The organism is Flavobacterium hydatis, assembly GCF_000737695.1.
Lineage (GTDB): Bacteria > Bacteroidota > Bacteroidia > Flavobacteriales > Flavobacteriaceae > Flavobacterium > Flavobacterium hydatis.
In genome coordinates, this window is the sequence record NZ_JPRM01000011.1 from 1 (window position 1) to 85,810 (window position 85,810).

Consider the following 85,810-nt stretch of genomic DNA (forward strand, 5'->3'; position numbering starts at 1 on the left):
ACTGGTTGTATAAGTTCAGTTCGATTAGCTGTAACTGTAACCGTTACCGATCCAGCTAAACCAACAACTAACGATGATACCCAAGAATTTTGTTTGGTAAATGATCCTAAGGTATCAGATATCCAGGCAAATGAAACAGGTGTTGTTTGGTATACTTCTCCTACAGGAGGAACTGCATTGGCACCAGGAACATTACTAACAAGCGGACGATACTACGGAGCAATTCTAGATCCGATAACAGGTTGTGAAAGTAAAGATAGATTGTTGGTAAGTGTAACAGTTAATGATGGACCAAAACCAACAACGACAAAAGCTACACAAGACTTCTGTTTAACAGCACAGCCAAAAGTTTCTGACTTGCAGGTAAATGAAGTAGGTGTTGTTTGGTATAATGTCGAAACAGGCGGAACACCGTTAGCACCGGGAACATTATTAGTAGCAGGCACCTATTATGCTTCTTTAAAAGATCCAATAACAGGTTGTGAAAGTAAATTACGCTTAGCAATACCAGTTACTTTCAGAGGAAATGCAATAGCAACAATAACAACGAGTAAAGCTGCTCCATGTGTTTTTGACGAAATTACGTATACAACTTTAAGTGGAATGTCTAACTATAATTGGACAATCACTGGAGGTGGAACCGTAACAAGTGGAGGAACTGCTACAGATAATTTTGTAACTGTTTCATGGCCAGCAATAGGAGCTGCAAGTGTAAACGTTTCCTATACTAATCAATGTAATGAGGTAAATAGTAAATTACTAACCCTTGCTGTTGTAACTTGTTCAGATATTACAATGAGCAAAACGGTAGACAATCCAACTCCTAACATTAATGATAAAGTAACTTTTACTGTAACAGTAAATAATGTAGGATCAGGAAACTTTATAGATACAGTAGTTAGTGAAATTTTGCCAACAGGATATGATTTTATAAGTGCACAAACTACTACTGGAACATATAGTAATTTAACAGGAGCATGGAATATTCCAGTCTTAAATGCTAATGAAAGCGCAGTACTTACTGTAGTTGTTCAAGTATTGCCAACAGGAAATTACTTAAATGTAGCTTCGATTGTTATTTCAAATCCAATAGATTCGGATACAACAAATAATAAAGGAGAAGTCTCAGTAACACCTGTATGCTTAGTGGTTTATAATGAGTTTACTCCGAACAACGATGGTGCAAATGATGTTTTCAAAATCGATTGTATCGAAAATTATCCAAACAATAGTTTAAACGTTTATAACAGATACGGATCATTGGTTTATAAACAAGACCACTATAATAATGATTGGGACGGAATGGCAAATGTTTCGGGCGCAATTAATAAAGGAGATAAATTACCAGCAGGTACATATTATTATGTTCTAGACATTGGTGCAGATGGAATAGTTAAAACAGGTTGGTTATCTATTATTAGATAACCTCCTGTAAAACATAAATCATCAAATTAAATTAACTGACTAAATAGTTATAGTATGAAACTAAGTGTAAAATTTATAGAGTCCTATTTTTTAATATTTTGCGGGTTTGTATCATTCCTTGCAAATGCGCAACAAGATCCAGAATATACACAGTATATGTACAACACAATGGTTATTAATCCAGCTTATGCAGGTTCTACAGGATACTTGGAGGCAGTATTATTACATCGATCACAATGGGTCGGTATAGATGGTGCGCCTCAAACACAATCACTTTCTGTACAATCACCTTTGAGAAATGAAAAAATAGGTTTAGGTTTAAGCGTGGTCAATGACAAACTAGGACCATCAAATGAACTGTATCTAGATGGTAATTTTTCATATTCCTTACCATTAGGCTATGAAAAAAGATTAGCATTTGGGTTAAGAGCAGGAATGCGAATGATGAACATAGACTGGTCAAAAGGGCGATATTATGATGGTAATGATGCATTATTAAACACCAACATAAATAATGTTATTAAGCCTTCAATAGGAGCAGGAGTATATTACTATACCGATAGATGGTATGCGGGAGCATCAGTTCCGAGTTTTATAAGAAGTGACTATTATAATGATATACAGGAATCGATAGATTATGATAGATTGCATTATTACTTTATGGGAGGTTATGTGTTTGATTTGAGTCCGAGTTTAAAATTCAAACCTGCATTTTTAGCCAAACTGGTAAGTGGAGCTCCAATGTCAGTAGATCTTTCTGCTAATTTTATGATTCAGGAAAAAGTAGTGTTAGGAGTATCCTATCGCTTTGATGATTCAGTTAGTGCATTGGCAGGATTTCAAATTTCACCAAGTTTTTACATCGGATATTCATATGATTATACCGTAACCAATTTGAATAAATACAATGATGGTTCTCATGAATTCATTTTGCGTTATCAATTTCATAAAGATCCAAGTAAAATCAAATCTCCAAGATTCTTTTAAAACCTGACCTATGAAAAAAATCTATATACTTAGTTTGTTATTTTGCTTTGTATCAGTTTTAGCGCAAACAAATTTAAAAAAAGCAGATGCTTTATTTAAAAACTACTCCTATACAGACGCCGCAAAAGCATATGAAGAGTGTTTGCAAAAAATAAACAAACCATCAGTTCAAACGTTAAAGAATGCAGCCGACTCGTATTATTTTATTTCAGATAATCGAAATGCATTAAAATGGTATCAAAAGTTATATGAAATTCAAGGTGATAACCTATCCGATATCTATTATCTAAGATATATCCAATCCATGAAAGGAGTTATGGATTATGATAATGCCGATAAAATAACCAAAGAATACTTAAATAAAAAAGGAGACCAAAAAGAAATAGACAGATATGTTTATCAAAAGAAATTATTAGACAGTTTATCAAAAGCTAAATCACTTTATGTCATAAAAAATATTGATATCAATACAGATAAATCTGATTTTGGAGCTACTTTTTATGGAGATAAAATAGTATTTACATCAGCGAGAGATACAGGTAATTTTGATAAAAAACTATACAATTGGAACAAGCAACCTTTCCTGAATTTATATGTAGCCGAAAGAAGTGCAATTGATGGTAATTTATTTAATGAAGTACTTTTTATTCCAAACGTAATGTCTAAGTATCATGAGGCAACTGCAACGTTTAGCCCAGATTGGAAAACGATGTATTACACAACCAATATTCTTAAAAAAAATAAATTGGTGATAGATGAATCCAGAGTCAATAATTTTCAAATTATAAAAGGAACAATAGAAGATAACAAATTGGTTAGAACCGAAAAAGTATTCTTCGATAGCGATAAATATTCAGTAGGGCACCCTTATTTAAGTGATGATGGTAAAATGTTATTTTTTGCTTCGGATATGCCAGGAGGATACGGAGAAACTGATTTGTATGTAGTAAGAATAGCCGATGATGGAACAATGAGTTCTCCACAAAATTTAGGACCAACTATTAATACTCTGGGTAATGATGTTTTTCCTTTTTTTAGAAATGGAGTACTTTATTTTTCTTCAGATGGACATTATGGTTTAGGCGATTTAGATGTATATGAGAGTAAATTATCAGATGGATTAAATTTTTCAGTTCCTAGAAATTTAGGAGCACCTATAAATAGTAATAAAGATGATTTTTCATTTGTAATAGATCCTAAAGAAAATTACGGATATATATCCTCAAATCGTGCTCAAGGAAAAGGAGATGATGATATTTATTATTTTACAAAAGGAAAACCAATCTGTAATCAACTCGTTTCTGGTAAAGCAATAAATACCAAAGACAAAAAAGGTATAAGTGATACATTTATTATAGCATATGATGTTTATGATGCAGTTGTTTCCGAAACAAAAACGGATGCTGACGGAAATTATACCTTGGGAGTTCCGTGTAATAAACGAATAAAAATGACGGCCAATAAACCAAACTTTAGCGGAGACGAAAAATTTATTGAAACCACAAAAGATAATAATGCCGAAATAAAAGATGTTAACTTTTATCTTAGTAATTATGATGATTTAGTTGTGAAAAAAGATGGTGTTGAAAAAGTTGATATTAACCCTATTTTCTTCGATTACGATAAATCAAATATAAATCCTCAAGCTGCAGCCGAATTGGATAAAGTTGTATTTGTGATGCAAAAATTCCCTAAGATTAAAATAAAAATAGAATCACATACCGATTCCAGAGGAAAAGATGCTTATAATATGAAGCTTTCAGACGCAAGAGCTAAATCTACCCAGACTTATATTCTCTCTAAAGGTATTGAATCTTCAAGAATTGCAAGTGCAATAGGTTATGGAGAAAGTCGATTGGTAAACAAATGCAGTAATGGTGTAAAATGTACTGAAGCAGAACATCTTGCCAACAGACGTTCAGATTTTATTGTAATAGAAAAATAATGTTCAAAAAACTTTGTGAAAACCATTCTTAAAAGAGTGGTTTTTTTGTTTTTAATTATACTTTTGAATGTCTATTTTAGACAAACTTTTTTAGGATAATAAAAGACAATCGAATTATAATAAAATATGAATATTCAGGATTCCATACAAGCTTTAAGAGATGAACTAAACGTGCATAATTACAATTATTATGTACTCGATAATGCTACAATATCAGATTATGAATTTGATTTGAAATTAAAGCAACTTCAGGAATTAGAAGAGCAGCATCCAGAATTTTTTGATGAGAATTCGCCAACACAGCGAGTAGGAGGTACAGTAACCAAAAATTTCCAGACAGTTGCCCATGAATATCGTATGTATTCATTAGATAACTCCTATTCAAAAGAAGATCTGGTAGATTGGGAAACTAGAGTTCAAAAAGTATTAGGAAATGTTGAATTACAATATACTTGCGAATTAAAATACGATGGAGCTTCGATAAGTATTACTTACGAAAACGGAAAATTAAAACGTGCAGTTACTCGAGGAGACGGATTTCAGGGAGATGATGTAACCAATAATATCAAAACCATAAAGTCGATTCCGTTACAATTAAAAGGGAACTATCCACCAGTTTTTGCAATTCGTGGCGAAATAATTTTACCATTTGCAGGATTCGAAAAAATGAATCAGGATCTAATCGAAATAGGAGAAACACCCTATTCGAACCCGAGAAATACAGCTTCAGGAAGTTTAAAATTACAAGATAGTGCAGAGGTTGCCAAAAGACCATTAGAATGTTTGCTTTATTTTGTAACAGGAAATAATCTGCCTTTCTCATCACAGTATGAAGGTTTGGAACTAGCAAGAAAATGGGGATTTAAAGTACCTGTAGAAGCTAAACTAGCAAATAATTTACAAGAAGTATTTGACTTTATAGATTATTGGGATGTACATCGTCATGAGTTACCTTATGAAACCGATGGAGTAGTAATAAAAGTAAATAGCATTCAGCACCAGGAAGAGTTAGGCTATACATCAAAATCACCTCGTTGGGCAATAGCATATAAATTCAAATCAGAGCAGGTTTCGACCAAGTTAAACTCGATTTCGTATCAAGTAGGAAGAACAGGAGCAATTACCCCAGTTGCAAATTTAGAGCCAGTACAATTGGCGGGAACAATTGTAAAAAGAGCTTCTTTGCATAATGCCGACCAAATAGAAAAATTAGATATTAGAATAAATGATACCGTTTTTGTAGAAAAAGGAGGGGAAATAATTCCGAAAATCATCGCAGTCGATCTAACACAGCGACCTGCAAATGCCGAACCTACAAAATATATTACACATTGTCCGGAATGTAATACCGAATTAGTTAGGTCAGAAGGAGAAGCAAATCATTATTGCCCTAATTTTTATGGATGTCCACCACAGATTATAGGAAGAATCCAGCATTATATTTCAAGAAAAGCAATGGATATTGAAGGACTTGGAGGAGAAACCGTAGCGTTACTTTTTAATAATGGGTTAGTTCATAATTACGCCGATTTATACGAGTTAACAGTAGAGCAGATTCTACCTTTAGAGAGAATGGCTCAAAAATCGGCAGAAAACCTGGTGAAAGGAGTAGAGAATTCTAAAAAAATCCCATTTGAGAGTGTTTTGTTTGCACTTGGAATTAGATTTGTAGGAGAAACAGTAGCCAAGAAATTAGCTAAGCATTACAAAAATATCGATGCATTGAGCCAAGCCACTTTAATGGATTTGGTTCTAGTAGATGAAATAGGAGAGCGTATTGCAAAAAGCGTAATCGAATTTTTTGAGAACGATGAAAATAAGAGAATCATTGAGCGCTTAAAAAGTTATGGAGTGCAATTTGAGATTATCGAAAAAATCAATCCAAATGCAACTACCAAATTTGAAGGAAAGACTTTTGTTGTTTCGGGTGTATTCTCTAAATTTTCAAGAGATGATATCAAAAAAACGATCGAAGATAATGGAGGTAAAGTAGGAAGTTCAATTTCTGCCAAAACTGATTTTGTTGTTGCCGGCGAAAATATGGGACCAGCTAAATTAGAAAAAGCTAATAAACTGAATATCCCTATAATTTCAGAAGATGATTTTATAACTAAATTAAATGAAAGCTAATACACCATCATTAATTCTTTACTTCTTAGCATTAATATTAACCATTATCTTTGATTTCTTAGAGCAAGATTTCGTTGGTATGTACGCAAAGGCAATAGTAGTGCCTTCAATATTTATATATTATCTTATTACGACCAATTATAAGATAGATATAATTCAGGGATTTATTTTTGCGTTTTGTTTTATCGGAGAAGTATTTAATTTAATGGAGGTAGAAGCTTCAGAGTTGGGGTCTCTTTTCTCATTTCTATTAGTTTACTTGTTATTGTTAAGACTAATAATAGATGATTATCGAAAAATAAAATTAAGAAAAAACGACTATTTGCCAATAGCAATAGTCGTTTTATTTATTATATACCTTTTAGTATCCGTTCTTGGCTTACAATATGAGAAAGTAAGCGAAAATCATTTCATATATACCATATACGGTATTGTGTTGAGTGTGTTAGGTTGTGTCTCATTTATTAGTTACATAACCAAAGGTACTTATATAACCCTTTTAATAACCTTGATGACAACTTGCTTTATCTTCTCAGACATCTTTTTTATTTTTAACCAATCCTTTGATCATTCAGTAGTTTTGGCGTTAATAAGAGATGCAACCCAAATGTTGTCCTATTATTTTATGGTAAAATATTTTATCCAGAAAAGAATTGAAAATATTAAAGTTAAACAATAATAGATTTTCCTTGAGCTGATTTTGTTTTATCATTATTAAGATAGAAATCAATTCTACCTAAATTAATTCCGTAACAACCCACCTGATTAACCAATACATCTTGACCCGCTTTGTTTTTTACAACAGTAGGCTTATCTAGAAAGGTATGAGTGTGTCCACCAATAATTAAATCGATATCCTGAGTTAATTCAGCTAATTTTAAATCACAGATTTTAGCGGCATCATCGCGATATTTATAACCCAAATGCGATAAACAAATTACTAAATCACATTTTTGTTCTTTCTTAAGAATGCGAACCATATCAGTAGCTGTTTCAACAGGATCGTTGTATACAGTTTCCTTATACATTAATTTATCTACCAAGCCATCAAGTTGAATTCCTAAACCAAAAACACCTATTTTAATACCATCTTTATTAAAAATCTTGTACGGTTTTACAAGCCCGTCCATTACAGTATTTTTAAAATCGTAGTTAGAAGAGATAAACTCAAACTTTGCATGAGGCATTTGTGCATATAATCCATCTAAACCATTATCAAAATCATGATTACCAATAGTAGATGCATCATATTTCATCATGCTCATTAATTTAAACTCCAATTCACCACCATAATAGTTAAAGTAAGGAGTTCCCTGAAAAATATCACCAGCATCCAACAAAAGAACGTTTGGATTTTCTTTACGAATTACATCAATCAAAGCAGCACGTCTAGACACGCCACCCATATTTGCATTGCGAGGATCATCAGCAGGAAAAGGGTCAATATGACTGTGAACATCATTGGTATGTAATATAGTTATCTTTTTTACATTTGATGATGTAAAACTACTCATAGATAAACCCAAACTCAATAATGCTGTACTAGCAGCGGTTTTTTCAATAAAATCTCTTCTTTTCATTTTAATTTATTTTGCGGTAAAACGCTTGAACCCAAAGTTCTTAAATATTTTTTAATCGTTTATTTTACTCTTGTGTAACTCGGATATCAGTAGGAACCGGAATTGTATCAACAGATTTAAAATAATCAATAAGAATGTCTCGTAGTTTGTAATTTAAATCATATTTCTGAACACTCTTTTTAAAGAAGTTCATATTGTCACCACCATTTGCTAAGTAATCATTTGTAGCAACATAATAAACTTTGTCTTTTTCGATAGGTTTACCCTGAACTAAAACATTTGTTGCTGTATTATTCTTAGTTATAGTAAAAGTCATTCCAGAAAGAGGGTGAGGTTTCTTTTCACCAATAAAATAAGTAACCATTTCTAACACTTGCTCTCCTTTTAGAGCCATAACAACCAGGCTGTTTTCAAAAGGCATAATTTCAAATGCATTTCTAGCAGTAACATTCCCTTTAGGAAGAATTGCTCGAATCCCACCATGATTAAGAAAACAGATATCAATATCTTTTTTCTCTCTGGCTTTAAAAACTAAATCACCTCTTTGCAGACATACATCAGCCATTAAGTTACCAATAGTTGTTTGCCATTTACCAGTGCTTTTGTCCAGTGTTTGAGGACAATAAGCAAGCACACTATCTAAATCTTTATTAATGTGCTCTCTGTAAGGCTTAATAAAATTCTCAATCTCAGGAGTTTGATTTTGAGTACTTGTAATAGGAATTAATTTACCTTCAATTTTAGAAACTTGATAAGTTTGTTTGCTACAAGAAACTCCAAAAAAAAGTGTTAAGAATATAACAAAAAGTTTTAAAAATCCGTTATACTTTTTTAGTTTTACCATCTTAAATGCGACTTAAATAATTAATTTTGTAATCTAGTAAAAGTACTATGTTTTTAAATTATACAAAGGTTTTTTTTGTAAAAAAATCGTTAAAGAAAAATCTTAATAATGTAAAAAACGGTGCGTTTACTAATGATATACAAAAGGTTGGTTTACTTATAGATGAAAGTCATTTTTCAGAAAAAGAAGCTTTGCTGGCCGAATTGGTATCAAAAGGAATTGAGAAAAAGAACATCAAAATTATTGTTTATAAAGACAAATTCAATAAAAAAGAGACGTATTCTTGTCCAACTTTTGGGATTGATCATCTTAATTGGAATGGAGAGATTACTGAGGGGTTTTTAAAAGACTTTGTAAACGAAAAATTCGATTTATTAATAAGTTATTATGATATCGAAAAAGTGATGCTGATGCTCCTAACACAAAATTCAAATGCCAGGTTCAAAGTTGGTTTCGCATCAATAGATAAAAGATTAAATCGATTGATGATTGATACCAATGTTCGGGAATATAAAATTTTCGTGAATGAATTATTTAAATATTTAAAAAACATTAAACCAAATACAATCTAATATGCAATCATTAATAGGGACAGGCGTTGCACTAGTGACTCCTTTTAAAGAAGATTTTTCAATTGATACAGAAGCATTACAAAGAATAGTTAATTTTTCTGTAGATGGAGGGGTTGAGTATCTTGTAGTTATGGGTACAACTGCAGAAAATGCAACATTAACTAAAGACGAAAAGGAGCTTGTTATCACTACAGTTATTAATGCAAATAAAGGAAGATTGCCTTTAGTATTAGGTGTAGGAGGGAATAATACAATGGAAATTGTTGGAGAATTAAAAACTAGAGATTTTTCAGCTTTTGAAGCAATATTGTCAGTGTCACCTTATTATAATAGACCTACACAAGAGGGAATTTATCAGCATTTTAAGGCTATTGCCGAAGCATCGCCAATACCAGTAATATTATATAATGTTCCAGGAAGAACATCTAGTAATATGTTACCATCAACAGTTATACGTTTGGCAAATGATTTTGCAAATGTAGTTGCTATAAAAGAAGCTGCAGGCGATTTGGTGCAAGCAATGCAATTGCTTAAAAATAAACCAAGCGATTTTCTCGTTATATCAGGAGATGATATGATAGCTTTGCCAATAATTTTAGCAGGAGGTTCAGGTGTTATATCAGTTATTGGGCAAGGTTTTCCGAAAGAATTTTCAGAAATGATTCGTTTAGGATTGAATAGAAAAGTAAACGAAGCGTTTAAAACACAATACTTTTTATCAGATTGTATCGATATGATTTTCGAGCAAGGGAATCCGGCAGGAATCAAACAAGTATTTAAATCACTAGGTATTGCTGAGAATATCGTAAGATTACCACTTGTTGCGGCCGATGAATCACTTGCAAATCGTATAGATGAATTTGTTAAAAAAAGCATTAAATAAAAATAAAAACGCGGTATTTTATTATACCAAAAAAATATTTTGTAGTAGCTAAATTAATAACTAAATTTGCCACCGAAACTTCGGTGTGGTTTTACTTGGGTATAAATATCCTGGGGATCATAATAAAAGTAAAAAAATGAAAAAAATAATATCTGTATTGTTTGTAGTTGTTCTTTTTTGTTCTTGTAGTGATTATCAAAAAGCACTAAAAAATGATGATGTAGCAGCAAAATTTGAAATTGCAACAAAAATGTACGATGCTGGAAAGTATACCAAGGCAATCCGTTTGTTTGAGCAACTAGCAGCGTCATATAGAGGAAAACCTCAGGCAGAGAAATTGTTTTATATGTTTTCTCAATCCTATTATAAAACAAAACAGTATTATTTAGCAGGGTATCAATTCGAAAGTTTTGTTTCTGGATATCCAAGAAGTGAAAAAGTAGAAGAAGCTGCTTATTTAGGAGCAAAAAGTTATTCGATGTTATCGCCAGTATATAGTTTAGATCAAACAGATACTAATAAAGCAATAGATAAATTGCAAGCTTTTATAGATAACTATCCAAATTCAAAATATATAGTAGAGGCAAATGCAAGTCTTAAAGTGTTAACTACTAAATTGGAGAAAAAAGCATATGAAAATGCAAAAGGATATAATACTATTTCAGATTTTAAATCGGCAATAGTAGCATTTGATAATTTTGTTGGAGAATATCCAGGAACAGAATTCAAAGAAGATGCATTGTATTATAAGTTTGATTCAGCATATCAGTTAGCAATCAACAGTATTTCAGCTAAAATGGAAGACCGTTTAAAAGTAGCTAAAACTGCATATTCTAATTTAATGAAATATAAAAGTGATACTCATTACAAAGTGAAAGCTGATGAGATGAATGAGAGAGTTGAAAAAGAGTTACAAAATTTTACTAAATAAAATAAAGTCATGGATTTAAAAAAGACGAATGCTCCAGTAAATACAATTACCTACAATAAAACGGTTATTGAAGAGCCTACAGGTAATGTGTATGAGGCAATAACTATTATGGCTAAAAGAGCAAATCAAATTAATTCTGAAATTAAAAAGGAATTGACTGAAAAGTTAGAAGAATTTGCTACCTATAATGACAGTCTTGAAGAAGTTTTCGAGAACAAAGAACAAATCGAAGTTTCTAAATTTTACGAAAAATTGCCTAAACCACACGCTTTAGCAGTTCAAGAATGGTTAGACGGTAAAACATACCACAGAAATTCAAATAAATAATATAGTACCATGTCAGTTTTAAACGGTAAGAAAATTTTACTAGGAGTTTCTGGTGGAATTGCAGCCTATAAAACAGCATCATTAGTACGACTTTTTATAAAAGCAGGTGCCGAGATTCAAGTAATCATGACACCTGCTTCTAAGGATTTTGTAACGCCACTTACGTTATCAACCTTATCAAAAAATCCAGTACATTCTTCTTTCTTTAATCAAGAAGATGAAAATGAAAAATGGAACAATCATGTCGAATTAGGACTTTGGGCCGATTTGATGATTATTGCTCCAGCTACCGCAAATACGATGTCTAAAATGGCAAATGGTACTTGCGACAATCTATTGATAGCAGCTTATTTATCGGCAAAATGTCCAGTTTACTTTGCGCCAGCAATGGATTTGGATATGTATAAACATCCCTCGACATTAGCGAGTTTTTCATTATTAAAACAGTTTGGAAACACTATTATTCCAGCTGAAAGCGGAGAGTTGGCTAGTGGATTGTCTGGAGAAGGTCGTATGGCTGAACCAGAAAATATTATTGCATTTTTAGAAGCTGATTTAGAAAGCAAATTACCTCTTAAAGGTAAAAAGTTTCTAATAACGGCTGGTCCAACATACGAAGCAATAGATCCGGTGCGCTTTATAGGAAACCATTCCTCGGGTAAAATGGGCTTTGATATTGCATCAGAAGCTGCAAACTTAGGAGCTTCGGTTGTTCTTGTTGCGGGACCTACAAATTGCAAAGTAACAAACACATCAGTAAAAGTAATTTCGGTAACATCGGCACAAGAAATGTATGATGCATGTCATGAGTATTTTTCAAATGTTGACGTTGCAATTGCAGCTGCGGCAGTTGCGGATTATAGACCGAAAACAGTTGCATTACAAAAAATAAAAAAAGCTTCAGAAGATTTTACAATCGAGCTGGAGAAAACAAAAGATATCTTATTGTCATTAGGTGAAATAAAAGAAAAACAATTTTTAATTGGATTCGCTTTAGAAACTGAAAATGAAATTGAGAATGCAAAGCTGAAAATCCAGAAAAAAAACTTAGATTTGATAGTTCTAAATTCTTTACAGGATAAAGGAGCAGGTTTTGGTGGGGGAACGAACAAAGTAACCTTTATTGATAAGGCTTTCACGGTCGAACCAATGGAATTAAAAACCAAAGAAGCAGTTGCAACTGATATTTTAAATAAGGTGATAAAGCATTTTCATGAATAAAATACTTACTTTTTTGTTGTTTTTAACTATTGGCCTTACGCAGGCACAACAGTTAAATTGTACGGTAACCGTAAATTCGCAAATGCTTCCTAATGCCAATCAGCAAGTTTTTAAAACACTGCAGACAGCATTGAGTGAATTTGTCAATAATACAGATTGGACAGGAAGTTTGTTAAAACAAAATGAAAAAATAAACTGCTCGATGTATATAACAATTACATCAAATAACTCAGATCAGTTTTCGGGTACTATACAAATACAATCATCTCGATTAATTTATAATTCTACTTACTCGTCTCCAGTGTTCAATTTTAATGATAAGGATTTAAGTTTTAGATATACAGAATTTGAAAATTTATTGTACAATCCAAATGTTTTCGAATCTAATCTAGTATCTATAATGACTTTTTATAGCTACATGATTTTAGGGATGGATGCAGATACTTTTATGCCAGCATTAGGGAATCCTTTTTTTGAGACTGCGCAAAGTATTGCCAATGTAGCACAACAAGGAGGTTACAAAGGATGGAGTCAGGCAGATGGAGTACAAAATCGTTATTTCTTGATTAATGATATGCTTTCGCCAACATATAATGACTTAAGACAGTGTGTTTACGGGTATCATACCGGTTTAGATGTAATGAATCAGGATTTAAAATTGGCAAAAGAAAAAATTAAAGCTTCATTATTGCTTATAGGAAAACTAAATGCAACAAAACCAAATGCTTTTCTAACACGTGTCTTTTTTGATGCTAAATCAGATGAAATTGTATCTATATTTTCAGGAGGACCAAGTGTTCCTATAACAGATTTAGTAGAGAATTTAAATAGAGTTTCGCCAATGAACTCTGCTAAATGGTCACAGATTAAATTTTAAGCACACTTATTAAGGTTGCTTATTTCCAAAACTTATATTACAAAAGAGATATGATTACTTCATTGTCAATAAAAAATTATGCACTGATCGAAAAATTATCAATTGATTTTTCAAAAGGCTTTTCTATAATCACTGGTGAAACAGGAGCAGGAAAGTCGATAATATTAGGTGCATTGGGCTTGGTTTTAGGTAAAAGAGCCGATTTGACTTCATTGAAAAATAAAGAAGAAAAATGTGTTATCGAAGCACATTTTAAAATTTCTAAATATAATCTCGAAGCTTTTTTTGAAGCCAATGATTTAGATTATGAAGATGATACTATAATAAGACGTGAAATTTTACCTTCTGGGAAATCGCGTGCTTTTATAAATGATAGTCCAGTAAATCTTCAGGAATTACAAGAATTGAGTTTATATTTAATAGATATTCATTCGCAACAGCAAACCCAAGAGCTTTCGGAAGAAAGTGTGCAATTTCAGATTATAGATGCAATTGCTGATAATTTTGGTGTTATTGCAGATTATCAAAATGTTTTAAAGAAATATAAATCAGATAAAACAAAGCTGATTTCCCTTCTTAAAAAACAAAGCGAATCTGCCAAAGAGCAAGAATATAATACTTTCCTGTTAAACGAATTAGTTGCCGCACAATTAAAATCAGGACAGCAAGAAGAATTAGAAGAAGAATTTGAGAAGCTTAACAATGTTGAGATTATCAAAGAATCATTAGATAAATCTTTGGCTATAGCCAATGAAGAACAATTTGGAGTAATCCAAAATCTAAATGAAATAAAAGCTTCGTTACATAAAATTGCTACTTTCTCGACAGAATATGGAGCTTTTTTTGAGAGAATAACAAGTCTAGCAATCGAGTTTGATGATGTTTCCGGTGAATTGCAAAAAGCATCAGAAAAATTATTAAATGATCCTGCTCAGCTTGATTTTATTAGCCAGAAATTGCAGGTTATTTATAATTTGCAAAAAAAGCATCAAGTTGCTACAGTCGATGATTTAATTGAAATTCAAACCAAACTAGAAAATTCAGTTCTGGAATTAGGTAATATTGAAGAAGAAATAGCAAAACTTACCACTTCAATAGAGCAAAAAACAATTGATTTAGATGCTTTTGCAAATAAAATTCACGAAAACAGAATTGCAGCAGTTCCATTATTGTCAGATAAATTAATAACAATATTAGAAACATTAGGAATGCCAAATGTTCGTTTTAAAATTGATATTAATTATGGAGAAACATATTTCCCGAATGGAAAAGATGAACTTCAGTTTTTATTCTCTGCTAACAAAGGAACTGATTTCGGATTGCTTAAGAAAGTTGCTTCAGGAGGAGAGATGTCGCGTATTATGCTCGCAGTAAAAGCAATCTTGGCACAATATTCTAAATTGCCAACATTAATTTTTGATGAAATCGATACTGGTGTTTCGGGAGAGATAGCCGTAAGAATGGGAGAGATAATGAAAGAGATGAGTCAGCAAATGCAAATTTTTGCAATAACACATTTACCGCAAATTGCTGCCAAAGGGGAGTCTCATTTTAAAGTGTTTAAATCAACGGTAGATGATGATACGCAATCAGAATTAAAGCTGCTGTCGCAAGAAGAACGCATTCAGGAAATTGCACAAATGTTATCAGGTTCAGTCGTTTCTGATTCGGCTTTAAATCATGCTAAAGCCTTGCTTAACTAAAAAAATGAATTATATTTGTCAATTAAATTAATCAGTTTTACCAAGTGAAAATCGGTAGTTAAAATACCATCATTTTATAAAATAAAAATAAAAAACAGTTCCAAATTATGATTATAGAACCAAGAATGAGAGGATTTATTTGTTTGACATCACACCCAAAAGGATGCGAGCAAAATGTAAAAAATCAAATAGAATATATAAAATCTAAAGGACCAATTGAAGGTGCTAAAAAAGTATTAGTAATTGGAGCATCAACAGGTTTTGGATTGGCATCTAGAATTACAAGCGCATTTGGATCTAACGCTGCTACAATTGGAGTGTTTTTTGAAAAACCACCAGTTGAAGGAAAAACAGCTTCTCCAGGATGGTATAACTCAGCAGCTTTTGAAACAGAAGCTCACAAAGCAGGATTATATGCAAAAAGTATCAATGGTGATGCTTTCTCTAATGAAATCAAACAACAAACATTAGACTTGATTAAAGCTGATTTAGGTCAGATTGATTTAGTTATTTATAGCTTAGCGTCTCCAGTACGTCAGCATCCTGTAACAGGAATATTACATCGTTCAGTTTTAAAACCAATCGGAAAGACATTTACAAACAAAACGGTTGATTTTCATACAGGAAAAGTAACAGAGGTTTCTATTGAGCCATGTACAGAAGAAGAGATTGAAAATACTGTTGCAGTAATGGGAGGTGAAGATTGGTCTATGTGGATGGATGCATTGAAAAAAGAAAACTTATTAGCTCCTGGAGCTACAACAGTTGCTTATTCTTACATCGGGCCATCACTAACCGAAGCAGTTTACCGTAAAGGAACTATCGGTCGTGCTAAAGATCATTTAGAGGCTACAGCATTTGCTATTACAGATAGTTTAAAAGATTTAGACGGTAAAGCATACGTTTCGGTAAATAAAGCTTTAGTTACACAAGCGAGTTCAGCAATTCCAGTTATTCCTTTATATATATCATTATTATATAAAATCATGAAAGCTGAAGGACTTCATGAAGGTTGTATTGAGCAAATTCAGCGTTTATTCCAAGATAGATTATATACAGGACAACCAATTCCTACAGACGATAAAGGAAGAATCCGTATCGATGATTGGGAAATGCGTGATGATGTTCAGGAAAAAGTAGCTAAGCTATGGTTAGAGGCAACTACAGAAACATTACCAGAAATTGGTGATTTAGCTGGATACAGAAATGACTTCTTGAACCTATTTGGATTTGAATTTGAAGGAGTAGATTACAAAGCAGACACAAATGAAGTAGTTGATATAGAAAGTATCAAATAATTCAACTGAATTTATATAATTATTTAAAACCATCAACCCAAAGTTGATGGTTTTTTTATGGATATAACTTATCTTTGTTAAAATTTTACAGTTAAAACAAATACTACCTTAATACCACATACCTAATTATGGTGTTTTCTTTAATTATACCAGTGTATAATCGTCCTGACGAAGTTGAAGAGCTATTAGAAAGCTTACTATTATCTGAATATAAAGAACCTTTTGAAATTGTGCTTGTAGAAGATGGCTCAACTTTGCCATGTGATGATGTGGTTCAGAAATTTCAAGATAAATTAAATATCTCATATTATTTTAAAGAAAATTCAGGACCTGGAGATTCCAGAAATTTTGGAATGCGCAAAGCACTAGGTGATTATTTTATCATTTTTGACTCAGATTGTATTATTCCGCCAGATTATTTATCAGAAGTAGATAAAGCACTAAGAGAGGATTATGTAGATTGTTTTGGTGGGCCTGATAGAGCATTAGCTAGTTTCTCGAATATCCAGAAAGCAATTAATTTTGCTATGACATCTTTCCTTACAACAGGAGGAATAAGAGGAGGATCAGAAAAGATAGGAAAGTTTCAGCCAAGAAGCTTTAATATGGGATTATCCCGAAAAGGATTTGAAGCATCAAAAGGATTTGGGAATATTCATCCCGGAGAGGATCCAGACTTATCTATACGGTTATGGAATTTAGGTTTCGAAACCAGACTTTTTTCTAAAGCATATGTATATCATAAACGAAGAATCGATTGGGATAAATTTTCTATTCAGGTCAATAAATTTGGTAAAGCCAGACCGATACTTAATAGTTGGTATCCACAATACAACAAACTGACTTTTTTCTTCCCAACAGCCTTTATTTTAGGACTAGTTTTGGCAGTTATATTGCTGATTTTTAATATTGATATATTATTGCAATTGTATTTTGTTTATTTTATCATAATTTTTATAGTATCGACAATTCAAAACAAGAGTTTAAAAATTGGTTATTTATCAGTTATTGCGGTTTGGAAGCAATTTTATGGTTATGGAATCGGTTTTTTAGAGTCGTTTATTAAGATAATTATCTTAAAGAAAAAACCACAAGAAGCATTCCCAGGATTATTTTTTAAGATTTAATATGACAAAAGTAATTGGCTTAACAGGAGGTATTGGTAGCGGTAAAACTACCATTGCAGGATATTTTGCAGAAATGGGAATACCTGTTTATATTGCCGATGATGAGGCTAAAAAAGTAATGCAGTCCGATGAAATAGTTGCCGCTATTCGTAAAACTTTCGGTGCTGAAATTTTTGATGATAATACATTAAATAGAGCCAAATTGGCTGATATTGTTTTTAATAATGCAGATAAATTAGCATTACTTAATGCAATTGTGCATCCTGCAGTAAAAACAGATTTTGAAAATTGGTTACTAAAACATAAAAAAGAGCCTTATATAATCTACGAAGCAGCAATTTTGTTTGAAAGTGGGCGTTATAAAGAATGTGACATTATAATTACGGTTACCGCACCCCAGGAAACCAGAATTGAGAGGGTAATGAATCGCGATAAAACTACTCGCGAACATGTTTTAAAACGAATGAATATGCAATGGAATGATGAACAACGTTTAGCCAATAGTAATTATATTATTCATAATTTGAATCTTAAAATTGCAAAGGAGGAAGTTGTTAAAATTCTTAAAATTTTAAATATTAAACAAAATCACTCTTAAATGTTAATATTTGGTTAATGTATTATTTAGTATATTGTTAAAATATTAATTTTGTTTCGATGAATAAATTGTTTTTTAGAATTCTTGTTTTGTTAATGAGTTTATCCCTAATTGGGATAATTCTTGTTCAGGTTTATTGGTTTACTTCTTCGTTTAAAAATAATGACGAACAGTTTAAGTTTCATGTCAAACAAGTTATTGGAAATGTAGCCGATAAGCTACAACAGCAAGAAGCCTATAGTTTCTATGATAAATACAATCATTATAAAGATAGTACAGGAAAAGTACCGCAAAAAAATGATTTGTTAGAATTTTATTACGTTCAAAAAAATCCTAGAACAAATAAAACAATTGTATATTCAAATAGTATTATATCAGAAGATTATAATATAAATGGCTCGTTCTTTGATAAGAAATTTAGTAGCGAAAGGTTTAAGAATTTTAATTCTAAGCGTACAACCGAAGTTTATAATAATAACAGTATAGATAATTCGTTACAGCAAAGTATAATACCAGATGTAAAGATTGAAAAATCAGGAAATCTGGATGTTTTAGATAATGCACAATTTGAGATATTCTTTAAAGACATAGCTTCGGCAATGCCAATTAATGAAAGGATCACCAAAGAGAAGCTGCAAAAGCTTCTAAAAAAAGAATTAGAAGAATATGGTGTAAAAACAAAATTCGAGTTTGGTATTTATAGTAGTGGTATTGCTACCAAAATTAAATCAGATGGATTTAAATATGATAAAGAATCAACCTACTCGATACCGATTTTTGCAGATAATGAAGGGAATAACAAATATGAGTTATCGGTAACATTTCCTCACAAGAAGAAATTTTTACTCTCAGAGTTGGTAAGTATAACCATATTGTCAATCATTTTTACGCTTATTATTATAATTGCTTATACAAGTGCTTTAAATCAGTTAATACGTCAGAAACATATATCTGAAATTAAAACAGATTTTATAAATAATATGACGCATGAGTTTAAAACTCCAATTGCAACAATAAATCTGGCTTTGGATGCCATTAAAAATCCTAAAATAATCGAAGATAAGGAGAAGGTCTTTAGGTACCTTCAGATGATACGAGATGAGAATAAACGTATGCATGCTCAAGTAGAGAATGTATTGCGAATCTCTAAATTAGAGAAAAGTGAATTGGATATTAACAAAGAACCAACCGAAATCCATGGGATTATCGATGATGCCATTGAGCATGTAAGTTTGATTCTTGAGGATAGACAAGGTACTATTACAAATCATTATGATGCAGCCAGAGCGACAGCATTAATCAATGAAGTGCATTTTACTAACGTCTTGGTTAATATCTTAGAGAATGCTATAAAGTATTCGCCAGGTATTCCTAAAATAGAAATTTTTACAGAGAACATTAAAGATATGATTCTTATAAAAGTAAAAGATAATGGATTAGGAATGAGTAAAGTGGCTCAAAAAAGAGTTTTTGAGAAGTTTTACAGAGAACACACGGGAGATTTACATAATGTTAAAGGCCACGGATTGGGCTTATCATATGTAAAAAGGATAGTAGAAGACCATAATGGTCAAGTCTATGTAGAAAGTGAAAAAGGGAAAGGTAGTACCTTTATAATAAAAATACCACTAATAAATTAAAATATGGAAAATATCAATAAAAGAATTCTTTTAGTAGAAGATGACCTTAATTTTGGTGCAGTTCTTAAAGACTATTTAATGCTAAATGACTTTGAAGTTACATTGGCAAAAAACGGAATGGAAGGCTTCGAGAAATTCAAGAAAGACGTATACGACTTATGTATTCTTGATGTCATGATGCCATATAAGGACGGATATACATTAGCAAAAGAAATCAGAGAGAAAAATAGCGAAGTGCCTATTATCTTCTTAACAGCAAAATCTATGAAAGAGGATGTGTTAAAAGGATACAAAGCAGGAGCAGATGATTATTTGAACAAGCCATTTGATTCAGAAGTATTATTAATGAAAATCAAAGCGATTATTCAAAGAAAATCTTCTGATACTAAAGCTGAGCAAGTTCAGTTTGAGTTTAACATTGGTAAATTTCATTTAAATTCAAAACTTAGATTTTTAACTTTTGAAAATGAAGAGCCAATAAAGTTATCTCCAAAAGAAAACGAATTATTGAAAATGTTAATCCTTCATGAAAATGATTTAATGCCAAGAGAATTAGCATTAACAAAAATCTGGAGAGATGATAATTACTTTACTTCAAGAAGTATGGACGTGTATATCGCCAAACTTAGAAAGTATCTTAAACCAGACGAAGATGTTGAAATTCTTAACATCCACGGTGAAGGTTTTAGACTAGTTGTTAAAAACAAAGTAACTGCATAAATAGAAAAGCTTCGAGAAATCGGAGCTTTTTTTTTTGTAACTATTTCCTGCTTTCCGTTACAAGATTTTTCATAAAAAAGGCATTTCCAATGATTAAAAACGAGCTTCCGTTGGTCGCTGTTTTTGCTCAGGAAATGCTTTTTTTTATTTCAAAATGCTTTCCACTACAATCAGGGTTAGGAGATTCTTACTGAAAATAGATTAAGTAAAATTAGATTGATTTCCTGCAAGGTTTCCAAAACTTTGTAGGTATGATGTTGAGATTAAAATTTAAAAAAATATTGTTGTTATAGTTGTGAATTGGCTCCAGCTTTAGCTGGAGTAACATAATAAGCACATGAATGGCTTTAGTCAAAATCTGTTATTATTTCGGCAGAAGCCATATTAATTGTCAAACTTTTATCTCCAGCTAAAGCAGGAGGCAATTTAAAAAGAAGAAGATTAAACGGAATTACAGATTATCTGAGGTGATATAGTTAATATTCTTATTATTGAGAATAGGAAGAGTTAATGTTGTTATTCTAACAGGTTTTTAAAACCTGTTAGGTATTAGGATGGTTATCTATCACACTTACTAGGGCAAAAAAAGACTTTGGAGGACAGATTTGTGCGCTGTTATAGGAAAAACAGAGGTTTTTAAAACCTTATTTCTTCCAGTTAAGTTGCAGTGCAAAGCAAGATTTATCGCCTTTTGTAATGCTGAAAGTTGTATTTTCTTCGGTTTCGCTTTCGTGTATTACAACAGCATCGTTTAAGGATAATTCTTTTAAGAAATTCATTTCGAAACTTTCTATTTCTTGATTCAGAATATGTTTTGGGTCTACATGATCCAAACACCATTCTAGATATTTTACATTATTGGCATGATTTACAATATCTAAGTCAGATAGATAAACTGTTTTCTCAAAAACAGATTCTTTTTCGGGATGGATATTAATCTTTGAGAAACCTTCTTTTGTGGCTCTGTTATCTGGATATAACTCAAAATGATCATACGGAAGGGCTAATCCTTCTGGACGACGTGCTTTGGTATTAAAAACAGCCCAGAATGTCTCGCTACCAATTATTTTTTTGCCGTTTACATACATTTCTAATGCACGCACAGAACGTGAGTTTTCAAGACTATTAATCCATGTTTTTACCGTTACTACATCTTGCCATTTAGGCAAAGCAGTAACTTCTACACGCATTCGGCTTAAAACCCAAGCTTGGTCGAATTCTTGCATATCTGTAAAACTAATTCCTCCAACTTCTGAGTGGGCTGCGGCTGTTAGTTGTAAAAGATTGCACATATCGGTATATTTCAAATATCCATTTGGGGTACATTGTGTAAAGTTGATTTCCCAGTCTTTGCTTAATACAGACGTGAAATTTGGTGAGATTGGCATGAGTCCTTTATCTTATTTTTTTATACTTTCTTCGATGAAGTTTATTATCTCATTTTTTGGAGTGAGATAATCAAACCACTTTGTGTTTTCATTACGCTTAAACCAAGTTAACTGACGTTTTGAAAAGCGTCGGGTGTTTTTCTTGATTTCTTCGATTGCAAATGGCAACGTAAATTCTTCATCAAAATAACTGAATAATTCTCGATATCCCACCGTTTGTAGCGCATTTAACGCTTTATTAGGATAGAGTCCTTGTGCTTCGTCTAGTAAGCCTTGGTTAATCATGATATCGACGCGTTGGTTTATTCGGTCGTAAATTACAGCTCTGTCGGCTTCTAAACCAATAAGAATAGGAGTGAAGTTTCGATTGTTCTTTTTCTGGTTTAGGAAAGAAGAATAAGGTTTTCCTGTACCTAAGCATACTTCGACAAAACGCATCATTCGTTGCGGGTTTTGCAGCGTTTGCGGATTTTCGATTGTTAGTTTATCGTAGTAAGCAGTGTCTAGTTGCTGTAATTGTTCTTGTAAATAGGTAATACCGTTTTGTTCGTATTCTTGTGCTATTTGCTCGCGTATTGTAGCATCTATTTCGGGAAATTCATCAAATCCTTTTAGTACTGCATCTACATACAATCCTGAACCACCTACAAGGATTACATAATCATTGTGTTGGAATAGTTCTGCTAGTTTGGTTATAGCTTCTTTTTCGTAATCGCCTACAGTATAGTTTTCGAAGATGGATATATTCTGGATAAAATGATGTTTTGCGGCTTGTAATTCGTCTTGATTGGGTACAGCTGTACCAATTGTCATTTCTTTGAAAAACTGACGGCTATCGCATGATATTATCTCACATTTAAAATGTTGTGCTAACGCGATGCTTAAGGTTGTTTTACCTATAGCTGTTGGTCCGACGATGGTGATTAAGTATTTCATATTTTTTAGCCCAGATGGAAATGAAAACCCCGGACGTATATTTGTTTATTTTTTTTGGTATAAAAGAGCGACTTTACGAAGCTCCTTTTTTGCCTTAAAAAAATTGCAAATATAAGGAGGAGTTGTAATGTACAGCTGGAAATGGCTTCATAAATTAATTATCGGGTAATGTCTCGCCACATTCGTAGCAATATTTTGCATTATCAAAATGGACTTGTGAGTTGCATTTTGTGCATTTCTTTTTAGTGCTGATAGAATTGTTTTTTAGGCTGCTTTTTGCAAATTCAGCAGTTACGATTCCTGTAGGAACGGCAATAATTCCGTAACCCATTATCATTACTAACGAGGCTAAAAATTGTCCTAATGGCGAGGCTGGTGAGATATCGCCATAACCTACGGTTGTTAGGGTTACGATAGCCCAGTAAATACCCATAGGAATGCTGGTAAAACCGCTTTCTTTGCCTTCGACTACGTACATTAAGGAGCCAATAATTATGGCGCTAATTACTACGAAATAGATAAAAACTAAGATTTTTTCTTTACTAGCTTCCATCGCTTCCCGCAGCTGTAAGGATTGTTGGGAGATTTGTGGTATATGCAAAATCTTGAACAATCGGAAGAATCGTAAAACTCTTACGATGGTTAAAACATTTGTGGCTGGGAAAAATATCGATAAATACATGGGTAATATCGCCATTAAATCGATAATTCCGTAAAAGCTAAATACGTATTTTACAGGTTTTTGTATCGAAATAACACGCAGAATAAACTCTATTGTAAAGAATACTGTGATTATCCACTCGCAAATAAGAAGTTGTGTATGGTATTTTTGATTGATTCCCTCTACGGTATCCATCATGACCAATAATACGCTTAATAAAATAAGTCCTAAAAGTACCAAATCGAATAAGCGTCCTAAAACGGTATTAGTACCATAAAGGATGATTTGGGTTTTTTGCCTAAAAAGGTCGTATTTTGATTTAATTCTTGTCATATCTGCGAAGATACTGAAAGTTAATATGTATTAAAAATGAATTACTTTTAATGATTTACTTTTTCTCATGTAATTCTGAATTATACTTTTGGCATCGCGATTGTTTTGCATCGGGATTATAATATTTTTCAGAATTTCGATGTTGGTAATCTGATAATTTAAATCATAAAAAGCATAACCTTTATAAACGCCATTTTCTATTAATATTGCGCTGCGCTCGTTTATAGTTCGGCCACGATCTATTAAAATCATGTTTTTGTTTTCGAAACTATAATCGGTAATAAAATTTTGAACTCTCGCATTATATTCTTCGGGAGTAACTTCTCCTATACAAGCGCCGTCACATTCTTTTATTTTATATTGAAAACATTCTTTTTTGGTTTGATACAAACCAGTAAGTTTTTGGCACAATTTGTATTTATCGGTGATAAAAAATAGTGCATTTTTTCCTTCTTGCAGGCTTCCGTAGGATGTAATTTCTTTTTTACGTCCGTCGGTTTTCTGAAGTTTTAAGTTTAAATATCCTTTTTTATCTTTTTCGGCATATAAGGAAAGCGGAAATATAGTTTTTTTCTGCGAACGATTGTATTTGGGTTTGTTGACTTTTATTTCTTCGCTTTCTTTTAAAAGTGCAATAAGTTCGCTTCCGGTTTCTTCATAAGTTACAGTAAATACTTCGGCTTGTATTTTTTTGCTTTTGATATTTGTTCCTGTAAAATGCTGATTGATGCGTTTTTTTATATTTCGGCTTTTGCCAATGTATATTAAACTTCCGTTTTCGTTATGAATGTAATATACACCTGTTTTTGTTGGTGCTTGAGCTACGAGATCTAATAATTTTGGCGCAATCCCTTTTTCGACTTCGAGTTTTATGAAATCTTTTATGATTGTTTTCTCAGTATCTTTTTCCAGTAGCATTTTAAACAACTTTACCGTTGCCATGGCATCGCCATTGGCGCGGTGTCTGTCGGCCATTGGGATTCCGAGTGCGCGAACTAGTTTTCCTAAACTATAGGAAGGTTGCTCGGGAATTAATTTTTTGGCAAGTTCTACTGTACAAAGGGTTTTAGCTTCGAAATCATAACCTAAACGACGAAATTCGGTGCGTAAGATTCTGTAGTCAAAAGACGCATTATGTGCAACGATAACACAATCTGAAGTGATTTCGATAATTCGTTTAGCAACTTCAAAAAATTTTGGAGCCGAACGTAACATTGCATTGCTAATACCCGTAAGTTTTACTACAAATGGCTGAATAGGAATTTCAGGATTCACCAGACTAATGAATTGGTCGATTACCTCATGACCATCAAATTTATAGATAGCAATTTCGGTAATTCCTTCTTCATTAAACTGTCCTCCAGTTGTTTCTATGTCTAGTATTGCGTACATTATCAATGTCAATTTCAAAAATCAATTTCAATATCAAAGTCAATAACAATTATTAAAATTACTATTGGCATTGTGATTGTTATTGACTGTTTTTATTTATTATCATTTTTGATGAAATTGCAATAAGTTGTTCTACTTCAATTAGAAGTTTGTTTCTTTTATCGTTATCACCTTCTTTAATATAATTCAGAATTTTTAATGAGTTTCTTGATTCTTTCAACTCTTTTGCTACTAATGAAACTTTAAAAATAAAGTCTTTATTAGTAATTGTAGCTTGGGCTTCTCCAAAATTTAAGGAGGCACTTCCTGATGATCTGATTAATTGATTTTTATAATATTCATTTTCAAATAATTTATCCAATTGCCTTGTAAAGAAAATACATTCTCCTGCAAAACGAACTAATCTATCTTCAAAATTGAATATTTTTTCCATTAAGCATTGATTTTTGCAATTGATATTGATTTTTGAAATCTATCGTCCTCCAAATATACTACTTCCAATTCGAACCATGGTACTACCACATTCTATTGCAAGTTGGTAATCTCCAGACATTCCCATTGAAACAGTATTTAGGTTACAATTTACAGTTTTTGTAGCTTGTAAAGAGTCAAAAATAGACTTTAAATGTGTGAATTCTTTTTTTATCTGGTTTTGATTTTCGGTAAAAGTTGCCATTCCCATTAAACCCAAAATTTGGATATTTTTCAGATTATGAAAATCTTCTGAAGCTAGGAGTAATGCAAGTTCTTTTTCGTCAAGGCCAAATTTTGTTTCTTCTTCGGCAATATGTATTTGAAGCAGGCAATCAATAACGCGGTTATTCTTTAGTGCTTGTTTGTCTATTTCCTGTAATAATTTTAAACTATCTACGCCATGAATTAAGCTTACAAACGGTGCCATAAATTTTACTTTATTCGTTTGTACGTGCCCAATCATGTGCCATTGGATGTCTTTTGGCATTTCTTCCCATTTATCTGTCATTTCCTGGATTTTATTTTCTCCAAAAATGCGTTGACCAGCTTCGTAGGCTTCCATTAAATCAGTAACTGGTTTGGTTTTAGAAACCGCAACAAGGGTTACATGTTCTGGAATAGTCGATTTTATCTGGACTAAGTTTTGCTTTATTGAATTCATTTTTTATTGTAAATCTTAAGTATGTCCTTATTTTTATTGATAATCCAATATTTATAATCAAATAAAAAGACAGTTTTAATGACTTTTATTTTGTTTAATTCTGAAATGCTAATATTGAGTGAGTCAGATGTTTCCTTTTTTTTATTTTCGCTTCTGGTGATTTTTACTTTTACATAACTAAGCGTATCTGCTAAATAATAAAATTGCCCATTTATAATCTCAGAATTTGAGTTTTTATAATTAATCTTCTCACGATAGTTCGCTTTTATTAGTTTCAAATATTTATCAGAATCATATTTTTTTTGTTCTGCATTTGACAACTTATTATAGTTTACTTTGTTAAAATCAAGTGTGTAAAGACTATAGGTGAAACTTCCATTTCCATTGATTACTGTTCTGTCTTTTTTGGATTTACTTTCTACTTTAGAATTTATTTTTCCTCCTGAAGAGATATATGGTCCATTTGTGCTAGAGATGCTATCAATTTCATTTGTTGTAAATAGTTTATCAGAATCTATTTTTATGTTTTGAGAAATACAAATTGCTGTTGCAAAATGAACAAAAAATAAAAGTAGATTCTTCATATTTTAAATAAATTGCTTCGAAATTTTCTCTGCTTTTTTGCTTTCACTGTAATCATAGAATCCTTCGCCAGATTTCACTCCTAATTTTCCTGCGCGTACCATATTTACTAATAATGGACATGGAGCGTATTTAGGATTTTTGAAACCGTCGTACATTACATTTAAAATGGCCAAACATACGTCAAGACCAATAAAATCTGCTAATTGTAATGGTCCCATTGGGTGTCCCATTCCTAGTTTCATTACAGTATCTATTTCGTAAACGCCAGCAACTTTATTATATAACGTTTCGATTGCTTCGTTTAGCATAGGCATTAAAATTCTGTTTGCCACAAAACCTGGGTAATCGTTTACTTCAACTGGAGTTTTACCTAATTTTACAGATAAGTCCATGATGATTTTGGTAACTTCATCGCTAGTATTGTATCCGCGAATAATTTCTACCAATTTCATAATTGGCACAGGATTCATAAAGTGCATCCCGATAACACGCTCTGGATGTGCTACAACAGCTCCGATTTGTGTTATAGAAATAGACGAAGTATTAGTAGCTAAAATAGTATTGTGCGAACAAGCTTCGTTTAATTGTTTGAAAATATTTAGTTTTAAATCAATGTTTTCGGTAGCAGCTTCTACAACTAAATCTACTCCTACAACACCATCTTTAATATCGGTATAAGTAATAATATTAGTTATTGTTTTAGCTTTTTCTTCTTCAGTAATACTTCCTTTTGCAAGCATTCTGTCTAGATTAGCGGCAATTGTTGCCATTCCTTTATCTAATGATTTTTCGGAAACATCTATTAGTTTTACTACAAAACCACTTTGTGCAAACGTATGAGCGATTCCGTTACCCATTGTTCCTGCACCGATTACAGCTATTGTTTTCATATTGTTTAAGTACTATATTTTATAATTTTAGCCACAAACTCACAAATTAATTCGTGAATTTATGGCTAACTTTTTTTTTAGATTATTTTATTTGTTAAAACAGTCAATAATTTGGTAAGCTACTCTTAAAGCATCTGTTGCTTGTTCTAGAGTTACAACTGGAGCTGTATTTGTATTGATTGCATTTGCAAAAGACTCTAATTCATCAAGAATTGCGTTGTTTTGCTCTACATCTGGATTTGTAAAATAAATTTGTTTTTTTACTCCTTCTGCATTTTGCAAAATCATATCAAAATCTCCTGGAATTTCAGGCGCATCTTTCATACGAACAACCTCACATTTTTTTTCTAAAAAGTCAACTGAAATATAAGCGTCTCTCTGGAAAAAACGTGTTTTACGCATGTTTTTCATCGAAATTCTGCTTGCAGTTAAATTTGCAACACAACCATTTTCGAATTCAATTCGAGCATTGGCAATATCTGGAGTGTCACTAATTACTGAAACTCCACTGGCATTAATGCTTTTTACTTTAGATTTTACAACACTTAAAATTGCGTCGATATCATGAATCATCAAATCTAAAACTACAGGAACATCTGTACCACGAGGATTAAATTCGGCTAAACGATGTGTTTCTATAAACATCGGATTTTCAATCATATTTTTTGTTGCTGTGAATGCTGGATTAAAGCGTTCAACATGACCAACTTGACCTTTTACGTTATATTCTTTTGCTAAAGCAATAATTTCTTCAGCTTCTTCAACAGTATTCGAAATGGGTTTTTCGATAAATATATGTTTTCCTGATTTTATGGCAACTTTGGCACATTTATAATGTGATAATGTTGGGGTTACAATATCAATTACGTCTACAGCATGTATTAATTTGGCAATTGTATTGAAATTTTTATAACCGAATTCTTTGGAAATTTTCTCGGCGTTTTCTTGATTTTGGTCATAAAAACCAACTAATTCATATTTATCAGATTGTTGTAATAAACGTAAATGTATTTTACCTAAGTGACCAGCACCTAAAACTCCTACTTTTAACATGAGAATGTATTTTTAACAAAAATATAATTTATTTGTTGAAAGTGAAAGTGAATGCTTTAAAGTTTTAGTAATTTAATATTTAAGAATCAATATTTGAATTACTATTTACTTTCTTATTTTTACCAAAATTAAAAGAACAAACATTGAAAGACACTGCCAAACATCAAGGACTTCGGAATCAATTAGTAAGCACTTTGCAACAAAAGGGAATTACCGATAAAGCTGTTTTGGAAGCGATAAAAAAAATCCCAAGACACCTTTTTTTGAACTCTAGCTTTGAAGATTATGCTTATCAGGACAAGGCTTTCCCGATTGGTGCGGGGCAAACTATTTCTCAACCTTACACTGTTGCGTTTCAATCGCAGCTTTTAGAAGTTAAAAAAGATCATAAAGTATTAGAAATTGGTACTGGGTCAGGATATCAAACAGCAGTATTATATATGTTGGGAGCCAAGGTATTTAGTGTCGAAAGACAAAATGAGCTTTTTAAAACAACATCTGTTTTATTTCCTAAATTAGGAATTCGTCCGAAACACCTTTCATTTGGAGATGGTTATAAAGGATTGCCTACTTATGCGCCATTTGATAGTATAATTGTAACTGCTGGTGCGCCATTTATTCCGCAACCATTAATGGCACAGTTAAAAATAGGAGGAAGGTTAGTCATTCCGCTAGGAGAAGACGTTCAGATTATGACGTTATTAATTCGTAAAAACGAAACACAATTTGAAAAACATGAGTTTGGAGAATTTAGATTCGTTCCTTTATTAGAAGATAAAAACTAAAATATTTTTTGGTGTTGTTAACCAAAGAATAAAGAATTTTACCATTAAGAAATTAAGTTTTATAAAGCTTTAAATTTTTTAATGGTTTTTTTATGTCCCAAATTTACTTCGTCTGTTTTTTTTAAGTGCTTATATTTAGTGTTTTGTAGATTTAGATTGCCTATAATGGACGCAGATGACACGGATTTACTTATGTAAAGACGCGGATAAAAACGGATTTTTTATATTATAAAAAGTAAATCTGTGTTCTTCTTTTACAGATTTACTTTATCTGTATGACTTTCATTTACATTAAACTTAATTTTTCTTAATCTCTTAATGGTAAAAAAATAAATGTTTAAAAATTTGATAAAGCAATTATTGAGAAACCAATTGGATTGCTCGTTGTAAATTTTCCTTTTCTACTTGAGCTACATAGTTTATAAAGATGGATTCATCATTTTGATTTTGGCTTTGCTCGAGCATGGCTAGATATTTATTTTTGTGTTCTGTGTCGCCTTGTATCGTGGCAAAAACATAGCCATTTTGTATTAATATCCAATTCATTAACAAATGAGCTATTTGCGTATTTCCGCTTTCAAATGGACTTATTTTTAGGATTCTTAAATGTACTTCTGATGCTAATAATATTGGATGTAAGGTATTTTTGTTAGTTTCGAACCAGCTAAAAAAAGAACTCATTTCGCGAATAATCAAAGCATCGTTTTTATATTTTCCGGCATGATCGGGTTTGATTCCTCTTGAAATTAAGTTATGAATATTTAGTAATTCTTTTTCGTTAAGAGGACTATTCTTTTGAGTTAAATCCTTGATATAAGAAATAGTTTCATGATGATTAACAGCCTCTAAATGTTCTCGCATAGTTTTGCCTGCAATTGTTAATCCTTCATTAATTACTGCTTTGGTTTCTTGTAATGTTAATGAATTCTCGTTAAGGCGATTGCTTTCGTATGTAAATTCCAGTTCTAGGATTTTAGAAATTCGATGTAACTCAAAATGTTGGAATGATTGGATTTTGGTCTTTAAAATTTCAATTTCATCCAAAACGTTTTGTAGCGTTGACATAATTACTGATGCAACTATTTTTTTATTATTCTGAATTTCGATTTCGGCAAGATGCAATGCTTTAAGAGCAAATTCTTCATGACCAATTTCGTGTATTATTTTTTCTTTAAGCCAAAGAATTAATAGGTTTTCAAAATCAATTTCAAGCAATGAAGCGAGTTTAACAATTTGATCTCTTGTAGGCTTTCGGGTTCCACTTTCAAATTTGCTTATTAGAGCTTGGTCAATTTCTAATAATTGTGCTACTTCTCTGGTTTTAAAACCTTTTTGCTCTCGTGCATTTTTAAGAATCATTTTCATTATAGAAAGAGGGTTTTAATTGTCAAGACAAGTTTAGTCATTATTTTTAAAATAAAAAAAGCATCAAATTAATTCGATGCTATTTTATGCTTTATATAAAGAAACTATTTTTTAGGAATCGTTCCGTCTTTTTTCATTTCATTTATGATCGTTCTCATAATATCATCTACAGTTACACCTATGTCAGTAATATCTGAGGATTGTGTGGTTCCTGTCCAGATTAGTTTATTATGTTTTAAGGAGAAAACATTAGTTTCTACGATATAAAAAGTGTTTTCTACATAATAACCTGGTGAATAGAAATCAGTTGCATACATGCCATACCAGCCGCCAAAAGCACCTCCGTATAAACCATTATAGCCGCCATAATAAATACTGGTATCTATTCCGGGAACGTAATCGGTTTGTTTTTCTTTGCTTACCAAGCGCATGGTAACAACACCATCAAAATTTTCATCGTTTAATATTTTTAATTTCTGATCATTTGTAAGGTCATTATTAATTTGATTCAGGAATTGATAAGAAGTATGAAAAATAGGACTACTGGCAGCGATTCTATTCTCGGTAATTCTTCTTGTTTCTTCGTCTTTAACTAAAGCTACGACTAATACTTTTTTGAAATTTTCTGAACTAATTGTTATTTTCGGATCTCTCCAACTACTTACAATTGTAGAACTTGTACCGCAACTATAAAGTAAGATGGCGGTTAATACAACAAATATTCTCTTCATAACTCGAAATTTAGAATTTATTGTAGTAAAAATAAGTATAAAAAATGAGAAATAGCTCTTATTAGAGAAGGATTAAGTTAGAAAGCTTTCTTAATTCGATCTAAATCACGTTTAGTGTCTTGTTCTTTTAAAGATTCACGTTTGTCGTAGTTTTTCTTCCCTTTACAAAGTCCGATTTGCAGTTTAGCTAATCCTTTTTCATTAGTAAAAAGCTTTAAAGGGATAATTGTTAATCCTTTTGCTTGTACACTTTTCTGAAGATTTTTTAATTCTTTCTTATTCAAAAGTAATTTTCGTTCGCTTCTTGACTTGTGATTAAATTGATTTCCAAAAGCGTATTCTTCTATATAAGTGTTTATGGCAAAAAGTTCATTACCACTAAATTCACAAAAACTCTCGGTAATATTTGCTTTACCAAGGCGTATTGATTTGATTTCGGTTCCTGCCAAAACAATTCCAGCAGTATAGGTATCTATTATTTCGTAATCGAAGCGGGCTCTCTTATTGAGTATATTGACTGTTTTTAACATAGGACTGCAAATGTAGAATAAAAAAGAAAAACTTTAATGAATTCAAAGATAATTAAAGATTTTTTTAAACCTATGATTTTAATCATTTTTCAGGAAAAACCTTACGCTTAGTTTTGTTAAATAATTTAAAATAAAAACTTAAAAAAATGAAAAAGATTTTAACATTAGTTAGTATTGTATTAGTGGGTTTTTCAGTAAAAGCTCAGGAAGCAAATGAAGGTTTAAAGGGTGCATGGTTCGTGACATCACAATTTGGTTACCAACAAACTAAAACAGACGATGTAAAAAGCACAAATTTATTAGTAATGCCTATTGTAGGTAAGTTTATTACACCATCTGTAGCGGTTGGAGCAGGACTAGGATTCATTAATATAAAAGCAGATTCGGATAAAGGAACTGCTGCAAATTCTAATTTAGTAGTTATACAGCCTTTAGCTAGAAAATATTGGAATGTAGCTGGTTCTTTATATTTCTTCGGGCAACTGGCAGCACCAATAATCACTGGAAAAGAAAAAGAAAGTGAATTAAAAGTAAATCAATTTGGTTTGTCTTTATCAGGTGGATTTGATTTCTTCGTAACAAAATATTTTTCAGTTGAGTTTTCTTATGATTTAGCTAATTTTACATCTACAACTTTAGATCCAAAAGATGGTTCTAAAACGACTGTAACTAATTTTGGTTTAGCGCATGTTGCTAATGTTGATTCTTATTATAATGGAGCTTTAGGAGGTAGTAATCCAAATTTAACTTCTCCGCTTTCTTTCGGATTTAAATTCATATTCTAAATATTAGAAGATTATTTAAATTTCAATTTAGTAATTTTGTAAAAAAGAAAGACCATACTTTTTATAGTATGGTCTTTTTATTATTTATTTAAAAGATATTAAATGCAAAATCAAGATAAAAATCCTTTACACGGAATTACACTTCAGGCAATACTCGAAAAACTAGTTGGATATTATGGGTTTGATACTTTAGGAGAATTAATTCCGATTAAATGTTTTACTTCGAATCCTAGTATAAAATCTAGTTTAACTTTTTTAAGAAAAACGGATTGGGCTAGAAAAAAGGTTGAAGATTTATATATAAAAACAATTCCTAAGTTTCCTGTATAAATTAGTTTAATTTATAAGAAACCATTACACCTCCGCCATAAGGCATCCATTCGCCACTTTTGTTATAATCATGAGCTTTTTCATAACGTCCTGGTGTACCGTCATTATAAAGACCTTTATAAAAACCTTGGTGCCATCCTCCGCTAACAAAAAAGTCAAGCATGAATTTATCATTTAGTTTCTTTTGGTATCCTATTGTAGCTCCTAATCTGTATCCAAATCCATTTTCGTACATATTGCTATCCCAGTAGTTCCATTTTTGAATTTTATATACATCAGCTCCAATATGTCCACCCGCATATAAACCATTAAATTTTTCATTAAAATGGTAACGAACTTCAGGAGTGAAAGTGGCAAATTTCATTGGGCTTTTCCCATCAAAAGATTCCCAAAAGGAAGCCATTAAATCAACATTCAGAGTTAATTTTTCTCCAATACTTGTTTCCACAGCAATATCGGGAACTAATACTAATGCTGTAAGTGCATTAGCTTTTATGTAAGTTTGACTTTGGGATTGAATTGAAAAGAAGAGAACGATTAGGGCAAATAAATTTTTCATAAAATCGAGTAATTACTAGCAATAAGTTAGTTTGGGTTGCTAGTTTTGGGTGCAAATATAACGGAATGAACTAGGTTGTATTGTTATAAAATTAAAATTTAACAGGAATCAATATGAAAAGAAGTTTTGTTATCAATTACTTTTTGTTGATTAAGGAGTAGATTACACTATCTAAAAAACGACCTTCGTAAAATTCTACTTCTTTTAGATGTCCTTCTTTTACAAAACCTATTTTTTGTAAGACTCTTTCAGATGCAAAATTATCAGGATCTATAACGGCTTCGATTGAGTGTAATTTCATTTCGTTAAATCCATAATCGATGACAGTTTTTACTGCTTCAGGAATAATTCCTTTACCATGATGCTCGGGTAATAATATATAACCAATTTCGGCACGGAAATGCGCTGGCTTTATTCGGTAATAACCAATCATTCCAATAATTCTAGGGTTGCCTTTTAGTGTTACTCCCCAAGTGATTCCTTCATTAGTCTCGATAGTACTATCAATCTGGGCAACGTGTTCTAATGCCTGTTCATTAGTTTTTGTAAGTGGTCTCGGGATGTATTTCATGGTTTCAGGATTAGAACGTAATGCTATGATTTCGTTTGTATCCTCATTGGTTACTCTTCTTAAAAGTAAACGTTCCGTTTCGAGTTCAGGAAATGGAGAAAAATTAAATGTTAACATAAAAATATCAAGATAAGATTATAGAATTTCGATACTAAATTTTGAATTAAAGGTTTGATTTGCATCCAAAGTTATTATTCCTTCTTTTCCGAAAAGATTTCCTGAGTTTTCATCTGTATCAGAATAACCAAACCAAGGCTCGATGCAAATAAAAGGAGCATTTTCTTTTGTCCAGATACCTAAACTAGGAAAATCTGCAAAATCTACTTTTACATATGGTTTATTATTCTCTAGTATTGTTAGCGAATTTGATTCTAACGATTTAAAAATTAAAGCATCATTTTCAAATAGTTGATAATTTAGCGCAATTTGATTTTCTTTCGTTTCTAATTGTTTTGTTTTATTAGAGATTAAATCATTTTCGAGCAAAGAATATTTTAGAGACTCTTGTTTCTCGAATTCTAAAGCATAATTCTCAAAATTTTCAGGTAAGGCAATTGCAGGATGTGCACCAATAGAAAATGGCATTTTAGAGTCATTTTTATTGATAACTTTATATTGAATGTCTAATTGAGAATCTATCAGAGTATAAATTATTTGTAATTCAAATTCAAACGGATATACTTTTAACGATTCAGCATTCGATTGAATCGAAAAAACAGCACTTTCATCTGTTTTAGAAACTAGATTAAACTCCATATCTCTTGCAAAACCGTGACGTGGCAAATGATAGGATATGTTATTAATTGTGTAAGTATTGTTTTTTAAAGTACCAACAATTGGGAATAAAACAGGGGAGTGCTTACCCCAAAAATCTGGATTTCCTTCCCAAATGAATTCTTTATTATCGTTGTTTTTTAATGAAAATAATTCGGCTCCAGCATGTTTTATAGCAGCAGTAAGTTTTGAATTTGAAATAATTGTAGTCAAAATTTAGTTTTTGAATGGTTTAAGAATGAGATGTAAATATATTTATAAATTTAATTTATAGGTGAAAAAGCTGATGAAATATTTTTTGATAAAATTGTATTAACCGGTAGGATTTAATTCATAAATAGCTTTTTTTTTCATTAATTTGCTAGATAAACAGCAACAAAAATGAAAAAACACTCTTTGAGAGCCTTATTATCGATGGCTTTATTGTTTGGAATTTCGGCCATTTGGGCACAACAAGTTCCTACTGCGACAACTAATCCTATTTCTAAATACGATTATTATGATGCATTCTCTCCATTATTTTATTCTAAAAACGGTACAACAACCCGTTCTGCAAGCGGTCAGCCTGGTCCAGAGTATTGGCAAAACAGAGCAGATTATAAGATAACTGCGAAGTTAAATGGAGTTACTAATGAAATTATTGGTACAGACGAAATTACATATACCAATAATAGCCCAGATAAGATGTCATTTGTTTGGCTTCATTTGGATCAAAATTTATTCAAAGAAGATTCACGAGGAAATGCAGTAGTGCCATTAACAGGAAGTCGTAATGGTGCTCAAGGGCAAGTTTTTGATGGTGGAAACAAAATTAAATCGGTAAAAGTTACTGTACTAGGTAAGAAGAAATCGGTTGAAGTTGATGCTAAATATGTTGTTACAGATACAAGAATGCAAATTTTTCTTCCAGAAGAAATTGCAGCAAAAGGAAGCAGTGTTAAAATTAAAATTGATTTCTCTTATATAGCTCCAAACGAAGGATCTGATAGAACAGGAGTTCTTGAAACTAAAAATGGTAAAATATTTACAATAGCACAATGGTATCCACGTATGTGCGTGTATGATGATGTAAGAGGTTGGGATACACATCCGTATTTAGGAGCTTCGGAATTTTACTTAGAGTATGGTAATTTTGATGTAAAATTAACGGTTCCTTCTAATCACTTTGTAGTTGCGTCAGGAGAATTATTAAACGCTCCGGAAGTATATACTGCAGAACAACAAAAACGTTTTAAAGAAGCTGCACTAAGTGATAAAACGGTTATGATTCGTTCTGCTGAAGAAGTTGCTGCTGCAAAAGGTTCTGGAAGTGGAGAAAAAACATGGCATTATCAAATAAAAAACTCACGTGATTTCTCTTGGGCATCTTCAGCTGCTTTTATTTTAGATGGAGCTAAGATTAATTTGCCTAGCGGGAAAAAATCATTAGCGCTTTCTGCATATCCTGTAGAAAGTGACGGAAATGCTGCTTGGGGACGTTCGACAGAATATACTAAAGGGGCAATCGAAAACTACTCAAATAAATGGTTTGAATATCCTTATCCAGTTGCAACAAATGTAGCAGGAAATGAAGGAGGAATGGAATATCCAGGAATTGTGTTTTGTAGTTGGGAATCAAAAGGAGAAGATTTATGGGGTGTTACAGATCACGAATTTGGACATATCTGGTTTCCTATGATTGTAGGTTCAAACGAAAGATTATTCGGTTGGATGGACGAAGGATTCAATACATTTATTAATTCATTGAGTACTGCCGAATTTAATAAAGGAGAATATAAAGAAGCGCCGAGAGATTTACATAAAATGGCCGAAGCGTTTACAAACCCTAAACTAGAAACTATTATGAGTTCTCCAGATAATATGAAGGAGGCAAATATTGGTATGTTGTGTTATTTTAAACCAAGTTCAGGTTTAGTAATTTTAAGAGAACAAGTACTAGGAAAAGAACGTTTTGATACTGCTTTCCGTACTTATATCGAGCGTTGGGCATATAAACACCCTACACCAGATGATTTCTTTAGAACAATGGAAAATGTTTCAGGAGAAGATTTAAGTTGGTTCTGGAGAGGTTGGTATGTTAATAACTGGCGTTTTGATCAAGGTATCAACTCAATTAAATATGTGAAAAATGACCCTGCAAAAGGAGTAATTATTACTATTGAGAACTTTGAAAAAATGGTAATGCCCGTTGTAATTGATGTAAAAACGAAAAGTGGAAAAGTATCTAGAGTAAAATTACCAGTTGAAATTTGGCAGAGAAATATCGAATGGTCTTTTAAATTTAACTCTACAGAAGAAATCGAAAGCATTACGATAGATCCTGATCACGTTTTTCCTGATAGTAATGAATCAAATAATGTATGGAAAGCTGGAACTGGTAAAATTGAAAAAGATGTTGTTCTAGATCCTTATTTAGGGACATATTCTAGCAAAAAAACACCTTTGAAAATTACTTTTTCGGAAAAAAACGGGGCGTTAAATGTAGACATTCCTAATTACCCTAAATTTCCTGCTCAGCCTGTAGCTAATACAGAAGATACTTTTGAATCGGTGGGAGCTGGATTAAGATTTGCTTTTACTAAAACTGGAATGAACATGACAATTTTAGAAAATTCGCAAGTATTAGAATTTACAAAAGAATAATTTGAATTGATAAATATTCAATGAAAAATATAGTTTTTAAGCTTTTTTAAAGGGTTATAAACATAATAAATAATTAAAAACGGCTATTTGAGTTTAACTCAAGTAGCCGTTTTTTTTATTAAAAGTTTAAATTTTAGTTGGTTTTTTAAGTATAGAAATGAGATAAATTGACAAAAGCAACATTATATTAAAAAAATGTTACAATTTTTTAATAATGTATTGTAATTAAAAAAAAGATGTAAATTTGCACCAATGAATAAAATGAGTTTACATATAATTTCTATCTCACGGACAAACTTGCCTGTTACTTCTCCTGAAGTACGGATACTATCTCTATAGTATTCACTAGAGTTTTTCGTCGTATGTATTTATATTCATTTTTTTGTTTTGAAATTACCTAAGTTGTCCTTTGGACAAACACATCCTACAAGTACATTTTATTTAAAATTATCTCAATTCCATCTTCTTGGTATTAAGGGTTTTATGTATTTTTTATTTAATTTTGCTGAAGCAACTCTTGGGTTTCAGAAGAAAAATCATGTCTTATTTTTTAACCCTAACTTCAACTATTGAAATGAAGATCTCTATTGTTGTAACACAAGAAGAACATTATAAATATGCGCAAGAAATATGCGATACTATAGAGTCGTCTGCCTTATTGAGAGGTACCGGAATTGCTAAAAGAACTCCTGAATATATCCAAAAAAAGATGGAAAACAGGGATGCATTGATTGCTTTGGCAGATGGTAAATTTGCAGGTTTTTGTTATATCGAAAGCTGGCAACATGGCAAATTTGTGGCTCATTCTGGATTGATAGTACATCCGGATTACAGAAATTTAGGTTTAGCCAAAAAAATCAAATCTAAAGTTTTTGATTACTCCTTAGAAAAATTTCCAGATGCTAAAATATTTGGAATCACAACTGGTTTAGCAGTTATGAAAATCAATTCGGATTTAGGATACAAACCAGTTCCTTTCTCAGAACTTACAAGTGATCCAAGCTTTTGGGCAGGTTGCAAAACTTGTACGAATTATGAAATATTAAAAAGTAAAGATAATAAAATGTGCTTATGCACAGGAATGTTGTACGATCCAAAAGAAAAACAGAAGGATCCACCAAAACATCCTTTTAACGTAAAAGTACTCAATAGATTAAAATCAATTAAACAAGCCCTTTTCTTAAAAAAATAAAATTATGAAAAAAGTTGTATTAGCTTATAGCGGAGGATTAGATACTTCGTATTGCCTTAAATATTTAAAAAATGAAAAAGGATATGAAGTCCACACTGTACTTATTAATACAGGAGGTTTCGATGAAGAAGAATTAAATGCTATTGAAGAAAGAGCTTACGAATTAGGAAGTGCACAACATGCAAATCTTACCATCGTAGATAAGTATTATGATAAAGCTATAAAATATTTGATTTTTGGAAATGTATTAAAAAATAATACCTATCCATTATCTGTAAGTGCTGAGCGTGTTTTTCAGGCTATTGAAGCAATAAAATATGCTAAAAAAGTAGGAGCAGAAGCGATTGCACACGGAAGTACAGGAGCAGGAAATGATCAAATTAGATTTGATTTAATTTTCCAGACAATCGCTCCGGAAATTGAAATTATTACCCCAATTAGAGATTTAAAATTGTCGAGACAAGAAGAAGTAGATTATTTGTCTAAAAACGGCGTTCATTATTCTTGGGAAAAAGCACAATATTCTATCAATAAAGGACTTTGGGGAACAAGTGTAGGAGGAAAAGAAACCTTAACTTCAGGCAAACCATTACCTAGTGAAGCGTATCCTTCGCAATTACAAAAAGAAGGTGAAGAAAAAGTGACTTTACATTTTGAACAAGGAGAATTAGTTGGGATAAATGGTAAAACAGATAAACCATCAAACAATATTGTGGCGCTTGAAAAACTAGCAAATGCATACGCAATAGGTAGAGATATTCACGTAGGTGATACCATTATAGGTATTAAAGGAAGAGTAGGTTTTGAAGCTGCTGCACCATTAATTATCATCAAAGCGCACCATTTATTAGAGAAGCATACACTTGGTAAATGGCAACAATATTGGAAAGAGCAATTAGGAAACTGGTACGGAATGTTGTTTCACGAAGGTCAGTTTTTGGATCCAGTAATGCGTAACATTGAGACGTTTTTACAAGACACACAAAAAACGGTTAATGGAGTTGTAACTGTTTCTCTTAAACCATACCATTTTTCGCTTGACGGAATCGAATCAGATAATGATTTAATGAATACAGGATTTGGTCAATATGGGGAAATGAATAATGCTTGGACATCTGATGATGCCAAAGGATTTATTAAGATTTTAGGAAATGCTCAAAACATATTTTCATCTGTAAATCACTTAGACTATGATTAATGTTGGAATAATTGGCGGTTCAGGCTACACAGCTGGTGAATTGATAAGAATATTGATGTATCACCCAAATGTAAACATCGATTTTGTTTACAGCACAACCAATGCTGGAAAGCCACTTTCGGTAGCGCATCACGATTTATTGGGTGATATAGAAATGGATTTTACAGATGTTCTTAATCCAGATGTAAATGTGTTGTTTTTGTGTTTAGGTCACGGAAGATCAGTTTCGTTTCTAAAAGAAAATAAATTTGCAGGTCATACCAAAATCATTGATTTAGGAAATGATTTTAGATTAAATAAAGACGCTAATTTCGATGGAAAAGAATTCATTTATGGTTTACCAGAATTGAATAAAACGGCTATCAAAAAAGCACAATTTATTGCCAATCCAGGTTGTTTTGCAACAGCGATTCAACTAGCATTATTACCACTAGCAAAGAATGAGTTATTAAAAAACGATGTGCATATTAATGCAACAACAGGAAGTACGGGAGCTGGAGTTAGTCCTTCAGAAACTACGCATTTTAGTTGGAGATCAAACAATATGTCGCATTACAAAGCATTTGATCATCAGCATTTAGGCGAAATAAATCAAAGCATAAATCAATTACAAGCGGATTATTCAAACGAATTGTTATTTATTCCGAATAGAGGAGATTTTGCAAGAGGAATTTTTGCAACTTTATATACGACTATCGAAGAAAGTTTAGATGAAATCGTTGCTAAATACGAAGATTTTTATAAAAACGAACCATTTGTAACCGTTACTACGACTAATATCAATATGAAACAAGTTGTACAAACTAACAAATGCATTATAAGTTTAACCAAAAGTGGAAACCGGGTATTGATTACTTCAATAATCGATAACCTAACCAAAGGCGCTGCTGGACAAGCAATTCAAAACATGAATTTAATGTTTGGATTATCAGAAACGACAGGTTTACATTTAAAACCAAGCGGATTTTAAATTGGTTGTTGATACGGTTAATCGTGAATTCGGTTAATCGATTAAACAAATAACCGATTAAACATTTAAACAAAAAAAGATGAACTTATTTAACGTATACCCACTTTATGACATAACTCCTGTAAAAGCATTAGATTGTACTATTACAGACGATAAAGGAATAGAGTATTTAGACTTATATAGTGGTCATGGAGTAATCTCTATTGGTCATACACAACCAGATTATGTAGCAAAACTTAAAAACCAATTAGATAATTTAGGTTTTTATTCGAATGCAATTCAGAATCCTTTACAAGTAGAATTAGCTGAAAAGCTAGGAAAGCTTTCGGGATTAGAAGATTATGAATTGTTTTTGTGCAGTTCAGGAGCTGAGGCTAATGAAAATGCTTTGAAGCTAGCTTCATTCCATAACGGGAAATCAAGAGTTGTAGCTTTTGATAACTCTTTTCACGGGAGAACTTCTGCGGCAGTTGCTGTTACAGACAATAAAAAAATTGTTGCTCCAATAAATGCGCAACAAGTAGTTACTTTTCTGCCTCTTAATAATATCGAATTAGTAGAAGCTGAACTTGCAAAAGGAGATGTTTCGAGTGTAATTATCGAAGGAATTCAAGGAGTAGGAGGTTTAGATGAAGGAACAACTGAATTTTTTCAGGCTTTAGAAAAAGCTTGTAAAAAACATGGTGCAGTTTTAATTTTAGACGAAGTACAATCAGGTTACGGAAGAAGCGGAAAGTTTTTTGCGTACCAACATCACAATATCAAAGCCGATATTATTTCGGTAGCAAAAGGAATGGGGAATGGTTTTCCGGTTGGAGCTATTTTGATTTCACCTGAATTTGAAGCTAGTTTCGGATTATTAGGAACTACTTTCGGCGGAAGTCATTTATCTTGTGCGGCAGGAATTGCAGTTCTGGATGTAATCGAAAAATTGAAATTACAGGATAATGTAAACGAAGTTTCTGCTTACTTTTTTGAGCAAATCAAGCAAGTTCCTCAAATCAAACAAGTAAAAGGAAAAGGATTAATGCTTGGAGTAGAATTTGATTTTGAGATTGCACCGCTTCGTAAAAAGCTTATTGTCGAGAAACATATTTTTACAGGAAGTGCCAACAACAAAAATCTATTGAGAATTTTGCCGCCATTAACAGTGAAAAAATCTGATATAGATACATTTATCGTTGCATTAAAAGAAAGTTTAGAAGAACTTAAATACTAATGAAAGTATTAAAAAGTATTTGGGGTGTAGTATTGATAATTAGTGTTTTATTACCAATGCTGCTTTTTCTGAATCCATTTGCGTGGGGGATGAGAAGAACTCCCGAATATACGCCTTCTGCAGGACTTGAAAAAAATTTGAAAAAAATGCAAAATGAAATCAATGAGCAAGAAGATATAGAAATTGATATTTATAATAATAAAGCTAATCTATGGTATCTGAGAGATTGTGAAAATCTAAAACTCGATTCCTTAGAAAATTTTAAGATTGAACTTTCTGAAGTTAGAAGTGATTCTTTTATTAAAGAAAAAATTAATAAATATGCACCTTTAATAGAGAAAGAAATTGGTGATAAATGCTATGATTCTTTGATATTTACTTATAAAATGAAAGGGAATGAATTAGATGAATTTGTTTCCGCATTTAAAATTAAATAAAATGAAAAAGAGCTTTTTAATTTCGGACTTGTTTCTTAAGTATCAGTCGATAGTCTATTTGTTTATTATTTTGTGGGCTCTTTTAATTGCAAATTTTCAGAACCTATTTGTTATTTGGAAATATATAGAATTGATTAATAGAATTGTCTTTTTTGTGTATTTTTTAATTGGATTATCTTCAGTTATAATATTGATAATGCAGATTTCAGGGATTTATTTTTCCTCGGAAAATAACATAAAAAGACGCGTATGGATAGTCGTAAATATTTTACTCTATTATGGAGTTTTATCCGGAGATTTATATCTCTCAACACAATTTAGATTTTAGAAAACAACCAAGAACAACCAACTACAAAAATTATGAACCACCACTTATCAATTGAAAAGCGAAATTTGGTTTTACTCTCGATGGCAAAGCTTGTCGAAGAGGAAAGAAACCAAATTATTCTGACGAATCAAGCTGATTTGGCCGCTTACAATGGCGCAGATTTAGCGATGGAAGAACGTTTAAAAGTAGATAACGCCAAGATTGATGAAATGATTTTATCATTAAACCAACTGGCATCTCAAGAAGATCCAGTTGGCGTGGAAAGGTTTTATTTTGTGCATGAAAACGGAATTAAAGTCAGTAATAAAACAGCAGCTTTTGGTACGATATTAATTATTTACGAATCAAGACCCGATGTAACTATCGAAGCTGGAGGAATTGCCTTTAAATCTGGAAATAAAATTTTGCTAAAAGGCGGAAAAGAAGCTCTGAAATCTAATTTAAAGATTGTGAGTTTATGGCATCAGGCTTTAAAGGAAAATAATGTTTCGACTGAATGGGTTGAATATTTAAATTTCAATCGTCAGGAAACACAAGCTTTCTTAGAGAAACCAACGCAAAAAGTAGATTTAATTGTACCTCGTGGTGGCGAAAAATTGATAGAGTTTGTAAAAGCCCATGCTACTTGTCCCGTAATTGTAAGTGGACGTGGAAATAATTTTGTTTACGTACATAAAGAAGCAGATACAGATATTGCGTTAAAAGTGATTCTTAATGCAAAAACGTCTAAAATCTCAGCATGTAATGCAGTTGATAAGGTTTTGATAGATCCACAATTGCCAAATTTCGAAGGTTTTTTGGCTATTTTAATAGAAGAGCTAGAAGAGTCCAAAGTCGAGATTATTGTAGATAAAACATTAGAATCTTTTGCAAATACAAGTGTTTTAAAAGATGAAGATATTTGGTACGAAGAATTTCTAGATTATAAAATCGTACTAGGAACAATTGATTCCGAGCAAGATGCTATTGCAAAAATAAATAAATATTGTGGCGGACATTCGGCTGCAATTATTACAAGAAATGCAGCTATTGCTCAGGAATTTATGGAATCTATAGATGCAGCAGCAGTTTATCATAATGCATCAACTCGATTTACCGATGGAGGACAACTTGGCTTAGGCGGAGAATTAGCCATAAGTACAGATAAATTGCACCAACGGGGACCAATTGGTTTGCAACATCTGGTTACCAATAAGTGGTATATTTACGGAGAAGGGCAAATTCGTTAGAATTTTAGATTTTAGAGTTCAGATTTTAGAGTTCAGATTTTAGATTGATGATTAACGATTTTTGATTTCAGATATAGCTTTGCGAACTCAGCGTTTGTAAACACAAACAATATAAAAAAACTTGCGCCCTTTGCGGTTAATTTAAGATTGTCGATTAACGATTTTAGATTTCAGATATAGCTTTGCGAACTCAGCGTTTATAAAGGTTTAGAATATAAAAACCTTGCGCCCTTTGCGGTTATTTTTTTGATTTTAGATTGATGAATAACGATTTTAGATTTCCGATATAGCTTTGCGAACTCAGCGTTTGTAAACACAAACAGAATATTAAACCTTGCGCCCTTTGCGGTAAAACGTTTACAATATAAAAAAACTTAGAGCCTTAGTAACTCAGAACCTTAGCCACTTAAAAAAATGACTAAAAAAAGGATTTTATTAAAAATAGGAAGCAATACGCTAACCAAAGAAACCAATCATATTTCCAGAGGAAAGATTGAAGATATTGGAATGCAAATAGCTGCTTTAAATGACAAGTACGAATTTGTAATTGTAAGTTCTGGAGCTATTGCAGCAGCAAAACAATTTGTAAAACTAGAAAGCAAAGGCAAGGAAATTATTGTAAAACAAGCTTTGGCATCGATTGGACAACCACATTTAATGCGGATTTTCCATGAGAATTTCAGCGATTTAGGATTGTTGACCTCGCAATGTTTGTTATCCTATTCAGATTTTGAAAAAGAACAATCTAAAATCAATATTGTAAATACAATAAATGTTTTAGTCGAGAACAATTACATTCCGATTATCAACGAAAATGATACCGTTGCAACCGACGAGATTCAGTTTGGAGATAACGATAAATTAGCAGCATTAACGGCAGTTTTGTTAAATGTAGATATCCTGATAATCGCCACAAACACAAGCGGAATTTACACAAAAGCATCTATACATAACGAAGTGCCAGAAACAATCGCATTAGTAAATGATTTACAGCTTTTAGAAAAAGAAATTGGAGAATCTAAATCGTCGCACGGAACAGGAGGAATGCAATCAAAAATTGAAGCAGCGGCAATTGCCAAAGCAGCAAATATTGAAACGTGGATTGTAAACGGATTAGAAGACAATTTCATTTTAAAAGCATTAAAAAACGAAATTCCTTTTACCAAGATTGTATAAAGATGTTGATTTGTTTAATCGTTAATTCGTTTAAATGATAAACTATCTTTTTAATTCGAATTATAATTATTAAAAGGAACACGGATGATACGGATTTTTAGAAATTATAATAAGTAAAGAAAAGAAATCTATTTTTTTCAGCGTTTTCGCAATTGCGAATCAGTTTAATCAGCGTCCAAGCACACACAGAATAATAAAAAACTAACATAAACTATATTTTTAATTCAAATAATGATGATTGTCAAAAGAAGAACGCGGATAGTGCGGATTTGCTAATGCAAAGACACAAACAAAACAGGTACTATTCTTAAAAAAGTTGAATTCGGTAATTCGATTAAACAATTAAACAAAAACGATTAAACAATATATTATGAACTATATTTCAATTCAAGATATCAACTCATTATCAAAATGGGTAAAAGGTGCGTTAAAAATCAAGAAAAAACCACTAAAAAACCAACACCTAGGTAAGAACAAAACCTTAGGAATGTTGTTCTTTAACCCAAGTTTAAGAACACGTTTAAGTACTCAAAAAGCAGCTATAAACTTAGGAATGAACGTAATGGTAATGAATTTTACCAACGAAGGCTGGACACTAGAGTTTGAGGACGGAGCAGTTATGAACTCAGGAGCTTCAGAACATATCAAAGAAGCTGCCGAAGTAGTTTCGCAATACTGCGATATTATTGCCATCAGAGCATTTGCAGGATTATTAGATAAAGAAAAAGATTATGCTGAAACCGTTATTTCAGGATTTTTAAAATACGCTACAGTTCCAATTGTAAATATGGAAAGTGCGGTTCGTCACCCATTGCAATCATTGGCAGACGCAATTACTATGGAAGAGTTTAAGACAAAGCACAAACCAAAAGTAGTACTTTCTTGGGCGCCACATCCTAAAGCATTGCCACAAGCAGTTGCTAATTCATTCGTAGAAATGATGCAAATGCAAAAAAATGTCGACTTCGTAATTACACATCCAGAAGGATACGAACTAAGTCCAGAAATCACGAAAGATTCAAAAATAGAATACGATCAGGATAAAGCATTTGAAAATGCCGATTTTGTTTACGTAAAAAACTGGAGTAACTTTAATGATTACGGAAAAGTAACCAATTCAGATCCAAATTGGACCGTTACTGCCGATAAAATGGCATTAACCAACAACGGAAAATTCATGCACTGTCTTCCAGTTCGTCGTAACGTAATTGTAAGTGATGAAGTTTTAGATAGCGAAAATTCAATAGTAATCGAGCAAGCAAATAACAGAACATACGCTGCACAATTGGTGTTGCAAAAGATTCTTAAGAAGTTATAAATTAAGTTGCTGAGGTTCTGAGTTACTAAGATGCTAAGTCACTTAGAACCTCAGAACCTTAGCGTCTTAGAACCTCAAAAAAAATGAAAGTATCATTAATAAAAATTGGCGGTAATATAATCGATAATCCATCAGAATTAGAGAAATTCCTAACAGATTTTTCTAAGATAGAAGGGCATAAAGTATTGATTCACGGCGGAGGAAAATCGGCTACAAAAATGGCTGAGAGTATTGGTCTAGTTCCTCAAATGATAGATGGTCGTCGTATAACCGATGCGGCAATGCTCGATGTTGTCGTGATGATTTACGCAGGACAAATCAATAAGAATATCGTAGCACAATTACAGGCAAAAAACAATAATGCAATTGGATTTTCGGGAGCCGATGGAAACTTAATCCAATCGACAAAAAGAAACCACCCAACAATCGATTATGGTTTTGTGGGCGATGTAAAGCAAGTAAATACAAGTTTATTGGCTACATTGTTAGAAAACAATATAGTACCTGTTTTTTGCGCGATTACACACGATAAAAACGGACAATTACTAAACACAAATGCAGATACAATTGCAAGTGAGTTAGCGATTTCCTTATCCCAAGATTTTGATGTAACGCTTACGTATTGTTTTGAAAAACAAGGAGTTTTGTCGGATTCAGAAGAAGATGATTCGGTTATTACCGAAATAAACGCCGAATTATATGAAAAACTAAAAGCAGAAAAAGTAATTCATTCCGGAATGATTCCAAAACTAGACAATTGTTTTAATAGCCTGTCTAAGGGAGTTCAGACCATAAAAATCGGGCATCATAGTATGTTGCAAAATTCAAGTATATTGCATACAACGATTAAATTATAAAAGAAAAAAGTTGCTAAGTTTCTAAGAAACCAAGACTTTTGTAATCTTAGAACCTCAGTATCTCAGTACCTATAAAAAAAATGAAAAATATAGAAACGCTTACCCTAGAAGCAATAGCATTATTAAAAAGTTTGATTGAAACCTCATCTTTTTCAAGTGAAGAAGATCAAACGGCTCTTTTAATCGAAAATTGGTTCAATCAAAACGAGATTCCTTTTAACAGAGAGAACAATAATGTGTGGGCTTTCAATAAATATTTCGACAAAAATAAACCAACACTTTTACTAAATTCTCACCACGATACAGTAAAGCCAAATCAAGCTTATACCAACGATCCCTTTAAAGCAATTGTAAAAGATGGCAAATTATTCGGGTTAGGAAGCAACGATGCAGGAGGATGTTTAGTTTCGTTATTGGCAACGTTTGTGCATTTTTACAACAACCAAAACTTACCTCATAATCTAGTAATCGTAGCTTCGGCAGAAGAAGAAAGCAGCGGAAAAAACGGATTAAACAGCGTTTTACAGCATTTGCCTGAGCTAGATTGCGCCATAGTAGGAGAACCTACATTAATGCAATTAGCAGTAGCCGAAAAAGGATTATTAGTTCTTGATGTAAAAGTAAAAGGAACAGCAAGCCACGCCGCACACCAAAACGACGACAACTCATTATACAATGCTATTCCTGTTATGGAATGGTTCAGAAACTATAAATACGATAAAATATCCGATGTTTTAGGACCGGTAAAAATGACCGTAACCCAAATAAACGCAGGAAAACAACATAACGTAGTACCGTCAGAATGTGATTTGGTTGTTGATATTCGCGTAACCGACCGTTATTCTAACACCGAAATTCTAGAAATCGTAAAAGCCAATGTAAAAGCCGAAGTAACACCACGGTCTATGCATCTTAACGCTTCGTCTATTCCTGTTGAGCATGGTTTAGTACAAGCCGGAATCGCTTTAGGAAGAACAACCTACGGTTCGCCAACGCTTTCCGATCAATCAGTTTTAAGTTGCCAATCATTAAAACTAGGACCAGGGGAAACATTACGTTCACACTCGGCAGACGAATTTATTTTTATCAACGAAATCGAAGAAGGAATCGAATTGTATATCAAAATACTAACCGATTTCTTTAAATTATAGCCATTGTCATCCTGAGCGAAGTCGAAGGATAATTAGGAGCTATTTCCCGCTATCCGTTCCAAACGAAGTTCACTGAACTCCGATTGAAATAAGAATTAAGTGAAGTAATCTTTTATTTTTTAAAGGAAAAAATAAAAGGATTTTCACTGCTATCGGGGCTAGAAACAACATAATAAAAAAACATGGCTTTAGCCATAACTAAGAAATATAAAGATTTAGGAAGGTCTAAAAATCTAAGTAGTCTAAAAATCTAAAAATCTACCTATGAAACTTTGGGAAAAAGGAATTGCAACAGACAAACAAATCGAACAATTTACTGTTGGAAACGATAGAGAACTAGATTTGGTTCTGGCAAAATACGATGCATTAGGTTCAATTGCCCATGCAAAAATGTTGGGACAAATAGGGCTTTTAACTGCCGATGAAACCAATTCGTTAGTAGACGCACTAAACGAAATCATTGCAGATGCCGAAAAAGGAAATTTCGTAATCGAAGATAGTTTTGAAGATGTACATTCCAAAATCGAATATTTGCTAACAGTGAAACTAGGCGATGCAGGAAAGAAAATCCATACAGCACGTTCACGTAACGACCAAGTTTTGGTAGATGTACATTTATATCTAAAAGACGAAGTAAAAGCATTAAAAGAGCAAGTAAAAAGTCTTTTTGACTTGTTAATGGAATCTGCCGAGAAACACCAAAACGTATTATTGCCAGGATATACACATTTACAAATAGCAATGCCGTCTTCATTCGGAATGTGGTTCTCTGCGTATGCCGAAAGCCTTATCGACGATATTACGATGTTAAACGCAGCGGCCAAGATTGTAGATCAAAACCCACTAGGTTCAGCTGCAGGATACGGAAGCTCATTTCCTATAAACAGAACCTTTACAACACAAGAACTAGGATTTGAAACCTTAAAGTATAATGCCGTAGCAGCACAAATGAGCCGTGGTAAAGCCGAGAAAACTGTAGCCTTTGCAATGAGTAGCGTAGCAGCAACCTTGTCTAAATTTGCAATGGATGTTTGTTTGTATATGAGTCAGAACTTTGATTTTATCAGTTTGCCATCACATCTTACAACAGGTTCAAGCATAATGCCACACAAGAAGAACCCTGATGTATTTGAATTAATTCGTGGTAAATGCAATAAAATCCAAGCATTACCATACGAAATCACATTAATAACAAACAATTTACCAAGCGGATATCACAGAGATTTACAGCTTTTAAAAGAAGGATTGTTTCCAGCAATCCAAAACCTTAAAGCCTGTTTAGATATTGCGATTTTCTCCATAAAAGACATCACAGTAAAAGACCATATTCTAGACGATAAAAAATACGATTACCTATTTACAGTAGATACCTTAAATGAAATGGTTGTAGCAGGAATGCCGTTTAGAGATGCATACAAAGAAGTTGCTGAGCAATTAGAAAACGGCACATTTAAATCGCCTAAAGAAACAAAACATACACACGAAGGAAGCATCAATAATTTATGTTTAGATGCTATAAAAGATAAGATGAAGAGTTCTTATTAATTCAGGAAAATGCGCTATGATATCATAGCGCATTTTTTTTGGTAAAAACCTTTTTTATTGAAAACAGAAAATGGATCATTGCTAAATGTCGTGGAGAAACATACTCCTTAATTATTTTTTACCGCAGAGAACGCAAAGATTTTCGCAGAGTTCACTGCCATTTAAGTTGCGTTTACATAATTTAAGTACACAAAGCTTTGTGAACTTTGTGTTTTTATTAAGCTTAGCATATTTAAAAACTTTGCGTTCTCCGTGGTATTTTTTTTCTTCTCCACAGGTTTTAGAATTGATTCCAGAAAATTCATGCTAAATACATATATTTGATACATAGTTATCTTAAAGTAATAGTATGACACAATTTGATGAACAGGCAACTCAAAAACTTTTTGAGAACAATTTAATGACCGAAGAACAATTTGTGCAGGTAAGAGCCTATCGTAGTTTAGGGATTTTTTCGCTGCATAACGAATTAAAATTGTTCTTGTATCTGTCGGTTTTGTTATTTACAACAGGAATCGGAATCTTAATTTATCAAAATATCGATACAATAGGGCATGTCGCTATTTTATCTTTATTATTAGTTGTAACAGTAGTCTGTTTTTACTTTTGTTTTAAAAACTCCAAAGGATTCCAAAAAGAAGATACCAGTTTTGAGAACCCTGTTTTACAATATTTAGTCCTTGCAGCGACAATCTTGAGTTGTATTTTCGTAGGATATATTCAGTTCCAATATCAGCTATTCGGTACCCATTATGGTTTAGCAACATTAGTACCTACAATTATAAGTTTCTTTTGCGCCTATTATTTTGATAATAAAAGCGTGTTAGCAATTGCAGTAACAGGTCTAGCGGCTTATATAGGGCTTTCGGTAAGTCCGCAAACATTGCTAAGTAATGATTTTTATAGCTCAGATACCTTAAGTTATTCAGCAATTATATTAGGAGGATTATTAATTCTTTTGACAATTTATAGCACAAAGATTAACTTAAAAACGCACTTCAATTTTATCTATCTTACCTATGCCTTACATCTAATAAGTATTGCTGCAATTAATAATTTATTTCAAGATTATTGGCCGATTTTTGTAATTGTTTTAGGCGCTTCTACCTATTATTTCTATAATGTAAGTTATCAAATCCCCGCAATTTCATTATTTGTATTCACAATAATATATGGGTACATTGGAGTAAATATTGTAGGATTTAAAATATTAGATTTTATAAATGCTTACGAATTTTACGGATTGTTAATATTTGCGACACCTTTATACTTAGTAGGTTCGATTATATTATTCATCAAATTAATTAAAAACTTCAATAAACAAAAAGCAGATGATAGCATACGATAAGAATTTATTGAAGAATATTTTTTTGGTCAATGAGGCCGAGAAATTACAAAAAGGTAATTTTATTACTAAAGAACAATTAGATACCGCTTCTGGAGAATTGCCAGTGCTTAAAAGTCAGGATAATATATTAATCCGTATAGGTTTTTTTCTGTTAGGAGCTTTCTTATATTCGTCAATTTGTGGAGTATTATCTATTTTCGGACTTACTTATAATGACGATTATTTTACTGCCTTGCTTTATGTTTATGCGCTAATAGGTTTTGCGGGAACTGAATTTTTAGCACAGCAAAAATATTATGGTTATGGTTTGGATGATGCTTTTATATTAGGAGCACAATTAACTTTAGGCGCAGCTGTTGCGATGTCGTTTATAACTGGAATCTTCGGGATTAAAAGTGCCGATGTGTTATTTTGTATGATTATAGTAACGATAGTTTCTTTGGTATTATACCTGCGTTACATACATTTGTCCTCAATATTAATTTTTTGTTTGGCACTAACTGCAACATTAGGATTTTTTATCTTTAAATTTATTGAGCTAGGCAATGTGATTCTTCCATTTGTATTAATGATTTACGCAATTGGAATGTACTGTGTGAGTAAAAAACTTCTTAAGGATTTAACTGAACCATTTTATTATAACGGCTTTCTGTTGATGAAAAACTTCAGTTTGATAATGTTTTATTTTTCAGGGAATTATATGGTTGTAAGAGAGTTTTCGGCTTTTTTATCAGGTACTTATTATGAGTTAAGTCCAGATGTTCCCTTTTCATTATTCTTTTGGGGCTTTACGCTTGTAGTTCCGGTTCTTTATTTGTTTTTCGGATTACGTAATAAAGACAGAATCCTGCTTTGGATAGGCTTCTTATCTTTTTGTTTTTCGATTTTTACTTTTAGAACCTACCATCATGTTTTACCTGCCGAAGTTGCTTTAACTTTTGGAGGTTTATTGCTTTTTGCATTTACTTATTTTGCAATAAGAAAGACAAGAGACAATGAAAAAGGAATAACATTTAAACCAGATCGTATTGATAATACTAATTCATTACTAAATGCCGAAGTATTAATAATTGCTTCAACATTTAATTTAAAACCAGAAATAAAAGCCGAAGAATCGCCAATGGAGTTTGGAGGAGGAGATTTTAGTGGAGGAGGCTCAGGAGGAAGTTTTTAGATTGTATATTTATAAGAAAAACGCTGAAATTTTAATTTCAGCGTTTTTTATTGTTAGCTAGATAATAGACTTATAAGCACTAAAATCAAAGTAAGTATAATTTCAATAATAGATAATTTTCGCGGATTTATAAATGAAACTAATGCTCTGTCAATTGCCAAAAGAATCAATAAACCAGATACACCCCAAAGGATTACAAACCCACCCATGCTGCCATAATTTGCTAAAGCATATAATCCAAAAGGAAAGCCAATTACAATTCCAATTATTGAAATTACAGAAACAAAAGTTCGTTTGTTTTTAATTATATCCATTTAAACTTTAAAGTATATATTTTCAAAAATCATCTTTGCTATATATTTATAAAGAAGAATTCTTAATCAAGGTATTGCTCGTATTCTTCAATTTTTGAGCGTAAACGATTCTCTAAATATTGATTTGCTCCTTTTAATTTTTCTAAAATAGTCTCAGCTTCATTTTTGTATTTTCTTTTTTTAAGACTATCCCAGCTTTTAGGAGGTTTCTGTAAGTTAGTTATCCTATCTGCTAATTTTACAGCCCAAACTTCTTTTCGTTGAGATGAAATTCGGGTCAAACTATCAAGCATTCTTTCCTCTTTTGGTAAATCACCATTCTTAGTGAGGGCAGAAACACCTTCGGCTATTTCAGTTCCAAATTCAAGTTCTAATTCATCAAATGTTGTTGTTGTTGTATCTTCTAGAGTATCATGTAATAATGCAATCTGAGTAGCGAAATTTAAGTCAAATTCCTTAGTATTACTCGCAGCAATTAAAATTTCCATCGCTACATTACTTAAATGAACAACATACGGTAGTTGAGAATCAGGGATGAGTTGATTATTCTCTGAATGTTTAAGGGCAGCAAAAATTATTGTTTTTTGATAAATTGATTGGATATCCATTTAGATTTATTCAAAAATTATACTTTACTTTTCAGCGCTTCAGCATCAATATCACTATGAGAAACATCATAAATTGATTTTCCGTCTTTGATAAGTAATAATTGAGGAGATTGATGAACAACGTTAAAACGAGAAGCGATTTCATTCGAAACCTCGCGGTATGCTATTAAATCGAGAAAATAAGCCTTAACTTTATCTTCCAAATCAAACTCTTTTTCAAATTGTTTTAGCGCCATTCTGCTAATACTACATCTTGTACTATGTTTGAATATAAGAATTTGCTTATCTTTAGACTCCGTTACAATTTCGTCTAATTGGTATAAACTTGTTAAAGGAATCCAGTTTATTTTGGTTTCTGACGATTGATTTTGATCAGAATCTCCAAATAGTGATGATAAAAAACTCATATTTTGTCGTTATTTATGACTTTTTGACATTTGAAAATGATAAAAATCAAATTTTAAGCGTCATTTTGTCTGTTTTATTGTTGTGGAATATAATTTGAGAAATAATAAACAAAGTTACTTATTAAAATAGAATCATAAATCATAAATCAAATAAAGATGAACATAAATAAATTTACAATCAAATCGCAAGAAGCAATTCAGCTCTCTCAGCAATTGGCTCAACAATATGGCCAACAGCAGATAGAGAATGAACACATCTTCAAGGCTATTTTTGAAGTTGATGAAAATGTAGCACCATTTATTTTGAAAAAACTCAATGTAAATGTGCCTTTATTTCTTCAAATTCTAGATAGTACAATTCAAAGCTTCCCGAAAGTTTCGGGAGGAGATGTAATGCTTTCCAGAGATGCAAACAAAGCATTGAACGAAGCAGAAATTATTGCACAAAAAATGAACGATGAATATGTTTCAATCGAACATTTAATGCTTGCAATTTTTGATTCAAAAAGTAAAGTTGCTCAAATCTTAAAAGATCAAGGAGTAACAGGCAAAGGCTTAAAAGCTGCTATTGATGAATTACGTAAAGGAGAACGTGTAACTTCTGCATCTGCCGAAGAAACATATAACTCATTAAATAAATTTGCTAAAAACTTAAATGAATTAGCACGTACAGGAAAATTAGATCCTGTTATCGGACGTGATGAAGAGATTAGACGTGTATTGCAAATCTTAACACGTCGAACTAAAAATAACCCAATGTTAATTGGTGAGCCCGGAGTTGGTAAAACTGCAATTGCCGAAGGTTTAGCACGAAGAATCGTTAATGGTGACGTGCCAGAAAACCTGAAAGATAAAATTGTGTTTTCGCTAGATATGGGAGCATTAATTGCTGGGGCAAAATATAAAGGAGAGTTCGAAGAAAGACTAAAATCGGTAGTAAAAGAAGTTACTGCTGCTGATGGAGATATCGTCTTGTTTATAGACGAGATTCATACACTTGTAGGTGCAGGTGGAGGAGAAGGCGCAATGGATGCGGCTAATATTCTAAAACCAGCATTGGCTCGTGGAGAATTAAGAGCGATTGGTGCAACAACTTTGGATGAATACCAAAAGTATTTTGAAAAAGATAAAGCACTTGAGCGTCGTTTCCAAAAAATTATAATTGATGAGCCAGATACCGAAAGTGCGATTTCGATTTTACGTGGAATCAAAGAAAAGTATGAAACGCATCATAAAGTTCAGATAAAAGACGAAGCTATTATTGCTGCTGTTGAGCTTTCTCAACGTTATATTACCAATCGTTTCCTACCGGATAAAGCGATTGACTTAATGGACGAAGCTGCATCTAAATTGCGTATGGAAATCAATTCAAAACCTGAGGAATTAGATGTTTTGGATAGAAAAATAATGCAGTTAGAGATCGAGATTGAAGCCATAAAACGTGAGAAAGAAGAAAGTAAGCTCAAGGTTTTAGGAATGGAATTGGCTAACCTAAAAGAAGAACGTAATGAAATCTACGCAAAATGGAAATCTGAAAAAGATGTTGTAGATGGAATTCAGGCTGTAAAATTAGAGCTTGAAAACTTTAAACATGAAGCAGATCGTGCAGAGCGTGATGGTGATTACGGAAAAGTAGCCGAGATTCGTTACGGAAAAATTAAAGAAGCTCAAGAAAGACTAGATGTTTTATTGAAACAAATGCATGAGTACCAATCTGGACACTCTTTGATAAAAGAAGAAGTTACCAGAGAAGATATTGCCGAAGTTGTGGCAAAATGGACAGGTATTCCAGTAATGAAAATGCTTCAGACCGAAAGAGAAAAACTATTGCATCTAGAAGATGAATTACACAGACGTGTAGTGGGTCAAGAAGAAGCAATCGAAGCAGTAAGTGATGCTGTAAGACGAAGCAGAGCTGGTTTACAAGATATGAAAAAACCTGTGGGTACATTCCTTTTCTTAGGAACTACTGGGGTTGGTAAAACAGAGCTTGCAAAAGCATTGGCAGAGTACCTATTTGATGATGAAAATGCCATGACAAGAATTGATATGAGTGAGTATCAAGAACGTCATAGTGTGAGTAGATTAGTAGGTGCACCTCCAGGATACGTAGGATATGATGAAGGAGGACAATTAACGGAAGCTGTACGTAGAAAACCGTATTCAGTAATTTTGTTAGATGAGATTGAGAAAGCGCACCCAGATACATTTAATATTTTATTACAAGTATTAGATGAAGGACGATTGACTGATAACAAAGGGCGTTTGGCCGATTTTAAAAATACGATTATCATCATGACTTCGAATATGGGAAGCCAGATTATACAAGAAAAATTTGAAAATTTAAAAGGTGGAATCGAAGCTGCTACAGAAGCTGCAAAAGTGGAAGTACTTGGATTATTAAAACAAACAGTACGTCCAGAATTTATAAATCGTATAGATGAAATTGTATTGTTCCCACCTTTAACAGTGGATAATATTACTCAAATAGTTGGTTTACAATTAAAAAGTGTTACAAAAATGTTGGCTTTGCAAGGAATTACTATGGATGCAACTCCAGAAGCAATTGCTTATTTATCGGATAAAGGATTTGATCCACAATTTGGTGCAAGACCAGTAAAACGTGTTATACAAAGAGATGTTTTAAATCAATTGTCAAAAGAAATTTTGGCAGGAAATATTACAACAGATAGTATTATTTTATTAGATGCTTTTGATGGTAAGTTGGTTTTTAGAAACCAAACACCAGTACAAGCTAATTAATGTTTAATTTTTAGTAGAGACGCACAGCAGTGCGTCTTTACATTTATACAAGCACCAGTCGAAAGGCTGGTGCTTTTTTTTGTATAAACTGAAAATCAGTAAATAATGAAACTTTTTTTTAAATTATTATAAAAAAAAATCTAATTAAGTTCTCACCTTTACATAAGCTGAGTTAAGCTAGAATTAGTGCTATATAAAAACTTAAAAATTAAATATTATGAATAACATATTTAGAGGATTGATAGCAGGTTATGGGGCCAAAAAGCTAGGTAGCGGATGTTTTGGTACTATTTTCGTTTTTGTAATTATTTGGTTGCTTTTAGGACAATGTAGTTAAAGTGAGTCAGATTGATAATATTTGATTAAACTAGAAGAAAGAGATTCAAACAAAAAGTATTAGCTTCGCACAAAATAACAAAATGCGTCAATTATTTTTTGTGCTCTACACAAAGAGATTGCGCAATTTCTAAAACAAATATATGGCATCAGGTTTTTTCGTTCTATTAGATGATATCGCAGCAATTATGGATGATGTTGCAGTAATGAGTAAAGTTGCAGTAAAAAAAACTGCGGGAATTCTAGGCGATGATTTGGCAGTAAATGCCGAAAAAGCCTCAGGGTTTGTTTCCTCAAGAGAACTTCCTGTATTATGGGCAATTGGTAAAGGTTCATTTATAAATAAACTAATCATTTTGCCAATAGCATTTTTATTAAGTGCCTTTTCTCCAGTGGCGATTATTGTAATCTTGGTACTTGGAGGGGCTTTTTTAGCTTATGAAGGAGCCGAAAAAATATTTGAATTTTTCTTTCCACACAAACATGCAAAAGTCGAGGTTACAGAACAAACATTTACAGAAGAAGAAATCTTAGCCGCAGAAAAAGGAAAAATAAAGTCAGCAATCGTAACCGATTTTATATTATCGGTCGAGATAGTAATTATAGCATTAGGAACCGTAATAGGAAAACCTATTTTATCACAAATTATGGTTGTTTCGATAATTGCGATTGTTGCAACTATTGGAGTTTATGGTATTGTTGCGCTTATTGTAAGAATGGACGAATTAGGTTTAAAACTTATCCAGATGAGTAAAAAAGAACGCAGTCTATCAAAAACGATAGGGAATTTATTGGTGCAAGCGCTTCCAAAAGTAATTCAAGGTCTATCTGTAATTGGTACAATAGCTTTACTCTTAGTTGCTGGTGGAATATTTGTACATAATATTGAATTTTTTCATCATTTAGTACCGCAATTACCATCTATAATAAAGGAGTTTACCATCGGTCTTGTAATTGGGTTTGTGGTTTTGGCAATTGTAACAGTAATCAAAAAAATGCTTCCTAAAAAAGCGGTAGCTGAATAAAAATAAATATCAATTATAAGGAACATCAATCTCACGATTGGTGTTTTTTTTATGTCTAAAATGAAAATTTTTAATTTTTTAAATTATTGATTTTTAGTTGTTTAGTTTTTAAGTGGAATTATTTAACAACTTTATGAAGCAACCTTACTACTTTATCTGCATCTATGTTATAATTAACAACAAATAATTATTTATATGAAAAATTTTAAATTAAAATCAGTTTTAGTCGTATTATTCTTGTCAACGGTATTAATGTCATGCAGTAATGATGATAATAAAGATGAAGATAAGCCAGTAACTCCTGAGTTTACAATAAAAGGTGCTTTGGCAACAGAAGTAAAAGGCCCTGAAACTGGAAAAATAAATGAAGAACTTAGTTATGATGTAACTTATATAGTTGATAATGCTTGTGGGGAATTTAGCAAAATCTCTGATGTAACAGTTGGTAAAGACAAAGGTTTGCAAGTTGAGGTTAAATACCCAACAGGACCTTGTACGATGCAAGTACCAGATCCTAAAAAAACTACTTACAAGTTTAAATCGGCTACAAAAGGAACTTTTGAAATAAAATTCAAAAAATCAGAAACAGAATTTGTAATACAGAAAGTTGTTATTGAGTAATTTATTCAATAAAAGTAAATTGTTATTAGAAGTGTAAAGCTTTATATAACTAATTTAAAAGCCGTTTTATATTTATTTCTTTTATCAAAAACCATTGAAAAAGAATATTTATAAAACGGTTTTCTGTTACTATCTAGAAAATTAACTATTTTTGCAGTCTAAAAATTTTAAGTCATGCCGAATAAGAAATATAAAATTGCTGTTATTCAATTGAACCTTAATGATGTTGCCGAAAACAACTTGAAAAAGTGTATCAGTTGGGTAAAAGACGCTGCAAATAAAGGTGCTGAAGTTATATTATTACCAGAATTGTATAGCAGTCATTATTTTTGCCAAAGTGAAGATGTTGATAATTTTGCTTTAGCAGAACCATTATATAGTACTTCATTTATTGCATTTAGCGCTTTAGCCAAAGAATTAGGTGTAGTAATTATTGTTCCTTTCTTCGAAAAAAGAATGGCAGGAATATACCACAATAGTGCTTATATTATCGATACAGACGGATCTGAAGCTGGATTATACCGTAAAATGCATATTCCAGATGATCCACATTTTTACGAAAAATTCTATTTTACACCTGGAGATTTAGGTTTTCAAGCTATAGAAACTAAAAAAGGAAAAATAGGAACATTAATTTGTTGGGATCAATGGTATCCAGAAGCTGCACGTATTACAGCTCTTAAAGGTGCTGAAGTATTGTTTTACCCAACAGCTATTGGATGGCATCCGAAAGAAAAAGAGCAATATGGTGAAAACCAATATGGAGCTTGGATGAATGTAATGAAAGGACATGCTGTTGCAAACGGAGTATTTGTTGCTGCTGCTAATAGAATTGGTTTAGAGCAGTATATCGATGGTACAGACGGAATTCAGTTTTGGGGAGCTTCATTTATTGCAGGACCTCAGGGTGAAATTTTAGCGCAAGCATCACACGATAAAGAAGAAATTCTTATTGCCGAAGTTGACTTGGATTTACAAGAAAACGTACGTCAGAACTGGCCATTTTTCAGAGACAGAAGAATTGACGCTTTTGGAGATATTACAAAAAGAGCAATCGACTAATTAAGTTGATTTATATAAAAGCAAAAAGGACAAAATTTACATTTTGTCCTTTTTTTTGTTTCTAAAAGTAAAATTAAATTTATTTTACCTGAAAAGTAACTCTTCTTACGATTTGACGAGCTTCTTTAGAATTTTTATTCACAGAAGTGTCTTCACCGTTAGCAATTACATTTAATCTAGAACCATCTATTCCAGCATTTAAAGCTACTTTTTTCACAGCTTCAGCTCTTTTTCTAGATAGCTCCGTGTTATAGCTAGAGCTTCCAATTTCGTCTGCATAACCTATGATGTCTGCACTTTTTGATGGATTATTTTTTAGGTATTTAACCAAAAAGTCAACACCAGATAAAGAAGCATTCGTTGGTTTTGATGAGTTAAAGTCAAAATAAACGTTTACATATCCTCCGTTAATCAACTCCTCAACAGTATTGTTTGTAGCGGTAGCATTTTTTTGTCCGTAGGTTTTGTCTAAATAACTTTCTAATTCATCTGGAACACCATTTTGGTTGTTGTCAATAGATTGTCCTTTGGTATTTACGGCAACTCCAGCAATAGAATTTGGTTCTAAGTCATATAAATCGGCTACACCATCTTTATCGCTATCGATAAGACCTGTTTCGATAAGACCAACTCTTTCTTCTAACTTATTGTACTTGTCATTGTCTTCAGAATACCAATCGGCATGTTTTTCGTTTTTACCCAAGTAGAACGTTAAACCTACAGATGCATTTAACATCACACCATCAAATGAACCAGTTGTTGTTGGGCTCATTCCATCAAAATTGTAATTTTGTCTTCCATTAATTATTCCAGTTAGATCTCCAGTTAAAGCAATTCTGTTACTAAGTCTTACTTGTCCTGTAAGACCAAGAATTCCGTGACCTGTATAATCTTTTCCATCAAAACCAGTATCAGAACTTAACTGAGAAACTCCAAAACCACCATGTGCTAACAGACCAAAAGTATTTGTCCAGGTTTCAAAGTTTAAAGCTCTACCAAGGTTAATAACCCCTTGTAAACTTGTTCGTAATTGTCTGCCTTCGAAATCGGGAGTATTATCACGTTCTTTAAATTGATCATATCCAAAATCGAATTTCAAACCAAATTTTGGATTGAACATGTATCTTACCCCTAAATCTGCGTGAAACGGGCTAAGTGTAGCAGTCGAATACCCTTCGGTCATTGTTCTGGTTGGTTTGTTTATACCGCCATTTAGTTCGATAGACCATTTATTATACGGGTTTTTTTCAATTGTAGGTTGGGCAGAAGTTGTTGCCATGTTTTGGGCACCTGCTGCCACGGATAGTAATAAAAGCGATACGGAAGCTAATTTCTTTTTCATGATATCATATGTTTAATTTGATTTTTGTGAGCTCTTTTCTTTAAACTCAACATAAAATTAGAGTAATGCTTTTAAACGAGTGTTCTATCGGTATTATATAATTCCCATGTTTTAGGGCTTTGCCTAGTGCAAGATTGCTTTATTTGTATTGTATTTTAAATTATTTTAAAGAATTTATATTTTGATAAGAGAGGAAAAAATGAATATTGGACAATGATAAAACTTATGAATGATTATCTTTGCTTTTTTTAATTTAGAACCTTTTTATGACAACGAATAATAGAAGATTTCCTGCAGAATGGGAAAAACAACAAGGTATTGTATTGTGTTTTCCTCATAATGGTAAAGATTGGCCAGGAAAATATGAGGCAGTTCAATGGGCTTTTGTAGAGTTTATAAAAAAAGTAGCTACTTACGAAACTGTTTTCTTGGTAGTTGCCGATGAAGTTTTAAAAGCTAAAGTGAATGATATGCTCGAAAGAGCACGCGTAGAGTTAAATAATGTTACTTATATTGTTCATAAGACTAACAGAAGTTGGATGCGTGATTCTGGACCAATTGTGGTTAAAAATGGAGATAAAAGAGAAGCATTAAACTTTAATTTTAATGGTTGGGCTAAATACAAAAATTACCAGTTAGATAAATTTGTACCAGCTAAAGTTGCCGATGTTCTCGATATTCCGGTTACGCAAGTAATGTATAAAGGAAAACCAGTTATTGTAGAAGGTGGAGCAATAGATAGTAACGGAAAAGGAACTTTGTTAACATCAGAAGAGTGTTTGATGCATCCAAGTATTCAAGTTAGAAATCCAAACTTCACTAAAGAAGATTACGAAGCGGTTTTTAAAGAATATCTTGGGATAGCCAATGTTATTTGGTTAGGAGATGGAATAGAAGGAGATGATACTCACGGGCATATTGATGATTTATGTCGTTTTGTAAATGAAGATACGATTGTAACGATTGTAGAAACCGACAAAAATGATTCAAACTATGAGCCTTTGCAAGATAATTTGAGAAGATTGCAAAATGCAAAATTAGAAAACGGAAAATCTCCAATAGTTGTTGCTTTGCCAATGCCTAAACGAATAGATTTTGAAGATTTAAGATTGCCAGCAAGTTATGCTAATTTCTTAATTCTGAACAATTGCGTTTTGGTTCCTACGTTTAATGATAGTAATGATCGTATAGCGCTTAATATACTTTCGGAGTGTTTCCCTGATAGAGAAGTAATCGGAATTAGTTGTATTGATTTTATCTGGGGATTCGGAACATTACATTGTTTGAGTCAGCAAATTCCAGTGTAAATTCTGCTGAAGTTGAAAAAGGGTTCTAGGAGCAAAGGTTCAGAGGTTCAAAGGTTTTACGAAGATTGCAAAGTTTTGAATTTGTGAAAATTTGTGCAATTGGTGGCTAGATTCTTTTAATCATTTTAATAGGTGGGAAGAGAATTAGTCAGAAAGAATAAAAATAGATTTACGTAAAGATCACAAATTTTAAGAGCATAAAAAAAACGCATTGAAAATTTTCAATGCGTTTTTTTGTTATTCGGAATCTATATCTCTTCATTGTCTCACGAAAGGAGCAAGTAATTGGCTTGAAACTTCTCCAAAACCAATACGAACTTCATTGCTTTCGCAATATCCTCTCATAATTACAGTGTCGTTATCTTCTATAAATTTACGTTCGCTACCGTCATTTAACTTTAAAGGATTTTTTCCTCCCCAAGTTAGTTCTAGCATAGATCCATAACTGTCTGGAGTAGGTCCGGATATTGTTCCAGAACCCATCATGTCACCAGAATTAACACGACAACCATTTGAGGTGTGATGCGCTAATTGTTGGCTCATTGACCAGTACATATATTTAAAATTCGATCTAGATATTACCGTTTCTTCTTTGTCTAATGGTTTAATAGAAACTTCTAAATTGATATCAAAAGCTTTTTTTCCTTTAGTTTGTAAGTAAGGAAGCGGTGACGGATCTTGTTTAGGTCCTTTGGTTCTAAATGGTTCTAAAGCATCCATAGTAACAATCCAAGGAGAAATAGAAGAAGCAAAGTTCTTGGCCAAGAAAGGTCCTAAAGGCACATATTCCCATTTTTGGATATCTCGCGCACTCCAATCATTTAATAAAACCATCCCGAAAATATAATCTTCGGCTTCATAAGCAGGAATAGGTTCTCCCATTATGTTGGCATCAGTTGTAATAAATGCAGTTTCCAATTCAAAATCAATAGATCTTGACGGACCAAAAACAGGAGAGTTCTCCCCATTGGGAAGCGTTTGTCCCATTGGTCTGTGTACAGGAATACCAGAAGGAATAATTGTCGAGCTTCTTCCGTGGTATCCTACAGGAATGTGTAACCAGTTTGGTAATAATGCATTTTCTGGATCACGGAACATTTTACCTACATTTGTAGCATGCTCTCTGCTAGAGTAAAAATCGGTATAATCACCAATTAATACAGGCAATTGCATTTCGACATCATCAATTTTAAAAATAACAATATCTCTATCTTTTGTAGAATCTCTTAATTGTGGATTGTTGATGTCAAATATATCGGCAATACGGTTTCTAACCAATCGCCAAGTTTTTTTACCATCAGAAATGAAATCATTTAAGGTGTCTTGCATAAACATATCATCAGTTAAATCAATTCCTGAGAAATAACTTAATTGTTGTAAAGCACCTAAATCTATGGCGTAGTCACCAATTCTTGTTCCAACCGTTACTATATTTTCTTTGGTAAGAAAAACACCGAAGGGAATGTTTTGAATAGGGAAATCGCTATTCTCTGGTACATCTAACCATGATTTTCGTTTAGTATCGTTGGCTGTTATCGGCATGTGAATGTTAATTATTTGTTGAAAAATTCTATGTCAAATATATCATAATCTAGCAGTTTGACAAACGTTTTTTTGTATTTTTGCATCAAATTAACGAAAAACTAAAAAATGCAACGCGACGAACAAATTTTTGATCTTATTCTTGAAGAACAAGACAGACAAATTCACGGATTAGAACTAATCGCTTCAGAAAATTTTGTAAGTGATGAGGTAATGGAAGCAGCTGGTTCTGTTTTAACAAATAAATATGCAGAAGGCTATCCAGGCAAAAGATACTACGGAGGTTGTGAAGTAGTTGACGTTATTGAGCAAATTGCTATCGATAGAGCCAAAGAGTTATTTGGAGCTACATACGCAAACGTACAACCACACTCAGGATCACAAGCAAATACTGCAGTTTATCATGCATGTTTAAAGCCTGGAGATAAAATCTTAGGATTTGATTTATCTCACGGTGGTCACTTAACTCACGGGTCTCCAGTAAACTTTTCGGGACGTTTATACACTCCAGTTTTTTATGGTGTAGATAAAGAGACAGGACGTTTGGATTATGATAAAATTCAAGAAATTGCTACTAAAGAGCAACCAAAATTAATCATTGCAGGAGCTTCGGCTTATTCTCGTGATATGGATTTTGAGCGTTTTAGAGTAATTGCAGATAGCGTAGGAGCAATCTTATTTGCAGATATTTCGCATCCAGCAGGGCTTATCGCCAAAGGATTAATGAATGACCCAATTCCTCATTGTCATATCGTTTCTACAACAACACATAAAACATTACGTGGACCACGTGGAGGTTTGATATTAATGGGTAAAGATTTTGAAAACCCACTAGGATTAACAAATCCAAAAGGAGAAATCAGAATGATGTCAGCATTATTAGACTTAGCTGTATTCCCTGGTAACCAAGGAGGACCTTTAATGCATATTATTGCTGCAAAAGCAGTTGCTTTTGGAGAAGCATTACAAGATGAGTTCTTTACTTATGCTATGCAATTAAAAAAGAATGCAAATGCTATGGCAGAAGCTTTCGTGAAAAGAGGATACGATATTATTTCTGGAGGTACAGACAATCACATGATGTTAATTGACCTTAGAAATAAAGGAATTTCAGGTAAAGAAGCAGAAAATGCATTAGTAAAAGCTGAAATTACTGTAAATAAAAATATGGTTCCATTTGATGATAAATCACCATTTGTAACTTCAGGAATTCGTGTAGGAACAGCAGCAATCACAACTCGTGGTTTAGTTGAAGACGACATGGAAACTATCGTAGCATTAATCGACAGAGTATTAACAAATCACACAAGTGAAGAAGTTATCGAAGAGGTTGCAAACGAAGTAAATGAAATGATGAGCGAAAGAGCGATCTTCGTTTATTAAGAATATTTTATTTAAAAAGTTTAAGGTTTAAAGTTTAAGGTTTTGTTGATACCGAAAGTTATCGCAAAAGTTTTAAACTTTAAACTTTTTTACTTCCAGCCCTAACTTTAAACATTTTTTAAACATTAAACAAAAAGAAAAATGGGTGTATTAAGATTACAGTTGCCAACTGATCCAAGATGGGTAAATATTGTTGAGAAAAATATTGAAGAGATATTGACAGATCATGCGTGGTGTGAACAAAAAGCTGCAACAAATGCTATTACGATAATTACAAATAACTCAGAGCATCAAGATTTAGTTAAAGATTTATTGGCTCTAGCCAAAGAAGAAATTGACCATTTTGAGCAAGTACATAATATTATTATCAAAAGAGGATTGAAACTTGGTCGTGAGCGTAAAGATGATTATGTAAATGAATTGTATTTATATATGAAGAAAAGCGGCGACGGAAGTCGTGTTTCTAGCTTAGTCGAAAGATTATTATTCTCGGCAATGATTGAAGCCAGAAGTTGCGAACGTTTTAAAGTGCTTTCTGAAAACATAAACGACGAAGAATTAGCCGTTTTTTATAGAGATTTAATGGAAAGTGAAGCAGGACATTATACTACTTTTATCACTTATGCCAGAAAATACGGAGTAGGAATTGATGTAGAAAAACGCTGGAGAGAATGGCTTGCCTACGAAGAATCAATCATTACCAATTACGGAAAAGGAGAGACGATTCATGGGTAGAGTTAGTTTTTAGTTTTCAGTGGCAGTATTCAGTTTCAGTATTCAGTCTCAGTATTCAGTCTTAGTATTCAGTCTTAGTATTCAGTTTCAGTATTCAGTTTCAGTGTTTAGTGTCATCTTGAGCGGAGTCGAAGGACAATTCTAATTATCCATAAAGTCTAAAATTCTAAGCTAGTCTAAGAAGTCTATGTCAGTCTCAGTATTCAGTTTCAGTGTTTAGTGTCATCCTGAGCGGAGTCGAAGGACAATCCTAATTATCAATAAAGTCTAACAATCTAAGCCAGTCTAACTATCTAAGCAAGTCTAGCAGTCTAAGAAGTCTAACAATCTAAGTAAGTCTAAAAAAAAATAACCATTTAAGCAGTCTAAAAAAATGATTACACTTAAAATAGCATCACCATCAGATATACCTACAATAAGAGAAATTGCATTTAAAACTTGGCCAAATACGTATGGCGAAATCCTGTCTCAGGAGCAACTTGATTATATGCTGGATAAATTTTATGAACCAGCACTTTTAGAAGAAAGCATTCGTAACGGACATATTTTTACAATGGTTTACGAGGATGATTTTTGTCTTGGTTATGCAGGATATCAACATAATTATCAAGATAAGAACGCTACACGCTTAAACAAACTGTATTTACTTCCTGAAGCACAAGGAAAAGGTATGGGAAAAATATTAATTGATGCAGTTGAGGCTGCAGCCAAAGAAAAAGAATCAGATATCGTTACTTTGAACGTAAATAGATTTAATAAAGCAGCTTCTTTTTATAAAAAAATGGGATTCGAAATTGTAGCCGAAGCTGATATTGAGCTTGATCACGGGTACTTAATGGAAGACTTTATTATGGAAAAGAAAGTAAAATAATAACCTACTTTATTTAATTCTTAAATAAGTTAGGATTTTGTTTTGTTAATGCCAAAATTAGGAATGTAGCCGTGTTTTAAAAAACTTTTTTGTAATATTACTATATAAATCATTTATTGAATGAGAAAAATAAAATACAAAAAAGGCCGAAAACTACAACCCTATTCTTTAGAATATACAGGTCGGCATAAAGACACTCAGTCGGAAATGCAACTTTTTGTTTACGATGATTTAGAAATCACCGAATATGAGAATTTCAATATATTAGCCATAAACACATGTATTGATTACACTAAAAATAATTGGCTAAACATTCATGGTTTAAATAATATAGAACTTATTAAAACCATTGGAGCATATTTTGGTGTAGATGGATTCATGCTTGCGGATATACTAAATACGACCAAGAGAACTAAACTACAAGAACAACAAGAAATCCTGTTTTTTAATATAAAATCACTTTTACCTTCTGAAGATTCAGATAACATTAGTGTAGAGCAAATCAGTTTTATTATTAAAGACGGGGTTTTAATCTCTTTTCAGGAAAAGCGAAGTGATTTCTTTACGCACATACGCGAACGAATTAGGCAACACGCCGGAATCGTACGAACCAAAAAAGTAGATTATTTACTCTATTTGTTATTAGATGCGGTGATGGAGAATTTTTATATCACGCTCGAGGACGAAGAGAATAAAGTAGAAGAGCTGATTAATATTACCAAAGGAGATACAAACCCTGTTATTCTTGAAAAAATAGAAAAACACCGTGATAACTTCAACTTCTTAAAACGCTCTATAATACCACTCCGTGATTCATTATATGATATAAAAAGTATAAAAGACGATGATACATTTAATGGAATCGAAAAAGAGAATTTTAGTTTCTTTTCCCGATTGCATCAAAAAAGTTTGGAGCTTTTAGAGCAAATAGAGTCGGATATGAGTTCGTTAGAAAGTGCTTCTAATTTTTATTTTTCGGCGCAAAGCCATAAAATGAATGAAATTATGAAGACATTGACTATAATTTCGGCAATATTTATTCCGCTTACATTTATAGTTGGAGTATACGGGATGAACTTTGAAAATATACCAGAACTTAAATATCAATACGGATATTATTCTGTTATGGTTGGAATGTTTTTATTGGTGATTGCATTGATAATTTATTTTAAAAGAAGACGATGGTTTTAGGGAGTGTTAATGGTTTATAGTATCTAGAAACATGGACGAAAATAATAATGGATAATCTTATCCTTTATATGACAAATGTCAGCAGAAGCAAGAGGTAATTCCTTTAGTTTTGTTTCTTTAAAATTAAAAGGATTTAGAACTCGAATATTAATTATATCAGGATGAAATTTTAAACTTCTTGAGTTAGGTTTAGATTACTTTTATAATATTTTTAAATAATAAAATTATGAGTAAAGCGGTATATATAGCGACAAGCGAGCAAAATAGTGGTAAATCGATTATTACTTTAGGATTGATGAGCATGCTAATGGGAAAAACTGCCAAAGTAGGTTATTTTAGACCCATTGTAGAGGATTTTATCGACGGCGAGTTAGATAATCATATCGAAACTGTAATCACGCATTTTAACCTTGATATAAAATTTGAAGATGCATTTGCTATCACAAAAAGTAAATTAATCAAGAAGAAAAATAAAGGTAAAATAGGAGAAGTACTTGACCTAATTATCGAAAAATACAAACGTCTAGAAGAACGTTTTGATTTTGTATTGGTTGAAGGAACCAGTTTTACAGGAGAAGGAACTGTAATCGAGTTAGATACAAACGTTTTGATTGCTAAAAATTTAGGAATTCCTACCATTATTTTGGGATCAGGAATTGGTAAAACATTAGACGAATTGGTCGATAACCTTTCTTTAGTTTATAATTCATTTAAAATAAAAGAAGTAGAAGTTCTGGCTGTAATTGCAAATAAAGTTCAAATCGAGAATGTTGATTTAGTAACATCGGGATTGAAAAAAAGTTTGCCAGAAGGTGTTTTAGTTAATGCTATTCCGGTTATTTCAAGTTTAAACAGCCCAACGGTTCAGGAAATTGTAAATGAGCTAGATGCCAAAGTTTTATTTGGAGCAGCACATTTAAATAATCAAACAGGACATTTTAGCGTAGGAGCAATGCAATTGCATAATTATCTGGTGCATTTAAAAGAAAATAGTTTGGTTATTACTCCAGGTGATCGTGCCGATATTATTTTAGGTGCTTTACAGGCTAATGAATCAGCTAATTATCCTACGATATCTGGAATTGTACTTACAGGGAATATCATCCCAGAGGAGAGTATCTTGAAGCTAATAGAAGGACTTTCGCCTATTGTGCCTATTATCTCTGTAGAAGGAGGAACGTATAGTATTACAAATCAAATCGGTGCAGTTAAATCGAAAATCTATGCAAACAATGAGCATAAAATCGAAACTTCGATTAATACATTCGAAAAATATGTTGATTTAGATAGTTTATCCGAGAGGTTAATCACGTTTGTGGCAGAAGGAATGACGCCAAAAATGTTCCAGTATAACTTGGTAACAAGAGCCAAAAAACACCGTAAGCACATTATTTTGCCAGAAGGAAGTGATGAACGTATTATTATTGCTGCATCGAGATTATTGGCAATGGATGTGGTTGATATTTCGATAATTGGAGAGAAAAAACAAATAGAAAGTAAGGTAACCGAATTAGGAATTACTTTTGACTTTGCTAAAATAAAAATAATAAACCCGATAGAATCTCCATTTTATGAAGATTATGCGAATACCTATTATGAGCTAAGAAAAAATAAGAACGTAACCATTACTATGGCAAGGGATTTAATGGAAGACGTTTCTTATTTCGGAACCATGATGGTTTACAAAGGTCACGCCGACGGAATGGTTTCTGGTGCTGCACATACTACTCAGCACACAATATTACCAGCTTTGCAGTTTATTAAAACCAAACCAAACTCATCTGTAGTTTCATCGGTATTTTTTATGTGTTTAGAAGACCGTGTTTCGGTATTTGGAGATTGTGCGATAAATCCTAATCCTACTGCTGAACAATTGGCAGAAATTGCTATTTCATCCGCAGATTCTAGTGCAGCCTTTGGTATAGAACCAAAAATAGCCATGTTATCGTATTCATCAGGAACATCTGGTAAAGGAGATGAGGTAGAGAAAGTAAGAGCTGCAACCGAAATTGTTAAGCGTAAACGTCCTGACTTAAAAATTGAAGGGCCAATTCAGTATGATGCGGCTGTAGATAGAAGCGTTGGGAAAAGTAAAATGCCAGATTCAGAAGTTGCAGGACAAGCAAGCGTACTTATTTTTCCTGATTTAAATACAGGAAACAATACGTATAAAGCGGTGCAAAGGGAAACAGGAGCATTGGCAATCGGACCAATGTTGCAAGGATTAAATAAGCCTGTAAATGATTTAAGCCGTGGTTGTACAGTAGATGATATTATAAATACAGTTGTTATTACTGCAATTCAGGCACAAGGACTGTAACTTATTAAAAATCTGGAATTAAAAAATTGAGTCTATAAAAAAAAGAACTCAGTAACTTAGAAACGTAGTGCCTTAGCACCTAAAAAAATAACAATGAAAATATTAATTTTAAATTCAGGAAGTTCTTCTATAAAGTATCAATTAATGAAAATGCCAGCAAACGAAGTAATTTGTTCTGGTATGATTGACAGAATTGGTCTTGAAAGTTCGAATGTAACATACAAAACTAAAGATGTTTCTTTTGAAGAAAACTTACCAATTGCAACGCATAAAATAGGATTGCAAAAGGTTGCCAATTTACTTTTAAACGAAGAAACAGGCGTTATAAAAAGTACTTCTGAGATTAACGCTGTAGGACATCGTGTGGTTCATGGCGGAAGTGAGTTTACCAAAACAGTTAAGATTGATGAGAAAATAAAAGCCAAAATCAAGCAACTTTTTGAGTTGGCACCATTACACAATCCTGCAAATCTTGAAGGAATAAATGTTGCCGAAGAGATTTTTGATACAGCTGAACAAATTGCGGTTTTTGATACTGCTTTTCATCAAACAATACCAGTTGTAGCACACAAATATGCTATTCCAGACAAGCTTTTAACCGAGAATAAAATACGTATGTATGGTTTTCATGGAACAAGTCATAAATATGTCTCAGAGAACGCTATTAAATATTTAAAGAAACATACAGATTCTAAGGGTAAAAACATCATTACAATACATTTGGGTAATGGTTGTAGTATGACAGCGGTTAAAGATGGTAAAAGTATAGATCACACAATGGGATTTGCACCTGCTAATGGGTTAATCATGGGGACAAGATGTGGAGATATCGACCAATCGATAATTTTCTATATGAAAAACACCTTAAATTATTCATTAGATGAAATTAACATCATACTCCAAAAACAAAGCGGAATGCTTGGTCTTACAGGTTATAGTGATTTAAGAGATATAGAAGCTCAGGCAGAAAGCGGTAACAAAGAATGCCAATTGGCACTAGCAATGAATGCTTATAGAATAAAAAAATATATAGGTACTTATACCGCCGTTTTAAATGGTTTAGATGCTATTGTTTTTACCGCAGGAATTGGGGAAAACTCATCTTATATGCGAAAATTAGTTTGTGCCGATATGGATTTTTTCGGAATTGAATTAGATAATGAGAAAAATCAAATTCGTTCTAAATCTAATCGTGAAATTAATACAGAAGCATCTAGAACTAAAATTTTGGTAATCCCAACAGACGAAGAATTTGAAATTGCAAATCAAGTGCATCATTTGCTTAAAAACTAGATATAACAGATTATTTTATGAAAAAGGCTTCTCTCTGAGAGGCTTTTTTTATATGAAAAATTGAATAAATGTGATTATATTTGATGATAAATACCAATGTTTTGAAATCAAATCTTCTTAAGTCACTTTTCTTTATTTTTATAACGTTACAGGTTCATACTCAAGAACTTCTTCCTTTTGTCGAAAACTATAATAAATCCAATTACGAAGGAGATAATCAGATATGGAGTGTTGCACAAGGAAATGATAACGCAATGTATTTTGCAAATAATCATTATTTGGTGCGTTACAATGGAGTAGTTTGGGAGAAATATACCTTGCCAAACAAGACTATCATTCGCTCGATTATGGTCGATGGCGATAAGATTTATTCAGGTTCTTATAAAGAATTTGGTTATTGGTATAGAGAAGATGGAAAAATGAAATATGTTTCTATTTCTAAAAACAGGAGTGTATTTGATGAAAATGAGAATGAAGAAGTATGGAAGATTTTTAAATTTAATGACATCATATACTTTCAATCATTCAATCAGGTTTTTGCTTATGATGGTAAAAAAATCAAGAAAACCAAATTACCTTTTTTAATATCCTATTGTTTTGTTATCAATAATCAGTTGCTTGTAGCCTCTGTAGAACATGGTGTTTATGTTTTAAAAGGTGATAAGTTAAGCCCCGTAAAAGGATGGAATACCTTAAAAAACAATGTAATTCATGCCATCGAAAAGTATAAGAACAAAACATACATTTTTACACATAAAAACGGAATTTTCGTAGAGAATAATGGAAGTTTAATTGCTTGGGATAATCCATTAAACGGAATCTTAAAAACTGCCAATATAAATGTTGCCCGATTTTTAAAAAATAACAAACTTATAATTGGTACAGCAGGTGATGGAGTTTATATGTTTGATTTTAATGATAATTCTTTTAAAAACATCAATCGAAAAAATGTATTGATGAACAATTCTATTTTAAGTATAGGATTGGATAAAGAAAATGATTTATGGTTAGGGCTTGATAACGGAATTGCACATATTGAAGTTACTTCGCCAGTATCTATTTTCTATGATAATTCGGGAGTTTTGGGATCGGTATATTCTGTTGTAAATATCGAAAAAGGATATTTAATGGCATCTAACCATGGTGTTTTTAAATATGCAGATAAAAAGCTTTCATTGATTCCTAATAGTCAAGGTCAGGCTTGGAATATAAGTAAGGTCGGATCTAAATACTTTATTGGGCATAACGAGGGAACATTTTTGTATGAAAACGGACAATTCTCTAAATTAAACACAACAAATGGTGGTTGGAATTTAACCAAAAGTAATATTGGAAATTGTTATTTTCAGGCAACCTATAGCGGGGTTGTTGTATATAAAGACATTAATAATCTCGACGAAAAGATAATCTTAAAGGGATTAAAAAAACCTATAAAATATGTAGCTCAAAACAAAAGAAACGAAGTTTGGGCAGCCGATAATTATAGAGGTTTGTATAGAATTTTATATAGTGACGATTATGAGACAAAAAAGGTTGAAAACGTTACGCAACACAGTAAAATTACAAATGATTTTGGTGTAAAAATATTTGAGTTTAGAAAAGAAATTCTCTTTTTAATAAATAAAACGTGGTATACCTATAATTCAATTGCCAATCAATTAGAAAAGAACGAACTTTTTAATTCTAATTTCAGTAATGTCTCCGATGTAGCTGCTATTGATGAGAGCCATTTTATATTACTACAAGACGGATTTTTATATCACATTTATGCAAATGGCAATAAGTTTATTTGGAATAGTATTCAGGAGAAATATTACAAGGGGAAAATCATCAATGACAACTTAAATATTTTTAAAAATAACAATAACTATTTATTAAATCTGGATGATGGTTTTATTTCCTTTCAGTTAAAAGACATCAATAAAGAAAAATTAAATTTAGAGGTAGAGGCATTTAATGAAGAGAATTTAATTAAGAATAATTCGAGTATAAATTATAATACCGAATTGAAGATAAATGTAATCTCAGGAATTTTTGGAGCTTCAAAACCAAATTTGTCTTATAAAATTAATGGAGAGAATAATTTCAGAACAATAAAAGATGGTTTAATTGTTTTAAACAATTTACATAGTGGATCTCATGATGTCGAAATATTTAATCATGACGGTTTAAGTTATAGTAAGATTACAAATTTTGAGTTTGTAGTTGCAAAACCGTGGTATCTTTCTGGTTGGATGCTTTTGTTGTATTTATCTATTATCGCAGGTGTTTTGTATATCTATTATAAATGGAATAATATACGTTATTTGCAAAAGCTAGAATTAAGAGAAGAAGAATTAAGACATCAAAAGGAAATTCTAGAAGTGGAATTGAAAGCTGAGAATGATTTAAATAGTCAAGAGTATCAAAAACATATTCTTGAACTCGAATTGCAAACCAAATCATCAGAGGTAGCAGGTAAATCTCTTTCTATTGCTAAGCAAAGCGAAATGATTGAAAAGATACAAGGCATTCTGGATTCTGAAGCAGATTTTAATAAACTTAAAAGTGAAATTAAGAAAGCGATTAAAATTAATGCTGTAAATAAACATGAGTGGGAAACTTTTGAAAATAACCTGAATCAGATACACAACGAATTTATTACGGCGCTTTCGCAAAAATTTCCTAACCTGACTTCAAAGGATATTAAGCTTTGCATTTACTTAAAAATGAATCTCTCTTCAAAAGAGATTGCACCTTTAATGAACATCTCATTTAGAGGTGTAGAACTACATCGTTATCGATTAAGAAAGAAATTGAACCTTGTACAAGACGAAAACCTCTCTAATTTTCTATTAAATATATAAAAACGCCCTGTTTTTTTAGAGATAATATATTATTTAACTTCAAATTTTATCAAATAACAACACATCATTACTACATCATATTGATGTAGAATGGTGTTTTTATGTATTTGTAATTTATTAAAAATCATTAACTTAATGTCTTATTTGACTGTTTTGATGTAGTCATGTAGTATTTCTATTTAACGTACTATAACGTTGTAATTATCTAAGTTTGACAAACTAACTTTAACAATTTATTAATATATGAGAAATCTTATTTTTAGCTTATTAGCGCTCATTCTACTTCCAGCATATATGTCTGGCCAAGTAATTAAAGGTAAGGTTTTGGATTCACAGGGTATGGCAATTCCAGGGACAATGGTCGTTGCCACAGAATCTAGAACTTCCACAGACACAGATTTTGATGGTAATTTTGAAATTAAAGCCAAAGTAGGCGAGACATTAAAAATTAGCATGGTTGGTTTTGAAGCTTCGACTATTAAAGCAACTTCAACTCCTATGAGTATTGTTTTAAAAGAATCAGAAGATACGGCTTTAAAAGAAGTTGTAGTTATAGGATACGGAACAAGAAAGAAAATAGATAATACTTCGGCAGTAAACTCAATTAAGCCAGAAGAAATCACTAGAATGAAAGTAATGAACGCTTCTCAGGCAATACAAGGTAAAGCTGCAGGGGTTCAGGTATCATCTTCTGATGCTCCAGGTAGCACGCCTTCTATAGTAATTAGAGGAGCTGGTACTGCATTAGGAGGAAGAAACCCTTTATATGTAGTAGATGGTATGCCTACAGAGAATATCAATAACATTAATGCTAATGATATTACTTCGTATGAAATCTTAAAAGATGCTTCTGCACTAGCAATCTACGGAACAAGAGGAGCAAATGGTGTAATTATGATTACAACCAAATCAGGAAAAGGAAAACTTACTGTTGAATTGGAGAGTTTTACAGGTTTTAGAACTCCTTTGAAAAAAGTAAAAATGGCTAATAGTGATCAATACATTAGTTATAATAACTTAGCAGCTTTTGATGATTTTCCAAAAGGTAGATTTGCCGCAAATCAGCCATATAATACAAATTGGATGGATGAAATAACAAGAACGGGAACTTATTCTCAGAACAATCTTGCTATTTCTGGAGCTACAGAAACGGTTAAATACTTTTTTAGTGTAGGTAACTATGAAGAAAAAGGAATTTTAAATGGATCTGATTACGGACGTACAACTATTAGAAATAATAATGAGTTTAAAATTTCGGACAGGCTTAAATTATCTCAAAATTTAAGTGTAACTAGTATAAAAAACAGACCAATGCCTTTAGGTGCATTTTCTGCAGCTTATAGACAATCTCCATTAGTTCCTGTACGTTTCGCTAACGGAAAATATGGTGTGCCATTTGTAGATGAGGCAACAGGAATCGTTTCTGAAAACGGAACAAAATCGTTTAACAATGTAGGAAATCCAGTAGCTCAGTTAGATTATACAGATGAACAACAGCAAAGTGTGATTTTACAAGGAGGGTTAAAATTAGATTATGAAATTAGTAAATCATTAAAGTTTACCTCACAATTTAATGCTGAGTATTACACTTACAAACAGTATAATTATGTAGATAACGTTGCTCTTTGGTTAGCAGCAGATCCTACACGTATACAGGGAGATTATCCTAAAAATTTAAATATAAATACGTTAACAAGAGGTAGAGACGAATATTTCAATTGGAATTTATCTAACTACTTAACTTATAATAAAGTTTTTGGAGATATTCATGATATTGAAGTTACAGTAGGTATGGAATCTAATGTAAATGGTACCAGACAAAAATTAACTATTGATAGAAAGAACGTATATCCAGATTCTAATTACTGGTCTTTAGAAAATGTTAATGTTGCTGGTTCAGTAACAGGTTACAAAGATGAAGCACTTAATCAAAGAAGATTAGCATCTTATTTCGGTCGTTTCCAATATAAATTAATGGATAGATACTTACTTACAGGTACAGTAAGACGTGACGGTTCATCACAATTTGCTAAAGATCAGCGTTGGGGAACATTTCCATCAGTTGGTTTAGGATGGATTATGACAAAAGAAAGCTTCTTAGCAGATATTAAAGGGTTAGACTTATTAAAATTAAGAGGTTCTTGGGGTAGACTAGGAAATCAAAATGTACCGCTTAATACTCAAATATTAACTTCAGGAGTAGATTACCCAGGTTTTGGTTCAGGTACAACGATCAATTCTCAAATTGACCCTAGTTTAGGTTGGGAGATTGTAGAGGAACTTTCAGGAGGTTTTGATTTTGAATTATTGAACAATAGATTAAAAGGATCTTTTGATGCGTATAGCAAAAATACAACAAATACAATTTTGAATGTTAAGCCATATTCAGCTTCAGGAATTACAGTACCTACACCTGCACACGTTGGGGAGGTATCTAATAAAGGATATGAAGTAGCATTACGTTGGGATGATAGAATAAACGACAATTTTAGCTACTGGATAGGAGGTAACTATTCTTATAATAAAAATGAACTTACTAGTCTTAAAAATGTTCAATTATCTCCTGTAATTGGTGGTAGTTTATCAAACGGGCAAAATGTTAAATTACTTGATAATACTGCTATAGGACAGCCATTAGGTAGTTTTTATATGTATAAATATGCAGGTGTAGATCCAGATAGTGGAGATATGTTGTACTACAAAGCAAATGGAAAGAAAGTAGTTCAAGGAGAGTTAGATGAATTAAATGATAAAAGGTATGTAGGTTCACTTTTACCAACTTCTACTTATGGAATTACTTTAGGAGCAAACTACAAAAACTTCGATTTTTCTGTTGATGGTTACGGAACAGGAGGAGCAAAAGTGTACAATGGTAAAAAAGCACAACGTTTTGGAGGAGAAAATGTAGAAGCATCTTTAGCTTCTAATTACGGAACAGCTTCAACTCCTTTTCCTTTTAATACAACTCCTGTCGCTTCAACTTTTTATTTAGAATCTGCAGATTTTTTCAGAATTAATAACATTACTGTAGGATACAAACTTCCTCTTAAAGAAGATCAGTTTATTAGCTTTTGTAGAATATATGTAAATGCAATTAATCCATTCATCACACAAAAATTCTCAGGATTCTCACCTGATATCACAGGTGATGGTAAGTTAGTTGAAGGTACTCAGGGAGTTGAGCTAGATGCTTACCCATCATTGAGATCATTTGTTATAGGTGCTAATTTAAAATTTTAATATTATGAAAAGATTATATATATCAGTATTTGTACTTTCAGGACTATTCTTTTCTGGATGTTCAAATGAGTTTTTAGATGTAGACCCAACTCAAGCTGTTCCGGCTGATCCAGCGTTGGTGAATAGTGATGAAGGAGCTTCAGGATTTGTAACCGCAATTTACAATCAGTTCTTAAACTGGGACATGTCTTCTTTTGGATGGAATGCAGTTACAAGTATCATTTCAGACGATGCTGATAAAGGTTCAGATCCTAGTGATGCTGGTGCTGATAAAGATATCATTGATGCTTTAACTTATAATGCTTCAACTCCATCATTTCAATCTACTTGGGAGTCTAATTATGCAGGAATAAACAGATGCAATCAGGCATTGGCAATGTTTCCTAGATTAGACAAGGTAACACCTAGTTTAAAAGTGAGATTAGAGGGAGAAGCTAAGTTTATGAGAGCTTTTATGTATTTTACTTTAGTAAAAGGATATGGTGGAGTTCCTATTGTAGATCGTTTAGCAAATGTTCCAATTACAGAAGAGGACAGAAAAATGCAATTAACGCGTAAATCTACTGCAGAAGTTTATGCTTTTATAGAAAAAGATTTAAATGATGCAATAGCTAATTTACCTGAAAAATCAGCTTATTCAGGTGCTGATAGAATGAGAGTTTCTAAAGGAGCTGCATATGCTTTACTAGCAAAAGTTAATTTATATCAAAAAAATTGGCAAAAAGTAATTGACAATTGTGATAAAGTAACTGGATATGTTCTAGTTTCAGATTATGCTTCAATGTATAAATTAGAAGGAGAATTTGGTCCTGAATCTATTTTTGAAATTAATGGAGTAGGTTCTACTTCTTCTCCAGGATTTGGAATTGCAAATTACTCAGTCTCTCAAGCACCTCGTGGAGCTGGAGGTTGGGGTTGGGGATTTAACACACCAACAGTAGGACTTGCAAATGCATATGAAGCAGGAGATGTTAGAAGAGCAGCTACCATTATTTTTAGAGGGTCAGTTTTATATGATGGTACACCAGTTCCATCAACAGTTGCTAATGCAATGTATAATTATAAAGCATATTCATCTGCTTATTCTAATCAAGAATTTTCAGATACAAATCTTAGATATTTAAGATATGCTGAAGTATTGTTAATGAAAGCGGAAGCTTTAAATGAATTAGGACAAACGTCAGCAGCTGTTCCTTTCTTAAATCAAGTTCGTAAAAGAGCTGGATTAGGAGATACACCTTTTTCATCTCAAGATGATGTAAGAAAAGCAATCTGGAAAGAAAGAAGAGTAGAATTAGCTTTTGAACACGACAGATGGTTTGATATCATTAGAACTGGTCAAGCTGAAGCTGCAATGAAAGCAGACGTAAGCCCTGCTTTCCCTAACGGAAAAACTTTTATTGTTGGTAGACACGAATTGTTTCCACTTCCAACAACTTTCATAAGAGAATCTGTAGGATACTCAGATCAAAACCCTGGTTACTAAAATACCAAATAATCACTTCCTTCATAGTATGGAGGAAGTGATATTTATTAATTGCATAAATTTTTATAATGATTAGAATTTCAGTTTTATTGGTGTCTTTTGTTTTTTTTGGATGTGGTTCTACTGCCAACAATTCAAAAGAAAAAGCAACAGTAGCTCTCACAGTTGCAAAACTATCGGATGAAGAGCTTATGGATGTAGTGCAAAAACAAACTTTTAAGTATTTCTGGGACTATGCTGAACCAAACTCAGGATTGGCGAGAGAGCGTTATCATCCTGATGGGGTTTATCCCGAAAATGATGCTAATGTTGTTACGACCGGAGGTTCTGGTTTTGGGTTAATGGCGATTGTATCTGGAATGTCTAGAGGTTACATTACAAAAAAAGAAGGTGTTGAGAGACTTAATAAAATAGCTGATTTCCTAGACAAAGCCGACCGTTTTCACGGAGCTTGGTCACATTGGATTGACGGAAATACAGGAAAAGTAAAACCATTTGGAACTAAAGATAATGGAGGGGATTTAGTAGAAACTTCATTTTTAGTTAGCGGAATGATTACTGTTCGAGAATACTTAAAAAATGGTTCAGATGCCGAAAAAGCGGTTGCCCAAAAATATGACGCACTTTGGAAAGGTGTAGACTGGAAATGGTATACCAATAACAAGAATTTCTTGTATTGGCACTGGTCGCCTACTTACGACTGGCAAATGAATTTTCCTTTAGAAGGATATAACGAATGTTTAATTACTTACATACTGGCGGCAGCTTCGCCAACACACCCAATCACGCCGAAAGAATACCACGAAGGTTGGGCAAGAAATGGGGGAATAGTTACGGATAAAACCAAATATAATATTCCCCTAATTCTAAAACACAATGGAGCAGAAGAGTTTGGAGGTCCTTTATTCTGGGCACATTATTCGTATGTTGGACTTGATCCAAATCAATTAACTGATAAGTACGCAAACTATTGGGATCTGAACGTAAATCACGTTAAAATCGATTATGAGTATTGTATAGAGAATCCTAAGAAATTTAAAGGATACGGTTCTGATTATTGGGGATTAACAGCATCTTATTCTAGAAATCCTGACGGAACTACAGGTTACAATGCACACATGCCAAGTAATGATGTAGGAGTTATTGCGCCAACAGCAGCAATTAGCTCAATTGTTTATACACCAAAAGAATCTATTGCAGTGATGCGTAATTTATACGAAAATCATAAAAAAGATACTTGGGGAGTAGCAGGATTTTATGATGCTAGTAGCTTACAATACGGCTGGACAACTCAACGCTATTTGGCGATAGACCAAGGTCCAGAAGTAGTTATGCTAGAGAACTATCGTTCAGGTTTATTATGGAAATTATTTATGAATGCTCCAGAAGTTAAACAAGGATTGATTGGGTTAGGTTTTCACTCAGGTAAATACGGATTCTAAAAAAACAGTTTTAATATGAAGTATAAATTAGCAGTAGTAGCTCTATTATTTTCGTTCATTTCTTTTGCTCAAACAACTGTAAATGGGAAAATCAAAACCGAAATCATTCAAAAGCATGAACTAGGGTACGCATTGCATATTCCAGCGGGTATAAAAGAGAAGAAACCATTGCTAATTTTTCTTCATGGTTCTGGCGAAAAAGGAACCGATATAGAAAAAGTAAAAATTCACGGTCCGTTTAAGTATTTAAAAGAGCACAAACTCGACGCTTACGTTCTAGCTCCACAATGCCCGGAGAATGAAGAATGGGATGCAGAAGTTTTATATCGATTGATATTAAAAATCCAGAAAGAAAACAACATTGATTCCGATAGAATTTATGTTACAGGATTAAGCCTGGGAGGTTGGGGAACATGGAATCTAGCTTTTGCACATCCGGATATGTTTGCAGCAATAGTTCCTATTTCGGGATTTGTAGATTTAATACAATTAGAACAAACCTGTAAAATAGCAAAGATTCCAACACGAATTTTCCATGGATTAATGGATGATGTCGTGAATATAGATTATGCGATTACAATTTATAAAGAATTAAAAAAATGTAATAGCAATGTAGAGTTGACCATTTTTGATGACGCAGGTCATGACAGTTGGTCAAGAGTATATGACAACCAGGAAATTTATGACTGGATGTTTAAACAAATAAGAAATAAATAAAACCCATAGAATGAAAAACAAATTAGTAATACTCTTTTTAGGATGTACTTTTTTGAGTTATGCTCAAAAAAAAGAAGCCAAAAAAACTGTAAAAATTAAGCCAAGATCAGAGTTCGTTTCCGAGTTGATGTCTAAAATGACAGTAGATGAAAAAATCGGACAGCTAAATTTACCTACTTCGGGAGATATAACAACGGGTCAGGCTAATAGTTCTAATGTTGCTAAAAATATTGAAGAAGGTAAAGTAGGAGGTCTATTCAATATTAAATCAGTTCAAAAAATAAAAGAAGTACAAAAGATTGCAGTTGAAAAAAGCCGATTGAAAATTCCATTACTTTTTGGTATGGATGTTATCCATGGTTATGAAACTACATTCCCAATTCCGCTTGGATTATCTTGTATTTGGGATATGAAAGCGATAGAGAGAAGTGCTCAAATTGCTGCGCAAGAAGCTAGTGCCGATGGTATTAACTGGACATTCTCACCTATGGTAGATATTTCTCGTGACCCACGTTGGGGTAGAGTTTCTGAAGGTTCAGGAGAGGATCCATATTTAGGAAGTGAAATTGCAAAAGCAATGGTTAACGGATACCAACAACACGATCTTTCTAAAAACAATACGATTTTATCATGTGTAAAACATTTTGCTTTATATGGTGCACCAGAAGCAGGACGTGATTACAACACGGTAGATATGAGTAAAATAAGAATGTATAACGAATATTTTCCACCATATAAAGCAGCTATTGATGCAGGTGTAGGATCAGTTATGGCATCTTTCAATGAAATTGACGGAGTTCCAGCAACTGGAAACAAATGGTTAATGACTGATGTTTTAAGAAAAGAATGGGGATTTAAAGGATTTGTAGTTACAGATTACACAGGAATTCCTGAAATGATCGATCACGGAATGGGAGATTTACAAACCGTATCAGCATTGGCTTTAAACGCAGGAGTAGAGATGGATATGGTAGGAGAAGGATTCCTTACTACATTAAAAAAATCATTGGCAGAGAATAAAGTAAGCATAGAACAATTAGACAATGCAGTACGTCTTATTCTTGAAGCTAAATACGATTTAGGATTGTTTGAAGATCCTTATAAATATTGTGATCCAAAAAGAGCTAAAACTGAGATTTTTACAGCAAGCCATAGAGCTGAAGCTAGAAAAATATCTTCACAATCATTGGTTTTATTAAAAAATGAAAATCAATTATTGCCATTAAAAAAATCAGGAACAATTGCAGTAATAGGGCCATTGGCTGATGCCAAAGAAAATATGCCAGGTACTTGGAGTGTTGCTACAAATATGAAAACGGCTATTTCATTATTAGCAGGGATTAAAGATGTTGCAGGAAAATCAACAAACGTGCTTTATGCAAAAGGAAGTAACCTTGATTACGATGCTGCATTTGAAGAGAAAGCAACAATGTTTGGTAAAACATTACACCGTGATAATAGAACTAAAGAAGAATTGCTTGCAGAAGCTTTAAAAGTTGCTTCACAATCGGATGTAATTGTTGCGGCAATCGGTGAATCTGCTGAGATGAGCGGAGAAAGTAGTAGTAGAACTAACTTAGAAATTCCACAAGCACAAAAAGATTTATTACAAGCATTATTAAAAACAGGAAAACCAGTTGTTGTAGTTTTATTTGATGGTCGTCCGTTAGTAATAAAAGAAGAAAGCGAAACTGTTCCGGCGATTCTTAATGTTTGGTTTGCAGGAAGTGAAGCAGGACATGCAATTGCAGATGTTTTGTTTGGGGATGAAAATCCTTCAGGAAAATTAACATCTACATTCCCAAGAAGCGTAGGTCAAGTGCCTATTTATTATAACCAAAAAAATACAGGTAGACCACTTTTAAACAAAGAAGGAAAATTTGAAAAATTCAGATCAAACTTTATTGACGAAAGAAACGAGCCTTTATATGCTTTTGGTTACGGATTAAGTTATACAACTTTTGACTATTCAAACTTAAAAATTTCATCTGATAAAATGAACTTCACAGGAAAACTAAATGTTACTGTAGATGTTACAAATACAGGAAATTATGATGGTAAAGAAGTAGTTCAGTTATACATAAGAGATTTAGTAGGATCTGTTACAAGACCAGTAAGAGAACTTAAAGGATTCCAAAAAATTGATCTTAAAAAAGGAGAAAAAAGAACTGTAAATTTTGAAATCACTGTTGAAGATTTGAAATTCTACAATTCGGATTTAAAATTTATTGCAGAGCCAGGACAATTCGACATATTTGTTGGAACTGACTCAAATGCAGATAAGAAAGTTAGTTTTGAGTTAATCAAGTAATTGGTTGGTTTGATTGATTCGTGTTTGGCCCTTCGTTATTGGTTTCGAAGGGCCTTTTTTTTAACTCAAAGTTTAATGATAAAAGGAATGTATATTTTTTGTCAAGCTAAATATCATTAAGTTTTTTAGATAAGTTGTGATTAAAACTTTTCTCGAAAAGTAACAATGAAATCATGTAAAAACTTTGCGACTTTGCGTCTTTGCGAGAGATTTATTTGCAAAGTATTAAAGATATCTTCCTTTTCAAACAAATAAAACAAACATATTAAAATGGCGTAGTTTTAAGCAAACGCGCTACCTATTAACTATTTTAAACCTTAAAATTCTATACAATGAATGCTAGTAAAATATTTAGTGCATCTCTTATGCTAACAATATTTGTTTTCACTTCTTGTAATGTCACAAAAAACGGAATTGTTGCACATCGAGGAGCTTGGAAAAAAAACAATTTACCAGAAAACTCTATAGCCGCACTTAGGCATGCTATCGATTTAAAAGCGGTAGGATCAGAATTTGATGTAGTCATGACAGTCGATGATTCGCTTGTTATAAATCACGACCCACATTATAACAAACTAATTGTAGAAGAAACAAAATATGCTGATTTAATAAAGTTTAAACTTTCTAACGGAGAAAAATTGCCAACCTTACGAGAGTATATTCTGGAAGGGCAAAAAAACAATAAACACACAACTTTAGTTTGCGAAATTAAACCTTCGGGAGTAAGTAAGGAAAGAGGGAAAAAAATTGCATTGAAGGTTGTGGAAACAGTAAAGAAACTCAAAGCTGAAAAAATAACCACATATATCAGTTTTGATTACGACATCTTGAAACAAATTCGCGAAGTCGATGCCAAAACTACTTTGCAATATCTAGAAGGTAATAAATCACCAAAAGAGGTAAAACTAGATAAGATTACGGGTGTAGATTATCATTATTCTGTTTTTAAAAAACATCCAGATTGGATAAAAGAAGCAAAAGATAATAACATTACTTTAAACGTTTGGACAGTTAATGATGTCAGTGATATGGATTGGATTATCGAGAATAATTTTAATTATATAACAACCAACGAGCCAGAGTTATTAAGTGAAAGAATTAAGATTAAAAAATAGATTTTTATAAGATTCTAATTCATTGGGATAGTCAAATTTAACACATAGAAACATAGATTTTGTACATTGATAATAAGCGTTTCACTTATTTAAAAAGTACAGAGTTCTAGCTATGTGAAAGAAATGTATTTCTTTTT

The 85,810-nt window shown here is 32.4% G+C and carries 74 protein-coding genes; 52 read left to right on the forward strand and 22 right to left on the reverse strand.

Annotated elements, in window-relative coordinates:
- From IW20_RS25305 to IW20_RS08470, 5 genes are all read left to right on the forward strand, one after another.
- Window positions 1-1,425, forward strand: a 1,425-nt coding sequence (locus IW20_RS25305; RefSeq protein WP_117614468.1) for a T9SS type B sorting domain-containing protein, incomplete at its 5' end; no start/stop codon positions are given.
- Window positions 1,426-1,479: 54 nt separating this feature from the next.
- Window positions 1,480-2,412, forward strand: a complete 933-nt coding sequence (locus IW20_RS08455) for a PorP/SprF family type IX secretion system membrane protein (RefSeq protein ID WP_035620870.1) — start codon at window positions 1,480-1,482, stop codon at window positions 2,410-2,412.
- Window positions 2,413-2,422: 10 nt separating this feature from the next.
- Window positions 2,423-4,357: an OmpA family protein gene (locus tag IW20_RS08460; protein ID WP_035620872.1), complete on the forward strand. Its 1,935-nt coding sequence runs from the start codon at window positions 2,423-2,425 to the stop codon at window positions 4,355-4,357.
- A gap of 126 nt (window positions 4,358-4,483) precedes the next feature.
- Window positions 4,484-6,487 carry an NAD-dependent DNA ligase LigA gene (gene ligA / locus IW20_RS08465; protein WP_035620874.1) on the forward strand — a complete coding sequence of 668 codons (2,004 nt, stop codon included), beginning with the start codon at window positions 4,484-4,486 and terminating at the stop codon, window positions 6,485-6,487.
- A complete protein-coding gene (locus IW20_RS08470; RefSeq protein ID WP_035620875.1) occupies window positions 6,477-7,166 on the forward strand; it encodes a lysoplasmalogenase family protein in 690 nt (229 codons plus the stop codon). Before ligA ends, IW20_RS08470 begins: the two co-directional genes overlap by 11 nt.
- On the opposite strand, the gene IW20_RS08475 is transcribed toward IW20_RS08470, so the two are convergent.
- Window positions 7,156-8,067 carry a bifunctional metallophosphatase/5'-nucleotidase gene (locus IW20_RS08475; RefSeq protein WP_035620877.1) on the reverse strand — a complete coding sequence of 304 codons (912 nt, stop codon included), beginning with the start codon at window positions 8,065-8,067 and terminating at the stop codon, window positions 7,156-7,158. The genes IW20_RS08470 and IW20_RS08475 overlap by 11 nt on opposite strands.
- A 64-nt stretch (window positions 8,068-8,131) precedes the next feature.
- On the reverse strand, window positions 8,132-8,911 hold the full coding sequence (locus IW20_RS08480) for a 5'-nucleotidase C-terminal domain-containing protein (RefSeq protein WP_035620878.1): 780 nt from the start codon (window positions 8,909-8,911) through the stop codon (window positions 8,132-8,134).
- Between the two features lie 47 nt (window positions 8,912-8,958).
- On the opposite strand from IW20_RS08480, the gene IW20_RS08485 reads away from it, so the two are divergent.
- The 12 genes from IW20_RS08485 to IW20_RS08540 all read left to right on the forward strand — a co-directional run bounded on the left by IW20_RS08485 (window position 8,959) and on the right by IW20_RS08540 (window position 20,808).
- Window positions 8,959-9,483, forward strand: a complete 525-nt coding sequence (locus IW20_RS08485; RefSeq protein ID WP_035620880.1) for a DUF6913 domain-containing protein — start codon at window positions 8,959-8,961, stop codon at window positions 9,481-9,483.
- Window position 9,484: 1 nt separating this feature from the next.
- Complete coding sequence (dapA, locus tag IW20_RS08490) at window positions 9,485-10,366, forward strand: 4-hydroxy-tetrahydrodipicolinate synthase (protein WP_035620882.1); 882 nt, start codon at window positions 9,485-9,487, stop codon at window positions 10,364-10,366.
- 136 nt (window positions 10,367-10,502) lie between these two features.
- Entirely contained in the window at window positions 10,503-11,297 is a 795-nt protein-coding gene (locus IW20_RS08495) for an outer membrane protein assembly factor BamD (protein WP_035621013.1), read from the forward strand.
- A gap of 9 nt (window positions 11,298-11,306) precedes the next feature.
- The gene (locus tag IW20_RS08500) at window positions 11,307-11,624 is read left to right on the forward strand and encodes a DNA-directed RNA polymerase subunit omega (RefSeq protein ID WP_012025451.1); all 318 of its coding nucleotides are present in this window, start codon (window positions 11,307-11,309) and stop codon (window positions 11,622-11,624) included.
- A 9-nt stretch (window positions 11,625-11,633) separates the two neighbouring features.
- Entirely contained in the window at window positions 11,634-12,845 is a 1,212-nt protein-coding gene (gene coaBC / locus IW20_RS08505) for a bifunctional phosphopantothenoylcysteine decarboxylase/phosphopantothenate--cysteine ligase CoaBC (protein ID WP_035620886.1), read from the forward strand.
- Window positions 12,838-13,722 (forward strand): type IX secretion system protein PorD, encoded by an 885-nt coding sequence (porD, locus tag IW20_RS08510; protein ID WP_035620887.1) that lies wholly within the window; start codon window positions 12,838-12,840, stop codon window positions 13,720-13,722. Before coaBC ends, porD begins: the two co-directional genes overlap by 8 nt.
- A gap of 50 nt (window positions 13,723-13,772) precedes the next feature.
- A complete protein-coding gene (gene recN, locus IW20_RS08515; protein WP_035620888.1) occupies window positions 13,773-15,425 on the forward strand; it encodes a DNA repair protein RecN in 1,653 nt (550 codons plus the stop codon).
- A 107-nt stretch (window positions 15,426-15,532) separates the two neighbouring features.
- Window positions 15,533-16,723, forward strand: coding sequence for an enoyl-ACP reductase FabV (gene fabV, locus IW20_RS08520; RefSeq protein ID WP_035620890.1), 1,191 nt, complete (start codon window positions 15,533-15,535; stop codon window positions 16,721-16,723).
- Between the two features lie 128 nt (window positions 16,724-16,851).
- Window positions 16,852-17,850, forward strand: a complete 999-nt coding sequence (locus tag IW20_RS08525; protein ID WP_035620891.1) for a glycosyltransferase — start codon at window positions 16,852-16,854, stop codon at window positions 17,848-17,850.
- A gap of 1 nt (window position 17,851) precedes the next feature.
- Window positions 17,852-18,448, forward strand: a complete 597-nt coding sequence (gene coaE / locus IW20_RS08530; protein WP_035620892.1) for a dephospho-CoA kinase — start codon at window positions 17,852-17,854, stop codon at window positions 18,446-18,448.
- Between the two features lie 59 nt (window positions 18,449-18,507).
- Window positions 18,508-20,088, forward strand: a complete 1,581-nt coding sequence (locus IW20_RS08535) for a sensor histidine kinase (protein ID WP_035620893.1) — start codon at window positions 18,508-18,510, stop codon at window positions 20,086-20,088.
- Between the two features lie 3 nt (window positions 20,089-20,091).
- On the forward strand, window positions 20,092-20,808 hold the full coding sequence (locus tag IW20_RS08540) for a response regulator transcription factor (protein WP_035620894.1): 717 nt from the start codon (window positions 20,092-20,094) through the stop codon (window positions 20,806-20,808).
- 644 nt (window positions 20,809-21,452) lie between these two features.
- Here the strand turns inward: IW20_RS08540 and IW20_RS08545 are convergent.
- The 9 genes from IW20_RS08545 to IW20_RS08585 all read right to left on the reverse strand — a co-directional run bounded on the left by IW20_RS08545 (window position 21,453) and on the right by IW20_RS08585 (window position 29,181).
- On the reverse strand, window positions 21,453-22,196 hold the full coding sequence (locus tag IW20_RS08545) for an acyl-[acyl-carrier-protein] thioesterase (RefSeq protein ID WP_035620896.1): 744 nt from the start codon (window positions 22,194-22,196) through the stop codon (window positions 21,453-21,455).
- Between the two features lie 12 nt (window positions 22,197-22,208).
- Window positions 22,209-23,132 (reverse strand): tRNA (adenosine(37)-N6)-dimethylallyltransferase MiaA, encoded by a 924-nt coding sequence (gene miaA, locus IW20_RS08550; RefSeq protein ID WP_035620897.1) that lies wholly within the window; start codon window positions 23,130-23,132, stop codon window positions 22,209-22,211.
- A gap of 154 nt (window positions 23,133-23,286) precedes the next feature.
- A complete protein-coding gene (locus IW20_RS08555) occupies window positions 23,287-24,126 on the reverse strand; it encodes an ion transporter (protein WP_035620900.1) in 840 nt (279 codons plus the stop codon).
- Window positions 24,127-24,156: 30 nt separating this feature from the next.
- Window positions 24,157-25,518, reverse strand: a complete 1,362-nt coding sequence (locus IW20_RS08560; protein WP_035620903.1) for an exonuclease domain-containing protein — start codon at window positions 25,516-25,518, stop codon at window positions 24,157-24,159.
- 79 nt (window positions 25,519-25,597) lie between these two features.
- Window positions 25,598-25,951, reverse strand: coding sequence for a four helix bundle protein (locus IW20_RS08565; RefSeq protein ID WP_035620906.1), 354 nt, complete (start codon window positions 25,949-25,951; stop codon window positions 25,598-25,600).
- Window positions 25,952-25,990: 39 nt separating this feature from the next.
- Window positions 25,991-26,653, reverse strand: coding sequence for a YggS family pyridoxal phosphate-dependent enzyme (locus IW20_RS08570; RefSeq protein ID WP_035620907.1), 663 nt, complete (start codon window positions 26,651-26,653; stop codon window positions 25,991-25,993).
- Window positions 26,650-27,237, reverse strand: coding sequence for a hypothetical protein (locus IW20_RS08575; RefSeq protein WP_035620910.1), 588 nt, complete (start codon window positions 27,235-27,237; stop codon window positions 26,650-26,652). Before IW20_RS08575 ends, IW20_RS08570 begins: the two co-directional genes overlap by 4 nt.
- A 3-nt stretch (window positions 27,238-27,240) precedes the next feature.
- On the reverse strand, window positions 27,241-28,128 hold the full coding sequence (locus tag IW20_RS08580; RefSeq protein WP_035620912.1) for a 3-hydroxyacyl-CoA dehydrogenase family protein: 888 nt from the start codon (window positions 28,126-28,128) through the stop codon (window positions 27,241-27,243).
- Between the two features lie 87 nt (window positions 28,129-28,215).
- Window positions 28,216-29,181 (reverse strand): Gfo/Idh/MocA family protein, encoded by a 966-nt coding sequence (locus IW20_RS08585; protein WP_035620914.1) that lies wholly within the window; start codon window positions 29,179-29,181, stop codon window positions 28,216-28,218.
- Between the two features lie 143 nt (window positions 29,182-29,324).
- On the opposite strand from IW20_RS08585, the gene IW20_RS08590 reads away from it, so the two are divergent.
- Entirely contained in the window at window positions 29,325-29,966 is a 642-nt protein-coding gene (locus IW20_RS08590; RefSeq protein WP_035620917.1) for a protein-L-isoaspartate(D-aspartate) O-methyltransferase, read from the forward strand.
- A 357-nt stretch (window positions 29,967-30,323) separates the two neighbouring features.
- Here the strand turns inward: IW20_RS08590 and IW20_RS08595 are convergent, their stop codons facing one another.
- The 3 genes from IW20_RS08595 to smpB form a co-directional block, all read right to left on the reverse strand.
- Window positions 30,324-31,331, reverse strand: coding sequence for a helix-turn-helix domain-containing protein (locus tag IW20_RS08595; RefSeq protein ID WP_035620918.1), 1,008 nt, complete (start codon window positions 31,329-31,331; stop codon window positions 30,324-30,326).
- Window positions 31,332-31,435: 104 nt separating this feature from the next.
- Window positions 31,436-32,062, reverse strand: a complete 627-nt coding sequence (locus IW20_RS08600; protein WP_035620919.1) for a hypothetical protein — start codon at window positions 32,060-32,062, stop codon at window positions 31,436-31,438.
- Window positions 32,063-32,139: 77 nt separating this feature from the next.
- Window positions 32,140-32,592 (reverse strand): SsrA-binding protein SmpB, encoded by a 453-nt coding sequence (gene smpB, locus IW20_RS08605; protein ID WP_035620922.1) that lies wholly within the window; start codon window positions 32,590-32,592, stop codon window positions 32,140-32,142.
- 146 nt (window positions 32,593-32,738) lie between these two features.
- Between smpB and IW20_RS08610 the strand changes: the two genes are divergently transcribed.
- Both IW20_RS08610 and IW20_RS08615 read left to right on the forward strand, forming a co-directional pair.
- Window positions 32,739-33,377 (forward strand): outer membrane beta-barrel protein, encoded by a 639-nt coding sequence (locus IW20_RS08610; RefSeq protein WP_035620925.1) that lies wholly within the window; start codon window positions 32,739-32,741, stop codon window positions 33,375-33,377.
- Window positions 33,378-33,479: 102 nt separating this feature from the next.
- Window positions 33,480-33,707 (forward strand): VF530 family protein, encoded by a 228-nt coding sequence (locus tag IW20_RS08615; protein ID WP_035620927.1) that lies wholly within the window; start codon window positions 33,480-33,482, stop codon window positions 33,705-33,707.
- 1 nt (window position 33,708) lies between these two features.
- On the opposite strand, the gene IW20_RS08620 is transcribed toward IW20_RS08615, so the two are convergent.
- From IW20_RS08620 to IW20_RS08630, 3 genes are all read right to left on the reverse strand, one after another.
- Window positions 33,709-34,266, reverse strand: a complete 558-nt coding sequence (locus IW20_RS08620; protein WP_035620929.1) for a DUF3575 domain-containing protein — start codon at window positions 34,264-34,266, stop codon at window positions 33,709-33,711.
- A 136-nt stretch (window positions 34,267-34,402) separates the two neighbouring features.
- Complete coding sequence (locus IW20_RS08625; protein WP_035620932.1) at window positions 34,403-34,954, reverse strand: GNAT family N-acetyltransferase; 552 nt, start codon at window positions 34,952-34,954, stop codon at window positions 34,403-34,405.
- An 18-nt stretch (window positions 34,955-34,972) separates the two neighbouring features.
- On the reverse strand, window positions 34,973-35,824 hold the full coding sequence (locus tag IW20_RS08630; RefSeq protein WP_035620934.1) for an aldose 1-epimerase family protein: 852 nt from the start codon (window positions 35,822-35,824) through the stop codon (window positions 34,973-34,975).
- 168 nt (window positions 35,825-35,992) lie between these two features.
- Here IW20_RS08630 and IW20_RS08635 point away from each other — a divergent pair, with 168 nt between their 5' ends.
- The 14 genes from IW20_RS08635 (at window position 35,993) to IW20_RS08705 (ending at window position 53,396) form a co-directional block, all read left to right on the forward strand.
- Window positions 35,993-38,254 carry a M1 family metallopeptidase gene (locus tag IW20_RS08635; protein ID WP_035620936.1) on the forward strand — a complete coding sequence of 754 codons (2,262 nt, stop codon included), beginning with the start codon at window positions 35,993-35,995 and terminating at the stop codon, window positions 38,252-38,254.
- A 574-nt stretch (window positions 38,255-38,828) separates the two neighbouring features.
- Window positions 38,829-39,446, forward strand: coding sequence for a GNAT family N-acetyltransferase (locus IW20_RS08640; protein ID WP_035621015.1), 618 nt, complete (start codon window positions 38,829-38,831; stop codon window positions 39,444-39,446).
- Window positions 39,447-39,450: 4 nt separating this feature from the next.
- Window positions 39,451-40,644 carry an argininosuccinate synthase gene (locus IW20_RS08645; protein ID WP_035620939.1) on the forward strand — a complete coding sequence of 398 codons (1,194 nt, stop codon included), beginning with the start codon at window positions 39,451-39,453 and terminating at the stop codon, window positions 40,642-40,644.
- Window positions 40,637-41,614 (forward strand): N-acetyl-gamma-glutamyl-phosphate reductase, encoded by a 978-nt coding sequence (gene argC / locus IW20_RS08650; RefSeq protein WP_035620942.1) that lies wholly within the window; start codon window positions 40,637-40,639, stop codon window positions 41,612-41,614. The genes IW20_RS08645 and argC overlap by 8 nt, the downstream gene beginning before the upstream one ends.
- 79 nt (window positions 41,615-41,693) lie before the next feature.
- A complete protein-coding gene (locus tag IW20_RS08655) occupies window positions 41,694-42,833 on the forward strand; it encodes an aspartate aminotransferase family protein (RefSeq protein ID WP_035620945.1) in 1,140 nt (379 codons plus the stop codon).
- Window positions 42,833-43,270: a hypothetical protein gene (locus IW20_RS08660; RefSeq protein WP_035620947.1), complete on the forward strand. Its 438-nt coding sequence runs from the start codon at window positions 42,833-42,835 to the stop codon at window positions 43,268-43,270. The genes IW20_RS08655 and IW20_RS08660 overlap by 1 nt, the downstream gene beginning before the upstream one ends.
- A gap of 360 nt (window positions 43,271-43,630) precedes the next feature.
- The gene (locus tag IW20_RS08670) at window positions 43,631-44,827 is read left to right on the forward strand and encodes a glutamate-5-semialdehyde dehydrogenase (RefSeq protein WP_035620953.1); all 1,197 of its coding nucleotides are present in this window, start codon (window positions 43,631-43,633) and stop codon (window positions 44,825-44,827) included.
- A 414-nt stretch (window positions 44,828-45,241) separates the two neighbouring features.
- A complete protein-coding gene (gene proB / locus IW20_RS08675; protein ID WP_035620956.1) occupies window positions 45,242-46,003 on the forward strand; it encodes a glutamate 5-kinase in 762 nt (253 codons plus the stop codon).
- A 370-nt stretch (window positions 46,004-46,373) separates the two neighbouring features.
- On the forward strand, window positions 46,374-47,321 hold the full coding sequence (locus tag IW20_RS08680; protein ID WP_035620960.1) for an N-acetylornithine carbamoyltransferase: 948 nt from the start codon (window positions 46,374-46,376) through the stop codon (window positions 47,319-47,321).
- Between the two features lie 83 nt (window positions 47,322-47,404).
- Window positions 47,405-48,178, forward strand: a complete 774-nt coding sequence (gene argB, locus IW20_RS08685) for an acetylglutamate kinase (RefSeq protein WP_035620963.1) — start codon at window positions 47,405-47,407, stop codon at window positions 48,176-48,178.
- 80 nt (window positions 48,179-48,258) lie between these two features.
- A complete protein-coding gene (locus tag IW20_RS08690) occupies window positions 48,259-49,329 on the forward strand; it encodes a M20 family metallo-hydrolase (RefSeq protein ID WP_035620965.1) in 1,071 nt (356 codons plus the stop codon).
- 264 nt (window positions 49,330-49,593) lie between these two features.
- Window positions 49,594-50,874, forward strand: a complete 1,281-nt coding sequence (argH, locus tag IW20_RS08695; RefSeq protein WP_035620968.1) for an argininosuccinate lyase — start codon at window positions 49,594-49,596, stop codon at window positions 50,872-50,874.
- Between the two features lie 349 nt (window positions 50,875-51,223).
- Window positions 51,224-52,222, forward strand: a complete 999-nt coding sequence (locus IW20_RS08700; protein WP_035620970.1) for a DUF2157 domain-containing protein — start codon at window positions 51,224-51,226, stop codon at window positions 52,220-52,222.
- On the forward strand, window positions 52,206-53,396 hold the full coding sequence (locus IW20_RS08705) for a hypothetical protein (protein WP_035620972.1): 1,191 nt from the start codon (window positions 52,206-52,208) through the stop codon (window positions 53,394-53,396). The genes IW20_RS08700 and IW20_RS08705 overlap by 17 nt, the downstream gene beginning before the upstream one ends.
- A 53-nt stretch (window positions 53,397-53,449) precedes the next feature.
- Here IW20_RS08705 and IW20_RS08710 read toward each other — a convergent pair whose 3' ends face one another.
- From IW20_RS08710 to ytxJ, 3 genes are all read right to left on the reverse strand, one after another.
- Window positions 53,450-53,710 (reverse strand): hypothetical protein, encoded by a 261-nt coding sequence (locus IW20_RS08710; protein ID WP_035620974.1) that lies wholly within the window; start codon window positions 53,708-53,710, stop codon window positions 53,450-53,452.
- A gap of 62 nt (window positions 53,711-53,772) precedes the next feature.
- Window positions 53,773-54,318: an HD domain-containing protein gene (locus IW20_RS08715; RefSeq protein ID WP_035620975.1), complete on the reverse strand. Its 546-nt coding sequence runs from the start codon at window positions 54,316-54,318 to the stop codon at window positions 53,773-53,775.
- Between the two features lie 17 nt (window positions 54,319-54,335).
- Window positions 54,336-54,725, reverse strand: coding sequence for a bacillithiol system redox-active protein YtxJ (gene ytxJ / locus IW20_RS08720; protein WP_035620976.1), 390 nt, complete (start codon window positions 54,723-54,725; stop codon window positions 54,336-54,338).
- 156 nt (window positions 54,726-54,881) lie between these two features.
- Here ytxJ and clpB point away from each other — a divergent pair, with 156 nt between their 5' ends.
- From clpB to IW20_RS08740, 4 genes are all read left to right on the forward strand, one after another.
- Window positions 54,882-57,488: an ATP-dependent chaperone ClpB gene (gene clpB / locus IW20_RS08725; RefSeq protein ID WP_035620977.1), complete on the forward strand. Its 2,607-nt coding sequence runs from the start codon at window positions 54,882-54,884 to the stop codon at window positions 57,486-57,488.
- A 479-nt stretch (window positions 57,489-57,967) separates the two neighbouring features.
- A complete protein-coding gene (locus IW20_RS08730) occupies window positions 57,968-58,849 on the forward strand; it encodes a DUF808 domain-containing protein (protein ID WP_035620978.1) in 882 nt (293 codons plus the stop codon).
- Between the two features lie 195 nt (window positions 58,850-59,044).
- Window positions 59,045-59,470: a hypothetical protein gene (locus tag IW20_RS08735; protein WP_035620979.1), complete on the forward strand. Its 426-nt coding sequence runs from the start codon at window positions 59,045-59,047 to the stop codon at window positions 59,468-59,470.
- 174 nt (window positions 59,471-59,644) lie between these two features.
- Window positions 59,645-60,532 (forward strand): carbon-nitrogen hydrolase, encoded by an 888-nt coding sequence (locus IW20_RS08740; RefSeq protein ID WP_035620980.1) that lies wholly within the window; start codon window positions 59,645-59,647, stop codon window positions 60,530-60,532.
- 79 nt (window positions 60,533-60,611) lie between these two features.
- Here IW20_RS08740 and IW20_RS08745 read toward each other — a convergent pair whose 3' ends face one another.
- Window positions 60,612-61,874 carry an OmpA family protein gene (locus tag IW20_RS08745; RefSeq protein WP_035620981.1) on the reverse strand — a complete coding sequence of 421 codons (1,263 nt, stop codon included), beginning with the start codon at window positions 61,872-61,874 and terminating at the stop codon, window positions 60,612-60,614.
- Window positions 61,875-62,140: 266 nt separating this feature from the next.
- Here IW20_RS08745 and IW20_RS08750 point away from each other — a divergent pair, with 266 nt between their 5' ends.
- On the forward strand, window positions 62,141-63,181 hold the full coding sequence (locus IW20_RS08750; protein WP_035620983.1) for an agmatine deiminase family protein: 1,041 nt from the start codon (window positions 62,141-62,143) through the stop codon (window positions 63,179-63,181).
- Between the two features lie 258 nt (window positions 63,182-63,439).
- Here IW20_RS08750 and fahA read toward each other — a convergent pair whose 3' ends face one another.
- The gene (gene fahA, locus IW20_RS08755) at window positions 63,440-64,723 is read right to left on the reverse strand and encodes a fumarylacetoacetase (RefSeq protein WP_035620986.1); all 1,284 of its coding nucleotides are present in this window, start codon (window positions 64,721-64,723) and stop codon (window positions 63,440-63,442) included.
- Between the two features lie 108 nt (window positions 64,724-64,831).
- On the opposite strand from fahA, the gene glyA reads away from it, so the two are divergent.
- The 13 genes from glyA to IW20_RS08820 all read left to right on the forward strand — a co-directional run bounded on the left by glyA (window position 64,832) and on the right by IW20_RS08820 (window position 85,673).
- Window positions 64,832-66,106 (forward strand): serine hydroxymethyltransferase, encoded by a 1,275-nt coding sequence (gene glyA, locus IW20_RS08760; RefSeq protein WP_035620988.1) that lies wholly within the window; start codon window positions 64,832-64,834, stop codon window positions 66,104-66,106.
- Between the two features lie 141 nt (window positions 66,107-66,247).
- Window positions 66,248-66,841, forward strand: coding sequence for a tRNA-(ms[2]io[6]A)-hydroxylase (gene miaE, locus IW20_RS08765; protein WP_035620990.1), 594 nt, complete (start codon window positions 66,248-66,250; stop codon window positions 66,839-66,841).
- Window positions 66,842-67,214: 373 nt separating this feature from the next.
- Complete coding sequence (locus tag IW20_RS08770; RefSeq protein ID WP_035620991.1) at window positions 67,215-67,712, forward strand: GNAT family N-acetyltransferase; 498 nt, start codon at window positions 67,215-67,217, stop codon at window positions 67,710-67,712.
- A 120-nt stretch (window positions 67,713-67,832) separates the two neighbouring features.
- Complete coding sequence (gene corA / locus IW20_RS08775) at window positions 67,833-68,903, forward strand: magnesium/cobalt transporter CorA (RefSeq protein ID WP_035620993.1); 1,071 nt, start codon at window positions 67,833-67,835, stop codon at window positions 68,901-68,903.
- 226 nt (window positions 68,904-69,129) lie between these two features.
- Entirely contained in the window at window positions 69,130-71,223 is a 2,094-nt protein-coding gene (gene pta / locus IW20_RS08780; RefSeq protein ID WP_035620995.1) for a phosphate acetyltransferase, read from the forward strand.
- Between the two features lie 93 nt (window positions 71,224-71,316).
- On the forward strand, window positions 71,317-72,516 hold the full coding sequence (locus IW20_RS08785) for an acetate/propionate family kinase (protein WP_035620997.1): 1,200 nt from the start codon (window positions 71,317-71,319) through the stop codon (window positions 72,514-72,516).
- Window positions 72,517-72,617: 101 nt separating this feature from the next.
- Window positions 72,618-75,362, forward strand: coding sequence for a helix-turn-helix and ligand-binding sensor domain-containing protein (locus IW20_RS08790; RefSeq protein WP_035621017.1), 2,745 nt, complete (start codon window positions 72,618-72,620; stop codon window positions 75,360-75,362).
- Window positions 75,363-75,605: 243 nt separating this feature from the next.
- Complete coding sequence (locus tag IW20_RS08795; protein ID WP_035620999.1) at window positions 75,606-78,602, forward strand: SusC/RagA family TonB-linked outer membrane protein; 2,997 nt, start codon at window positions 75,606-75,608, stop codon at window positions 78,600-78,602.
- Window positions 78,603-78,606: 4 nt separating this feature from the next.
- A complete protein-coding gene (locus tag IW20_RS08800; protein ID WP_035621001.1) occupies window positions 78,607-80,088 on the forward strand; it encodes a RagB/SusD family nutrient uptake outer membrane protein in 1,482 nt (493 codons plus the stop codon).
- A gap of 68 nt (window positions 80,089-80,156) precedes the next feature.
- Window positions 80,157-81,530 carry a glucoamylase family protein gene (locus IW20_RS08805; protein WP_035621003.1) on the forward strand — a complete coding sequence of 458 codons (1,374 nt, stop codon included), beginning with the start codon at window positions 80,157-80,159 and terminating at the stop codon, window positions 81,528-81,530.
- Window positions 81,531-81,545: 15 nt separating this feature from the next.
- Window positions 81,546-82,247 carry a carboxylesterase family protein gene (locus IW20_RS08810; RefSeq protein ID WP_035621005.1) on the forward strand — a complete coding sequence of 234 codons (702 nt, stop codon included), beginning with the start codon at window positions 81,546-81,548 and terminating at the stop codon, window positions 82,245-82,247.
- Window positions 82,248-82,257: 10 nt separating this feature from the next.
- Complete coding sequence (gene bglX / locus IW20_RS08815) at window positions 82,258-84,558, forward strand: beta-glucosidase BglX (protein WP_035621007.1); 2,301 nt, start codon at window positions 82,258-82,260, stop codon at window positions 84,556-84,558.
- Window positions 84,559-84,890: 332 nt separating this feature from the next.
- A complete protein-coding gene (locus tag IW20_RS08820) occupies window positions 84,891-85,673 on the forward strand; it encodes a glycerophosphodiester phosphodiesterase family protein (protein WP_035621009.1) in 783 nt (260 codons plus the stop codon).
- The last annotated feature ends 137 nt before the right edge of the window (window positions 85,674-85,810 follow it).

Excerpts from the sequence above, each read along its gene's own strand:
- IW20_RS08495 (WP_035621013.1), top strand. The coding sequence starts at position 10,503 with ATGAAAAAAATAATATCTGTATTGTTTGTAGTTGTTCTTTTTTGTTCT.
- IW20_RS08645 (WP_035620939.1), top strand. The coding sequence starts at position 39,451 with ATGAAAAAAGTTGTATTAGCTTATAGCGGAGGATTAGATACTTCGTAT.
- IW20_RS08475 (WP_035620877.1), bottom strand. The coding sequence starts at position 8,067 with ATGAAAAGAAGAGATTTTATTGAAAAAACCGCTGCTAGTACAGCATTA.
- IW20_RS08585 (WP_035620914.1), bottom strand. The coding sequence starts at position 29,181 with ATGTTAAAAGTAGGAGTTTTAGGTGCTGGTCACTTAGGTAAAATACAT.
- IW20_RS08615 (WP_035620927.1), top strand. The coding sequence starts at position 33,480 with ATGCAAAATCAAGATAAAAATCCTTTACACGGAATTACACTTCAGGCA.
- IW20_RS08660 (WP_035620947.1), top strand. The coding sequence starts at position 42,833 with ATGAAAGTATTAAAAAGTATTTGGGGTGTAGTATTGATAATTAGTGTT.
- coaBC (WP_035620886.1), top strand. The coding sequence starts at position 11,634 with ATGTCAGTTTTAAACGGTAAGAAAATTTTACTAGGAGTTTCTGGTGGA.
- fahA (WP_035620986.1), bottom strand. The coding sequence starts at position 64,723 with ATGCCGATAACAGCCAACGATACTAAACGAAAATCATGGTTAGATGTA.
- IW20_RS08485 (WP_035620880.1), top strand. The coding sequence starts at position 8,959 with ATGTTTTTAAATTATACAAAGGTTTTTTTTGTAAAAAAATCGTTAAAG.
- IW20_RS08710 (WP_035620974.1), bottom strand. The coding sequence starts at position 53,710 with ATGGATATAATTAAAAACAAACGAACTTTTGTTTCTGTAATTTCAATA.
- miaA (WP_035620897.1), bottom strand. The coding sequence starts at position 23,132 with ATGAAATACTTAATCACCATCGTCGGACCAACAGCTATAGGTAAAACA.
- IW20_RS08540 (WP_035620894.1), top strand. The coding sequence starts at position 20,092 with ATGGAAAATATCAATAAAAGAATTCTTTTAGTAGAAGATGACCTTAAT.
- IW20_RS08500 (WP_012025451.1), top strand. The coding sequence starts at position 11,307 with ATGGATTTAAAAAAGACGAATGCTCCAGTAAATACAATTACCTACAAT.
- IW20_RS08820 (WP_035621009.1), top strand. The coding sequence starts at position 84,891 with ATGAATGCTAGTAAAATATTTAGTGCATCTCTTATGCTAACAATATTT.
- IW20_RS08570 (WP_035620907.1), bottom strand. The coding sequence starts at position 26,653 with ATGAATTCAATAAAGCAAAACTTAGTCCAGATAAAATCGACTATTCCA.
- IW20_RS08470 (WP_035620875.1), top strand. The coding sequence starts at position 6,477 with ATGAAAGCTAATACACCATCATTAATTCTTTACTTCTTAGCATTAATA.
- IW20_RS08575 (WP_035620910.1), bottom strand. The coding sequence starts at position 27,237 with ATGAAGAATCTACTTTTATTTTTTGTTCATTTTGCAACAGCAATTTGT.
- clpB (WP_035620977.1), top strand. The coding sequence starts at position 54,882 with ATGAACATAAATAAATTTACAATCAAATCGCAAGAAGCAATTCAGCTC.
- IW20_RS08700 (WP_035620970.1), top strand. The coding sequence starts at position 51,224 with ATGACACAATTTGATGAACAGGCAACTCAAAAACTTTTTGAGAACAAT.
- IW20_RS08770 (WP_035620991.1), top strand. The coding sequence starts at position 67,215 with ATGATTACACTTAAAATAGCATCACCATCAGATATACCTACAATAAGA.
- IW20_RS08740 (WP_035620980.1), top strand. The coding sequence starts at position 59,645 with ATGCCGAATAAGAAATATAAAATTGCTGTTATTCAATTGAACCTTAAT.
- IW20_RS08595 (WP_035620918.1), bottom strand. The coding sequence starts at position 31,331 with ATGAAAATGATTCTTAAAAATGCACGAGAGCAAAAAGGTTTTAAAACC.
- IW20_RS08800 (WP_035621001.1), top strand. The coding sequence starts at position 78,607 with ATGAAAAGATTATATATATCAGTATTTGTACTTTCAGGACTATTCTTT.
- porD (WP_035620887.1), top strand. The coding sequence starts at position 12,838 with ATGAATAAAATACTTACTTTTTTGTTGTTTTTAACTATTGGCCTTACG.
- fabV (WP_035620890.1), top strand. The coding sequence starts at position 15,533 with ATGATTATAGAACCAAGAATGAGAGGATTTATTTGTTTGACATCACAC.
- IW20_RS08565 (WP_035620906.1), bottom strand. The coding sequence starts at position 25,951 with ATGGAAAAAATATTCAATTTTGAAGATAGATTAGTTCGTTTTGCAGGA.
- ytxJ (WP_035620976.1), bottom strand. The coding sequence starts at position 54,725 with ATGAGTTTTTTATCATCACTATTTGGAGATTCTGATCAAAATCAATCG.
- glyA (WP_035620988.1), top strand. The coding sequence starts at position 64,832 with ATGCAACGCGACGAACAAATTTTTGATCTTATTCTTGAAGAACAAGAC.
- IW20_RS08580 (WP_035620912.1), bottom strand. The coding sequence starts at position 28,128 with ATGAAAACAATAGCTGTAATCGGTGCAGGAACAATGGGTAACGGAATC.
- IW20_RS08620 (WP_035620929.1), bottom strand. The coding sequence starts at position 34,266 with ATGAAAAATTTATTTGCCCTAATCGTTCTCTTCTTTTCAATTCAATCC.
- IW20_RS08600 (WP_035620919.1), bottom strand. The coding sequence starts at position 32,062 with ATGAAGAGAATATTTGTTGTATTAACCGCCATCTTACTTTATAGTTGC.
- IW20_RS08735 (WP_035620979.1), top strand. The coding sequence starts at position 59,045 with ATGAAAAATTTTAAATTAAAATCAGTTTTAGTCGTATTATTCTTGTCA.
- IW20_RS08655 (WP_035620945.1), top strand. The coding sequence starts at position 41,694 with ATGAACTTATTTAACGTATACCCACTTTATGACATAACTCCTGTAAAA.
- miaE (WP_035620990.1), top strand. The coding sequence starts at position 66,248 with ATGGGTGTATTAAGATTACAGTTGCCAACTGATCCAAGATGGGTAAAT.
- IW20_RS08625 (WP_035620932.1), bottom strand. The coding sequence starts at position 34,954 with ATGTTAACATTTAATTTTTCTCCATTTCCTGAACTCGAAACGGAACGT.
- IW20_RS08805 (WP_035621003.1), top strand. The coding sequence starts at position 80,157 with ATGATTAGAATTTCAGTTTTATTGGTGTCTTTTGTTTTTTTTGGATGT.
- IW20_RS08455 (WP_035620870.1), top strand. The coding sequence starts at position 1,480 with ATGAAACTAAGTGTAAAATTTATAGAGTCCTATTTTTTAATATTTTGC.
- IW20_RS08480 (WP_035620878.1), bottom strand. The coding sequence starts at position 8,911 with ATGGTAAAACTAAAAAAGTATAACGGATTTTTAAAACTTTTTGTTATA.
- IW20_RS08705 (WP_035620972.1), top strand. The coding sequence starts at position 52,206 with ATGATAGCATACGATAAGAATTTATTGAAGAATATTTTTTTGGTCAAT.
- pta (WP_035620995.1), top strand. The coding sequence starts at position 69,130 with ATGAGTAAAGCGGTATATATAGCGACAAGCGAGCAAAATAGTGGTAAA.
- IW20_RS08690 (WP_035620965.1), top strand. The coding sequence starts at position 48,259 with ATGAAAAATATAGAAACGCTTACCCTAGAAGCAATAGCATTATTAAAA.
- IW20_RS08535 (WP_035620893.1), top strand. The coding sequence starts at position 18,508 with ATGAATAAATTGTTTTTTAGAATTCTTGTTTTGTTAATGAGTTTATCC.
- IW20_RS08610 (WP_035620925.1), top strand. The coding sequence starts at position 32,739 with ATGAAAAAGATTTTAACATTAGTTAGTATTGTATTAGTGGGTTTTTCA.
- IW20_RS08460 (WP_035620872.1), top strand. The coding sequence starts at position 2,423 with ATGAAAAAAATCTATATACTTAGTTTGTTATTTTGCTTTGTATCAGTT.
- IW20_RS08635 (WP_035620936.1), top strand. The coding sequence starts at position 35,993 with ATGAAAAAACACTCTTTGAGAGCCTTATTATCGATGGCTTTATTGTTT.
- IW20_RS08785 (WP_035620997.1), top strand. The coding sequence starts at position 71,317 with ATGAAAATATTAATTTTAAATTCAGGAAGTTCTTCTATAAAGTATCAA.
- IW20_RS08680 (WP_035620960.1), top strand. The coding sequence starts at position 46,374 with ATGAACTATATTTCAATTCAAGATATCAACTCATTATCAAAATGGGTA.
- IW20_RS08555 (WP_035620900.1), bottom strand. The coding sequence starts at position 24,126 with ATGACAAGAATTAAATCAAAATACGACCTTTTTAGGCAAAAAACCCAA.
- IW20_RS08715 (WP_035620975.1), bottom strand. The coding sequence starts at position 54,318 with ATGGATATCCAATCAATTTATCAAAAAACAATAATTTTTGCTGCCCTT.
- bglX (WP_035621007.1), top strand. The coding sequence starts at position 82,258 with ATGAAAAACAAATTAGTAATACTCTTTTTAGGATGTACTTTTTTGAGT.
- IW20_RS08670 (WP_035620953.1), top strand. The coding sequence starts at position 43,631 with ATGAACCACCACTTATCAATTGAAAAGCGAAATTTGGTTTTACTCTCG.
- IW20_RS08745 (WP_035620981.1), bottom strand. The coding sequence starts at position 61,874 with ATGAAAAAGAAATTAGCTTCCGTATCGCTTTTATTACTATCCGTGGCA.
- coaE (WP_035620892.1), top strand. The coding sequence starts at position 17,852 with ATGACAAAAGTAATTGGCTTAACAGGAGGTATTGGTAGCGGTAAAACT.
- proB (WP_035620956.1), top strand. The coding sequence starts at position 45,242 with ATGACTAAAAAAAGGATTTTATTAAAAATAGGAAGCAATACGCTAACC.
- IW20_RS08795 (WP_035620999.1), top strand. The coding sequence starts at position 75,606 with ATGAGAAATCTTATTTTTAGCTTATTAGCGCTCATTCTACTTCCAGCA.
- ligA (WP_035620874.1), top strand. The coding sequence starts at position 4,484 with ATGAATATTCAGGATTCCATACAAGCTTTAAGAGATGAACTAAACGTG.
- argH (WP_035620968.1), top strand. The coding sequence starts at position 49,594 with ATGAAACTTTGGGAAAAAGGAATTGCAACAGACAAACAAATCGAACAA.
- recN (WP_035620888.1), top strand. The coding sequence starts at position 13,773 with ATGATTACTTCATTGTCAATAAAAAATTATGCACTGATCGAAAAATTA.
- IW20_RS08810 (WP_035621005.1), top strand. The coding sequence starts at position 81,546 with ATGAAGTATAAATTAGCAGTAGTAGCTCTATTATTTTCGTTCATTTCT.
- smpB (WP_035620922.1), bottom strand. The coding sequence starts at position 32,592 with ATGTTAAAAACAGTCAATATACTCAATAAGAGAGCCCGCTTCGATTAC.
- argC (WP_035620942.1), top strand. The coding sequence starts at position 40,637 with ATGATTAATGTTGGAATAATTGGCGGTTCAGGCTACACAGCTGGTGAA.
- IW20_RS08750 (WP_035620983.1), top strand. The coding sequence starts at position 62,141 with ATGACAACGAATAATAGAAGATTTCCTGCAGAATGGGAAAAACAACAA.
- IW20_RS08560 (WP_035620903.1), bottom strand. The coding sequence starts at position 25,518 with ATGTACGCAATACTAGACATAGAAACAACTGGAGGACAGTTTAATGAA.
- dapA (WP_035620882.1), top strand. The coding sequence starts at position 9,485 with ATGCAATCATTAATAGGGACAGGCGTTGCACTAGTGACTCCTTTTAAA.
- IW20_RS08640 (WP_035621015.1), top strand. The coding sequence starts at position 38,829 with ATGAAGATCTCTATTGTTGTAACACAAGAAGAACATTATAAATATGCG.
- IW20_RS08525 (WP_035620891.1), top strand. The coding sequence starts at position 16,852 with ATGGTGTTTTCTTTAATTATACCAGTGTATAATCGTCCTGACGAAGTT.
- corA (WP_035620993.1), top strand. The coding sequence starts at position 67,833 with ATGAGAAAAATAAAATACAAAAAAGGCCGAAAACTACAACCCTATTCT.
- IW20_RS08730 (WP_035620978.1), top strand. The coding sequence starts at position 57,968 with ATGGCATCAGGTTTTTTCGTTCTATTAGATGATATCGCAGCAATTATG.
- IW20_RS08545 (WP_035620896.1), bottom strand. The coding sequence starts at position 22,196 with ATGCCAATCTCACCAAATTTCACGTCTGTATTAAGCAAAGACTGGGAA.
- argB (WP_035620963.1), top strand. The coding sequence starts at position 47,405 with ATGAAAGTATCATTAATAAAAATTGGCGGTAATATAATCGATAATCCA.